Source organism: Micromonospora sp. NPDC005172, assembly GCF_040608555.1.
Lineage (GTDB): Bacteria > Actinomycetota > Actinomycetes > Mycobacteriales > Micromonosporaceae > Micromonospora.
On the sequence record NZ_JBEXIL010000013.1, the window covers coordinates 56,832 to 159,294 of the forward strand.

Annotated in this window: 84 protein-coding genes and 1 pseudogene (1 of these 85 running past the window's edge); 42 read left to right on the forward strand and 43 right to left on the reverse strand. The window is 71.7% G+C overall.

The annotated features are described in order from the left end of the window. Both ABZV06_RS11725 and ABZV06_RS11730 read left to right on the forward strand, forming a co-directional pair. Positions 1–336 carry the 3' portion of a MarR family winged helix-turn-helix transcriptional regulator gene (locus ABZV06_RS11725; protein ID WP_355239275.1) on the forward strand. It extends 93 nt beyond the left edge of the window, so only the last 336 of its 429 coding nucleotides appear in the window; its start codon lies beyond the left edge, outside the window; the stop codon is at positions 334–336. Positions 337–497: 161 nt separating this feature from the next. Then, positions 498–2,282: an N-acetylglutaminylglutamine amidotransferase gene (locus ABZV06_RS11730; protein WP_355620677.1), complete on the forward strand. Its 1,785-nt coding sequence runs from the start codon at positions 498–500 to the stop codon at positions 2,280–2,282. 46 nt (positions 2,283–2,328) lie between these two features. Here the strand turns inward: ABZV06_RS11730 and ABZV06_RS11735 are convergent, their stop codons facing one another. Next, positions 2,329–3,462: a glutamate--cysteine ligase gene (locus ABZV06_RS11735; RefSeq protein ID WP_355239281.1), complete on the reverse strand. Its 1,134-nt coding sequence runs from the start codon at positions 3,460–3,462 to the stop codon at positions 2,329–2,331. A 90-nt stretch (positions 3,463–3,552) separates the two neighbouring features. Further along, complete coding sequence (locus tag ABZV06_RS11740) at positions 3,553–4,020, reverse strand: hypothetical protein (RefSeq protein ID WP_355620680.1); 468 nt, start codon at positions 4,018–4,020, stop codon at positions 3,553–3,555. 228 nt (positions 4,021–4,248) lie between these two features. On the opposite strand from ABZV06_RS11740, the gene fxsA reads away from it, so the two are divergent. Genes fxsA through ABZV06_RS11755 form a run of 3 tightly spaced genes read left to right on the forward strand, consistent with a single transcriptional unit; the run spans position 4,249 to position 7,348 of the window. After that, positions 4,249–4,440, forward strand: a complete 192-nt coding sequence (gene fxsA / locus ABZV06_RS11745; RefSeq protein WP_355239290.1) for an FxSxx-COOH cyclophane-containing RiPP peptide — start codon at positions 4,249–4,251, stop codon at positions 4,438–4,440. A 2-nt stretch (positions 4,441–4,442) separates the two neighbouring features. Beyond that, positions 4,443–5,654 carry an FxsB family cyclophane-forming radical SAM/SPASM peptide maturase gene (locus tag ABZV06_RS11750; protein WP_355239293.1) on the forward strand — a complete coding sequence of 404 codons (1,212 nt, stop codon included), beginning with the start codon at positions 4,443–4,445 and terminating at the stop codon, positions 5,652–5,654. After that, positions 5,651–7,348 carry an HEXXH motif-containing putative peptide modification protein gene (locus ABZV06_RS11755; protein ID WP_355620683.1) on the forward strand — a complete coding sequence of 566 codons (1,698 nt, stop codon included), beginning with the start codon at positions 5,651–5,653 and terminating at the stop codon, positions 7,346–7,348. The genes ABZV06_RS11750 and ABZV06_RS11755 overlap by 4 nt, the downstream gene beginning before the upstream one ends. A gap of 296 nt (positions 7,349–7,644) precedes the next feature. Here ABZV06_RS11755 and fxsT read toward each other — a convergent pair whose 3' ends face one another. The 4 genes from fxsT to ABZV06_RS11775 all read right to left on the reverse strand — a co-directional run bounded on the left by fxsT (position 7,645) and on the right by ABZV06_RS11775 (position 17,231). Further along, on the reverse strand, positions 7,645–11,553 hold the full coding sequence (gene fxsT, locus ABZV06_RS11760) for an FxSxx-COOH system tetratricopeptide repeat protein (RefSeq protein ID WP_355239299.1): 3,909 nt from the start codon (positions 11,551–11,553) through the stop codon (positions 7,645–7,647). Between the two features lie 12 nt (positions 11,554–11,565). Further along, positions 11,566–12,807, reverse strand: a complete 1,242-nt coding sequence (locus ABZV06_RS11765) for a TIR-like protein FxsC (RefSeq protein WP_355239302.1) — start codon at positions 12,805–12,807, stop codon at positions 11,566–11,568. 258 nt (positions 12,808–13,065) lie between these two features. Further along, positions 13,066–15,705 (reverse strand): discoidin domain-containing protein, encoded by a 2,640-nt coding sequence (locus tag ABZV06_RS11770; RefSeq protein WP_355239305.1) that lies wholly within the window; start codon positions 15,703–15,705, stop codon positions 13,066–13,068. Between the two features lie 323 nt (positions 15,706–16,028). Then, on the reverse strand, positions 16,029–17,231 hold the full coding sequence (locus ABZV06_RS11775; protein WP_355239308.1) for an ROK family transcriptional regulator: 1,203 nt from the start codon (positions 17,229–17,231) through the stop codon (positions 16,029–16,031). Between the two features lie 237 nt (positions 17,232–17,468). Here ABZV06_RS11775 and ABZV06_RS11780 point away from each other — a divergent pair, with 237 nt between their 5' ends. The 10 genes from ABZV06_RS11780 to ABZV06_RS11825 all read left to right on the forward strand — a co-directional run bounded on the left by ABZV06_RS11780 (position 17,469) and on the right by ABZV06_RS11825 (position 27,387). Further along, a complete protein-coding gene (locus ABZV06_RS11780; RefSeq protein ID WP_355239311.1) occupies positions 17,469–18,767 on the forward strand; it encodes a sugar ABC transporter substrate-binding protein in 1,299 nt (432 codons plus the stop codon). Positions 18,768–18,837: 70 nt separating this feature from the next. Further along, on the forward strand, positions 18,838–19,830 hold the full coding sequence (locus ABZV06_RS11785) for a sugar ABC transporter permease (protein WP_355239314.1): 993 nt from the start codon (positions 18,838–18,840) through the stop codon (positions 19,828–19,830). Continuing rightward, positions 19,823–20,662: a carbohydrate ABC transporter permease gene (locus tag ABZV06_RS11790; RefSeq protein ID WP_355239317.1), complete on the forward strand. Its 840-nt coding sequence runs from the start codon at positions 19,823–19,825 to the stop codon at positions 20,660–20,662. Before ABZV06_RS11785 ends, ABZV06_RS11790 begins: the two co-directional genes overlap by 8 nt. Positions 20,663–20,691: 29 nt before the next feature. Continuing rightward, on the forward strand, positions 20,692–22,068 hold the full coding sequence (locus ABZV06_RS11795; protein ID WP_355620686.1) for a GH1 family beta-glucosidase: 1,377 nt from the start codon (positions 20,692–20,694) through the stop codon (positions 22,066–22,068). Positions 22,069–22,227: 159 nt separating this feature from the next. Further along, on the forward strand, positions 22,228–22,725 hold the full coding sequence (locus ABZV06_RS11800; protein ID WP_355239353.1) for a 2Fe-2S iron-sulfur cluster-binding protein: 498 nt from the start codon (positions 22,228–22,230) through the stop codon (positions 22,723–22,725). Further along, on the forward strand, positions 22,722–23,705 hold the full coding sequence (locus ABZV06_RS11805; protein WP_355239323.1) for a xanthine dehydrogenase family protein subunit M: 984 nt from the start codon (positions 22,722–22,724) through the stop codon (positions 23,703–23,705). Before ABZV06_RS11800 ends, ABZV06_RS11805 begins: the two co-directional genes overlap by 4 nt. Continuing rightward, positions 23,702–25,792 (forward strand): xanthine dehydrogenase family protein molybdopterin-binding subunit, encoded by a 2,091-nt coding sequence (locus tag ABZV06_RS11810; RefSeq protein WP_355620689.1) that lies wholly within the window; start codon positions 23,702–23,704, stop codon positions 25,790–25,792. The genes ABZV06_RS11805 and ABZV06_RS11810 overlap by 4 nt, the downstream gene beginning before the upstream one ends. Before the next feature lie 28 nt (positions 25,793–25,820). Then, positions 25,821–26,186: a metalloregulator ArsR/SmtB family transcription factor gene (locus ABZV06_RS11815; protein WP_355620692.1), complete on the forward strand. Its 366-nt coding sequence runs from the start codon at positions 25,821–25,823 to the stop codon at positions 26,184–26,186. Next, entirely contained in the window at positions 26,186–26,827 is a 642-nt protein-coding gene (locus ABZV06_RS11820; RefSeq protein WP_355620695.1) for an SRPBCC family protein, read from the forward strand. The genes ABZV06_RS11815 and ABZV06_RS11820 overlap by 1 nt, the downstream gene beginning before the upstream one ends. A 44-nt stretch (positions 26,828–26,871) precedes the next feature. After that, positions 26,872–27,387: an NUDIX domain-containing protein gene (locus ABZV06_RS11825; RefSeq protein WP_355620698.1), complete on the forward strand. Its 516-nt coding sequence runs from the start codon at positions 26,872–26,874 to the stop codon at positions 27,385–27,387. A 389-nt stretch (positions 27,388–27,776) separates the two neighbouring features. Here ABZV06_RS11825 and ABZV06_RS11830 read toward each other — a convergent pair whose 3' ends face one another. The 3 genes from ABZV06_RS11830 to ABZV06_RS11840 form a co-directional block, all read right to left on the reverse strand. Beyond that, entirely contained in the window at positions 27,777–29,720 is a 1,944-nt protein-coding gene (locus tag ABZV06_RS11830) for an ABC transporter ATP-binding protein (RefSeq protein ID WP_355620821.1), read from the reverse strand. A 92-nt stretch (positions 29,721–29,812) separates the two neighbouring features. Continuing rightward, positions 29,813–31,252: an ATP-binding protein gene (locus ABZV06_RS11835; protein ID WP_355246757.1), complete on the reverse strand. Its 1,440-nt coding sequence runs from the start codon at positions 31,250–31,252 to the stop codon at positions 29,813–29,815. A 55-nt stretch (positions 31,253–31,307) separates the two neighbouring features. Further along, a complete protein-coding gene (locus ABZV06_RS11840; RefSeq protein WP_355246754.1) occupies positions 31,308–32,966 on the reverse strand; it encodes an FAD-dependent oxidoreductase in 1,659 nt (552 codons plus the stop codon). A gap of 147 nt (positions 32,967–33,113) precedes the next feature. On the opposite strand from ABZV06_RS11840, the gene ABZV06_RS11845 reads away from it, so the two are divergent. The 6 genes from ABZV06_RS11845 (at position 33,114) to ABZV06_RS11870 (ending at position 39,118) form a co-directional block, all read left to right on the forward strand. Next, positions 33,114–35,363 carry a hypothetical protein gene (locus ABZV06_RS11845; RefSeq protein WP_355246751.1) on the forward strand — a complete coding sequence of 750 codons (2,250 nt, stop codon included), beginning with the start codon at positions 33,114–33,116 and terminating at the stop codon, positions 35,361–35,363. Positions 35,364–35,388: 25 nt separating this feature from the next. Further along, positions 35,389–35,880 (forward strand): SsrA-binding protein SmpB, encoded by a 492-nt coding sequence (gene smpB, locus ABZV06_RS11850; RefSeq protein WP_355246748.1) that lies wholly within the window; start codon positions 35,389–35,391, stop codon positions 35,878–35,880. Between the two features lie 115 nt (positions 35,881–35,995). Next, the gene (locus tag ABZV06_RS11855; protein ID WP_355246745.1) at positions 35,996–36,421 is read left to right on the forward strand and encodes a TOBE domain-containing protein; all 426 of its coding nucleotides are present in this window, start codon (positions 35,996–35,998) and stop codon (positions 36,419–36,421) included. Further along, entirely contained in the window at positions 36,418–37,212 is a 795-nt protein-coding gene (gene modA / locus ABZV06_RS11860; RefSeq protein ID WP_355620701.1) for a molybdate ABC transporter substrate-binding protein, read from the forward strand. Before ABZV06_RS11855 ends, modA begins: the two co-directional genes overlap by 4 nt. Continuing rightward, positions 37,209–38,024: a molybdate ABC transporter permease subunit gene (gene modB, locus ABZV06_RS11865; RefSeq protein ID WP_355620704.1), complete on the forward strand. Its 816-nt coding sequence runs from the start codon at positions 37,209–37,211 to the stop codon at positions 38,022–38,024. Before modA ends, modB begins: the two co-directional genes overlap by 4 nt. 26 nt (positions 38,025–38,050) lie before the next feature. Next, on the forward strand, positions 38,051–39,118 hold the full coding sequence (locus ABZV06_RS11870) for an ABC transporter ATP-binding protein (protein ID WP_355620824.1): 1,068 nt from the start codon (positions 38,051–38,053) through the stop codon (positions 39,116–39,118). 61 nt (positions 39,119–39,179) lie between these two features. On the opposite strand, the gene ABZV06_RS11875 is transcribed toward ABZV06_RS11870, so the two are convergent. Genes ABZV06_RS11875 through ABZV06_RS11890 form a run of 4 tightly spaced genes read right to left on the reverse strand, consistent with a single transcriptional unit; the run spans position 39,180 to position 41,959 of the window. After that, the gene (locus ABZV06_RS11875; protein ID WP_355620707.1) at positions 39,180–39,593 is read right to left on the reverse strand and encodes a type II toxin-antitoxin system prevent-host-death family antitoxin; all 414 of its coding nucleotides are present in this window, start codon (positions 39,591–39,593) and stop codon (positions 39,180–39,182) included. Positions 39,594–39,635: 42 nt separating this feature from the next. Continuing rightward, positions 39,636–40,208, reverse strand: coding sequence for a GNAT family protein (locus ABZV06_RS11880; protein WP_355246734.1), 573 nt, complete (start codon positions 40,206–40,208; stop codon positions 39,636–39,638). Between the two features lie 59 nt (positions 40,209–40,267). Next, positions 40,268–40,708 carry a hypothetical protein gene (locus ABZV06_RS11885; protein ID WP_355620710.1) on the reverse strand — a complete coding sequence of 147 codons (441 nt, stop codon included), beginning with the start codon at positions 40,706–40,708 and terminating at the stop codon, positions 40,268–40,270. A 33-nt stretch (positions 40,709–40,741) separates the two neighbouring features. Further along, the gene (locus ABZV06_RS11890; RefSeq protein WP_355620712.1) at positions 40,742–41,959 is read right to left on the reverse strand and encodes a hypothetical protein; all 1,218 of its coding nucleotides are present in this window, start codon (positions 41,957–41,959) and stop codon (positions 40,742–40,744) included. Between the two features lie 155 nt (positions 41,960–42,114). Between ABZV06_RS11890 and ABZV06_RS11895 the strand changes: the two genes are divergently transcribed. Next, positions 42,115–43,674, forward strand: a complete 1,560-nt coding sequence (locus ABZV06_RS11895; protein WP_355620715.1) for an NAD(P)/FAD-dependent oxidoreductase — start codon at positions 42,115–42,117, stop codon at positions 43,672–43,674. A gap of 31 nt (positions 43,675–43,705) precedes the next feature. Here the strand turns inward: ABZV06_RS11895 and ABZV06_RS11900 are convergent, their stop codons facing one another. Next, a complete protein-coding gene (locus ABZV06_RS11900) occupies positions 43,706–44,131 on the reverse strand; it encodes a hypothetical protein (protein ID WP_355620717.1) in 426 nt (141 codons plus the stop codon). Positions 44,132–44,962: 831 nt separating this feature from the next. On the opposite strand from ABZV06_RS11900, the gene ABZV06_RS11905 reads away from it, so the two are divergent. Then, positions 44,963–45,916 carry a hypothetical protein gene (locus tag ABZV06_RS11905; RefSeq protein ID WP_355620720.1) on the forward strand — a complete coding sequence of 318 codons (954 nt, stop codon included), beginning with the start codon at positions 44,963–44,965 and terminating at the stop codon, positions 45,914–45,916. A 255-nt stretch (positions 45,917–46,171) separates the two neighbouring features. On the opposite strand, the gene ABZV06_RS11910 is transcribed toward ABZV06_RS11905, so the two are convergent. The 4 genes from ABZV06_RS11910 to ABZV06_RS11925 all read right to left on the reverse strand — a co-directional run bounded on the left by ABZV06_RS11910 (position 46,172) and on the right by ABZV06_RS11925 (position 51,345). Next, a complete protein-coding gene (locus ABZV06_RS11910; RefSeq protein WP_355620723.1) occupies positions 46,172–47,452 on the reverse strand; it encodes a cellulose binding domain-containing protein in 1,281 nt (426 codons plus the stop codon). Between the two features lie 35 nt (positions 47,453–47,487). Further along, positions 47,488–48,924 (reverse strand): cellulose binding domain-containing protein, encoded by a 1,437-nt coding sequence (locus tag ABZV06_RS11915; protein WP_355620726.1) that lies wholly within the window; start codon positions 48,922–48,924, stop codon positions 47,488–47,490. Then, positions 48,921–49,952, reverse strand: a complete 1,032-nt coding sequence (locus ABZV06_RS11920; protein WP_355246709.1) for a pectinesterase family protein — start codon at positions 49,950–49,952, stop codon at positions 48,921–48,923. The genes ABZV06_RS11915 and ABZV06_RS11920 overlap by 4 nt, the downstream gene beginning before the upstream one ends. Positions 49,953–50,097: 145 nt before the next feature. Beyond that, entirely contained in the window at positions 50,098–51,345 is a 1,248-nt protein-coding gene (locus tag ABZV06_RS11925; protein ID WP_355620729.1) for an MFS transporter, read from the reverse strand. Positions 51,346–51,468: 123 nt separating this feature from the next. Between ABZV06_RS11925 and ABZV06_RS11930 the strand changes: the two genes are divergently transcribed. From ABZV06_RS11930 to ABZV06_RS11955, 6 genes are all read left to right on the forward strand, one after another. Then, positions 51,469–52,434 carry a LysR family transcriptional regulator gene (locus ABZV06_RS11930; RefSeq protein WP_355620732.1) on the forward strand — a complete coding sequence of 322 codons (966 nt, stop codon included), beginning with the start codon at positions 51,469–51,471 and terminating at the stop codon, positions 52,432–52,434. Positions 52,435–52,549: 115 nt separating this feature from the next. Further along, on the forward strand, positions 52,550–52,936 hold the full coding sequence (locus tag ABZV06_RS11935; RefSeq protein WP_355620735.1) for a YciI family protein: 387 nt from the start codon (positions 52,550–52,552) through the stop codon (positions 52,934–52,936). Continuing rightward, on the forward strand, positions 52,936–54,168 hold the full coding sequence (locus ABZV06_RS11940) for a sigma-70 family RNA polymerase sigma factor (protein ID WP_355620738.1): 1,233 nt from the start codon (positions 52,936–52,938) through the stop codon (positions 54,166–54,168). Before ABZV06_RS11935 ends, ABZV06_RS11940 begins: the two co-directional genes overlap by 1 nt. Positions 54,169–54,218: 50 nt before the next feature. Beyond that, positions 54,219–55,175, forward strand: a complete 957-nt coding sequence (locus tag ABZV06_RS11945; protein ID WP_355620741.1) for a PaaX family transcriptional regulator C-terminal domain-containing protein — start codon at positions 54,219–54,221, stop codon at positions 55,173–55,175. Positions 55,176–55,378: 203 nt separating this feature from the next. Continuing rightward, the gene (locus tag ABZV06_RS11950) at positions 55,379–56,629 is read left to right on the forward strand and encodes a cellulose binding domain-containing protein (protein ID WP_355620744.1); all 1,251 of its coding nucleotides are present in this window, start codon (positions 55,379–55,381) and stop codon (positions 56,627–56,629) included. Between the two features lie 77 nt (positions 56,630–56,706). Continuing rightward, the gene (locus ABZV06_RS11955) at positions 56,707–57,360 is read left to right on the forward strand and encodes a GNAT family N-acetyltransferase (RefSeq protein WP_355246766.1); all 654 of its coding nucleotides are present in this window, start codon (positions 56,707–56,709) and stop codon (positions 57,358–57,360) included. 34 nt (positions 57,361–57,394) lie between these two features. Here ABZV06_RS11955 and ABZV06_RS11960 read toward each other — a convergent pair whose 3' ends face one another. Then, positions 57,395–57,859 carry a hypothetical protein gene (locus ABZV06_RS11960; protein WP_355246690.1) on the reverse strand — a complete coding sequence of 155 codons (465 nt, stop codon included), beginning with the start codon at positions 57,857–57,859 and terminating at the stop codon, positions 57,395–57,397. Between the two features lie 741 nt (positions 57,860–58,600). Between ABZV06_RS11960 and ABZV06_RS11965 the strand changes: the two genes are divergently transcribed. Continuing rightward, on the forward strand, positions 58,601–58,975 hold the full coding sequence (locus ABZV06_RS11965) for a VOC family protein (RefSeq protein WP_355246684.1): 375 nt from the start codon (positions 58,601–58,603) through the stop codon (positions 58,973–58,975). A 61-nt stretch (positions 58,976–59,036) separates the two neighbouring features. Here the strand turns inward: ABZV06_RS11965 and ABZV06_RS11970 are convergent, their stop codons facing one another. The 6 genes from ABZV06_RS11970 to ABZV06_RS11995 form a co-directional block, all read right to left on the reverse strand. Next, positions 59,037–59,327 carry a DUF1905 domain-containing protein gene (locus ABZV06_RS11970; protein WP_355620747.1) on the reverse strand — a complete coding sequence of 97 codons (291 nt, stop codon included), beginning with the start codon at positions 59,325–59,327 and terminating at the stop codon, positions 59,037–59,039. Between the two features lie 66 nt (positions 59,328–59,393). Continuing rightward, positions 59,394–60,209, reverse strand: a complete 816-nt coding sequence (locus ABZV06_RS11975) for a hypothetical protein (RefSeq protein ID WP_355620750.1) — start codon at positions 60,207–60,209, stop codon at positions 59,394–59,396. A 31-nt stretch (positions 60,210–60,240) separates the two neighbouring features. Continuing rightward, a complete protein-coding gene (locus ABZV06_RS11980) occupies positions 60,241–60,891 on the reverse strand; it encodes a response regulator transcription factor (RefSeq protein WP_355620753.1) in 651 nt (216 codons plus the stop codon). Further along, positions 60,882–62,099, reverse strand: coding sequence for a sensor domain-containing protein (locus tag ABZV06_RS11985; RefSeq protein WP_355620756.1), 1,218 nt, complete (start codon positions 62,097–62,099; stop codon positions 60,882–60,884). Before ABZV06_RS11985 ends, ABZV06_RS11980 begins: the two co-directional genes overlap by 10 nt. Further along, a complete protein-coding gene (locus ABZV06_RS11990) occupies positions 62,096–63,436 on the reverse strand; it encodes an FtsX-like permease family protein (protein WP_355620759.1) in 1,341 nt (446 codons plus the stop codon). The genes ABZV06_RS11985 and ABZV06_RS11990 overlap by 4 nt, the downstream gene beginning before the upstream one ends. Further along, on the reverse strand, positions 63,433–64,170 hold the full coding sequence (locus ABZV06_RS11995; protein ID WP_355620762.1) for an ABC transporter ATP-binding protein: 738 nt from the start codon (positions 64,168–64,170) through the stop codon (positions 63,433–63,435). The genes ABZV06_RS11990 and ABZV06_RS11995 overlap by 4 nt, the downstream gene beginning before the upstream one ends. A gap of 212 nt (positions 64,171–64,382) precedes the next feature. Between ABZV06_RS11995 and ABZV06_RS12000 the strand changes: the two genes are divergently transcribed. Next, positions 64,383–67,847: a ThuA domain-containing protein gene (locus ABZV06_RS12000; RefSeq protein ID WP_355620765.1), complete on the forward strand. Its 3,465-nt coding sequence runs from the start codon at positions 64,383–64,385 to the stop codon at positions 67,845–67,847. Positions 67,848–68,044: 197 nt separating this feature from the next. After that, positions 68,045–68,791: a hypothetical protein gene (locus tag ABZV06_RS12005; protein WP_355246659.1), complete on the forward strand. Its 747-nt coding sequence runs from the start codon at positions 68,045–68,047 to the stop codon at positions 68,789–68,791. A 50-nt stretch (positions 68,792–68,841) separates the two neighbouring features. Here the strand turns inward: ABZV06_RS12005 and ABZV06_RS12010 are convergent, their stop codons facing one another. The 9 genes from ABZV06_RS12010 to ABZV06_RS12050 form a co-directional block, all read right to left on the reverse strand. Beyond that, a complete protein-coding gene (locus ABZV06_RS12010; protein WP_355620768.1) occupies positions 68,842–71,925 on the reverse strand; it encodes a S8 family serine peptidase in 3,084 nt (1,027 codons plus the stop codon). Positions 71,926–72,208: 283 nt separating this feature from the next. Next, positions 72,209–73,153, reverse strand: coding sequence for an acyltransferase domain-containing protein (locus ABZV06_RS12015; protein ID WP_355620771.1), 945 nt, complete (start codon positions 73,151–73,153; stop codon positions 72,209–72,211). A 56-nt stretch (positions 73,154–73,209) separates the two neighbouring features. Beyond that, positions 73,210–74,013, reverse strand: coding sequence for a sugar phosphate isomerase/epimerase (locus ABZV06_RS12020; RefSeq protein WP_355620774.1), 804 nt, complete (start codon positions 74,011–74,013; stop codon positions 73,210–73,212). Then, on the reverse strand, positions 74,010–75,164 hold the full coding sequence (locus ABZV06_RS12025; RefSeq protein WP_355620776.1) for a dihydrodipicolinate synthase family protein: 1,155 nt from the start codon (positions 75,162–75,164) through the stop codon (positions 74,010–74,012). Before ABZV06_RS12025 ends, ABZV06_RS12020 begins: the two co-directional genes overlap by 4 nt. Beyond that, positions 75,161–76,312, reverse strand: a complete 1,152-nt coding sequence (locus ABZV06_RS12030; RefSeq protein ID WP_355620779.1) for a Gfo/Idh/MocA family oxidoreductase — start codon at positions 76,310–76,312, stop codon at positions 75,161–75,163. The genes ABZV06_RS12025 and ABZV06_RS12030 overlap by 4 nt, the downstream gene beginning before the upstream one ends. 27 nt (positions 76,313–76,339) lie before the next feature. Next, positions 76,340–77,134: an ABC transporter ATP-binding protein gene (locus ABZV06_RS12035; RefSeq protein WP_355246642.1), complete on the reverse strand. Its 795-nt coding sequence runs from the start codon at positions 77,132–77,134 to the stop codon at positions 76,340–76,342. A gap of 4 nt (positions 77,135–77,138) precedes the next feature. Continuing rightward, complete coding sequence (locus ABZV06_RS12040; RefSeq protein ID WP_355246639.1) at positions 77,139–78,143, reverse strand: ABC transporter substrate-binding protein; 1,005 nt, start codon at positions 78,141–78,143, stop codon at positions 77,139–77,141. A gap of 23 nt (positions 78,144–78,166) precedes the next feature. Continuing rightward, entirely contained in the window at positions 78,167–79,009 is an 843-nt protein-coding gene (locus ABZV06_RS12045; RefSeq protein WP_355246636.1) for an ABC transporter permease, read from the reverse strand. Positions 79,010–79,436: 427 nt separating this feature from the next. Beyond that, complete coding sequence (locus tag ABZV06_RS12050; protein WP_355620782.1) at positions 79,437–80,156, reverse strand: cupin domain-containing protein; 720 nt, start codon at positions 80,154–80,156, stop codon at positions 79,437–79,439. 92 nt (positions 80,157–80,248) lie between these two features. Between ABZV06_RS12050 and ABZV06_RS12055 the strand changes: the two genes are divergently transcribed. Then, complete coding sequence (locus ABZV06_RS12055) at positions 80,249–81,322, forward strand: LacI family DNA-binding transcriptional regulator (RefSeq protein ID WP_355620785.1); 1,074 nt, start codon at positions 80,249–80,251, stop codon at positions 81,320–81,322. Positions 81,323–81,389: 67 nt separating this feature from the next. After that, positions 81,390–81,875, forward strand: coding sequence for a GNAT family N-acetyltransferase (locus tag ABZV06_RS12060; protein WP_355620788.1), 486 nt, complete (start codon positions 81,390–81,392; stop codon positions 81,873–81,875). A 20-nt stretch (positions 81,876–81,895) separates the two neighbouring features. Here the strand turns inward: ABZV06_RS12060 and ABZV06_RS12065 are convergent, their stop codons facing one another. Both ABZV06_RS12065 and ABZV06_RS12070 read right to left on the reverse strand, forming a co-directional pair. Then, on the reverse strand, positions 81,896–83,185 hold the full coding sequence (locus ABZV06_RS12065) for an MFS transporter (protein ID WP_355246624.1): 1,290 nt from the start codon (positions 83,183–83,185) through the stop codon (positions 81,896–81,898). Between the two features lie 93 nt (positions 83,186–83,278). Continuing rightward, on the reverse strand, positions 83,279–83,839 hold the full coding sequence (locus ABZV06_RS12070) for an NAD(P)H-dependent oxidoreductase (RefSeq protein ID WP_355246621.1): 561 nt from the start codon (positions 83,837–83,839) through the stop codon (positions 83,279–83,281). A 138-nt stretch (positions 83,840–83,977) separates the two neighbouring features. Here ABZV06_RS12070 and ABZV06_RS12075 point away from each other — a divergent pair, with 138 nt between their 5' ends. Then, positions 83,978–84,442 (forward strand): MarR family transcriptional regulator, encoded by a 465-nt coding sequence (locus tag ABZV06_RS12075; protein ID WP_355246618.1) that lies wholly within the window; start codon positions 83,978–83,980, stop codon positions 84,440–84,442. Positions 84,443–84,570: 128 nt separating this feature from the next. Here the strand turns inward: ABZV06_RS12075 and ABZV06_RS12080 are convergent, their stop codons facing one another. Continuing rightward, the gene (locus tag ABZV06_RS12080) at positions 84,571–86,904 is read right to left on the reverse strand and encodes a beta-L-arabinofuranosidase domain-containing protein (protein ID WP_355246616.1); all 2,334 of its coding nucleotides are present in this window, start codon (positions 86,902–86,904) and stop codon (positions 84,571–84,573) included. Positions 86,905–87,265: 361 nt separating this feature from the next. Here ABZV06_RS12080 and ABZV06_RS12085 point away from each other — a divergent pair. Next, positions 87,266–87,775, forward strand: a pseudogene (locus tag ABZV06_RS12085) (LD-carboxypeptidase); the annotation flags it as partial. A gap of 57 nt (positions 87,776–87,832) precedes the next feature. Here the strand turns inward: ABZV06_RS12085 and ABZV06_RS12090 are convergent. The 6 genes from ABZV06_RS12090 to ABZV06_RS12115 all read right to left on the reverse strand — a co-directional run bounded on the left by ABZV06_RS12090 (position 87,833) and on the right by ABZV06_RS12115 (position 95,131). Further along, complete coding sequence (locus tag ABZV06_RS12090) at positions 87,833–89,572, reverse strand: IucA/IucC family siderophore biosynthesis protein (RefSeq protein ID WP_355620827.1); 1,740 nt, start codon at positions 89,570–89,572, stop codon at positions 87,833–87,835. Positions 89,573–89,676: 104 nt separating this feature from the next. Further along, the gene (locus ABZV06_RS12095; protein WP_355620791.1) at positions 89,677–90,270 is read right to left on the reverse strand and encodes a GNAT family N-acetyltransferase; all 594 of its coding nucleotides are present in this window, start codon (positions 90,268–90,270) and stop codon (positions 89,677–89,679) included. Continuing rightward, positions 90,267–91,544, reverse strand: coding sequence for a lysine N(6)-hydroxylase/L-ornithine N(5)-oxygenase family protein (locus tag ABZV06_RS12100; RefSeq protein WP_355620794.1), 1,278 nt, complete (start codon positions 91,542–91,544; stop codon positions 90,267–90,269). Before ABZV06_RS12100 ends, ABZV06_RS12095 begins: the two co-directional genes overlap by 4 nt. A 26-nt stretch (positions 91,545–91,570) precedes the next feature. After that, a complete protein-coding gene (locus ABZV06_RS12105) occupies positions 91,571–93,139 on the reverse strand; it encodes an aspartate aminotransferase family protein (RefSeq protein ID WP_355620797.1) in 1,569 nt (522 codons plus the stop codon). A gap of 95 nt (positions 93,140–93,234) precedes the next feature. Beyond that, positions 93,235–94,092 carry a siderophore-interacting protein gene (locus tag ABZV06_RS12110; RefSeq protein ID WP_355620800.1) on the reverse strand — a complete coding sequence of 286 codons (858 nt, stop codon included), beginning with the start codon at positions 94,090–94,092 and terminating at the stop codon, positions 93,235–93,237. Positions 94,093–94,096: 4 nt separating this feature from the next. Next, positions 94,097–95,131 carry an ABC transporter substrate-binding protein gene (locus ABZV06_RS12115; protein ID WP_355246602.1) on the reverse strand — a complete coding sequence of 345 codons (1,035 nt, stop codon included), beginning with the start codon at positions 95,129–95,131 and terminating at the stop codon, positions 94,097–94,099. 229 nt (positions 95,132–95,360) lie between these two features. Between ABZV06_RS12115 and ABZV06_RS12120 the strand changes: the two genes are divergently transcribed. The 6 genes from ABZV06_RS12120 to ABZV06_RS12145 all read left to right on the forward strand — a co-directional run bounded on the left by ABZV06_RS12120 (position 95,361) and on the right by ABZV06_RS12145 (position 102,358). Then, positions 95,361–96,311 carry an iron chelate uptake ABC transporter family permease subunit gene (locus ABZV06_RS12120; RefSeq protein ID WP_355246760.1) on the forward strand — a complete coding sequence of 317 codons (951 nt, stop codon included), beginning with the start codon at positions 95,361–95,363 and terminating at the stop codon, positions 96,309–96,311. Further along, a complete protein-coding gene (locus ABZV06_RS12125; protein ID WP_355620803.1) occupies positions 96,308–97,339 on the forward strand; it encodes an iron chelate uptake ABC transporter family permease subunit in 1,032 nt (343 codons plus the stop codon). The genes ABZV06_RS12120 and ABZV06_RS12125 overlap by 4 nt, the downstream gene beginning before the upstream one ends. 23 nt (positions 97,340–97,362) lie before the next feature. Further along, complete coding sequence (locus ABZV06_RS12130) at positions 97,363–98,166, forward strand: ABC transporter ATP-binding protein (protein WP_355620806.1); 804 nt, start codon at positions 97,363–97,365, stop codon at positions 98,164–98,166. Further along, on the forward strand, positions 98,163–100,217 hold the full coding sequence (locus tag ABZV06_RS12135) for a penicillin acylase family protein (RefSeq protein WP_355620809.1): 2,055 nt from the start codon (positions 98,163–98,165) through the stop codon (positions 100,215–100,217). Before ABZV06_RS12130 ends, ABZV06_RS12135 begins: the two co-directional genes overlap by 4 nt. Further along, entirely contained in the window at positions 100,207–100,764 is a 558-nt protein-coding gene (locus tag ABZV06_RS12140; RefSeq protein WP_355620812.1) for a GNAT family N-acetyltransferase, read from the forward strand. The genes ABZV06_RS12135 and ABZV06_RS12140 overlap by 11 nt, the downstream gene beginning before the upstream one ends. A 112-nt stretch (positions 100,765–100,876) precedes the next feature. Beyond that, positions 100,877–102,358, forward strand: coding sequence for an NF041680 family putative transposase (locus tag ABZV06_RS12145; RefSeq protein WP_355620815.1), 1,482 nt, complete (start codon positions 100,877–100,879; stop codon positions 102,356–102,358). Positions 102,359–102,463: the final 105 nt, after the last annotated feature.

Below are 102,463 nucleotides of genomic sequence, written 5' to 3' on the forward strand. Positions count from 1 at the left end.
CTGGCCCCGTGGGACGTCACCCCCAGCCAGTCCCGGGCGCTCGGCGTGCTCGGCCGCCACGGCGAGGTACGCCCCGGCACCCTCGCCGAGCACCTGCGCATCGCGCCCCGCTCGGCCACCGAGGTCGTCGACGACCTCCAGGCCCGGGGGCTCGTCGAGCGGCGGCCCGACCCGGCCGACCGCCGGGCGACCCTTGTCGCGTTGACCGCCGAGGGCACCCGGGTCAGCGCCGCCATCCGAGCCGCCCGTCGCGCCGAGGCGGACCGTTTCTTCGGCCACCTCCCCGACGCCGACCGGGCCGAGCTGGCCCGCATCCTGCGCACCCTGCGCGCCTGAATCGGACGCGTGGGCACACCGGACGCGGAAGCGCCTGCGCGTTTGCCGTCCCCCCGCCCGGGTAGCCAAGGGCCCGTTTCCACCGCGGGCCCCGCCACCACCAGTCGGGGTGACCTGACAGGAGGGGCCATGTCCGCCCTGAGCCAGCACCGGCCCGGCTGATGTGCGGGATCAGCGGGGAGGCGCGCTTCGACGGCCGGCCGCCCGACGCGGCGGCGGTGACCCGGATGACAGAGGCGATGCGCTCGCGCGGCCCGGACGACGAGGGCCTGCTGACCGACGACTGGGTAACCCTGGGACACCGCCGGTTGACCATCATCGACCTGTCCGACGCCGGCGGTCAGCCGATGGTCCGCGACGACCTGGGCCTGGCGCTGGTGTTCAACGGCTGCGTCTACAACTATTCCGAGCTGCGCGAGGAGCTGCGCAACGCCGGGTACGCCTTCCACTCCATCAGCGACACCGAGGTGATCCTGGTGGCGTACGCGCACTGGGGTGAACGCTTCGTCGACCACCTCGTCGGCATGTTCGCGATCGGCCTGGTCGACCGGGTCCGGCGGAGGCTCGTCCTGGCCCGTGACCGGCTCGGCATCAAACCGCTCTACCTCGCCGAGACTCCCGGGCGGCTCCGGTTCGCCTCCACCCTGCCCGCGCTGCTGCGCGCGGGCGATGTCGACACCGACATCGATCCGGTGGCGCTGCACCACTACCTGTCCTGGCACTCGATCGTGCCGGCGCCCAGGACCGTGCTGCGCGGCGTCCGCAAGCTGCCGCCGGCCACCCTGCGGGTGATCGAGGCCGACGGGCGCAGCCGGGAGCAGGTCTACTGGCAGCCCGACTACGTGCGGGAACCCGCCGACACCGGGATGGACACCGCCGACTGGCGGGCCGCCATCTCCGACGCGCTGCGCACCGCCGTACGCCGACGGCTCGTCGCCGACGTGCCGGTCGGTGTACTGCTCTCCGGTGGCCTGGACTCCAGCCTCATCGTCGCGCTGCTCGCCGAGGCGGGCCAGGAGCACCTGCGCACGTTCAGCATCGGCTTCGACAGCCGCGGCGACGAGTCCGGCGACGAATTCCACTACTCCAATCTGGTGGCCCGCACGTACGACACCGACCACCAGCGGATCCGGCTCGCCGACGACGACCTCTCGCCCGCCGTCCACAGTGCCGTGCGGGCCATGACCGAGCCGATGGGCAGCCACGACGTCGTCGCCTTCCACCTGCTCTCCGAACAGGTGGCGAAGCATGTCAAGGTGGCCCAGTCCGGGCAGGGCGCCGACGAGGTGTTCGCCGGCTACGGCTACCACCAGCCGCTCGTCGACGCGCCCCGGCACGGTGCCGCCGAGACGTTCGCCGCGGCGTTCTTCGACCGGGACCACGACGAGCTGCGCGCCATCGTCGGCCCGGCGTACGCGCTGGACCACGACGCCAGCCGCGACCTGCTCGCCGGACACCTCGGCGCGCCCGGGGCGCAGACCGCGCTGGACGCGGTGCTGCGCCTGGACGCCCACCTGATGCTGCCGGACGACCCGGTCAAACGGGTGGACAGCATGAGCATGGCGTGGGGGCTGGAGGTGCGCACGCCGTTCCTCGACCAGGACCTGGTCACCCTCGCCGCGCACTGCCCCCCGGAGCACAAGGTGGCCCAGGGCGGCAAGGGCGTCCTCAAGGAGGTGGCCCGGGAGGTGCTGCCGGCCGAGGTGGTCGACCGGCCGAAGGGCTACTTCCCGGTGCCGGCGTTGCGCAACGTGGACGGGCCGGTACGCGAGCTGGTCGCCGAGTCGTTGCAGGCCCCGGCGGCGCGCGAGCGCGGTCTGTTCCGCCCCGAGTACGTGGCGCACCTGCTCGCCGAGCCGGACCGGGCCGAGGCGGCGGCCGGCAGCAACAAGCTGTGGCAGCTGGGTCTGCTGGAGCTGTGGCTGCAGACCCACGACATCCGCTGAGCCAGCGAGGCGGGGCCGGTCGGCGCGCGCCGACCTGGACGGACCGTCACCCGGCGGCGGTCTGCGCGGCGAGGTCGTCGATGACGGCGCGCAGGTCGCCCGTGTCGTCGAGCACCCGACGTTGCCGTGTCGCGCCGGTGCCGTCACGCCGCAGTCGGGCCAGTTCGGCCAGGACGTGACCGAGGTCGCCGTGGCGCAGCAACGCCGGGGCGATCGTCGCCATCAGGTCGTCGACCAGGTCCCAGGCCGGGCGGGCCCCGCCGGAGCGCAGGTCGACCAACGCGCCGTCGAGGCCGTCGTGGGCCGCCCGCCAGTGCGCCGCCGCGACGAGACAGTCGCGTACTCCCGGGGCGGGCACACCGGCGCGTACGTCGTCGGCGAGGGTCGCGACCAGGCTGCGGACCAGGGCGGCGACCAGCACGGCATCGTCCACGGTCGGGCACACGTCGCCGACGCGCACCTCGACCGTCGGGTACGCCGACGACGGCCGGGCGTACCAGTAGACCATCGCCGCGTCGAGCATGATGCCGGCGGCGATCAGCTCGTCGACGGTGCGGTCGTAGTCGGCGACCGAGTCGAAGTACGGGGTGGGACCGATGCTGGGCCAGCGCTCCAACTGCATCGACCGCCAGCTCGCGTGACCGGTGTCGTACCCGTCGTGCAGCGGCGAGTTGCTGGTGATGGCCTGCACCACCGGCAGCCACACCCGCAGGTGGTTGCAGACCTGCACGGCCAGTTCCCGGTCCGGCAGCCCGACGTGCACGTGACAGCCGCAGACCGCCGGGTCGTGCGCCACCGGGCCGTACCGGCGCGACATGGCGTGGTAGCGCGGCTCGTCGGGCACCGTCCGGTGCGGCTCGGCCACCGGCGTCGCGCCGACCGCCACGAGCCGGGCCCCGGCCGCGGCGGCGGCCTCGACCGCCGAGCGCCGCAGCGCCACCAACTGGCTACGCAGTTCGCCGAGGTCCGCGCAGACCGGGGTGACCATCTCCACCATGCTGTGTCGGAACTCCTGGCGGCTCTGGTCGCGTGCTCGGCCACGCAGCGCGGCCCGCACCTCGTCGGCCACCGGCACGTTCCGGCCGCTGTCCGGGTCGAGCAGCAGGAACTCCTCCTCGACGCCGAGAGTGAGGATGCCGAGGTCGGGCCGGGTGTCGACGGTCGTCGGACGGTACACCATGGCAGCCTCCATCCACTGTCGTGGCCACGGTCGGGCACCCGGCCGACGGGCGGCTCGGTTTCCCCGCCGGAGCCACCGGCAAACGCGCGCTCAACCCGTCGCCAGCGCGACCGCACGGGCGGTGAGGAAGGCCCGTTCGGCCGCGTTGTCCGTCAACGCGACGGCCATCCGGTACGCCTCGACGGCCTCGGCATCGCGGCCGAGCCGGACCAGCAGGTCAGCGCGGACCGCGTGCCGTACGTGGTAGCCGGGCAGGTCGAGCCGGTCCACCTCGGCCAGCGCCACGGCCGCGCCGGCGACCTCGGCGAGCGCGACGGCCCGGTTCAACGCCACCACCGAACCGGCGGCGACGACTGTGAGCTGGTCGTACAACGTGAGGATCTGCCCCCAGTCGGTGTCGGCGGCGCGCGGTGCGGCGCTGTGCACGGCGGCGATCGCGGCCTGGATCTGGTACGGCCCCGGCCGGTCGCGCCGCAGGCAGCGGCGCACCAGCGTCTGCCCCTCGGCGATCAGGGCGGCGCCCCACCGGCGGTGGTCGGCACGATGCCGACCCCTCATCCTCCATACGAACGACGGCCGCCCACATCAACAGGCCGACCGGACACGTATCGGCCCGTCGACGCCGGGCCGCCGGGCGGTCCCGGTCGTACGCCAGGTAACGGCACGGTGGCCAGCGCGTACGGGGTACGGTGTCGCGCCCTCGCGGGTCGGGTGCGATGGTGTAGAAAGGCGGAGTGAGCGCAGCGGTGACTCAGGTGCCGGTCTTCGACCGAAGGACGGTCCACGGTGGCTGACCACGACCAGCCACCCATCCCCGGCACTGTCGGCACCGCTCTGGTGCAGCTCGGCGACGTACCCCTGGCAGACCTGTTGGCCGGAGCGGGTGACGGCGTCCTGGCCCACGTGCTGGGCACGCTGGCCGCCGAGGGCGAGCCGGGGCGGCCCGGCGACGTGTCGGCGTTCGAGTCGAGCTTCTGACCGTGCCGGCCGACGCACCGCCGTCGGCCACCCGACACCGCCCTGCCGTGGCCGCGCCCCGGGTCCGCCAGGTGGTGCTGAAGGTCCACTCGCGGTGCAACCTGGCCTGCGACTACTGCTACGTCTACCGGCACGCGGACCAGGACTGGCGGGCCCGGCCCCGGATCATGGCCCCCGGCACCGTGCGCCGGGTCGCCGACCGGCTCGCCGCCCACATGGCCCGGCACGGCACCGACCGTGTCCGGGTGGTGCTGCACGGCGGTGAGCCGCTGCTCGCCGGGCTCTCCGTGCTGGACCGGACGGTACGCACGCTGCGCGCCGCGCTACCCGCCGGCGCCGCACTCGACGTGGCGATGCAGACCAACGGGCTGCTGCTCGACGAGGCGGCGCTCGACCTGTGTCACACGCACGGCATCGACGTCGGCGTGAGCCTGGACGGCGACCGCACGGCCAACGACCGCCACCGACGCCACGCCGACGGGCGCGGCAGCTTCGCCGAGGTGGCCGCCGCCCTGCGCCTGCTGGCGCGGCCCGAACACCGCGCCCGCTACGCCGGCCTGCTCTGCACCGTCGACCTGGCCAACGACCCGATCGCCGTCTACGAGGGCCTGCGGGAGTTCGACCCGCCCCGGCTGGACCTCCTGCTGCCGCACGGAAACTGGAGCGCTCCCCCGCCCGGGCGTCACCCCGACGACCCCGCCACCCCGTACGCGGACTGGCTGATCGCCGTCTTCGACCGCTGGTACGCCGAAACGCCCCGACGGACCGGCATCCGGCTGTTCGAGTCGCTGATCGCGCTGCTGCTGGGCGGGCGCAGCGGCACACAGGCCCTGGGCGTCGCCGAGCCCGATGTGATGACGATCGAGACCGACGGCACCATCGAGGGGACCGACACACTCAAGACCACCACGGCGTCGGCGATGCGGACCGGGTACGACGTCTTCCGACACAGCTTCGACGACGCGCTGCGGCACCCGTCGCTGGCCGGACGTCCCACCGGGATCGCGGCACTGGCCCCGGCCTGCCGTTCCTGCCCGGTCGTCGACGTCTGCGGCGGCGGCCTGTACGCGCACCGCTTTCGCGACGGCGCCGGGTTCGCCCACCCGTCGGTCTACTGTGCCGACCTGTTCCGGCTGATCCGGCACGTCCAGGAGACGGTGACCGCCGACCTGGAGGCGCTGCGCCGTCGGAGCGTACCGGCGGCGCACCCGTGACGGCCCCTCTGACGGCGACGCAGCTCGCCGGACTGGCCGCCGGCCACGGCGATGCCGACACCATCGCCGTGTTGCGGGGCGGACAGCTCGGCCGCCGTCGACTGCTGACCGTCGCCGCGGCCCGCGCCTGCCGGGCCGAGCCGCTCGCCCGGCAGAGTCTGGAACTGCTCACCCGTGCCGAACACGCCGCACCGGCGACCGTGGCCGAGGCGCTGGCCCATCCGCCGGTGACCGGCTGGACCCGCGCCGCGCTCGACGGCGCGGCCGGCCCCACCTACCTGGCGACGCTCGCCGCGGCCGCGGCGGGCCGCGCCGGCCTGACGTTCACGCTGACGCTGCCCCGCACGGCCGACGGTGTGCTTGCGCTGCCCACCGTCGGCGCGGCGACGGGACTGCGCGCCGACGACGCGGTGCGGCTGCACGGCGAGGCCGGCACGCTGCGGATCGACGGCGGCGAGGACGACGACGGGGTACGGGTCGACGCGCGCGACGGTCGGCTGCTGGACGCGGGCGACGGCGGGATCGACTGGCAGCCGGCGCGCAGGACCGTGCCGTTCGACGCGGCCGGCGTGCTTGTCGACGACCAGGACCCGTGGCGGAACTGCTACCACCGTCCGTCCGCGCCCCGCCTGGACGACGCGGGGGCCGCCCAGCTGGACCGTCTCGCCGCCGGGGCAGGCCAGTGGCTGCGCGAAAACCTTCCGGCGCACGCCGACGCGCTGGCCGGTCTGCTGCGCTCGCTCGTGCCGCTGCGGCCGCCGCCCTCGGGCAACCCGGTGAGCGCCACCAGCAGGGACGCGCTGGGGGCCATCGCGCTCTCCGTGCCGGCCGACGCACAGACCCTCGCGCTGCTGCTCGTACACGAGGTGCAGCACACCAAACTCGGCGCGCTGCTCGACCTGGTGCCGCTCTACCGGACGGGCGGGCCGGCGCGCTACCGGGCACCGTGGCGGCTGGATCCACGCCCGGTCGGCGCGCTGCTCCAGGGCGCGTACGCCCACCTGGGTGTGGCCGAGGTGTGGCGTCGCCGACGGCACGAGGGCACCGCGGCCGTGTTCGAGTACGCGTACTGGCGGGAGCAGACCACCCGCGCGGTCCGGCAGCTCGCCGACGCCGCCGAGCTGACCGAGACCGGCCGTTCGTTCGTGGCCGACATGGAGCGCGAGCTGCGCGGCTGGCGCGACCCGGTCGACGGCCCGGTCGAGGCCGCCGTGCGGGACGTGGCCGATGCCAGCGCGGTGCGCTGGGGCCTGACCAACCTGCTGCCCGACCCGCACGAGGTGGCCCGCCTGGCGCACGCGTGGCGACACGGCGTGCCACCGGAGGTCGGGCGCTCGGCGTCGATGGTCCTCCCGGCCACGGCCCGTCCCGCGCTCACGCTGGACAGCGGTCCCGAGGCCGCCGTGCGCCACCGGCTCCTCGGGGGCGGCGGGCCGTCCGGGTCGAGCCCGAGTGACCAGGCGTACGCGGCGGGCAACTCCGAGGACGCGCTGGCCGGTTACCGCCGACGTCTCGCAGCCGACCCCGCTGACGTCGACGCCTGGGTGGGCCTCGCCCTGACCGCCCACCACACCGGGCAACCGGCTGCGGCCGGGGTGCTGACCCACCGGCCCGAGCTGGTGCAGGCGCTCAGCCAGACCCTTCCCGACGCCGATCCGCTCACGCTCGCGGCCTGGCTGGCACAGCCCGCCTGATCGGTCGACTGCGGACAGTGACGCCGCTCGCCTCTTCCGGAGGCGACGCCACAGGCCAGCCGACCCCGGACGCGACGCGCACGGGCGAGGCGTCTCCGGACGCGACGGCAGGGGGTGAGTTGCGTCCTTTGCTCTGCTTCAACGGGCGCAACACTCGCGGCCACCAGGTGTTGCCTGGAGTGAAGCAGAGCAAAGGACGCGTGCGAGGTGGCCAGGGTGGGGCCGCGACGCCGTCGGGGCTTGCCTGCGCGACGCGAGAACGCGAGACCGCGAGACCGCGAGACCGCGAGACCGGTCTACAGGAGCGCCGGCTCGATGTAGGCGTTGGAGCGTTCCCGCTGTCGGGCCTGCACCACCCGGGGATTGTCGCCGCCGAAGAGTTGCACCAGCTGACCGAACGCCTCGTCGTAGAGCGCCCGGCCGGCGTCCGCCTCGCTCTCGGTGGCCTGGCGGCTCAGCGCGAGGTTGACCGACGCGGAGAGCGTGTCGGGGTGCTCGGCGCCCAACGCACGGGTCAGCTCCACGTATGCCGTGGTGTCCAGCAGCAACGCGTTGTCCCCGTCGCCGAGGGCGAAGAGGTCGTTGGCCAGGTTGAGGGTGGCCAGCAGGGTGTGCGGGTGCCGCTCACCGAGGTTGGTCAGCAACTGGTCGCGTACCCGCTGGGACAGCTCCCGGGCCTGGGTGTGGTCGCCCTGCTTGCGCAGCAGCACACCGAGGTTGTTGAGGCACGCCAGGGTGATGGCGTGCGACTCCCCGAGCACCACGGTGTAGCCGTCGCGCAGGCGGCGCGCCACCCGCAGGGCGGTCTGGTTGTCGCCCACCGCCGACCAGGTGGTGGCGAGGGCCATCTCGGCGGAGAGGGTGTCGGCGTGCTCGGCGCCGAGCGTGCGCTGGTAACGGACCACCGTCCGCTCGATCAGCCGGTGCGCGTCGGCGAAACGACCGAGCTGGCGCAGCGTGAGCGCCAACTCCTTCGCCGTCCGCAGGGTCTCCGGATGGTCCGGTCCGTTGACCCGCTGCTGGCTGACGTACGTACGTTGCAGGACGCTGTGCGACCGCCACAGCTCGCCGGTGTCGCGCAGACCGCGCCCGTAGTTGCTGGCCGACGCCAGGGTGGACGGGTCCTCCTCACCGAAGCGGTCCCGCCGCCGCTCGTGGATGTGCTGGTCGAGCGCGGCCGCGCCGCGAAAGTCACCGACCAGGCGCAGCGACACGGCGAGGTTGTTCTCCGCGGTCAGCGTCCGGCCGCTGTCATCGCCGAAGCTGCGTACGCTCAGCTCCAGAGTGCGCCGGTCCTGCGCCTCGGCATCGTGGTAGAGCCCCTGGGCGCGCAGGTCCGCGCCGACACTGCGAGCCGTCATCAGGGTGTACAGGTGCTCCTCGCCGAAGATCCGCCGCTGCCGGTCGTAGACGTCCCGGTCGATCTCGTACGCCCGGTCGAAGTTGCTCTGCGCGCGCAGCACGTTCGCCAGGTGGAAGCGCATCCGCAGGCGGGTGGGATCGTCGTCGTCGGTGTCGCGCCACCCGGCCAGCGACTCCTCGGCAAGCGCACGACTGGTGTCGTAGTCGCCGCGTCGGTAGAGGTAGCGCACGATGTCCACGACGAGTTGCCGCGCCTCGTCCATGGTGGACAGGTGCAGGCCGCTGGGACGTACGTGTGGCCACAGCTCGGCGTACTCGGGCCAGTTGACCGGCTTGTCGGGATCGCGGGGGTTGGCGGCGGCGAGCAGCAGTTGGGCTTCCCGTCGCGCCTCGTCGGGATCGCTGAGCTGGTCCTGGATGACCAACTGGACCAACCGGTGGATCCGCACCGTGTTGTTCTCCGCGTCGACCTGGGCCAGGCCGTAGCGGCCCAGCTCGGCGGTGACCAGGCCCTGCAGGATCGGGTCGGTGAGCGTCGGGTCGATCGGTGCCATGAAGCTGGCGAAGCGGTCGCCGGTGAGCATGGCGACGGGAATCGGCTCCGGCGCGTAGAACGAGCACAGCTCCAGCAGCCGGGCGGCGGCCGGCTTCTCCTCGCGGAGCTGGCCGAGGGTGAACAGCCAGGTGGCGGCGAGTGCCTTGGAGTAGCCGGCGGACTGCCGGCCGTCGAGGATTCGCAGCAGGCCGGGGGTGTCCAGCGAGTGCAGGTACTTCTCGACCTGCATGGCGCTGGCCCGCAGGTACGCCGCGCCCTGCTCGACCGCGAGCGGCAGGTCGCCGAGCTTCTCGGCCACCTGCGCGGCCTCGGTCTCGCTGAGACCGCGAACCCGGTCGCGCAGCAGTTGGACGCTCTCGGCACGGTCGAAGACGGTCAACTCGGTCGCGGTGGCGTACTCGCTCCAGCTCTGGTCCCGGGTCGTGAGCAGGACGTGGCCGGGCCCCTGCGGCAGCAGCGCCCGGGTGGTGTGGGTGGGCTTGTCGACGTTGTCCAGGATGATCAGCCAGCGCTGGTCGGGCCCGGCGCGGCGCAGCGTGTCGAGTACCCGGCGGGCCGCCTCGGCGCCGCCGCCCGTGCCCAGTCCCATCGCCTGGCCGAGGTCGCTGAGGCCACCACGGATGCGGTCGTCGCTGTCGGCCGGGATCCACCAGACCACGTCGTAGTCGCGGCCGAAGCGCAGCGCGTACTCGGCGGCGAGCTGGGTCTTGCCGACGCCGCCGAGGCCGTGCACGACCTGGATGGGCGCGTCCGGTGCGGCGGTGAGCCGGTCGCGCAGCGCCTCGAGTTGCTCGGCGCGGCCGACGAACGGGGTGCCGTGCTGGCGGACGTTGGAGATCGTCGGGAACTGGCCGGGGAACCGGCCGACCGCGCGACCGCCGGCCGTGACCGTCGCTCCGGCGGCTTCCAGGAGCCGGGTCCGCGCGGTGGACGGGTCGACGTCGCTGAGGTCCACCGGGCTGTGGTCGCTGTAGGGGACGGTCAGCCGCGACTCGTCGACGCGCAGCGGCACGAGCACTCCCCCGCTGCCGAGCTGGTCCCGACCGGTGGCGCTCTTCCACACCTCGCCGGCGAGGGGCGTGCTCGCGTAGTGCCGGGTGAGCACCGCCAGCACCCGGCTGGCACCGCTGACGGCCCGGTCGAACTCGGCCCGTCCGCCGGCGGCGACCGGCACGTCGAGCGCGCGGCGATCCACCCGCAGCCCGACGTCCTCCAACTGGTCGCTGATCCACTCGGCCCAGAGCCGGTCGGCGGAGGCGTAGCTGAGCAGCACCGCCTGCTCGGCGGTGAGCCGGCTGCGTTCGAACTCCGTCAGCGAACGACGCCGGTCCGCCTCGCCGATCGGGTGCAGCCGTTTGACCCGCCCATCGGTGATCACCGAGGCGAGCTGCTCGTACGCGGCCAGCAGGGTGCCGATCTGCTCCGGCCGGTCACCGAACGCGGCGAGGATCTCCTCGAAGGCGTAGAACGTGCGGTACGGGACCTCGATGGTGTTCCAGTAGCGGGCGACCGCCGCGTCCGAGAGGTGGTCGAGGAACGGGGCGAACTCGGCGCGCACCAGATCCCGACCGGTCTCCAGTTTGCGCAGCTCGGCGTCCTCCACGCGCATCGGCACCGGCAGCAGCAGCGGCGGGTCGTCCGGGCGCTGGCTGCGGATCGAGCGGGCCACCGCCGCCGCGCCTCGGATGCTCTGGGTGGACATGGTGAAGCAGTTGACCACCAGGTCGGGCAGTTGCACGGTGCAGATGCCGGCCACGTCGCTCAGGCCGGTGCGGCTGTCGATCAACACGACGTCGTACTCGGCACGCATCTGCTCCCGGACGGCGTCGATGAACGACGCGCCGCCCTGGCGCTCGTAGAAGTTGGCCCACTCGAAGGTGCTCACCAACCGGGAGTACGCCGAGTCCTGCTGCCCGGCGGCCACGAAGTCGATCACGCCGCCGTGGCTGAAGTCCCAGTTCAGTGAGACCGCTCGGCGTTGGATCTTGGCGTGGCCGGTGAGCAGTTCCTGGGAGTCCTCGTCACGGTTGCGCTGCATCGTGGCGATCGAGTAATCCCAGATCATCTCGATGACCCCAGGGGTGGCGCGCAGTTCCTTGTCACGCAGGAACGGGTGGAAGTAGCGGTGCAGACCCGGAGACTCCAGGTCCCAGTCGACGACCAGCACCTGCAGGCCCTGGCTGGCCAGGATCCAGGCCACGTTGGCCAGCGCCATCGTGCGCCCGGTACCACCCTTGTACGAGTAGAAGGTCACGATCTGGCCACGTGCCGTCTCGTTCAGCGCCATGACGTGCCTCCCCTAGGGACCTTCGAGGATCGGGCGGGTACCGGGGCCGTCCGTGGGCGGCTCCTGGTAGACGGTGCCCATGCGGTAGATCCGGACCTGCTCGACGACGAGCGCCTCCTCGAGCTCCTCCTGAAAACGTGCGGAGGTCGCGATCTCGGTGCGCCAGACGTCGCGGGTGCTGTGCAGCACGTGGGACGGGAGCACCCGGGCCAGGGTGTCCCACATCTTGCGATTGCCGCCGGCAGCCGCCTCGTCGGCGGCCGTCCACGGCACCAGGACGGGCGCTCGCGGCGAATCCTTGTCGCGGTCGTGGCGGATCAGGCTCACCCGGTAGCGCGGCAGGTCGGCGGACCAGACGTCGATCACCAGGACGACGATCTGGTTGTGCGTCCGCGCCCACTCCCGCACGGCCGCCAGGTCCTCGGCGTCCTCCACCGTCCAGCCGTAGCTCTTGGTGGTGGCGATGTCCCCGGCCCAGCTGCCGATCGGCGCTTCCACTTCGGGCCGGTACGGTCGCCAGTCGCGCGAGAACGCGCCGTAGCGGTCCTCGGCGCCGGGGCGGCTGCCGGCCAGCTCGGCGGAGCTGCCGGCGACGAGGACGATGTGCACGTGTCGGGCGCTGGTGGCCCGCTCCACCGCCTTCGAGGCGTCCGGCCCCTGGTGCGCCTGTGGCCGCGGCGGCAGGTCGAAGGCACTCGTCACCTTGGACAGCACCGGACGCTGCGCCGGGCGGTAGAGCTGGTGATCCCGAGCGGTCTGCACGATGTGCCGGGCGAGCGTATCGACGAAGTCCGCGTAATCGTCCTCGTGCCGTTTGCGCTGCTTGAGGGTGAGCAGACCGTCCTGGTCGTACGCGGTGCCGGTCGGGAATTTGCGGTACTGGAAGCGGGCGACGGCCTTGGGCAGCCGGTCACAGGGGATCCACTGCACCGGCACGATCGCGGGTGGACGGACGTGGAACTGCCGCTCGTGCTCGTCGACGCGGTCGGCGAAGACCCGGAACTCGCGACCGCAGTAGTCGCTGACGACGTATCGGGGCGAGGTGAGCGCGATCAGACAGGCGCTGGTGGACAGCGCGTCGGACAGCGAGTCCGTCCAGGAGCTGCCGAGCGGGATCTGCCCGTCGATGAACCCCGCCTCGTCCCACCGGGTGGCGGCCAGACCGGCCACCGCCTCGCTGAGGTCGCCGAAGAACTGCTGAATCTGACCGTTGCGGTTGTCCTCTTGGGCGTAGCTCAGGAAGAAAAGTGGCACGCCCGCCTCCGCTCACGGGTTCCACGACCGGTAGGCACAGTATAGGACCGTCGATGCCAGCCCACCCGGACCGCGATCATCGGGTGAGCGCGCGAAGAGTCGTATGCCCGACGCTTCCGGGTGCGCGGCGGGCTTGCGTACGCGGAGGAACGACCGTGGCCGGCCCGGTCTTCGGCGGGACCGGGCCGGCCTCGGCCCTGGGCACGACCCGCGCCGGCCCGGTCAGATGAGTCGACCGGATCGGCGCGGGCGTCCCGGTCAGGGGTAGTTCGTCAGGTACACCGTCTGGTTTGCCGCGTTCGCGGTGCCACCGGCGTTGTTGATCACCCGGTTGATGGTGCCGACGCCACCGAGCGAGACGGTGACCATGTTGGTGAAGCGCACGTTCGAGTTGACGGGCACCTCGAAGGAGTGCTCCTCGACCACTGCGGGGTTGACGTTGAAGTAGCTGTAGCTGCCCAACCCGAACGCCTGGTGGCTGGTCACCGAGTCGGCCACCTTGTAGGCGGCGTAGCCCCGGGTCGACCCGTTCATCCAGGCCGCCTGGTTGGGCACGTCGTACGGCAGTTCGTTCTGGTAGAAGTACGTCCGCCCACCGTTGCCGTTCCAGATGGTCTGGTACTTCTGGTAGTGCTCGACGAAGAGGCCGTACATGGTGACGTCGTCGCCGTTGACGGTGAGCCCGGTGTCGGCGGTGTTCAGCGTCCACCCGGTGGGCACACCCTGGGCGGCGTGGTCCGCCCGCCACAGCCACATGTGGTCACCGATCACGTTGTCACTGTTGACGGTCAGCGTGTTGGTGGCCTTGCCGACGAGCGGTCCGCCGATGCGGAAGAACACGTCGTGCAGCGAGGTCGGGTTGCCGGCGTGGCTCGCCGACGAGCCGGACGGGCCGACCTCCATGAGCACCGGCGAGTTGGTGGTGCCGGCCTCGAACATGATGCCGGCGACCTTGACGCCGTCCACGTCGGCGACGCGCATTCCGACGCTGCCGTTGTCGGCCTGGATGGTGGCCAGGCCGAGGCCGAGGACGACCGTGTCGGCCCGGTTGACCTGGATCGGCTCGGTGACGTGGTGCACGCCCGGGGTGAACAGCAGGTGCTTGCCCTGGGCGAGGGCGGCGTTGATGGTGGCCGCGCTGGTGCCGGGCTGGACGACGAAGAACTGCGACAGCGAGATCGACGAGCCGGCCGGGGTCTTGTTGTACCAGCTGGTGCCGGTGGAGTTGGTCCGCACGGCGGGCACGAAGACCCGGTACTCGCCGCTGCCCGTCACGTACAGGAACGGCTTCTCGCGGACCTGGGGGGTCTGCGCGATGACGGTGTGCGACGGGTTGGGGAAGCTCGGCGGCGGGGCGCCGTTCACGCCCTGGAAGACCATGTTCCACACCGAACCGGTCCAGCCGTTGCCGAACTCGCTGTTGCGGGAGTACCACTGCTGCTGCGAGCCGGAGACGACCAGGCCGTCGATGCGGGTGTCGGCCAGCAGGCCGCCACTGGACCAGCCGTCGCCGCCGTTCCAGAGCTGGATCTGGTTCTGCGCGCCGCGCAGGTGCATCCGCCGGTACGGCGCGGCCTGCGACACCGCCCAGCGCTCCACGCTCACTCCGGAGGGCAGGGTCACCGAGAGGTTCTCCGCGGCCCGCCAGAAGTTCTGGGTGGCGTTGCCGCCGAACCAGGTCGCCTCGGCCCGGACGTGTCCGTTGAGGTTGACGTCGTCGGGGCTCATGCCGAGGCCGGCGACCTGGGTGAAGAAGCCGAGGTTGACGTCGGCGGTGTAGGTGCCCGGCTTGAACAGCACGGCGTAGCGCTGCGCGCCGAACTGGTTCGTCTCCTGCTGGGTGAAGATGGTGTTCAGTCGACTCTGGATCGTCGACGTCGGGGTGCTCGGGTCGAAGACGTACGTGTTCGCGCCCAGGTTGGGGTTGTACGGGTCGGTGGTGCCGACCGGGGGCTCGGTGGTGCCGCCGCCGGTCGTGTTGACCGCCAGCTCCCACAGCGAGTAGCCGTAGGCGGTGCCCCGGGCGGTGCCGTAGACGCGCAGGTAGCGTCCGCTGCCGGTGACGGTGAGGTTCTGCGTGCCTCCGGTGGCGGTGGTGGTCGAGTAGATCGTGGTCCAGGTGGACCCGTCGGCGGAGGTCTGGAGCTGGAAGGCCCGGGCGTACGCGGCCTCCCAGGTCAGCGTCACCCGGCAGATCGTGCGGGTGCTGCCCAGGTCGACGCGCAGCCACTGCGGGTCGCTGGCGGCGCTGGCCCAGCGGGTGCCGGTGTTGCCGTCGACGGCGGCGGACGCGGGGGTGCCGGCGTTCTCCGTGGACGAGGCGGTCACCGGGCTGCCCTGCGCCACGTTGGCGCTGCCGCAGGTGGAGGTGTCACCGCCGGTCTCGCCGTAGACCTGGAACTCCCAGAGCGAGTAGCCGTAGGCGGAGCCCCGGGCGGTGCCGTACATCCGCACGTACCGGCCGGCACCGGTGACGGTGAGGTTCTGCGTGCCGCCCGCGCCGGTGGTGGTGGAGTAGATCGTCGTCCAGGTGGCGGCGTCGTCGGAGGTCTGGATCTGGAAGGCGCGGCCGTAGGCCCCCTCCCAGAGCAGGTTGACCTGGCTGATGGTGGCCCGCGTGCCGAGGTCGACCTGGAGCCACTGCGGGTCGCTGAAGGCGCTGGCCCAGCGGGTGCCGGTGTTGCCGTCGACGGCGGCGGACGCGGGGGTGCCGGCGTTCTCGGTGGACGAGGCGGTCGCCGGGCGGCCCTGCGACAGCAGGGTGGGTGCGGCCTGCGCCGGGGCGGTGGCCACGGCTGGTGTCAGGGCCGCCACCAGGGCCACGGCGACTCCGGTGAGGAGGTGCCGGACGGTCCGCCGCCGGGGACGCGGGCGTACGGATGTAGCACGAGATGTCATGACATCGCCTGTCGATAGGGCGTTACGGACGCCGTGCGGGTGGGGGTCGGGTTCGCCCGTGGTGCCGTGGATGGTGCCGCCGATGCGACGCCGCGGGGATGAGAGCGCTCTCGTAGGAGTGTTGCGGCGAGATTGCGGCGGCGTCAAGACATCGATCTATAACTTCGTTATTTATCCCGAGGATGAGGTTTTGTGTAATTCCCCACCCCTCGGCACCGTCCCGCACGGCCCGACCACCCCCGGTGATCAAGAGATTCGCGTCAGAAACCGCCCCGGGAATGACGCAAACTTCTTGATCACCCCACGAGGGAGCGGGGTGGGGGTTAGGCGCGGGGGACGCCGCCGGTGGTGAGGAAGCGGGCTATCGGGAGGGTGGCCGCTCCCAGGGCCACCGCGTCCACGCCCAGCCGGCACAGTTCGATCGACGCCTGCTCGTACGGCTGGCGCAGCGCCTGCCGGCCGGCGGCCTCGCGGACGGCCGGCAGCAGATCGCCCAGCGCCATCGCCGCCCACCCGCCGAGCACGACCCGCTCCGGGTTGAACAGGTTGATCAGGTTGGCCACCCCGGCGCCCAGGTAACCGGCGGTGTCGTCCAGCACCCGTCGGGCGGTGGGCGAGGTGTCGGCGGCGGCGACCAGCGCGGCGAGCTGGGACTCCTCGTCCTCGCCGGGAACGGCGTGGCCCCGGCGCGCCTCCCGGTAGCGGTCGATGATCGCCTCCGCGCCCACGTACGCCTCCAGGCAGCCGCGCGCGCCGCACCGGCAGGCCCGACCGCCGTACACCAGGGTGGTGTGCCCCCACTCCCCCGCGCTGCTGGACGCGCCCCGATAGGTGGCGCCGTTGGTCACCACGGCCGCGCCCACACCCGAGCCGACCAGCGCGAAGACGGCGTGCCGAGCCCCGCGACCGGCACCGAACCACATCTCGGCCTGACCGAGGGTCTTCGCGCCGTTGTCGATGTGCAGCGGCAGGTCGGTGCCCGCGCCGATGAGGCGTTCCAGCGGTACCCGGTCCCAGCCGAGGGCCTGGGCGTGCACGACGGCCTCGTCGCCCTGCTGGACCACGCCGGATACGCCGATGCCGACGCCGAGCACGTCGGCGGTGGCCACCCCGGCCCGGCCGGTGACCACCTCGATGCCGGTCAGCACGTGCCCGGCCACGACGTCCGGCTCGGTACGCGCCGGGTCGAGCGGGTACTCGACGCTGGCGAGCAGGGTCATCGCGAAGTCGAACAACTCGACCCGCACCCGGGTCTCGCCGACGTCCACGCCGATCACGAAGGCGTAGCGGGCGGCGACTTGCAGCAGCATGCTGGGACGGCCGCCGTCGGACTCGGCGGCACCGGCCTCGACGACGATGCCCTCGTCGATCAGGTCGGCCACCACGTTGCTCACGGCCGGCTGGCTCAGGCCGGTGCTGCGCACGAGGTCCTGCCGGGTGAGCGGGGCATCGAGGAAGAGCTTCGTCAACAGGGCGGACCGGTTGCGCAGCCGGACGCTCCGGTTGGTGGCACGCGCCAGCTCCACTCGTTACCTCGTTCCCGTCGGCCGTAGGTGGCGACTGTAACCGCACCGTGCTTGACGACCCACCAGCCAACCACTTTAATGACGACATTCATTAAGCCGTGATGTAACTCCCGGGAAACGCCGAAGGACCTCCGACGGCGCGTCCGGAGAAACCCCGTCCGCAGCCGGCCGCCGTCGCCTCACCCCTATCGACGACGACGGCCGGCGGACCCCCACCACGCACCGGAAGGGCTCACCGTGTCGAAACGACACCTCGGGATATTCGCTGCCGCCGTCCTGGCTGCCGCATCGCTGACCGCCTGCGGCGGCTCCGGCGACGACTCCGCCTCATCGCCCAAGACCCTCACCTACTGGGCCAGCAACCAGGGCGCCAGCCTGGAGGCCGACAAGGCCACCCTCCAGCCCGAGCTGGACAAGTTCGAGAAGCAGACCGGCATCAAGGTCAACGTCGAGGTGGTCCCCTGGTCGGACCTGCTCAACCGGCTGCTCGCCGCCGCCACCTCGGGCAAGGGCCCGGACGTGGTGAACATCGGCAACACCTGGTCGGCGTCGCTGCAGGCCACCGGTGCGCTTGTCGAGTTCGACGACGCCGCCCTGCAGGCCGTGGGCGGCAAGGACCGGATCGTGCCCGCCGCGCTCGCCGCCGCCGGGGCCCCGGGCAAGCCGCCGGCCGCCGTGCCGCTCTACAGCATGGCGTACAGCCTGTACTACAACAAGAAGATGTTCGCCGACGCGGGCATCACCGCCCCGCCGACGACCTGGGAGCAGGTCGTCGAGTACGGCAAGAAGCTCAGCACCGGCGGCAAGTGGGGCCTGGCCATCGAGGGCGCCAACCCGTCCGAGAACGCCCACCACGCGTTCACCTTCAGCCAGCAGTACGGCGGCGAGTGGTTCGACTCGGCCGGCAAGCCGACCTTCGACACCCCGCAGAACGTCTCGGCCATCAAGCGCTACATCGACTTCATGGCCGCCGACAAGATCACCAACCCGAGCAACGCCGAGTACGCGCAGAACCAGTCGGTCTCGGACTTCGCCAACGGCAAGGCCGGCATGCTGCTCTGGCAGTCCGCCGGCTCGAACCTGAAGACCCAGAACATGGCCGCCGACGCGTACGGCGTGGCCCCGGTGCCGTTCCTGGCCAGCCCGCCGGCCGGCGGCAAGAAGGTCAACAGCATGGTGGCCGGCATCAACATGGCCGTCTTCAAGCACACGAAGAACAAGGACGGCGCGCTGAGCTTCGTCAAGTTCATGACCAGCGACGAGGAGCAGACGATCCTCAACAAGACGTACGGCTCGCTGCCGGCTGTGAAGACCGCCGGCTCCGACCCGGCGTTCAGCGCTCCGGAGCAGAAGAGCATCCAGGAGACCCTGGTCACCACCGCGGCCCCGCTGCCGCAGGTGCCCGAGGAGAGCACCTTCGAGACCCTGGTCGGCACCGCGATGAAGGAGCTGTTCGCCGACGCCGCGAGCGGCAAGCCGGTCACCGAGGCATCGGTGAAGGCGAAGCTGACCGACGCGCAGCAGAAGATGCGCTGACCCACGCAGCGCCGGTGGCCGTGGTCGGGCTCGTCGCCTGACCACGGCCACCGCCTCCGAGAGGACCCCGATGGCAACCAGCACCACCGCGCCGGACGCCGACCGTCGCGTACCCCGGGCCGGGTCACCCGCCCGGGGGGCCGCCCGCCGGCCGCGCGGCCCCCGCCGTTCCCTCCTGCCGTACCTGCTGCTCGCGCCGGCCATCGTGCTGGAACTCGCCATCCACGTGATCCCGATGGTGGTCGGGGTCTGGATGAGCCTGTTGGAGCTGACCCAGTTCCACATCCGCGACTGGTCCACCGCGCCCTTCGTCGGTCTGGAGAACTACCGCGCCACGCTCGACCTGAACTCCGCCGCCGGCAAGGAGTTGCTGCACTCGTTCTGGGTGACGCTTGCCTACAGCCTGCTCTCGGTCGGGTTCGCCTGGCTGCTCGGCATCGCGGCGGCCGTCGTGCTGCAGAAGCCGTTCCGGGGGCGGGCCATCCTGCGGGCGCTGTTCCTCACCCCGTACGCGCTGCCGGTCTACGCCGCCGTTATCACGTGGAGTTTCCTGCTCCAGCGCGACACCGGTCTGGTCAACCACGTGCTCGTCGACCAGCTCGGCCTGCTGAACGAGCGGCCGTTCTGGCTGATCGGCGACAACAGCTTCTGGTCGCTGCTGGTGGTGTCGGTCTGGCGCAACTGGCCGTTCGCGTTCCTGTGCCTGATGGCCGGCCTGCAGAACGTGCCCGGTGAGCTGTACGAGGCCGCCGCGATCGACGGCGCCGGGTTCTGGCGTCGGCTGCGCTCGGTCACCCTGCCGATGCTGCGGCCGGTGAACCTGGTGCTGCTGCTGGTGCTGTTCCTGTGGACGTTCAACGACTTCAACACCCCGTTCGTGCTCTTCGGCGGCTCGGCGCCCGCGCAGGCGGACCTGATCTCCATCCACATCTACCGCAGCTCCTTCAAGACCTGGGACTTCGGGTCGGGCTCGGCGATGTCGGTGGCGCTGCTGCTGTTCCTGATGGTCGTCTCGGCCGCGTACCTGCTGATCACCAACCGCCGGAGGGACGACCATGCGTGAGACCGCCGGTGAGCGCTGGGGCCGACGCATCGTGCTGACCCTGCTCACCCTCTTCGTCGTCATCCCGCTCTACGTGATGGTCACGTCCGCGGCGAAGCCGCTGCGGGACGTGCAGAACGGGTTCACCTGGTGGCCCAGCCGGCCCACCCTGCAACCGTTCGTCGACATGTGGAGCACCGTGCCGCTGGCCCGCTACCTGGTGAACAGCCTCGTGGTGTCGAGCGTCGCGGCGGTCTGCTCGGTCGCGATCGCCATCTTCGCGGCGTTCGCGGTCAGCCGGTACCGGTTCCACGGCCGCGGTGTCTTCACCGTGACGGTGCTGTCCACGCAGATGTTCCCCGGCATCCTGTTCCTGCTGCCGCTGTTCCTCATCTACGTCAACCTGGGCAACGCCACCGGCATCGAGCTGTACGCCAGCCGTACCGGCCTGATCATCACGTACCTGACCTTCTCGCTGCCGTTCTCGATCTGGATGCTGGTCGGCTACTTCGACTCGATCCCGCGTGGGCTGGACGAGGCGGCGCAGGTCGACGGCGCCGGGCCGCTACGCACCCTGTTCCAGGTCATCCTGCCGGCCGCCGTGCCCGGCGTGGTCGCGGTGACCGTGTACGCGTTCATGACCGCCTGGGGTGAGGTGCTGTTCGCCTCGGTGATGACCGACGAGGGCAGCCGCACCCTGGCTGTCGGCCTCCAGGGCTACTCGACCCAGTTCAACGTCTACTGGAACCAGATCATGGCCGCGTCGCTGGTGGTCAGCATCCCCGTCGTCGCCGGCTTCCTGGCCCTGCAGCGCTACTTCGTCGCCGGTCTCACCGCCGGCGCCGTCAAGTGAGTCACCCCAACCCAGAGGAGAGCCTTCCCGTGCCGGACCTGTCCAAGCTGCCACCCGACTTCCTCTGGGGCGTCGCCACGGCGGCGTACCAGATCGAGGGGGCCGTCGACGTCGACGGCCGGGAGCCGTCCATCTGGGACACCTTCTCGGCGATCCCGGGCAACGTCGACAACGGCGACACCGGGGCGGTGGCCTGCGACCACTACCACCGGTGGCCGGAGGACATGGGGCTGCTGCGGCAGCTCGGCGTGGACGCGTACCGGTTCTCGGTGGCCTGGCCCCGGGTGATGCCCGCGGGCGTCGGCCGGGTCAACCCCGCCGGGCTGGACTTCTACGACCGGCTCGTCGACACGTTGCTCGCCGACGGAATCCGGCCGTTCGTCACGCTCTACCACTGGGATCTGCCGCAGGCCCTACAGGACGTCGGTGGCTGGCCGGAGCGCGCCACGGCCGAGGCGTTCGCCGAGTACGCGGCGGTGGTCGCCGGTCGCCTCGGTGACCGGGTGGCCGACTGGTGCACGGTCAACGAACCGCTCTGCGTGTGCTGGATCGGGCACCTGGACGGGAACATGGCCCCCGGCGAGCGGGACCTGACCCGCGCGGTGCACGCCTCGCACCACGTGCTGCTCGGGCACGGCCTCGCCACCCAGGCGATCCGGGCGAACGCCGCCCGGCCCGCCTCGGTGGGGCTCGTCGTGAACCTCAGCCCGATCGAGCCGGCGACCGACCGGCCCGAGGACGTCGCTGCGGCACGGCGGGCCGACGGGCACGTCAACCGCTGGTGGCTCGACCCGATCCACGGGCGCGGCTACCCCACCGACATGGTCGAGACGTACGAGGTCGAGCCGCCGGTACGCGGTGACGACCTGTCGGTGATCGCCACGCCCACCGACTTCCTCGGAGTGAACTACTACTTCCGGCAGTTGGTGGTCGACGACCCGACCGGTCCGGCGCCGTACGTGAAGCAGGTGCCGGTGCCCGGCTCGGTGGAGACGGCGATGGGCTGGGAGGTGCACCCGGCGGGTCTGGAGCGGCTGCTCGTCGACGTGCACGAGGAGTACCGGCCGGCCCGGATCATCGTCACCGAGAGCGGTTCGGCGTGGCACGACGAGGTCACCGCCGACGGCACGGTGCAGGACAAGGAGCGCACCGACCACCTGGAGCAGCACCTGGCGGCGTGCGCGTCGGCGGTGGCGCGGGGTGTGCCGCTGGACGGCTACTTCGTGTGGTCGCTGCTGGACAACTTCGAGTGGGCGTACGGCTACGACAAGCGCTTCGGCCTGGTGCACGTCGACTACGCCACCCAGCGGCGGACGGTGAAGGCGAGTGGCCTGCGGTACGCGGACCTGATCCGCACCCACCGGCACCTCGCCCGTAGCGCCGACGCCGCCGCGCCGGTGGCCTGAGGCACGAACCCCGGGTGCCGCGACCGGCGGCACCCGGGGGCCGCACCAAGGTGGGCTGTCTGCGTAATTCGCCCGCTTATGTACCGCTGCCGCTAGTCTGGGCCCGTGCGGGGCGAACCAGAGAACGCGACGACGATCGACGAGCGTCACTCGACCCGGGTGGTGTTCGAGGTCAATGGCGACCGGCGGGAACTGACGCTGGACAACCGCACGACCCTGCTCGACGCGCTGCGCGAGCAGCTGGGCCTGATCGGCGCCAAGAAAGGCTGCGACCACGGCCAGTGCGGCTCCTGCACGGTGCTGCTGGACGACCGTCGCGCCAAGAGTTGCCTGGTCCTCACGGTCACCCTGGACGGTCGGTCCGTCCGGACCGTCGAAGGGCTCGCCGAGGCGGACGACCTGTCGCCGTTGCAGGCCGCGTTCGTCGCGCACGACGCGTTCCAGTGCGGCTACTGCACCCCCGGGCAGCTCTGCTCCGCCCGGGGCATGCTCGACGAGGTCGCCAGAGGCTGGCCCAGCGCGGTCACCGACGACCTGGACTCGCCGCCGGAGCTGACCGACGCCGAGATCCGGGAGCGGATGGCCGGTAACCTCTGCCGCTGCGCCGCGTACCCGCACATCGTCTCGGCGATCCGCGAGACGGCGACGACGTCGTGAGGCCGTTCCGCTACCACCGACCGGCCGACGTGGCCGACGCCGTCGCCGTGCTGACCGGCGAGCCGCACGCGGCATACCTGGGCGGCGGCACCAACCTGGTGGACCTCATGAAGCTCGGGGTGCAGCGACCCGACCTGCTGGTGGACGTGACCCGGCTACCCCTGGACGCCGTCGAGGAGCTACCCGACGGTGGGCTGCGGATCGGCGCGACCGTACGAAACAGCGACCTCGCCGCCCACCCGGCGGTCCGCCGCGACTACCCCGTGCTGGCCCGCGCCCTGCTCGCCGCCGCGTCCGGCCAGCTACGCAACATGGCCACCACCGGCGGCAACCTGTTGCAGCGCACCCGCTGCGTGTACTTCCAGGACACCGGCAAGGCGTGCAACAAGCGCGACCCGGGCAGCGGCTGCGCCGCCCTGCACGGACAGAACCGCGACCTGGCCGTCCTGGACTGGTCCGAGCAGTGCGTCGCCACCCACCCGTCGGACCTGGCTGTCGCCCTCGCCGCGCTGGACGCCGTGGTGGAGGTGCACGAGACCGAGGGCCCCCGGGACATCCCCCTCGCCGCGTTCTACCGCTCCCCCGGCACGCAGCCGGAACGGGAGACCACCCTGCCGCGCGGCGCGCTGATCACCGCCGTACGGCTGCCGGCGCTGCCGGCCGCGCGCCGCTCGGCGTACCTCAAGGTGCGTGACCGGGCGTCGTTCGCCTTCGCCGCCGGCTCGGTCGCCGCGGTCCTCGACCTCGACGGCGACGTGGTCCGCGACGTACGCCTGGCGTACGGGGCGGTGGCCCACCGGCCGTGGCGGGCGCACCGGGCCGAGCAGGAGCTGCGGGGTCGCCCGTTCAGTCCGGAGCTGGCGGCGCGGGCCGCCGACGCCGAACTGGCCGAGGCGCGGCCCCTGCGGCACAACGGCTTCAAGCTGCCCCTGACCCGAGCGATCACGGTCCGGGTGCTCACCGAGTTGGCATCCTCGTGAGCGCCGGCGCGGTCGGCCGGGCGTACCCCCGGCTGGAGGGCCGGGAGAAGGTGACCGGCACGGCACGGTACGCCGTCGAGTACCCGACCGACGGCGTCACGTACGGCTGGGTGGTGCCGGCGGACGTCGTCCGGGGCCGGATCACGCGCGTCGACGCGGACGAGGCGCTGGCGTCGCCCGGCGTACTGGCCGTGTTGCACCATGGCAACGCGCCCCGGATGGCGCCGGGCCCGGCGGCGGAGCTGCGGCTGTTGCAGGATCCCATGGTGCACTACCGGGGGCAGTTCGTCGCCGTGGTGGTCGCCACCAGCCTGGAGGCGGCCCGGGAGGGCGCCCAACTGGTGCGGATGAAATACGACGCCGGACCGCACACGACCGTGCTCACCGCCGACCACCCGGGCCTGTACCGGCCGGACCACGTGAATCCCCACTACCCGACGGACACCGCGGAGGGCGACTTCGACGCCGGGTACGCGGCCGCCCCGGTGCGGGTGGACGCCACCTACCGGACGCCGGCCTACCACAACAGTCCGATGGAGCCGCACGCCACGACGGCACGGTGGGACGACGGACGGCTGCTGGTGCACGACTCCAACCAGGGCACCGCGTCCGTGCAGGCCACCCTCGCCGAGCTGTTCGAGCTGCCCCGGGAGTCGGTCCGGGTCGTCGCCGAACACGTCGGCGGCGGCTTCGGCAGCAAGGGGTTCACCAAGGCTGCGGTGGTCCTCACCGCGCTCGCGGCCCGGCACGTGGACCGTCCGGTCAAGCTGGCCCTCACCCGCCAGCAGCTGTTCGGGCCGATCGGCTACCGCACCCCCACCATCCAACGGGTCCGTCTCGCGTGCGACGCCGACGGGCGGCTCACCGCCGTCTGCCACGACGCGATCAGCCAGACCTCGACCATCCGGGAGTTCGCCGAACAGACCGCCGTCTACACCCGCAGCATGTACGCGGCGCCGCACCGACGTACCACCCACCGGCTGGCCCGCCTCGACGTGCCCACACCGTTCTGGATGCGCGCCCCCGGCGAGTGCCCCGGCGCGTACGGCCTGGAGTCGGCGATGGACGAGCTGGCCATCGCCGCCGGCATCGACCCGGTGGAGCTGCGTATCCGCAACGACCCCCGGGTCGACCCCGACCAGGGGGAGGCGTTCACCAGCCGCAACCTGGTGGCCTGCCTGCGCGAGGGGGCGCAGCGGTTCGGCTGGACCGGACGCGATCCCACGCCCCGGGCGCGACGCGACGGGCGGTGGCTGATCGGCACCGGCGTGGCCGCGTCGGCCTACCCGGCCCGGGCCCGGCCCTCCTCGGCGACGGTCACCGCCCGGCCGGACGGCACCTTCCTTCTCCGAATCAACGCCACCGACATCGGCAACGGCGGTCGGACGGCGATGTGGCAGGTGGCCGCCGACGCGCTCGGTGTACCGCCGAAGCGAGTGGAGATCCGCATCGGCGACAGCGACCTGCCGGAAGCGCCGGTGGCCGGCGGGTCGATGGGCACGGCGAGCTGGAGCTGGGCCGTGATCCGCGCCTGCGAGGCGTTGCGCGGAAAGCTGCGCGACGGCGCGCCGACGGACACCGAGGTCACCGCCGGGGCGGACACCTCCGAGGAGGTGGCCGGGCAGCCGGCGCGGCCCCGGTACGCGTACGGGGCGCAGTTCGTCGAGGTGCGGGTGGACGCGGACACCGGCGAGGTACGCCTGAACCGGCTGCTCGGCGTGTTCGCCGCCGGCCGGGTGGTGAACCCGACGACGGCGCGCAGCCAGCTGATCGGCGGCATGACGATGGGGTTGTCGATGGCGCTGCACGAGGAGGGTGTGCTCGACGAGCGCTACGGCGACTGGGTCAACCACGACCTGGCGACGTACCACATCACCGGCTGCGCCGACGTCGAGTCCATCGAGGCGTACTGGCTCGACGAGCGGGACGACGAGCTCAACCCGGCCGGCGTGAAGGGCATCGGTGAGATCGGCATCGTCGGCACCGCGGCGGCGGTCGCCAACGCGGTCCACCACGCCACCGGCGTCCGCATTCGCGAGCTGCCGATCCGGTTGGACAAGCTGGTCGGAGTGTCAGGCCTGGCTTAAATAAGGCGATGCTGATATAACTGTCGCCGTGCACGCCTTCGACGTGCTGGGCGATCCGGTCCGGCGCCGCATCCTGGAGCTGCTCGCCGACGGTGAGCAGACCGCCGGCGCGGTCAGCGCGGTCATCCGCGACGAGTTCGGCATCTCCCAGCCCGCCGTGTCCCAGCACCTGAAGGTGTTGCGGGACAACGGCTTCGCCACCGTGCGTCCGGAAGGCACCCGGCGGCTGTACGCGGTCGACCCGCGCCCGTTACGCGAGGTCGACGGCTGGTTGGAGCACTTCCGCCGCTTCTGGGCGCCGCCCCTGGCCGCGCTCGCCACCGAGCTGGCCCGGGGCCGACGTGAGCGTCGCCTGCGCGGGCCCGCCGACCCACCCGACGAGAGGAACACCTGATGTTCGACGCGACCGAGCAGATCAACGCCGTCCAACGGCAGGTCGGCAGCCGCACCCTGGCCGCCGGCGAGGCCCGGGTGACCACGATCAGCCAGACATACCAGGCGACCGCCGAGGACCTGTGGGACGCCTGCACCACCGCCGAGCGCATCCCCCGCTGGTTCCTGCCGATCAGCGGCGACCTGCGGCTGCACGGCACGTACCAGCTCGAGGGCAACGCCGGCGGCACCATCGAGACCTGCGAACCCCCGCACCGCTTCACCGCCACCTGGGAGATGGGCGGCGAGGTGAGCTGGATCGACGTGCGGGTCACGCCGGTCGGCGACGACCGGGCGCGCCTCGACCTGGACCACATCGCACACGTCGACCAGGACCGATGGGCACAGTTCGGGCCGGGCGCCGTCGGCGTCGGCTGGGACCTGGGCCTGCTCGGCCTCGCCACGCACCTGTCGAGCGACGGCGTCGGCGTCCGACCGGAGGACAGCGCCGAGTGGATCGTCTCCACCGAGGGACGACGGGCCATGGAGCTGAGCAGCCAACTCTGGGGCGAGGCGAGCGTCGCCGCCGGCACCGACCCCGACGAGGCCAAGGCCGCCGCCGAGCGCACCACCGCCTTCTACACGGGCGTGCCCGAAGCCTGAGCGGAAAGCGGCGGACCGACCGGGCACGGGTAACGTGCTGCGGCATGACCGGTACGCCGTACTCGCACTGCTCCTACTGCGGCGCCGCCTATCCGACCACGGCCGGATGGCCGCGGGTCTGCGCGGTCTGCGGCGAGACCGTCTGGCGCAACCCCCTGCCCGTCGCGGTGGCGGTGCTACCGGTCCGCACGGCCGAGGGCCTGGGGGTGGTGGTGGTCCGCCGGGCCATCGAACCGGCCCGCGGGCTACTCGCGCTGCCAGGCGGTTTCATCGAGTACGGCGAGGAGTGGTCCGACGCGCTCGTGCGTGAGCTGTGGGAGGAGACCGGGCTGGTAGCGGACGCCGCCGACGCCCGGCTCCTCGCCGTCCGGGGCGCGCCGCAGGGCGGCACCATGATGATCTTCGGAGTGCTGCCCGAGCGTGCCGCCGAGGACCTGCCCCCGTCCGCGCCCACCGAGGAGGCGACCGAGTGGCTGGTCCTCACCGACCCGGTCCAGTTGGCGTTCTCCACCCACACCCGCGTCCTGGCCGACGTCCTCGCCGCACCCCACCAACCCTGACCCCGCCCCGCCCCGCCCCGCTCCGCCTGCTGACGCTAAGTGATCCACCCCAGTTCAGAAGAGCGCCCTGACGCGCTGATCCACTCGGGTTCGGTGAACTCGGCGTGTCCTCGACGGCAAGACACCCCGGCTTCCCTGAAACCGAGTCGATCACGCCCGAGGCCAAGCCCCCGACCCCAGCCCCAGCCCCCGGCCCGACCCCGGCCCGACCCCCGGCCCGACCCCGGCCCGGCCCCGACCCCGCGATCTTGCACTTACTGTGGCGACATAAAGGGCATTTCACGTGATCCGACAACCGAAAGTGCAAGATCGCGGGGGTGGAGGGCGGGGGTGGGGTGCGGGGTGCGGGGGGGTGGGGGGCGGGGGGCGGGGCGCGCACACGCGGGGCGTTAGTGGGAGCGCGCTTCGTCGGTGTTGGCGCGGTAGCCGCTCGCCTGTAGTTCGAACAGCTCGCGGTAGAGGCCCCCGGCCGCCATCAGCTCGTCGTGGTTGCCCTGCTGGACGAGGCGGCCCCGATCCATCACGAAGATCCGGTCGGCGTGCCGGACGTTCGCCAACCGGTGGGTGATCAGGACGACCGCGCGGTCGGCTCGACGGCGCAGGTGCTGGAACAGGGCGTGTTCGGCGCGGGCGTCCAGGGCCGCCGACGGCTCGTCGCAGATCAGCAGGGCGGCGTCGCGGTAGAGGCCCCGCGCGGCGACCAGCCGTTGCCACTGCCCGCCGGACAGCTCGTGACCGTTCTTGAACTCCCGGTCGAGCAGGGTGTCGTAGCCGTGCGGCAGACCGACGATCATGTCGTGGGCGGCGGCCGCGTCGGCCGCCTCCTGCACGCTGGGGCCGGGGCGGTCGGGCGTACGGTCGTGCCGGCCCACGCGGATGTTCTGACCCGCCGTGAACGGGAACTTCCAGTACTCCTGCGTCATCACGGCGACCTGCGCGCCGAGCGTACGCGGATCAAGCTCGGCGGCGTCGACGTCGTCCCAGCGGATCGTTCCGCCGGTCGGCTGGTAGAGCCCGGCGATCAGCTTGGCGAGGGTGGTCTTACCGGAGCCGTTCTCGCCGACCAGCGCGATCACCTCGCCGCGCCGGATCGCCAGGCTGACCCGGTCGACCGCAGGGGCGTCGGTGTCGGGGTAGCGCAGGCTCACGTCGCGCAGGTCGATCGTGTCGACGCCGTCGACGGTCCGGCTGCCGCCGACGGGCACGCGCTCCTGCGCCCGGGTCAGGAAATCCCGGTAGTCCTGGTAGTAGAGGGCGTCCTCGTACAGCGAGTTGGTGGCGACGACCGCGACGCCCAGGCTGGTCCGGGCGGACTGGAGGGCGAGCAGGGCGGTGGCCGCGGCGGCGAGGGCGACCATGCCGGCGAGCAGCAGGCCGCCGAGCACCGCGTACACGCCGAAGGTGGCCAGGCCCGCCACGGTGGCGCCGGCCACTCGGGTGCCGGTTTGCGAACGCACCAGCCGCAGCTGGGCGCGGGTCTCGACGGCCATCACGCCCCGGTACTCGGCGAGCAGGAAGTCACGCATCTGGTAGGCGCGCACCTCGGCGGCGGTGTGCCGGTTGGCCATCAGGTGGGCGAGCATCCACATCCGCCGCCGTCGGGTGATCCGGGCGAGCATCGCCAGGTACTCCCGGCGGGCCATCCGTACGGCCGTGATCGCCTGGGGCACCGCCGCGAGTAGCAGGCACGGCAGCAGCAGCGGCTGGATGACGGTCACCGCGACGGCGGTGGCGAGCATCCCGACGACGCCGGTGACCAGGTTGACGGTGTGGTCGACGATCCACGCCGCCTCACCCATTCCCCGGTCGCGGACGCGGTCCATCTCCTCGGCGAACCCGGCGTCGTCGAACGCGGCCAGGTCCACCGCCGTGGTGGCCTCGAACAGCCGCAGCTCCACCTGGTAGTTGATCTGCGGGGTGAGCCGGGCCTGTGCCCAACCGGCGGCGATCGTCAGGCCGCCGCGCGCCGACACCGCCGTCGCGGCCACGATCAGCGCCGGCAGGGCGGAGCGCACCCGGTCCGGGGTCGGTCCGGCCGCGAAGAGTTCCCGCAGCACGCTGGTCGTGGCGAGCAGCCCGAAGGTCGTCATCACCCCGGCCGCGACGTTCAGGCCGATGGAGGCGAGAGTGTCCACGCGGTTGGTGGCCCAGGCCAGAGCGACCGCCTCACGCACCAACCTCGGCAGCCGCCGGGCCACTGCCCAGAAACTGGTGTGCGCGAACGTCTTCGCGTGATGCATCCAGACGGCGTCCTCCAGCTCCGGAAGCACGGAACCGTCGTCGAGAGGGTCGACCGGCTGGTCGTCGTGGGGCGCGGTACGCGGGCGGGCCATCGAGTCCACGGACGCTCCTCGGGGGCGGGAAGCACGGACGCCGCCCGAGACTACTGCCCGCAACCGCTCGATGTCTTTAGGTAGTCGGCGTGTCAGGGCAGCGCGGCCACGTCCTCGGTGATCGGCAGCAGGACCCGGAAGGTGGTGTGCCCGGGCTCGGTCTCCACCCGGATGTCGCCGTGGTGCTTGTTGACCACGATCCGGTACGAGATGTCCAGCCCCAGTCCGGTGCCCGCCCCGACGGGCTTGGTGGTGAAGAACGGCTCGAAGATGCGGGGGCGCACCTCCGGCGGGATACCGGGGCCGGTGTCGGTGACCTCCACCGCCAGCAGGTCACCGACCTGCCCGGTGCGGACGGTCAACACGCCCTTCTCCCCCATCGCGCCCAACGCGTTGTCGATGAGGTTGGTCCACACCTGGTTCAGCTCCGCCGCGTACGCCGGGATGGGTGGGAGGCTGCGGTCGTACTCGCGGACGAGCTTGACCTCGGCGGGGATCTTGCCCTTGAACATGACGAGCGTCGCGTCGAGCAGGTCGTGCACGTCCACCACCCGGTGCGGCGCGCGATCGAGCTGGGAGTACTGCTTCGCCGCGCCCACCAGGCCCGAGATCCGGGTCACCGCGTCGCCGATCTCGCGCATCAACAGTTCGGTGTCGACGGTGTACGACAGCCAGCGCACCGCGGCCTCCAGGTCCGCCGGGCCGACGGCCGCCTTCACCTGGCCGAGCCACGCCGCGTCCAGACCGCCGGCGACCAGGATGGGTGCCAGGTCCCACGCGCCACCGACACCGTGCTCCTCCAGCCAGTCGGTGAGCAGGTCCTCGGCGTCGGCGGTGGCGACCGGGCTCAGCTTCGGCGCTGTCGCCACCCGGGCGACCGCCTCCTCCTGCAACGCGACCAGCCCGTGCAACGCCCGGCCGTCGAGCCGCCCGTCGGCGATCATCGCGAGCTTGTGCCGCATACCCGCTACCCGTTCGCGCAGCACCGACGTCGCCCGCACCGCCGCCGCGGCCGGATTGTTCAGCTCGTGGGTCAGCCCCGCCGAGAGCGAACCGAGCGCCAGCAGCCGCTCCCGCTCACCCACGATGGTCTGGCTGTCGCGCATGCCGAAGAACAGCCCCTCCAACAGGTGCATCGGCATCGGGAACCAGGACCGCAGGGCGTGCGCGAAGTCCTCCGCCGGCAGCACGAAGAACTCGGCGTCGACCACCGCGCGCAAGCTGTTGCGGTACGTCTGCTCGACCTGGTCACCGAGGTACGCCTGCGTGGCGCCGCCGTACACGCCACGCTGGTCGGTGCGGCTGACCTCGACGTCGTCCCCACGGACCTGACGGCTCAGCGACACCGCGCCGTGCAGCAGCACGAAGAAGCAGGTGGCAGCCTCGCCCTCGCCGTACACGAGGGTGCCGCCGGCGCGCTGCTCCACACGGCCGTGCTCGGCCAGCCAGTCGAGCTGCGCGTCGTCGAGTGCCTCGAACAGGAACAGGTCACGTAGCTGCGCCGGCGTCAGCCGATCGGATTCGCTGGTCACGGCATCTCCTTCGTTCGCGACTGCGGGGCTCGCAAACCCGGCTCACTCCTCGCGCTCACTGGGCCTCCAGGTAACGGTGCACGAGCGACACGGCCATCGCACCCTCGCCGACCGCCGAGGCGACCCGTTTGACCGACTCGGCGCGGACGTCACCGGCGGCGAACACCCCCGGCACGCTGGTCTCCAGGTGGTAGGGGTCGCGGGACAACGACCAGCCGGCCGGGCGTCGACCACCGGCCAGCAGGTCCGGGCCCGTGACGATGAAGCCACGCCCGTCGCGCACGAGCACCCCGTCCAGCCACTCGGTACGCGGCTCGGCGCCGATGAAGATGAACAACCAGGAGGTGTCGACCGTCCGGCTCTGCCCGGTGCGGGTGTCGCAGAGGGTGAGCCGTTCCAGGTGGTCGTCGCCGGTCGCCCCGACCACCGCGGTGTGCGGGTGCACGATGATCTGGTCGATGCGCTCCAACTGGTCGATCAGGTACCGCGACATCGACGCCGTCAGGTCCGCGCCACGGATCAGCAGGTGGACGCGGGCGGCGTACCGGGAGAAGTGCACTGCCGCCTGGCCGGCCGAGTTGGCCCCGCCCACGATGTAGACGTCCTGGTTGACGCAGCTCGGCGCCTCGGTGGCGGCCGCGCCGTAGAACACCCCCCGACCGGTGAAGTCGGCCAGCCCGGGGGCGTCGAGCACCCGGTACGACACGCCCGTCGCCAGCACCACCGTGTGCGCGGCGATCTCGCTGCCGTCGCCGAAGCGCAGCAGCCGGGCGCCGCCGGCCTCGCTGAGGCCGACCACCTCGCGGGCGCTGAGCAGTTCCGCGCCGAACTTCACCGCCTGGCGGCGGGCCCGGTCGGTCAACTGCGCGCCGGAGACGCCGTCCGGGAAGCCCAGGTAGTTCTCGATCCGGCTGCTCTGCCCCGCCTGCCCACCCGTGGCCCGCCGCTCGACGAGCACGGTCCGCAGCCCCTCGGACGCGCCGTAGACGGCCGAGCCGAGGCCCGCCGGACCGCCGCCGATCACCACGAGGTCGTAGAAGTCGGACGCCGGCACCACTGTCAACCCGGCCAGCGCGGCCAGCTCGGCCTCGCTGGGGGCGACCAGCGCCTTACCCTCGGCGGTCACCACCAGGGGTACGTCCGCCTCGGTGGCCCCGGCCGCGTCGAGCAGCCGGGCGCCCTCGGGGTCGTCGGACAACAACCAGCGGTACGGCACGAGGTTGCGGGCCAGGAAGTCACGGACCTTGAACGACGGCGCCGACCAGCGGTGACCGACCACCCGGATCTCGGTGCTCGTCGCGTCCGGGGTGACCGACCACGCCTCCAGCAGACCGTCGACGACCGGGTACAGCTTCTCCTCTGGCGGGTGCCAGGGCTTGAGCAGGTAGTGGTCCAGGTCGACCACGTTGATCGCTTCGATCGCCGCGTCGGTGTCCGCGTACGCGGTGAGCAGCACCCGGCGGGCGGCCGGGAAGATGTCCATGGCCGCCTCGAGGAACTCGACGCCGGTCATCTCCGGCATCCGGTGGTCGGCCAGCAGCAGCGCCACCTGCTCACCGCGCAGTTTGACCTCCCGCAGCGCGTCCAGCGCCTCCGGGCCGGAGGCGGCGCGCAGTACCCGGTAGCGGTCGCCGTAGCGGCGCCGGATGTCCCGGGCCACCGCGCGGGACACCGCGGGATCGTCGTCGACGGTCAGGATCACCGGGTTTGCCATGGCGCCAATAGAACCACCTCCCGAGGTCGAATCGCACCACCGCGTGGGCAGCGACGCAGGCGTGACACGGTCCGGGACGGGTAAGCCGCGTCGCCGCGGGCGGCCGACGCCGTCGACCGCCGGCTGTCGCACACCTGCGGAGGGCCCATGGCGGACGCGTCGCCGACCGAGCCGACCGGTCGGATCGTGGAGCTGCGGGTGCACGGCGTCTCGGGCGCGGGCGCCGACCAGGTGCTCGACCGGCCGCACGTCCACCAGGTCGCCGGAGACCGCAGCGGCGGGTTCTACCGCCCTCGACCGGGCTACCCGGACTCGACCGGCACGGACGGCGTGACGCTGGAGGCGTACCGCTGGAGTGACCTGCCGTCCGGCACGGCCGTACGGACGCTGTCGCTGGTGTTCCTGCTGCCCTTCATGCTCTGCAACGTGGCGCTCTGGATGCGCCCGGCCAACGATTCGGCGAAGCACGCCGTCGTCGCGTTGGGTCGGGTGCTCGCACTCACCCTCACGATGCTCTACGTGCTGTCCATCGTCGGGGTGGCGGTGGACCTCGTCGCCTGGCGGTGCATGGGTACGCCGAGCTGCCTGGACGGACGCAACTGGCTGTCCTGGCTCGGCGGGCGTTCGCCCGGCGTACGCCTGGGCGTGCTGGCCCTGGTGCCGGTCGCGGCCATCGGGATCGTGTGGTGGCTGGCCGCCCGGCCGAGTCACTCGTTCGACGCCTTCCGCACCGGCGCGGTCCAGGAGACCTCCGTGTCGCAGTTGAGCGCGGTCGGCCAGTGGGACGGCACTCCGGTCGTGGGACGGCTGCGCTCGGTGCACGTCGCGGCGGCGTTCGCCACGCTGGACGGCAGCCTGCTGGCCGCCTGGGACAGCGAGAACTCGTCGTGGGCGCGGGCGGCCCTCGCGGTGGCGACGGGTGGGGTGCTGCTCGCCTGCCTGGTCCTGCTGACCTGGGTACGGGGCATGGACCAGACCAGACCGGTGCCCGGGTTGGAGGGCGTCACGCGCGGGCTCCGCACGATCGCCTGCGGCCTGACGATCCTGGTGATCGCGTACACCCTGGCCAGTGGCGAGCCCTGGCCGCACAGCGAGATGTTGCCCGGGTACAGCGCCATCGTGGCCTGGTTGTTCGTCAGCCAGACCTTCCTGCTGGTCATCCTCGCGGCGACGGTGCTCGGGGCGCGCGGCGGCGGACGGCGTGCCGACGGACAACGGCTCCCGCGGCTGCGCGCGCTGGGCGCGCCGGTCTTCGTCACGGTCGCCGCCGGTCTCGCGGTCGCGTTCTCCGCCGAGTTGGTCTACCGCGTGGCGGACGTGTTGGACCGCGACGGGCGGCAGATAGACCGGTTCGCGTTCGGCCCGCCACTGGCGTACAAATGGGCGATTTTCGGGTTTTTCCTGGCGGTGGCGGCGGCGGTGCTGGTGGGCGCGCTGGTCACGGTCGCGACCCGTGCCAGTCGGTGGCGGGCCGCGCGGGCGATCGTGGCCGCGGACTTCCCGGACGCGCCGCCGGAGGCGGCGACGCGGCTGCGGCGGGTCGAGCAGGCGGTCGCCCGGGCCCGGTTCACCGAACGCGTGGAACCCCTTGCCGTGGTCTACGCCGCATTCGCCGCGATCGGGCTGGCCACCAGCCTGCTCGGCCTGTTGCAGCTCTATCCCGGCGACCTGTTCCAGGCGTACCTCGGTGTGCCCGACAGCTTCGTCAACTTCCTCATCGGGGCGGGCAACTACGCGATCGCCGCGATCCTGATCGGGCTCGTGATCGGCGGCATCTTCGCCTACCGGACGGCCGGGTTCCGCCGGTACGTGGGCGTCCTGTGGGACCTGGGCACCTTCTGGCCCCGAGGCGCGCATCCCTTCGCGCCGCCCTGCTACGCCGAACGGGCGGTGCCGGAGTTGACCAAGCGGATCACCTACCTGGTGGACCAGGGCGAGGCGGTGCTGCTGGCGGGACACAGTCACGGCTCGGTGCTGCTCGCGGCCACACTGCTCCAACTGCCGCGGCGGGTCACCGACCGGGTCGCACTGCTCACCTACGGGTCGCCGCTGAGCCGGCTGTACTCGCGGCTGTTCCCCGCCTACGTCGAGACACGGGTGCTGCGGGACATCGGCGAGCGCATCGGCTGGCGCTGGGTGAACCTGTGGCGCGACACCGACCCGATCGGTGGGTGGATCTTCGCCCCGCACCGGCCCGGGGACACCGCGACGCCGGCCGGGCCGGAGGCCGCGGTGGACCGCCGGTCGACCGACCCGCAGGGCGTCGTCCCGCCGCCCAGCGACAGCGTGCCGCCACCCATCCTCGCTCACCTGCCGTGCGAGTCGCAGGAGGAGTTCACGCAGGCGGTACGGGATTTGACGGCGCGCCTGCGCACCGAGCACCGGACGACGGGTTGAGGCGGCGGCCGGATATCGTCGCCGGGTGAGCCCGTCCCGACAGCCCGAACGCCGACTGATCGCGTCGAACAAGAAGGCGCGGCACGAGTACGCCGTGCTGCGCACGTACGAGGCCGGCATCGTGCTGGTCGGCACCGAGGTGAAGTCGCTGCGCGAGGGACGGGCGTCGCTGGTGGACGCGTTCGCGCACGAGCGCGACGGCGAGATCATGCTGTACGGGCTGCACATCGCCGAATACCGCTACGGCACGTGGACCAACCACGCGCCCCGCCGCAACCGCAAGCTGCTGCTGCACCGCTCCGAGATCGGCAAGATCCTCCAGGAGGTCCGCGAGGGCGGCGTGACGCTGGTGCCGCTGTCGATGTACTTCGACAACGGGTGGGCGAAGGTCGAGCTGGCCCTGGCCAAGGGCAAGCGCACGTACGACAAGCGGCAGACCCTCGCCGAGCGCGACGCGAACCGCGAGATCGCCCGGGAGCTGGGCCGGCACCTCAAGGGTCACCCCCGCCGCCCCTGACCGGCGGCCCGGTCTGAGCCCGGCTCGCAACTGCGGCTGATAGCGCCTCTTCGACGCGCAGAATCAGCCCTCCTCGGCCCTGCGCCCTCGCAGATGCGGACGCTATGGTGGTCCGGTGACGACCTTCCGGATCGGCGCGGCGGCCGACCTGCTCGGCGTCAGTGCCGACACGATCCGCCGCTGGGTGGACGCCGGGCGGCTGACCGCCGGGCGCGACGAGCACGGCCACCGTGTCATCGACGGCGTCGATCTCGCGGCGTTCGCCCGGGCACAGGCCGCCGACCCGGACCCGGGCGTCGGGCTCTCCTCGGCCCGCAACCGCCTGCGCGGCATCGTGGTCGACGTCCGCAAGGACACGGTGATGGCACAGGTCGACATCCAGGCCGGCCCGTTCCGGGTCGTGTCGTTGATGAGCCGGGAGGCCGTGGACGACCTCGACCTGCGGGTCGGTTCGGTCGCCGTCGCCGTGATCAAGTCGACGACGGTGGTGGTGGAGCGTCCCGCGCCCACCGCCCCTTCCGGGGCGAGGGTGCACGGATGAGCCGTCGGGCCCGATGTGTCGCGGCGGCACTGGTGGTGGCCGTGCTGGCGACCGCCGGCTGCGATCGAGCCGGCGCCCCGGCAACCGGGGGTGACACCCCGGACGGTCGCGTCGCCGGCACGGTGACCGTGTTCGCCGCCGCCTCGCTGACCGGGTCGTTCACCCGCATCGCCAGGGACTTCGAAACCGCCAACCCGGGCGTCACCGTCACCCTCAACCTGGCCGGCAGCTCGGCCCTGGCCAACCAGATCACCCAGGGCGCCCCGGCGGACGTCTTCGCCTCGGCCGCGCCGAAGAACATGGCGACCGTGACGGACGCCGCCGAGGCCGACGGCACGCCGTTCGTCTTCGCCCGCAACCAACTGGTGATCGCGGTGCCCAGCGGCAACCCGAAGGGCGTGACCGGCCTCGCCGACCTCGCCCGGTCGGGAGTGAAGGTCGCGCTCTGCGCCGACCAGGTGCCCTGCGGCGCGGCGGCGCGTACCGCCCTGACCGCGGCCGGGGTCACGTTGACGCCGGTCACCCTCGAACAGGACGTCAAGGGTGCGCTGGCCAAGGTCAAGCTCGGCGAGGTCGACGCCGCCCTCGTCTACCGCACGGACGCCCGCGCCGCGAGCACCGACGTGACCGGCGTCGAGTTCCCCGAGTCGACACGGGCGATCAACGACTATCCGATCGTCGCGCTGAAGGGCGCGCCGAACCGGGCCGGCGCGCGGGCCTTCGTCGCGTACGTCCGCTCGGCGTCGGCACAGGCGGTCCTCGCCGAGGCGGGGTTCCAGGCGGCTTCGTGAACCTGGTCCGCGATCACACCACTTCCCGACGACGGGGGCGGGTGCCGGCGGGGCTGCTGATCCCGGCCGGGCTGGGCCTGCTCTTTCTCGTCCTGCCGCTGGCCGGGCTGGTGGTCCGGGCGCCGTGGACGACGCTGCCGCAGCGGCTCACCGCGCCAGGGGCGTTGACGGCGCTGCGCCTGTCGGTGCAGACCGCGACCCTGGCCACGCTGCTCTGCCTGCTGCTCGGGGTACCCCTGGCCTGGCTGCTGGCCCGGGTCGAGTTCCCCGGCCGACGGCTGGTCCGCGCCCTGGTCACCGTGCCGCTGGTGCTGCCGCCGGTGGTCGGCGGCGTGGCGCTGCTGCTCGTCTTCGGCCGGCGCGGGCTGCTCGGCGGCTGGCTCGACGCCACGTTCGGCATCACCCTGCCCTTCACGACCGCGGGCGTCGTCCTGGCGGAGGCGTTCGTCGCCATGCCGTTCCTCGTCATCGCCGTCGAGGGCGCGTTGCGCGCCGCCGACCACCGCTACGAGGAAGCCGCCGCGACGTTGGGTGCCAGCCGGTGGACCACCTTCACCCATGTCACGTTGCCGCTGGTGGCGCCCGGGCTCGCCGCCGGTGCGGTGCTGTGCTGGGCGCGGGCGCTCGGCGAGTTCGGGGCCACCATCACCTTCGCCGGCAACTATCCGGGACGTACGCAGACGATGCCCTTGGCCGTCTACCTGGCGCTGGAGACCGACCTGGAGTCCGCGATCGTGCTCAGCCTGGTGCTGCTGATCGTCTCGGTGGGCATCCTGGCCGCGTTACGGGACCGCTGGATGGCTGCTCCGTGACCACGCCGCCGCCGGACGACCGGCCCGTGACCACGCCGCTGCTGGCGGCCCGGCTGGTCGTCGACCGGGGCGACTTCCGGCTCGACGTGCCGCTGCGGGTCGAGCCCGGCGAGGTCGTCGCGTTGCTCGGACCGAACGGGGCGGGCAAGACCACCGCGCTACGTGCCCTGGCCGGGCTGCACCCGCTCACCGCCGGTCACGTCACCCTCGGCGGTGTCGACCTGGACCGGCCGGCGACACGCGGGTGGGTGCCGACCGAGCGCCGGCCGATCGGCGTGGTCTTCCAGGACTACCTGCTCTTTCCGCACCTCAGCGCGCTGGACAACGTGGCCTTCGGGCCACGCCGGCATGGCGTCGACCGGAGAGCGGCGCGGGCCACGGCCCAGGACTGGCTCGACCGGGTGGGCCTCGCCGACCAGGCGCGCCGTAAGCCCCGCCAGCTGTCCGGCGGGCAGGCGCAGCGCGTGGCGCTGGCCCGCGCGCTCGCCGTCGGACCATCGCTGCTGCTGCTCGACGAGCCGCTGGCCGCCCTGGACGCCCGTACCCGCCTGGAGACCCGCGCGGAGCTGCACCGTCACCTGGCCGCGCACCCGGGCGCCACGGTCCTGGTCACCCACGATCCGTTGGACGCGTTGGCGTTGGCCGACCGCCTGGTCATCGTCGAGGGTGGGCGCGTCGTCCAGGAGGGCGACGGCCCGAGCGTCACGGCACGCCCGCGCACCGACTACGTGGCGCGCCTGGTCGGACTGAACCTCTATCGGGGGCGGGCCGAGGGCCACGGGGTACGGGTCGCGCCGGAGCTGACCCTCAGCGTGGCCGACCGGCTCGACGGCGACGCGTTCGTCGCGTTCCGCCCGGCGGCGGTGGCCCTGCACCCGTCACGGCCCGAGGGCAGCCCTCGCAACACGTGGGCGGGGACGGTGACCGGCGTCCAACGACACGGTGACAACGTGCGGGTGCAGGTGGACGGGCCGGTCGGCGTCGCCGCCGACGTCACGCCGGCTGCGGCGGCCCAGCTTAGGCTGATTGCTGGCCAGCGTGTCTGGGTGGCGGTCAAGGCGACCGAAACACACGCCTACCCGGCCACGACCTGACGCTGCCGCCGCCTCGGAGTCGATGTGTTCGCGGCGGTGTCGGCCTGCGGCGCGCGGGTGGTCAGTCGGCGAGCAGGGCGGCGTGCGCGGCGCGCAGCCGAGCCAGCGCCGGGTCGCTGCCCGGGACGACCCGACGGTCCAGCTCGGCCCACACCTCGGCCAGCGCCGCGCGGACCGCGCCCAGCTCGGCGGCGTGCCGCTGGCTGCTGCGGCGGTGCTGCTCGTCGAGGCGGCGGGCCCAGCCGGCGGTGACCGCGGCGAGCCGGTCGGCGTCGGCGCGGGCCTGGGCGGCGCTGCGGGCCGCGGCGGCGGGAACGATGGCGGCGACCGGGCGGGGATCGCCGTCGCGGGTGACGACGGTGACCGCGTCGGTCAGCTCGGCCAACGCGACGAGCTGGCTGAACCGGGTGCGCGCCTCACGCAGCGGCACGGAGCGCGGCGGGTCGGGATGCGGGGTGAGCGCGGGGATGGCCATGAATGGATGGTGCCGCCCGGGTACGACAGAAATCCGCTGTCGTCAGTGGATGGTGGGCGGCACCGGTGTGGGCTGGGCCAGCCACTCGTCGGCCAGCACCGACCAGATCTCCAGGTCGACGCGCCCGCGCGGGTTCGGGTAGACCTGCCGCAGGGTGCCGTCGTGGCGCAGGCCGAGCCGGCGGGCCAGGGCGATGCTGCGGGTGTTGGCCGCGTTGGTGCGCCACTCGACCCGCTGGATGCCGCGCTCGCGGACCGCCCAGTCGATGATCCGGCGGATCGCGGGGGCCATCAGGCCCCTCCCCTGCGCGTCCGGCTCGAGCCAGCAGCCGACCTCGCAGATGCCCAGCGTGACGTCGAACGACACGAACATGACCCCACCGACCAGGGTCCCGTGCCACCACAGTCCCCAGATGCCGCCGCTGTCGCTGGCCCAGCGATCGGCGTAGCGCTGCAACACCGCGCGGGCCGACGCCAGGTCGGTGGCGACGAAGGTCGGCGACACCCAGGGCCGGATGTGCTCCCGGGACCGGTCGAGGTTGGCGAGGAACTCCTCGGCCCGCCACGGCTCCAGCGGGCGCAGTTCGACCTCGTCGGTCAGCGGCAGGGCGAACACCGGGCCTCCCCCGAAGTTGGCGACGACGGGTAGCAGCCTCGCACAGGCCAGCTGGGTCTTCAGACCGGCAGGTACGTCCGCAGGGCGGCGAACTGGGCCACCGTCAGGTACGAGGGGTTGGCCGCCTGCGGCTGACGGAACACCTCCAGGGCGGCGAGCCGGCCGTCGGCGCGCAACGCCTGCCGGGGCAACCGGTCCGGCTCGAGGAGGATGGGCAGCTCCAGCGGCACCGACCACTGTTGCCCCGGCGGCCCCGCCTCGGCCGGCCCGGTGACCCACCCGAGGCCCCAGACCCCGTACGGCAGGCGGGCACGGCTGCCGCTGGCCCAGAAGACCACCGGCTGCCCGGCGCGCATCAACCGGGCCCGGTAGCCGGGGCGTACGCACCAGCTCGTGACCAGGGGCTCGCGGGCGAAGCGGGCGGCGAGGTCGACTGCGTCCGCGTTGCCCTTGATCAGCCAGGCGCCGAGGTTGTCGAGGCGCACCAGTGGCTCGGTCATCGCCTCATCCTGCCCCGGCCGACACCCGTCCAATCAGATGATCATGTGGGTCCAGTAGGTCAGCCAGAGCACGAACAGCGCACCCTGCACCACAGCGAGGGTCGCCGTCAGCCACACGTCGACGCTCGCGCGACGGGCCCAGCGGGCCAGCACCAGGGCCACCGGGAACACGGCGAGCAGATACCGCAGCAGACTCTTGTAGACCGGCGGGCCCATCGACAGCGGCACCAGCACCATGAGCACGCCGTAGACCAGATACGGCAGCTCCCGGCGACGGAACCCGGCGGCCAGCACAGCCAGCACGACCAGGGCGAAGAGGACCCGTCCGGCGTCGCGCGGCTCTCCGGCCAGGGCGTCCACCACCACCGGCACCGGGTTCTGCACCTCGATCCCCCAGCCGGCCTTCTGGGCGTGCTGGTAGGCGAACCAGTCCCCGCCACGCCACCGGCAGAACGCCATGAAGGTGAACCAGCCCGCGGGCAGCAGCAGCAAGGGCCAGCCGGTCCGCAGGTACGCGAGCAGGGCGCGTGGACCGAGCCGCCAGTCGTGCTGGCGCAGCAGCACCAGCGCCAACGGCAGGGCGACGAGCAGTCCGAGAGATCGGCTCATCGCCAGGAAGTAGCCGACCACCCCGACCAGCAGCCACCGGCGACGTTCGGCGTAGTAGAACGCGGCCAGCGCGAGGCAGACGAACAGCGACTCGGTCAGCGCGGCCTGGAACAGGAAGGCCGTCGGCAGGAGCACCAGGTAGCGGGTGAAGCGGCGGGCCGCGTCCGCGTCGCCCAAGAGCAGCTCGGCCAGCCGGTAGCCGTACACCAGGGCGCCCAGGAACGCGACGTTGCTGATCAACAGCAGGGCCAGCGCGTTGTCGCCGCCGAGCAGCGCGCCGACCGGCCGGGCAAGGAAGGGGTAGAGCAGCGGGAAGCCGAAGTCGCCCCACGGCCGCCCGGTCAGCGGCAGCTCGCTCAACCGTAGGTAGAGCAGCGCGTCCCAGGCGAACCAGAAGGAGATCCACCGATGCCCGGAGACCTCGCGCTGCTGCGCCCACATCAGCGCCTCGTCCGGCGGCGGCGCGCCGGGTATGCCGTCCCAGGCGTGCAGGACCAGCAGGCCGAGCAGGGTCAGCACCAGCTTCGCGCCGAGAAACAGCCCGATGAGGTACGGCCAGGGCGGCGGCACCCGGCGGACCAGCCGCCCGACGGCCCCGGCCAGCGCCTGCGCGCGCTGCCGGCCGCTTCGCCACCGGTGCATCCGCCCCGCTCCCCCGGTCCGCCGAACCGCCCGCCCTTCTCGTTGTACGCCCCGAAGGACCCGGCGGGAGGAGAAACCCGCCAGGACCAGGAGGTGACATCTCGGGCATAACGGGTACGCGTGCCGCCTCGACCAGTGGCAGGGAGTACGGGGGCATGAGCGAGCAGCACGGCACGGTGGTCATCGGCGCGGGCCCGGCGGGGCTCACGGCGGCGTACGAGTTGCTCCGGCACGGGCAGCCGGTCCGGGTCTTCGAGGCCGACGAGGTGGTCGGCGGAATCAGCAGGACCGTGGAACGCGACGGGTGGCGCTTCGACATCGGCGGGCACCGGTTCTTCACCAAGGTCCCCCGGGTGGAGGCATTCTGGCACGAGATCCTGCCGGACGAGGACTTCCTGACCCGACCGCGGATGAGCCGGATCTTCTACCGGGGAGCCCTGTTCAACTATCCGCTCAGCGCGACGAACGCCCTGCGCAACCTGGGGCTGCCGGAGGCGGTGCGCTGCCTCGGCTCGTACGCCCGGGCGCGGCTGCGGCCACCCCGCGACCAGTCGCACTTCGAGGGCTGGGTCTCGGCCCGGTTCGGGTGGCGGCTGTACTCGATCTTCTTCAAGACGTACACCGAGAAGGTCTGGGGTATGCCGGCGGACCGGTTGCAGGCCGACTGGGCCGCGCAGCGGATCAAGAACCTGTCGCTTGCCACGGCGATCCGCAACGCGGTGCTGCCGCGCCGCCGCCGCACCGACGTGACCAGCCTGATCGAGGAGTTCCAGTACCCGAAGTACGGGCCGGGGATGATGTGGGAGCGCTGCGCCGAAGAGGTGCGCCGACGCGGCGGGGAGATGTCGACAGGCACCTGGGTGACCGCCGTGCACCGCGACCCGAAAGGACGTCGGGCGATCAGCGTGACGCTCAACGGCGCTGGCGGGCAGCGTACCGAGCCGGCCGACGACGTGATCTCGTCGATGCCGATCTCGGAGCTGGTCGCCGCGCTCCGCCCGCCCGCGCCCCCGGCGGTGCTGGCCTGCGCCGCCGACCTGCGCTACCGCGACTTCCTGACCGTCGCCCTGGTGGTGCCGGCCGAGTTCTCGTTCCCCGACAACTGGATCTACGTGCACGACCCGGCGGTGAAGGTGGGCCGGATCCAGAACTTCGGCTCCTGGTCGCCGTACCTCGTCAAGGACGGTCGCACCTGCCTGGGCCTGGAGTACTTCGTCTTCGAGGACGACGAGATGTGGCGTACCCCCGATGTCGATCTCGTGGCCCTGGCCACCGCGGAGCTGGAGCGGTTGGGCCTGGTCCGCCCGGGTGTGGTCGAGGCCGGGCACGTCGTGCGCATGCCCAAGGCCTACCCGGTGTACGACGAGCGCTACCAGCACAACGTGGACGTGATCCGGGCCTGGCTGGCCGAGGCCGTGCCGAACGTGCACCCGGTGGGCCGCAACGGCATGCACCGCTACAACAACCAGGACCACTCGATGCTCACCGCGATGCTGACCGTCGAGAACATCGTCACCGGCAGCACGCACGACGTCTGGTCGGTCAACGTGGAGCAGGACTACCACGAACAGTCGACCGACGACGGCGCGCGCCGGGGCACCGGCCGGGACGCGCCGGTGCTGCCGAGCCGGATCATCACCGCACCGATCACCGCTCCCGAGGGCGCCCGCGCAGCCGGCGACGGCGGCCGATCCGCGCAGGCGCCGCTGGTCTGAAAGACCGGGGCTCGTTACGGGAGCGCCGGCGTCAGATCGGCCCGCTGGTGTAGATCGCCGTGCTGCTCTCGTTGCCGATGAACGGATTGTTGACCGCCCACAGCAGACCCTCCTCGTACTCCGGCACGTCGAAGTTGCACATGACCCAGCCGGCGTCCGCTCCGCTGCCGTTGAAGCACTGCCGACTCCAGTCGGGTCCCTGGATCGTGCCGGCGGCGGACGCACCGTTCGCCTTGGTGTCCTTCACCCAGACACGGTCCCCGTATGCCGCGAAGCACGCCTTGGCGCCGGTCGTCGACACGCACCACACGTCGACACCGTTGGCGGCCGGCGGCGCACCGCTCGGCGTTCCCGTGGCCGCCGACGCCGCCGAGGCGGTTCCCACCAGAACGAGAGCCACGGTCGTCGGCACCATGATCAGTGCACCGGCCAGCCGCGTACTCGGCTTTCTACGCATCCACGTCAACTCCCCCGCATCCACCGTGATCGTCATTTCGGTGCTGGACGGTAGCAGCCAAGCTCACGCTCGACGAAGCCGACGTGGACGGTGGTTCACCTGCCACCGACGAGCCCCCGGCGTTGCAGTTCGTCCCGACGACAGGCTTGGAGGCGCCGAGGCGACGTTCCCCGTCAGCGGTTGAATCGTGTTCGGTCAGTCCGTACGCCGAGCTGCGTGAGCCATCGGCGGATGACTGTGAAGTCCGCGTCGGTCAGACTCCAGGGCCAGCAGCCGACGACCGTCATCAAGGAAGATCAAGGGGCAGTCGACGAGATCGGGCGGCACGGTTCGAACCGTATCGCCGGCTGACCGATGATGGGTGTTCCGATCAGCCGTTCCGACAACGCCTTACGGCCTCTGGGGTGCGGTGCTTGACGGCACATTTGCCGTGCCGGTACGCGGGAGCGGGCACAGCCGACCGCTTCGACGATCCGCTGCGGAGGGCAGTGGTGAGGGGCCGCTCAACCGCGTGGTACTTGAACGCGCTGACCGGGTTGGCGATTTGCGAGGCCGCATAGGTGGCCCTGCTCACGCTCTTCGGCACGACGGCCTTGCGAACCGCCCGCTTCGCCGAACGGACCGGATGGACAGCGCGCCGGACCCCGCGCGGAATGAAAAGACGAGACAGGAAACCCATGCGGCGACGCTAGCGCTCGTCGACGCATCAGGGGAGTCGGCCGTGCGGATGGCCCGGCGGTGTCAGAACGGGCAGAAGTCCGTGAAGGTGGCCCTCCCCGACTGCAGGTCCGACCGACGAAAGGACCGTTGGACTCCCGCTACCATGCCCTCGTGATCGAGGAGTTGATCAGACGTGCCGCCGCCGAGGACGACGACGCGATCGAGGAGTTGTGCGCGATCGCGGACAACGACCCGCTAAGGCTGACGCCGCACCAGGGTCTCCTGCTCGACCTCGATGTGCTGTACCCGGCGAAGTTGTACCGCGCGGCGGACGTCGACGTGGTCCGTCGGGTCATCGAGCAGGTCGACAGTGGCCGCACGCCCGACCGGCTCAACCACCTGCTCATGGTCATGGCGCACAGTGCTCACCCGTCGGCCGAGAGCGCCCTGCGTCGCTGGACGACGCAGCCTCCCGCGGGTTCGGGCGAGCTTCACGTCAGTGCGCTCAGCTACGCCCACGAGGGCGGCTGGGCGGTCGGCTCGGACGGCCGGCGACGGGACCTGTGCGGGGACACCGCGTACCGGTGGGTCATGCGCGAAACAGCGCCAGGCCCGGATCGGCCCGGCTGCCCCTGGTGCGCCTCGCCGCTGTGGGTTGCCGCCGACCTCGACACCGCGGATGCCGCCATCGCCGCAGCCCTGGCCCACACGGGGTGGTCCGGGCGGTTGGTGGTCGAGACCTGCCACTTCTGCGCCTGCTACGCGACGTTGTACAGCCACGTCACTCCGACAGGTGGCACCACCTGGTGGGCCGGCAACAGCCGCCCGAGCTACCTGCCGGACGCCGACGAGCCGGAGGATCCCCCGACGCTGGCGCCGGTTCCCGGGCAGGCATTGGCGAGCCCGTATCAGGTCAGCGCCTGGAACCAGGGTGGATCGACACTGGGTGGCCGGCCCGAGTGGATCCAAGACGCCGAGCACGCCGACTGCCCGGGTTGCGGTGAACCGATGGACTACGTGGGTCTCATCGCTGGGGCCGATCTGGACGACTACGGCGAGGGCGCCTACTACCTGCACCTGCACCAGCCGTGCGGGTTCGCGGCGGTGAACTACCAGCAGAGTTGAGGGCCGGGAAGGGCTCCACCACGGAACGCTGGCACGTCCGCGTTCGACTCAGAACCACGTCCATCGACGGATTGCCCTCCACACCCGTCCGCGCATCCGTGCGCGCTCCTTCGCGAGATGCCCTAGGCACGTCGCGGCGAGCGCACCGACCCGGCGATCATCGTGTTCGAGCAACCGAAGGTGCAGTTCCGGCAGCTCCATCCAGCCCCCGTTGCCGTACGGGCCGTGCCGGACCATGGCGTCCAGTCGTGGCTGTCACCTCAGGTAGGCGGCGAGCGGGATGTTCTGCGCCCGGAGGGCGGTGACGATCAGGCCGGCGATCTGTCTGGCGCCGGCAGCCTCGAAGTGGGTGTGGTCGTTGCAGAAGAACGCGCCGACCGCGCCCGTCGAGTAGTCACCGTTGTTCGGGCACAGTCTGAGCGAGTTGTAGAGCGCCACGCTCTTCGCGTGCAGGTCGATGACCGGTACGCCGTTGGCGGCGGCCGCAGCCGTCGTCTCGGCGACGAAACCGCGGTTGCCGACGGCGGTGCCGCCGCTGCAGGTGATCGCCGCGACCGGGGTGACGAAGATCGGCTTCACCCCTCTGGCCTTGGCGGCCGTCGCCATCACGCCGAGCAGTTCCTTGAAGCGATTGGTCCCGACGTGTCGCGGGCAGGCCGAGTCACCGTCGTTGATGCCGAACTGGATGATCAGATAGTCACCGGTCTTGAAGCCGCTGCCGGTGTCCAGCATCGCCGACCACCGCGCACTGTAGGCAGTCGAGCTGAGCGTGCACTCGCCGGCGGAGTTCTTGGTGGAGGTCACGTTGCCCTCGTACAGCCACGTCTGGATGCTGCGACCGCCGACGGCACTGTTCTGCACGGTGACTGCCGACGTGAAGGAGGGCGCGAACTGGCTACCCCAGCCGATCGGGCAGGAACTGGCGTTCATCATGGTGGAGTCGCCGGCCATCCACACCCTGATCGGCGCGGGTGTCGGTGACGGGGAAGGGCTGGCCGACGGTGTGCTCGGGCCGGTGCAGGGTGTCGGCTCCGGCGTCGGCGCAGTGGGCGTCGGTGTGGGAGCGGTGGGTGTCGGCGTCGGCGTGGGGGCAGTCGGCGTCGGCGCGGTGGGCGTTGCTGGCGGCGAGCCGGCACAGGTGGTGCCGTTGAACGAGAACGACGACGGCACCGGGTTGCTGCCGCTCCACGAGCCGGTGAAGCCGAAGTTGACCGATGCGCCAGAGCCGACGGCACCGTTGTAGCTCACATTGGTGGCCGTCACCGCCGAACCGGCGACCGTGACGGTGGCGTTCCACGCCTGCTGCACGCCCTGCCCGGGGGCAAGACTCCACGCGACGCTCCAACCGGTCACCGCGTCGCCGAGGTTGGTGACGACGACATCCGCCCCGAACCCGCCGGCCCACTGGCTGGTGATCCGGTAGTCGACAGCGCAGGCCGGGGTGGCGGCCTGGGCGGTGGCGATGCCGAGCCCGCCGGCCACGACGGTCAGGACCGTTGCCGTCAGGACCACGAGACGCGATCGGCGAACCGTCATCGGGTTACTCCTGCCTCGATCGGAGACGCTCGCCATCACGTGACGGCGGCGCACGGGGAACCGTTGAGGGCGAAGCCGGTCGCTCCGCCGAGCGGGCTGTCGGTGATGATTCCGAAGCTGGCCGAACCGGCGGCCGGGATCACCGCGTTCCAGGCGGCGTTCACCGCGGTGGCCGCAGCGCCCGACTGGGTAACGGTGGCATTCCAGGACTGCGTGATCCGCTGACTGCCCGGCAGGGACCAGGTCAGGGTCCACCCGTTGACCCCGACGGTGGAGGTGTTGCCGAGCGTCACGTCGAACTGCGCACCCGTACCCCAGTCACCGGTCTTGAGGTAGGTGACCGTGCAGGCGCCGGCCCCAGGAGCGGTCGGCGCGGGTGTGGTCGGCGCTGGCGTTGTCGGGGCCGGCGTTGTGGGGGCCGGCGTCGTCGGTTCCGGGGTCGTGGTGAGTCGTGCGCTGAGGATCGGGGCCAACCTGTCGGTGATGGCCTGGTGACCCGCGTCGTTCGGGTGCACCGAGTCGCTCAGGCCCCCGGACGGCAGCCAGCCGGTGGTGTCCACGTAGAACACGTTGGCGTCACCCGCGGCGTTGCGCGCCCGCACCGCCGCCTCCGTCTCGGTCGCATAGCGACCGATGAACGTCCGCAGGGCGAAGAGCTTGGCGTTCGGGAACTTGGCCCGGATCCTCGTCAGGAAGGTGGTGTACGTCGCCTGGAAGGCCGCGGCGCTCACGCCATGGCTCTTGTCGTTGGTCCCCAGGTTGATCACCACACCGTCGGCCGTGTAGCGGGAGAAGTCCCACGGATCGGTGCCGACCTGGCCACCGGACGACATCCAGTAGCGTGTCGCCTGCGCCCAGCACCCATCGGTCGTCTCGGCCAGACACATGCCACCGATCGCGATCTGGGTGTGGTCGTAGCCGAGCCGCTCACCGACCTTGAAGCCGTAGTCCGTCACGGCGAGCTGACTGCTCGTGGCACCGGCGGTGATCGAGTCACCGATGAACTCGACCAGCTTGGGGCGGGCTGGCGGCTTGAACGTGCCCGCGCCCGAGTCCAGGATCAGCCCCTGGAAGACCGCGTCACCGGTGTAGGAGCCGGCCACCTGCCGGTAACTGACGATCAACGTGTGGTTGCCGGCAGCCAGCGCGGTCGGCGTCAGGTTGATCGTGCCGGAGCCGGTGAAGGACGTGAACGCCCTACCGTCGATGCTGGCCCACAGCTGGATGGTGTTGCGCTGCCGGAGCTTCACCGTTCTGCCGGTGAACCCGACCCGCAGGTACGCGCCGGCCCAGTAGGGCACGTAGGCCGAGGCGTTCGTCGTGTTCCACCGGCCGACGAAGCTGATGTTCGAGTCGGTCGGCGTGCCGTCACCGACCGCGGCCTCGGCGCTGAGGACCGGCAGACCCGCGGCGAGCACCCCGGCGGCGACTGCGATGAGGGCCGCGGTACGCAGGGAACGAATCCGCCTCATCGGATGGGGTTCCAGCCGTCGCTGCCCGCCAGGTACGCGGTGGGTGTGTACTGGGTGGCGGTGGAGGCGCTCATCTGGGGCCGGTCGGCGTTGATGACGGCGCCCGGCCCGGTGCTGCTGTACTCGGCGAACCGGGCGGTCCTCCACGAGAAGCCGGACATGTCGGTCCAGGGGTCGGTGCGGATGTGTGCGCCCATCGCGACGCCCCGGTAGAGGACCTGACCGCGGGCGTTGACGTCGCCGCTGGGGTGCCAGGGCCGGCCGAGGTAGACCGTCCTGGCCGGAGCGTTGCTGGTCAGTGTGGTGCCCCAGAACAGGAAGCCGAACTTGTTGTTGATGTCGGTGGCCGCGGCGGTGATGTAGCCGTTGTTCGACGACGAGCCCCGGGTGAGCGAGTGCACGGTGCCGTTCTGGAAGACCATTGTGCCCCGCCCGAAGATGAAGTCGACGTCCCCCTCCACGTAGGAGTTGCGGACGTAGAGACGCCGGACCGAGCTGACACTGGGCGCGTTGACCAGCAGGGTGTCCTGGTTGCCGAGGACGCGGACGTTGTCGAACTGCACCCGGTCGCCGGAGGTGTTGACAGCGACGGCCTGCTCGGCGTCGAGGGTGTTGGCGGCCTCGTTGAAGTCGTTCGACATGGTCAGGTTTCGGATCGTGGTGTCGTTGGCGTTGACGAACACCGAGGCGCTGCCGGACGTGCCGTACGTACCACCACCGGGCTTGGTCTGGCCGGATGCGTGCCCTTCGACGATCACCACCTGGGCGGCGGAGCTGCCGGTGCCGACCAGGGTGAGGTAGGGCTTGTTGGCGGGAATGGTGACCACGCCCCGGTAGGTGCCGGGTTTGATGGTGATGGTGACCGGCACGCTGTTGTTCGCCGCGACGCTGTCGATCGCCGCCTGGACGGTCGTGAAGGTGCCGCTGCCGTCGGCGGCCACTGTGATGGTCGCTGATGCCGACGCCGGGGAGGCCAGCGACACCGTGGCGGCGAGAGCACACACCGTCACCACGGCCAGCGGGCGCACGCGAAGGACCCTGCGGGGTGTGGTCATAAGCGTTCTCCGATCTCACCGGGGCCCCGCCGACGGTCATGCCGACCGGCAGACAGCCGAGTTAAGTTAACGTTAACATCGACGAACTGAAATATGAAGCCAGCGGTCCCTGGATGCGTCATCCGACCCGGACACCCCGCTCGGACGGGCTGGGCTCGGTGGCCACCGACGGTGTCCGCCCGGGCAGCAGGAGCGGGGTGGCGAGCAGGAGAACGCCGGAGATGGTGATCGCGGCAAGCGGACTGGTGAGGGTCGCGAGGATGCCCCAGACCACCACCAGGACCGCCTGGACGAGTCTGCTGACGGCACTCCACGTACTGAGGACGCGTGCGGCGTGGCCGAGCGGGGTGCGGTGCAGTCGCTCGGTCGCGTAGATCGGGTTGAAGACGCCCATGCAGGTGATCAGCAGTCCCTCGACGACGATCACGGTGACGAGTCCGGGGATGCCCGGCTGGACGAACGCGAGACCGAGGGGGAAGACCGAGCGCAACCACCCTGAGACGATCATGACCCGGTGTCGACCGTGGCGGGCCACGAGGCGCCCGGACAGGCGGGCACCCACCAGGCCGCCGAGCGCCGGGATGCCGAAGGCGAGACCGTACTGCCACGCCGGAAGCTGGTACTCGCCCAGCAGGAGCACGGCCAGCAGCGGCGCGGTGGCCATGATGAGGCCGCCGACCAGTATCGAGTTCAGGAACAGCCCCCGCAGGGCCCGGTCGCGCAGGATGAACCGCCAGCCGACCAGGAGATCGGCGCCGCGCGGACGACCGGCACGGGCCCGGGGTGACGCGACGTCGCCACCGCGGATGCGCCGGACCGCGAGCGCTGACAGCAGGTAGCTGAGGGCGTCGGCCGCGACGGTGACGACCGGACCGAGCAGCCCGACGAGCGCGCCACCGAAGGGTGGACCCACCGCGGTCGCCGCCCAGTTCGTGGCCTCGAACCGCCCGTTCGCCACCAGCAGGTGATCGCCCTGGACGAGGTACTTGAGGTACGCGCCGGACGCGGCGGCGAAGGCGATGCTCGCGGTCCCGGAAAGGACCGAGACGACCAGCAACTGGCCGTAGGACAGCAGACCGAAGGCGTACGCGAGCGGGATACTCGCCATGGCCACGAACCGGAGCAGGTCCATGGCGACCAGCACCGGACGCTTCGCCCGGCTCTCGACCCACGGTCCGAGCGAGAACGCCACGACCGCCGCGACGGCCGGTCCGGCCGCCGCCAGGATCGACACGGCGAACGCCGGTGCGTGCAGGACGCGAACCGCGATCAGCGGGAACGCGCCGAAGGCGATCCACGTGCCGTACGTGCTGACGGCGTAGGCCGACCACAGCCAACCGAAACCGGACCCCAATCGCACGCCCATCCGCCCCCCTCGTGACAACCGATGTTCGGGTCCGGGCAGCACACCAACGCGCCCGACGTCAGCGCAAACAACTGACCGTCGGGCGCGTCACAACCGTCGGTTGTGCGGGTGGATGATGAGCCGATGGATACCGAGGCGGTGCGGTCGTTCGTGCGGGCGGCCGAGTTCGGGCAGTTGCAGCACGCGGCCGACGAGCTGGGGGTGACGCAGCAGGCCGTGTCGAAGCGGATCGCGGCCCTCGAACGTGCCCTCGACGTGCGGTTGTTCACGCGTACCCCCCGAGGGGTCGAGCTCACGCTCGACGGCCAGGCGTTCCTCCCGCACGCCCGGGGCATCGTCGCCGGGGTGGACCGCGCGGTCGCCGCGATCAGGCCGGGCTCGCGGGCCCTGCGGATCGACGTGCTCGGCCTGCGCTCCGCGCAGGCGGTCGTCCTGCACGACTACTGGCGGTCACATCCGGAGATCGATCTCGACGTGGTGACCCTGCGGGTCACCGACCCGCGCGAGGCGGTCGCCGCCGTCCAGGCGGGCGACGTCGACGCCTCGTTCCGGTCGGTCACCGACCCGGCGACGCTGCCGCGCGACGTACGGATGGTCCACGCGTTCGACTCGGCGCTGGAACTGCTCGTCGGCCCACGGCACCCGCTCGCCGCCGCGCGCACGCTGACACCGGCCCGACTGCGGGGGCACCGGATCTGGGTGCCGGGCATCGCGCCCGGAAGCGAGTGGGCGGACTTCTACGACCAGCTCACCACCACCTTCGACCTGCGGATCGACGCCGCCGGCCCGAACTTCGGCAATGAGGTGCTGCTCGACATCCTCGCGGCATCCGCCGACGTGGCGACCCTCGTCGGCGCGCGCGACCGGTATCTCTGGCCGCCCGGCCACGACCTGCGCCGCATCCCGATCGCGCGCCCGACGCTCGCGTACCCCCTCTCGCTCATCCTGCGCCGCGCGAACCCGCACCCGGGGCTACGCGCGGTGATCGACCACTGCGCGGGCCTGGCGCCGTCGCCCGAGGCGACGTGGCGCCCGTCCTGGGCGCTGTCGCCCGGGCGCGTCGACCGGCCGGTCGACGCGCCGTCCTGACGGTCAGCTCCGGTGGAAGCTGATTTCTTTTCTGCGATGGTGTCGATGCGCGGGCCGCTCGTTCGACATAGGGGCGCGAGGGACGAGTGGCGGCCCCGCCGAGGAGGAGAAGGCAATGGCGAAGTACATGCTGATCATGCGAGGAACCGACGAGTCGAACGCGGCCCTGATGGCGTCGATCGACGAGGCGATGGCCGCGACCGGCCGGTTCATCGAGGAGATGGTGCAGGCCGGCATCCTCCTCGCGGCCGAAGGGCTGGACGATCCGGGCCAGGGCGTCGTGGTGGACTTCGGCGGCGACGCCCCGGTGGTCACGGACGGCCCGTACGGCGAGACCAGGGAACTGTTCGGGGGCTACTTTCTGCTCGACGTCGCCTCGAAGCAGGAGGCCGTCGAGTGGGCCAGGCGCGTTCCGGCGGTCCGCGGGTCCAAGATCGAGGTCCGGCGGGTGGCCGAGGCCGACGAGGTTCCGCCGAGCAGCGGAAAGGACGGCCGGATCTGATGGGTGCGGTCGACGTCGAGGCCGTCTGGCGGGTCGAGTCGGCGCGGATCGTCGCCGCGCTGACCCGGTTCACCGGCGATCTCGGGCTGGCCGAGGACGCCACTCAGGAGGCGGTCGCGGAGGCGCTGGTGTCGTGGCCCCGTGCCTCCCCGGCCAATCCCGCCGGCTGGCTGATGGCCACGGCACGTCGGCGGGCCATCGACACGATACGCCGACGGACCGCGCTGCGGGATCGGTATGCCCTGCTGGCGGTCGACGCGGCAGGCGATCCGGCGGCCAGTTGGGTCGAGGACGTCGACCCCGACCGGATCGACGACGACGTCCTGGCCCTGATGTTCGTCAGCTGCCACCCGGTGCTCCCGCCTGCGGCCCGGGTGGCGCTGACCCTGCGCGTGGTCGGCGGCCTGTCCAGCGAGCAGATCGCCCGCGCGTTCCTCGTTCCGGTGCCGACCGTGCAGGCCCGCATCACCCGTGCCAAGAAGACCATCGCGGCGGCCAGGGTGCCGTTCGAGCTGCCGCCGGCCGACGAACGTCGCGCACGGCTGGGCGGTGTGCTCCACGTCCTGTACGCGATCTTCACCGAGGGGTCGACGGCCACCTCGGGCGACCACCTGCTGCGCCCGGACGTGGCGTACGAGGCGATCCGACTGATCCGTACGCTGGCCGCTCTGCAACCCGACGAGGCCGAGGTGCACGGTCTGCTCGCGCTCTGCGAGCTGACAGCCGCGCGTTTTCCGGCCCGGACCGACCCGGACGGTACGCCGGTCCTGCTCGAGGACCAGGACCGGCGACTGTGGGACACCTCGGCGATCCGTCGGGGGCTGGCCGCGCTGAACAGGACGTCGCCTCGGAATCCCGGTCCCTACGCTCTACAGGCCGCGATCGCCGCCACGCACGCGGCGGCGCCCTCCGTGGGGGCAACCGACTGGGACCGCGTCGTGCTGCTCTACGACGCGCTCGGCCGGGTCACGCCGTCGCCGGTGGTCGACCTCAACCGGGCCGTCGCCGTGGCCATGGCCTCCGGTCCGGCGCGGGCGCTGGCCATCGTGGAGGAGCTCGTCACCGCCCGCCGGCTCCCCGGATCACACCTGGTCCCGACCGTGCGCGGTGAGTTGCTGGCCCGGCTCGGCCGTTCGGCGGAAGCCCGTGTCGAGCTGGAGCTGGCAGCCCGGCTCTGTGCGAACCAGCGCGAACGCGCCGTGCTGCTGCGCAGGGCGGCCACGCTGGGCTGAGGTCCGTGTGCCATCCGGTGGGGCAGTCTGGTGACGTGAACGGTGACGACGTGCGAGCCCCTCGCGCCCAGGCCGGGTCCAGCCCGCAGCACCTTCTGGCGACAGTGCTCGGCGAGTATCTGGACTCGACGGACGCCGACCTGCCGTCCGTGGCGGTCATCGCGATCCTGCGCGAGTTCGGCGTCAGCGAGTCCAGCGCTCGTGCCGCCCTGTCCCGCCTGGTCAAGCGTGGCCTCATCGCGACGAGGGCGGGCCGGAGACCACCGGTCTACCACCTGACGCCCGAGGCGATCGCCCGGCACCACGCGCGGATGCGGCAGTTCCTGACGTTCGGCGCCCAGCCGCCGCACTGGACCGGCGACTGGGTGCTGGCCTCCTTCTCGATCCCGAGCTCCGGTCAGGCGTCGCGGCACGCCGTGCGCAGGGCGCTGGGCGCGCTGCGCTTCGCGGGCCTGTACGACAGCGTGTGGATCCGGCCGGGGTCCGACGCCGCACCCGCCAGGGGCGTGCTGAGGGAACTGCTGAGCCACGTCGAGGGCGCCCGGTGGTCGGTCATGCACGTCCGGTTCGACGAGGAGTCCGGACCGCACGGACCGGCCGCCGCGTACGACCTGGCCGGGCTCGCGTCCGCGTATGCGACCTTCATCCAGCGGTACGCGCCGCTGCGGATCGCGGTGCGCGACAACACGGTTGGCGCGGCACGGGCGCTGGTCGCCCGGACCTCGGCCATGGACTCCTGGCGGAGGTTCGCCGACATCGACCCGGACCTGCCCGATCATCTGCTGCCGACGCCGTGGCCCCGCCGGGAGGCCAGGGAGACCTTCCTGGAGATCCACACCGCGCTCGGCGCGCTCGCGCAGGCCCGGCTGGTCGAGCTGGCGACGCCGCACTGGCCGGACGCCGCCGCCTGGATCACCCTCTTCGAGGCGTCGGACGACCTCTCGGCACCGGGAACGACCGCCGGTCGGCGCGCGGGCCGACGGCGTCGGTGGGCGGCCGCAGGATAGACGGGACATTGACACATTTCGTTACGGCAGTGATAGTAACTGCACACCGCTCCCAATCGGATCGCCTGTGGGGACCCCGCCGGGTGGTCGACGCGTACACATCGACCTGGCCCGTGGCCTGCGCCGACCACCGGTCGCTGCGCGAACGAACAGCCGCCACCGCCGCCGCAGGGAGCCCCACGTGACATCCGTTGGAGGGGTGCATGAGAAGAAGAGCGAAGATCTACGCGGGCTTGGCCGCCGCCGTCGTCCCGGTCGCCTCGGTGATCATCGCGCTCGGCGCGACACCGGCAGGCGCCGCCGTCGGCGGTTCCGGCCCCTATCCCGCCGACTACGAGACCTCGGCGAGTCTGGCCAACCACACCATCTTCCGGCCCCAGACGCTCCCGTCCGAACGCCTGCCCATCTTTGTCTGGGGCAATGGCGGATGCTCGGCCAACGGCCTCTCCCAGGGCAACTTTCTGCGCGAGATCGCCTCGCACGGCTTCCTCGCCATCGCCAACGGCGCTCCGAACGGGTCCGGCTCCACCAACTCGCAGATGCTCACCCAGTCGATCGACTGGGCCATCGCGGAGAATTCCCGCCAGGGCAGCAAGTACTTCAACAAGATCGACACGACAAAGGTCGCGGTCGCGGGCTTCTCCTGCGGCGGACTGGAGGCGTACGCCGTCTCCAACGACCCACGCGTCACCACGACCGGCATCTTCAGCAGTGGCCTGCTCAACGACGCCGACGACTACCAACTCAGGAGACTGACCAAGCCGATCGCCTACATCATCGGTGGCCCGAGCGACATCGCCTACCCGAACGCCATCGACGACTGGGGCAAGCTGCCGTCCGGGCTGCCCGCCTTCATGGGCAACCTCAACGTGGGGCACGGCGGCACCTACGACCAGGCCAACGGCGGTGAGTTCGGCCGCGTCGCGGTGCTCTACCTCAAGTGGCGCCTCAAGGGCGACACCACCGCCGGCGCCAACTTCGTCGGAACCAACTGCGGTCTCTGCCGTACGCAGTGGACCGTCCAGCAGAAGAACCTGACGCTCGACGGCGGCACGCCGCCGACCACGCCCCCGCCCACCACGCCCCCGCCGACCACGCCTCCGCCCACCACTCCCCCGCCGACCACTCCGCCGCCGACCACCACTCCGCCGCCGACCGGCGACGCCTGCACCGCCACCTACGCCGTGCAGGACCAGTGGAACGGCGGATTCGTCGCCAACGTCACCGTGAGCGCTGGGAGCACCGCACTCAGCGGTTGGCGGGTCACCCTCAACCTGCCGAGTGGCGCCTCGGTCACCTCGCTGTGGAACGGTGTCGCGACCGGCAGCAGCGGGACGATCACCGTCACGAACCAGAGCTACAATGGACGGCTGGCCGCAGGTCAGAGCACCAGTTTCGGATTCCAGGGCACCGGAAACGGCAGCGGAGCCACCGCCACCTGCACCGGCAGCTGAAATCGACTAGTCCTCGGCGGCCGGCGCTGCACGCGCCGGCCGTCGAGCGCGTTCCGCCCCCTCCCGAGGAGACGACGATCGCCGACACCACGTTGGCCGAGATCCTGCAGGCCGCAGCGAACGGGCATTTCCCGCCGGCGGACGGCGGGACCACAGTCGTACCGCAGCCGTGCCACCGCGACGCCGGAGTCATCGCGTTCACCGCGCACTCCGTGGTGTTCACCGACGAAGATCCCCAGTGGGTACGCCGCACCCTGGCGACTCTCGACTGCGACGGCCTGGCGGCCACGATGAACCCGCGCTTCCTCGCCGCGTTGCTCGACCGCACCGGGCGATCCACCGACACCATCGACCTCCTGACGGTCGCGGGCTCTCTTTCCGGCGCGCCCCCGGTGACGCTGCGCGAAGTGACGAACAGCGGGCACGGCCGCGTGGGCCGGTCGCGTCGGCGTCGCGACGACGTCCGGGTCTGGGCCGCCGACGGCGGGGTGGTCGTCCTGGGTCGAGGCGTGGCGGGTCGCTGGGAGACGGCGATCGAGGTCGACGAGAAGTGCCGTCACCGGGGCCTGGGACGGGCGCTGGCGACGGCCGCCCGGCATCTCGTGCCCGACGGGCAACCGGTCTGGGCTCAGCAGGCCGCCGGCAACGCCCGCAGTGTGCGCGCCTTCCAGGCGGCCGGGTTCCGCCCGGTCGGCGCAGAGGCGCTACTCCTGCCACCCGCTCGGCCGTAGGCTCCGCGCCGCACCCGGGCGTTCCGCCGCGTGCTCAGAAACCCCGGAAGACGCCGTCCGGGCCTGTCGAGCGCGCGAAATCGTCGAAGTCCATGTTGGCGAGGGACAGGTTGTCCCCGATCGACTGGACCTGCCGGGGCACGGTCCGGAATGGGGACGCGTCGACCCTCTCGTTCAGGTTGACGACGAGCAGGGGGTGCTCCGGCAGCGCGACGGTGACCGAATCGACGACGAACAGCACCGGATGCCGGTACCGAGCCGGATAGTCGCGCGGGAAGCCAGCCGCGATCGTCACACCGCTCAGACCGCTCAGGGTCCGGTCCTCGACAAAGTCGACGGTGGCACCGAAGCCCACTCCCGTCGGGCTGCGGATCTCGCCCGTGAGTCGCTCCCATACCCCGTGGTCGCTGAAGTCGGCACGGATCACCGGGACGCACCACGTCTCCGGCAGCCGCGCATCCCCGCCGTTCACCGCCGGCGCATTCAGGACCGCCTCCACACCTGGAACGTCTGCTGGAGCCGCCACACGCCATCGGGCTGCCGTGCCTCGTTGCGCCAGCGGAACTCGTCCGAGCCGATATCGGAGGGGTCCACCGCAGGTCGCCGCCGTCCAGCACGATCTCGTCACCGACGCGCGACGCCAGGAAGGTGTGCGTCCGCCGCCGGGTCGGGCCCACCCACGTCGAGCGCCAGATCCCAGCACCGGCCGAGGGGTCGGGAAATCGCACGCTGACACCGTGTTCGACCCCGGGCAGGATCCAGACGTCCGTGGTCGCCCGCCCGCCGAGCGCATAGCCGAAGTGCCACTCGCCTCGGCGAACAGTCGAGGACCCGTCGGGGTCGTACTCGGTGCAGTCCAGCGCCCAGGAGCCCGCGAACTGCCCGAACAGGCTGAGGTCGACACCATCGGCCGGACCCTCCGCAAGGAAGGCCGCGCCGACGGCACCGGACAGGTCAGACGACATCCCAGAACGATAGCCAAGCACCCGAGCTTCGAGCTCGCCTGGAGGCCCGTGGTGGTCACGCACGTGACAGGACGTCGTGTTAGCCTGCTCGTGCGCCCCAGATGGGCCTACCCCCGGAGGTTCTGGCTACTTCAGCCGCCATGCCGAGATCGACGCGTACGCGTCTCCCGCATGGGTCCGGGGCATTGCTGCCTTCGGGGTCTGTCAATCAGTACGGCTGCTGGACGCCGTGTGCTTCCGGTCGGGTCTTCGGATCGACCGAAAGACGGGTACGCGTGACAGTCACGTTCAACCACACCATCATCGCCGCGACGGACAAACACGCGTCGGCGGCCTTCTACCGGGAACTGTTCGGACTCCCGGAGGCGCCCTCGTGGGGGCCGTTCGTCAACGTCCTGCTGGACGAGGGTGTGCTGCTCCAGTTCGCCGAGCCGCCGGTGGACATCCAGATGCAGCATTACGCGTTCCTCGTCGACGACGAGCTGTTCGCGCGTGGCCTGGCGTACATCCAGGAGCGAGGCATCACGTACTGGGCCGACCCGCACATGAAGCGGCCGGGAGAGACCAACACCGAACACGGTGGCCGAGGGTTCTACTTCAAGGACCCGGCGGGACACGCGATCGAACTGATCACGCGCCCGTACCTCTAGCAGCCGCCCCTGGTCGGACGCTGTGGCTCGGCGTCCGACCAGGGCGTGCGGGGCATCCGCGTTACCGCGGCCGTACGGCGAGGCGGATGTGCACGACGTCGTCGAGGGCGATGCCCTCCTTGTCGCGCACCGAGTCCCGCAGCGGAAGGACATAGCCCTCGTCCTTCGGGAACAGCGAGGTGCGCCACCGGCTTCGCCCCAGCCGGACCTCCACCGGGATCATGCCCCAGCCGTAGGTGACCGCCGCTGCCACCTGACGCACCATGTCGACGCACTCCGGTGGGATCGTCACGAAGTGGTACGGCGACGGCCCTCGCCACTCCCACACGGCACCTTCGAAGTCGTACTCCATGACGGCATCAGACCACGCGGAACCGTCTCGGTCGGGACGGCATGCCCCAAGCCCCGGCCGAGACGTCTATGGCGCGAGCCGGCAGCAGGCCACAGTGGCGTCGTCCGGAACCAGAGCGTCAGGGTCGCCGCGCACCTGGTCCTCGAACTCACGGACCCGGCGGATGACACCGGACGGACCGTCGACGGCGAGCACATCCCGCACGCCCGGCCAGTTGGTCAGGCCGTACGGGCTGACGATTCGGCTGGCGCCGTTGCTGAGCATCGCGACGCCGTTCAACTCGTCGAGGGGGTGGCTGCCGGTGGCCGCCTCCCAGGCCGCCTGCGGATCGTCCTTGGCGATCCAGTAACCGTCCGGCTGGTTCCGGCGGGCGCGCAGCGCCGCGACGCAGGTGGCGCGGATGCGGTCGTACTCCGGGGTTGCGGGTGTGACGCCGGCCAGGGGCGCCGCGCACTCCCGCCTGGCGACCAGCTCGCGCTCGTCGGTGACCACTCGCACGCCGCCGCCGACCAGGTCGAGCACGAGGTACGAGTCCGCGAGCAGGAGGTGGTCCAGCCGTCCCCGGTGGGCGCGGGCCATCAGGACGGTGGCCTGAGGGCTGCTCGGGTCGGCGATGTCGCAGGTGGCGCGGTGGGCGGCGGCCGTCTCAGCGATAGCGTCGGCGAGGATGGCCGCGAGGTCCCGCCCGTCGGCCCGGGAGAGGCCGCCGAGCAGTGTGCCGCCGAGACGGTGGGTGTACCAGGCGACCCCGTGCGCGCAGAGCGCCTCGGCTCCCGGAATGCCGGCACCGTCGAGCAGTACGACAGCGCCGGGGACCGCCCCGACGAAGTCCTCGTTCGGCCTGCCGGCCCTACCGGCGCTCGTCGCGAAACTGACGTGCACGGGTCGCTCCTTCGAAAGAGGGGGTCCCCGCTCAGCGTGCCGCGTTCAGATAGCGCAGCACGGCGAGGACGCGCCGGTGGTCGGTCGGCGCCTGGGGTAGGTCGAGTTTGGTGAAGATGGCTGTCACGTGTTTCTCCACGCTGCGCGGGGCGAGGTGGAGTGCCTCGCAGATGGCGAGGTTGGACCGGCCCTCGGCCAGCATCCCCAGGACCTCACGTTCCCGCTCGCTGAGCCGGGCTACGCCCGCGTCCACCGACGGCGCCGCCAACAACTGGCGTACCACCTCCGGATCGAGCGCCGTCCCACCGGCGGCCACCCTCCGCAGCGCGTCGACGAAGTCCTCGGTGCTGACGATGCGGTCCTTCAGCAGGTAGCCGATCCGGCCCGGGTGCTCGGCGATCAGTTGCCGCGCGTACCGGGTCTCCACCCACTGGGAGAAGACCAGCACGCCGGTCTCCGGGTGGGCCGCGCGGATCGCCAGCGCCGCTCGCAGGCCTTCGTCGGTGAAGGTCGGTGGCATCCGTACGTCGACGACCGCCGCGTCCGGTCGGTGTTCGTCGACCGCCGCGCGTAGGTCGTCGCCGTTGTCCGCGGTGGAGACGACGGTGATTCCGTGATCGGTCAGCAGCAGCGTGATCCCGTCGCGCAGCAACGGGTTGTCCTCGGCGATCACTACTCGCACGGCAGCTCCAGGATGATGGTCGTCGGTCCACCGGGCGGGCTGTGCAGCCGCAGCGCGCCGTCGAGCGACTCGGCTCGCCGGATCAGCCCCGCCAGACCCGTACCCCTGCTCCCGGATCGCGCCCCGCCGCGCCCGTCGTCGGTGACGGTCAGGCGCAGAATGCCACCCTGGGCGCGAAGGTCCAGCCGGACCCGGCTGGCTCCGGCGTGCTTCGCGACGTTGGTGAGGAGTTCGGCGGCGCTGAAGTACAGCGCCGACTCCAGGTCGGGTGTCGGCCGCTGGGGCAGGTCCACGCGCACGTCGACGGGCACCGCGCTGCGCGCGGCGAGGGTCTCGATCGCGGTGCTCAGGCCGGCGTCGAGCGCGGGCGGGTGGATGCCCCGCACGATGTCCCGCAGTTCGGCCAGCGCCTCCACCACCGCGCCCCGGGCCTGCGTCACCATCGCCTTCAGCTCCGGCTCGCCGGCCCGCCGCTCGATGCGCGACAGAGCCACGCCGAGCGCGACCAGCCGGGCCTGCGGGCCGTCGTGCAGATCCCGCTCCACCCGCCGCAGCAGCGCGGCCGCGTCCGCCCGCAGCGCGGCGCGGCTGGCCTCCAGAGCCGCTATCCGGACCCGCTCGGGGCCCGGCTCCAGCAGGGCCCGCACCAACCACCGGTCCAGCGACACGATGAGCCGGAAGTACCAGGGGAACACCAGCAGCGCCACCAGACCCTGGGCGACCAGCCCCCAGGTGCCGCCCCACGGCGGATCCTGGGGGAAGCGGTGCATCCACACGGGATAGGTGACGCCGACCAGCCCTCCGACGATGATGGCCCCGCCGAGGTAGGTTGCCGCGGCCATCAGCGGCAGCCGCGCGAAGCAGTACGCGAGGGCCTTCCAACCGCTGGCGTCGGTCAGCACCGCAGCGGTCCACCGCACCGGGCCCGGCCCACGGGGGCGTACGGGCGGCGGGTTCGGCCAGCTCCAGCCGAGGAACAGCCGGGCCGGTCCGCGGAAGTACCGCACGGTCAGCCGCGCGAGCACCAGCACGCCGGTCAGCAGGGGCAGCCCGATCGTCAGCAGCGACAGCGCGGAGAACACCAGTCCCAGCAGTGCTATCGCGAACGTCGGCACGGCCAGCACGGTTCCGGTGAGCGTGTATCCGACCTCGCGCCAGGTACGGGCAGCTGTGGGAGCACGCAGGACCGCGTTGACGACCGGCCTCACGAGTCGACCGCCAGCGATTCCACCGCCGGGCGGCGCATCGCGACCAGCGCCGGCACGACGGTGCCCACCAGCACCAGTCCGATCACCACGGCCAGGCCGCCGGCCAGCTGCCCGGTCGGTAGGTACGGCGTCCACGTGCCCAGCATGCCGTGCAGCATCGGCAGCATGGTGACCATCGCGACAACGGTACTTACCGCCAGAGCGGTCACCGTCACCAGCAGGGCTTCGCACACGACCACGGCCAGCGCCCGCATCCTGCTCGCGCCGACCAGCCGGGTCACCGCAAGCTCCCGGCGTCGGGCCAGCAGGACGGTCACCAACGTGTTCACCGCGGCGACGGCGGCGAAGGCGACGTAGACGGCGGTCCCGGAGTACTCCGTCCACACTCGCGTCGCAGGTTCCGCGACGCCGCGCACGTGCACGGACGTGGTGTGCGTGACCACCTTCACCATGGCGAACGCGATCGCCAGGACCAGTGGTACCAGAGCGCCGGACAGCGCCTTGGCGCGCACCGCGAGGTTGTCCGCGGCCAGCGCCCCGGTGCCCCCGAACAGTCGCGTCAGTGGGGCGGCCAGCCGTAACAGGACCGGACCGAGGAAGCCGGCCCCCACGCACATCGCCAGCATCGTGAAGAAGCTCGACTCGCCGGCCTTCGCGGGGTCGCCACCCGCGATCCGAATCGACAGCGCCACGCCGCCGGCCATGAGCACCAACCCGATCGCGGTACGCACCAGACCGATCCGGCGTCGCGGAACGGGCGTCTCGGTCAGCGCGGCAGCCGGGCGTACCCGGGCCGGGCGCAGCGCGGCGATCAGCGCACCAACCAGCGACGCCCCGACGGTGATGCCCGTCGCGGCGGGAAGCGCCGCGGCCGAGGGGTGGAACGTCACGCCGGGCGGGATCACCTGATGTCCGGTGAGTCCCGCCAACCAGGCGTGGGCGAGCAGGGCACCGAGCGGTACGCCGAGCACGCTCGCCGGCACCGCCACCACGGCGGCCTGGGTCGCCACCGCGCGGCGCACCCGGCCCGGAGTGGCACCGAGTGCCCGCACCAGCGCGATGTCCCGGGCCTGTCGGGCGATCGACGACGTCATGGTCAACCCGACGATCAACGCGGTCAGGTACACCGACACCACCACGAACAGCGTGGCCATCTCGGGGATCGAGCTCTCGGTCAGCACCTGCCGGGCGCTCGGGTCCAACCGCGCGCCGGACATCGAGGAGCTGGCGCCCAACGCTCCGGACACCAGCGCGGCGGCCAGACACTGGGTGACGAACGGACCGGCGAAGGACCACGGCTGCTTGCGCAGCGCCTGCCTGGTCAGCCCCGCGCTCACCGGGCCACCACCGGGTCACCCGTGGTGGCGCGCAACCGTTGGGCGATGCTCGCCGGATCGGGCGTCGGGACGTCCGCCACGACCTCTCCGCCGCGCAGCAGGATGAGCCGGTCGCTCCAGGCCGCGGCCAGCGGATCGTGGGTGACCATCACCACCGTCACCCCGGATCGGTCCACCCCGCCCCGCAACAAACGCAGCACCTGCTCACCGGTCGTCGGATCCAACGCCCCGGTCGGCTCGTCCGCGAACACGACGGCGGGACGGCCGGCCAACGCACGGGCAATGGCGACCCGCTGGCGCTGACCTCCGGACAACTCACCGACGGACCGGCCAGCCAGCCCGGACAGACCCACCTCGGCCAGCACCTCGTCGAGCGGGCGCGGGCGCGGTCCGCCCAGCCGCCGGGGCAGCAGCACGTTCTGCCGCACCGTCAGCTCCGACAGCAGGTTGTACGACTGGAAGACGAAACCCACCCGGTCGCGGCGCAGCCGGGTCAGCGCGCCTTCGCGCAGGCGGGTGACGTCCCGGCCGACCAACCGGACCCGGCCCGACGTCGGCCGATCCAGTCCCGCCGCGCACTGCAGCAGGGTGCTCTTGCCCGACCCGGTGGCACCCATCACCGCCACGAATGTGCCAGCCGGCACCGCGAGCGAGATGCCACCGAGAGCGACGACCGGCCGTCTGCGCGACCCGTAGGTACGGGTCACCACGTCGAGTTCCACCACGTTGTCCATGCGTCCCACCCTCGACGCTGGCGGCGATCCGGACATCCGGGTGGCCCGCACGATGCTGGTGCGGTTACCCGTACCGCGTGTCAGGCCGATCCGGCGGCAGCAGGAAACCGCTTACCTCTGCTCTATTGACGCTCGTAACTGGCTGTCAGTACCGTGATGCGGGCAGCGAGAAAGCGCTTTCCGACCCTCACCGTCCGACAGGGAGCGCCCCCATGCCCAAACACCTGCGCGCGATCTGCCTCGCCCTGCTCACCGTCGCCACCGTCCTGAGCACCACCACCGCCCTGCCCGCCGAGGCTGCCCCACGCTTCCGGGTGCTGGTCTTCTCGAAGATCACCAACTTCTACCACGACTCGATCCCGGCCGGCGTCGCCGCGATCCAGCAGCTCGGGACCGCGCACAACTTCGAGGTCGTCGCCACCACCGACGCGGCCGCCTTCACCGACGCCAACCTCGCCACCTTCGACGCCCTGGTCTTCAACAACACCAACTCCACCCCCGCCTCGGGCGACCTGCTCAACGCCAGCCAGCGCGCGGCGCTGCAGACGTTCATCCGCAACGGCGGCGGCTGGGCCGGGCTGCACGCCGCCTCGGCGAGTGAACGGGACTGGCCCTGGTACGAGGGCCTCGTCGGCACCATCTTCGACTACCACCCCGACTTCTCGGCCACCGGCGGGACGTACCCGGGTCGGGTCAAGGTCCTCGACCGCGCCCACCCCTCCACCCGCAACCTGCCTGAGCTGTGGGAGCAGAGCGAGGAGTGGTACAACTGGCGGACCAACCCCACCGGCAACGTGCACACCCTCGCGCAGATCAAGGTGCGTGACGGGATCAACGGCCTGGACGAGGGCGTCGACCACGCGTACTCCTGGTGTCAGCGCTACGACGGCGGACGGTCCTGGTTCACCGCCGGCGGGCACGCCAGCTCCCGGTTCAGCGAGCCGGCGTTCCTGGAGCATCTGCGCTACGGCATCGAGTGGGCCGCCGGCGCGGTCGCCGGCGACTGCTCGGCGACCGAGACCGGCACCTTCGAGCGGGTGGGTCTGGTCACCGAGAACCTGGCCGACCCCTTCGAGTTGGCCGTCGCCCCCGACCGCAGGGTCTACTACATCCAGCGGACCGGCGCGCTCAAGGTGGTCGACTCGAACACGCTCCAGGTCACCACGTTGCTCGACTTCGCGTACACCTCGGCGATGACCGACCAGTCCGACGGACTGCTCGGGATGACCCTGGATCGCAACTTCGCCAGCAACGGCTGGGTCTACCTGCTCTGGTCCGACAAGACCCTCAAACAGCTCAACCTGTCCCGGTTCACGGTGGCGAACAACAGCGTCGCGCTCTCCTCGGAGAAGCGGCTGCTGACTGTCCCGACGTACCGGGGCGTGGGTCGGGCCAACTCGCACATGGGCGGGTCGCTGGCCATGGACGCGGCCGGTCGCCTCTACGCCGCGATCGGCGACAACACCGACCCGTTCGCCTCCAGCGGCTACACCCCCGTCGACGAGCAGTCCGGCCGGGCCGCCTGGGACGCCCAGGGCACCGCCGGCAACACCAACGACCTGCGCGGCAAGATCCTGCGGATCACCCCGCAGGCCGACGGTACGTACACCGTGCCGAGCGGCAACCTCTTCGCGGCCGGTACGGCGAAGACCCGGCCGGAGATCTACGCGATGGGCATGCGCAACCCGTTCCGGATCACCATCGAACCGGGAACGAACGCGGTGCTCGTCGGTGACTACGGCCCGGACGCCCGCGCCGCGGATGCGAACCGTGGCCCGGAGGGGACTGTCGAGTTCAACCGCATCACCGCCCCCGGCAACTACGGCTGGCCGTACTGCGTCGGCAACAACATCCCGTTCAACGACTACAACTTCGCCACCAGCACCTCCGGGGCGAAGTTCAACTGCGCGGCACCGACGAACAACTCCCCCAACAACACCGGCCTCACCACGCTGCCGGCGGCGAAGCCGGCGCTGGTCTGGTACGCCTACTCCGCCTCGACCCAGTTCCCCGAGGTGGGCACCGGCGGGGGCGGCCCGATGAGCGGCCCGGTCTACGACTACGACCCGGCGAACACCCGTACCACCAAGTTCCCCGAGTACTTCGACGGCAAGTGGATCACGTACGAGTTCACCCGCAAGTGGTTCAAGACGCTCTCGATCCACCGGACGGCCCAGACCTTCACCACCTCGCGCTTCGGTCCCACCGCCGTCGGCGACCTCCAGTCGATCAACGGGATCTTCGAGAACATGAGCTGGATCCAGCCCTTCGAGGCGGAGTTCGGCCCGGACGGCTCGCTCTACGTCATCGACTTCGGCGAGGGCACCGGCAGCGGTCGCGGCGGCAGCAACGCCGGCGCCGGCATCTACCGGATCGACTACGTGGCAAACGGCCGACCACCGACCGCGAAGATCGCCGCCACCCCGGACAGCGGGCGCGCACCGCTCACGGTCACCTTCTCCTCGGCCGGCACGACGGCCGGTGACGGCACGGCGCTCAGCTACGCCTGGGACTTCACCAACGACGGCACCACCGACTCCACCGCCGCCAACCCGAGCTTCACCTACCCGACCGCCGGGACACACACCGCCCGACTGACCGTGCGCAACAGCGGCAACGGGCTGACCGCCACCGCCGTGACCGACGTCGTCGTCGGCAACACCAGGCCGACGGTCACCATCACCGTGCCCAACGGCGGGTTCTTCGACTTCGGCGACAAGATCCCGTACACGGTGACGGTCACCGACCCGGAGGACACCACCATCGACTGCGCCAAGGTGACCGTGCAGACGCAGCTCGGCCACGACACGCACGCCCACCCGCTGGACGTCTACACCGGCTGCTCCGGGTTGCTGGCCACCGAGGCGGACGCCGGCGACGGACACGGGCCGGGGCAGAACCTCTACACCCTGATCACCGCGCAGTACACCGACGGCGGCGCGGCCGGCGGCGTACCGGCGCTGACCGGCTCGACCCGGGTCCAATTGCAGCCCAAGAGCAAGGAGTCGGAGCACTTCAGCGCGCAGTCCGGCCTGATCGTCAACGACCGGACGACCGCCCGCGCCGGCAAGCGGCTCGGCGACGTCGACCACAACGACTGGGCGGCGTACGGGCCGGTGGACCTGCGCAACATCGGCTCGGTGACGCTCGGGGTGACCAACGGTGGTCTCGGCGGCACCATCGAGCTGCGCACCGGCTCGCCCACCGGCACCCTGATCGGCACGGCCACCATCGGTTCGACCGGAGGGTGGGACAACCTGGTGTCACCCACCGTCACCCTGACCAACAAACCGACCGGCACCACCACCCTGTACACGACGTTCGTCAACGCCGCCCAGGTCGGCGGCACACCGGACCTGATGTCGCTGGACTGGATGCGCTTCAACGGCGCCGGCGTCAAGCAGGAGCCGGGCGGCACCCTCACGATCGCGGCCAACCCGACCGGCGGCGCAGCTCCACTGACGACCACGCTGACCGCCACCGCGACAGCCCCGTCGGGGCAGAGCATCACCGACTACGCGTGGGACTTCGGCGACAACAGCGCCGTGACGCACGGTACGACGCTGCGGTCGACGAGTCACAGCTACGCACGTAAGGGCACCTTCACCGCCCGGGTGACGGTCACCTACACCGGCGGGGAGACCCGCTCGCTCAACCTGAGCGTCACGGTCACCTGATCCATGGCCCGGGGGCGGGCGGGACACCCTGCCCGCCCCCGCGGAGCCGCTGACGACCGGCATAGGCATCCTCGTCTCGCAGACCCGCGCCTGAGTGCACAGACGCGCTGACGCCACCGGGACACGCCGGCGCGGTGGTTGATCGTTTCCGCTCGCTCGCGGCAGGGAACTGCTCAAATCGAGGCAGAGGGGGAACCGTGAGCACATACGCACTGTCGTCGACCACCCGAGCGCTTATTCTGCCGTTGCTGGGCATCGTCGCGCTGAGCACGGCCTGCACGACCGGCGACGGCACGTCCGACGCGGCGCCGTCGACCGCGTCGACGACGTCGCCCCCGGCGAGTCCGGCCGACCAGCCATCCGGAAGCGCCAGCGCTCCGACGACCATTCCGACGTCGGCCTTCGTGGAGCTACCGCCCGAGCTGCGGAAGTCTCCCCGCCGGTCGACGCCCGTCGCCGAAGCCCTGCCGAAGCTCTGCGCCAACGAATTCGGCACCGGAGGCCGGCAGGTCACCGCCAGCGCGGCGATGACGGTGACGTACAAGAAGGCCGGCGAGCCCGACAGCAACACACCGCAGGGCATGATCCACCAGACCATCTTCACCTTCGACGGTGACGGCGCGACCGACTACCTGCGGCGCGTGGGCGATGCGGTGCGGGCGTGCCCCTCCTTCGACCAGCAGGGCAGCACGGTCACGGTCGAGAGCAAGGCGGTGACCGGTGTCGGGGACGACGCGTTGCTCGTGACCCGGACGTGGAGCGCGACGAGCATGAACGGTGAGCGCTCGGGCGGTGCCGGCTCCAGCCAGATCGCCGTGGCCCGGGTCGACGGGGTCGTGACGGTGTTCGACGACCAGGGCTGGGAGGGCAGCAGCGGCAACCCGACCATCCTCGACCGGACCATGCGCGACGGCGTGCACGCCGTTGACGCCTGGCAGCGCTAGAAAGAACAGTGGGGCGGCGCACGACGGCGCCGCCCCACTGTTTCGTACGGCTACTCCTCCCAGGCGCTCTGCTGGGTGGACACGAGGTTGCCGGGGACGACCGTGCCGTTGGTGCGGTACTCGGTGTACGCCCAGAAGTCACCCTCGGGCAGCGGCCGGTTGGGCTTCAACGTGAAGTTGAGACTCTGCCCGCGCTCCGTCGTCGACGGCAACGTCAGCGTGGCCGGCGCGTACGTGGCGTTGCGGCCGATGATGGCGTGGCTCAACTGGAAGTCCACGACCGGGCCACCGGGCACCTGCGCGAACACGTACGCGGTGTAGCGCCCCGGCTCGGGCAGGAACTTGTACGCCTGCTCCGCGCTGGTCCAGTACCTGTCACTGCTGTAGACGAGTTTGTCGCCCTTGCACAGGTACAGGTCGAGGTTGGTGTTCGGATCCTCGGTGTTGGCCTCGACGATGATGCCGGCGGTGTTGGCCGGCACCGTGAAGTCGACCTTCTTCACCCCGGACGCGCTCGGGTCGAACACGCCGCCGTACACGCCGGCCGGCATCGAGTACGACTCCCGGCGCATCGGCGTGTAGCCGGTGCTGCGTCCGGTCAGCGGCCCGGTGAAGCCCGGCTGGGCGTAGCCGAACGAGCCGCTGGTCATCCGGCCGAACTCCTCGCCGTCGTCGGCGTACGGCCGGGGGGTGATGCCCCACGGGCGGGCGGCGACGGGCATCCGGGCGCTGTGGGCCTTGCCCTTCCAGGTGATCGACCCGGTGACGTACCGGTCCCAGGGGGCGCTGCCCCGACGCAACGTGATGGTCACCGTCGCGGACTTTCCGGGCGCGAGCGTCACCGACGCGGGCGACACCGTCACCGTCATACCGGGCAGGCCAGACACCGACGACCGGTACGTCTCCCGCGTGTTGCCCACGTTGGTGAGCGTGCGGGTGAGGGTCACCGGGCGGGTGCCGTCGTACTCGCGCAGCGAGATGGCCGGAAGGTTGAGTTCCTTGCCGTCGGGCTGGGCCGTCTCGCTGAACGTGACCAGCTCGGCGGCGGTCGGCTCGATGACCAGACCCGGGTCCTTGGCCCCGGCGAGGTTGATGAAACCGCTACCCTGGTCCAACGGGCTGCTGGTGCCCCGGGTGTCGGTGGCAGTGGTCCGCAGGGCCGAGGCGACGGTTCCCGGCGACCAGGTCGGGTGGGTGGCCCGCAGGATCGCCGCCGCGCCGGCCACATAGGGCGACGCCATCGAGGTGCCGGAGTACGCGTCGTAGTTCCGGCCGAAGTTACCCGCCGGCGAGACCGCGGCGATGATGTCCGTACCCGGCGCGACCAGGTCCGGCTTGAAGACGCCGAGGGTCACCTTGTCCGGGCCGGTGGAGGAGAAGTCCGCCACGCTCGGTACGCCCGGAACGCTGGAGCCGTCGCCGCCGGTGCGCAGCGACACCCTGGCGTCGGCCGGGTGGCGCATCAGGTAGTTGAACAGCGTGCCGGCCTGCTTCTCGGTGTTCAGGTAGACCACCGGGAAGTTGTAGACCGAGTTGACCCGGTAGTTGCCTTCCGGGACGAACACGACCATCGCCGCACCGCCCTTCTCCTTCACCTCCAGCGCGGAGTTGAAGGGGGTCGACAGCGCGCAGGCGACCACCTTGCCCTTGATCTTGGCCGGGTCCAGGCTGCCCGGCTCGCAGTACGCCGAGCCCTGCTCCAGCGAGCCGGCCTGGTCGCCGAAGACCATCGGCCGCGAGGCGTCGCCGGGCAGGGCGTCCAGCGAGCCGCCGACCAGCTTCGTGCCGTCACCGAGCTTGACCGTCGCCTCGTTGGGGTTGGTCACCGCCGCGCCCACGGTGGTGACCCAGGGCGCCGCGTTGCTGATGGCACCGCTCACGATGCCGGTGTTGCCCGCCGACGCCGCCACGAAGACCCCGGACAGCGTGGCGTTGAGGAAGGCGACGCCGATCGGGGTGTTGGCCTCCCAGTCGCCGAGGTCGCTGCCGATGGAGAAGTTCAGGACCTGCACACCGTCCGAGACTGCCGCGTCGATGCCGGCGATGATGTCGGCGTCGAAGCCCATCCCGCCCCAGAGCACCTTGTAGACGGCGATCTGGGCGTCCGGCGCGACACCGGAGACGGAACCGAAGGAGCGGCCGTCGATCGTGACGTCCCGGACCGGCAGACCGGCTGCCGTGGACGCGGTGTGCGTACCGTGTCCCGACATGTCGCGGGGGGACAGCACCTCACCCTCGGGCACCGAGCCGCCGCCGGCGAGCCACGTGTCGGCGAAGTACCGGGCACCGACGATCTTGCCGTTGCAGTGCTCCGCCACGAAGGCCACGCCGGTCTGGCACGTGCCGTGCCACGTCTTGGGCGCGGGCATCGTTTTGGCGAACGAGGCACTCTCCGGCCAGATGCCGGTGTCCAGGACGCCGACCACCATGCCCGCTCCGGTGCCGGGGCCGGGCTTGACCGGCTTGGCGGGGGCGGTGGGCTTGGCGGCGTCGTCCGTGGTGGACGGAGCGACCGCGGTGGAGGTCGGCGTGCCGGCGGTGGTGGCGTTCGGGGAGGCCGCGAGCGGCGTCGCCGAGCGCGTGCCCAGTGCCCGTGCGGCGGTGACGGCGCGGACCCGCTTGTCGGCCCGCAACGCGGTCGCCTGCTTCGCGGTCAGCGTCGCCGAGAACCCGTTGAAGGCTGCGGTGTAGGCCGTCTTGACCTGGACACCGGCCGCGGCGGTGACGGCGGACCGCTGCGCGTCGAGGTGCCGGCGGTACGCCTGCGACGGTGCCGACGTCACGTCCAGCCGGTTGCCCGGCGTCGGGCGGGTCCGCGCCAGCCCCGACGTCCCGCCGACGTACGTGGTCAGCGGCTCCTCGGCCAGCTCGACGACGTAGACCCCGGAGCCGTTGGCGTCCACGGCGCTCTTCGGGCTGGTCCCGTCGGCGTCGGCGCGACGGTCGGCCCCGTCGGTCAGTGTGGTGCGCTTGTCGGATCCGTTGGTGAAGTAGCCGGAGCTACCGCTGGCCGGCCGGTCCGCGGGGGCCGCCGACGCCGATCCCGCGACACCGGTTGTGCCGGTGATCATCGCGATGACCAGCGTCGGTAGCGCCAGTCTTCGCAGGTTGTTCCCGCTCGTGCTTGTCGACACGAGACTCCCTTCCATCGCTCCTCTGTGGAGCTTTCCTGTTGACCGCGACCCGCATGGGAGCGCTCCCCCACCTAAGCCCGCGACGGTTAATCGAGGGTTCGAACGGTGTTACGGATCGCCGGTGCACATAAGATCACGATGTTTCGACCGTGCCTAGATCATGTTTTTTCGCCGCGACTGAGGAAGAATCAGCCGCTCCGGCCAGCGGGCTCCGGCGGGTGCAGCGAACCGGGGACCCGGGGGTCCACGCACACCCGGACCAGCCCGGCCGCGTCAGTGCGGCTCAAATCGGAAAGCGACCCTGACGCCACTGCCAGTGCCGGCCGGACGACAGATGATCGACGATCGCGCGTTGCAGGACGGTGCGGCGCGGCAGCTCGTCAAGCGGCGTGGTCAGCGTACGGAACACGAACCGCAGCACCTCGACGTCGGCGTCCAGCCCCTCCGGCTCCTCGTAGGGTTCCAGCTCGAACCGTCGCTGGAATCGGATGATGTTGGAGTCCTCGGGCAGGTACTCCCGCAACTGGGGGTCGAGAAGCCACGAGCCGCAGGAGAACGCCGTGTAGTGCTCGTCCGGGAAGTGGCGCGCGAAGAAGACGCGGGCCTCGTCGAGCGACGCCGAGACCGCCTCCGGGGTCAGCGGCCCCGCGTCGGGGATGTGCAGCCCGATGACGCCGTCGCCGCGGTGGTGCTGCAACCGGCCCAACTCGTAGACCGCGCCGCGCACGTGCAGCGTCAACCAGCTCTGCATGACCGGCCAACCCTCGCCGCGCATCCGCCGGTCGACCGCCAGGTTGCGGCCCAGGTCCGCGAGGGTCGCCCAGGACACGGCGTCGGGAACGCCGTGGTCGCGGTGGTAGCCCCGCACGACCTCGACCAGGGCGAGGTACGCGTACACGTAGAGATGCCGCCAGGCGGGGCCACGGTCGAGCGGCAGCTCCGGGCCGGGTGGCAGCCAGGCGTAGCCGCCGAGATCCGCGCGGACCAGCGCGATCGAACGGTCGAGCAGCCAGCGCAGCTCGGGCGTCCACAGTGGTGACCCGTCGTCCGGCCAGCCTGCCATGATCTCGGTGATGTCGTCCGGAGGTACCGCGAGCCGCTCGAGGATCGCGGGCACGTCGGCCTTGGCGGGCAGCGGGGCCGAGGGCCGGTCGCCGGCGAGCCGGTGCACACGCTCGACGGCCTCGACAGGTGCCCCGAGCAGGGCCGCGGTCTCGAACAGATCCACGCGGACGACCTTACCGCCGGGTGGCATCGGCCCAGGGCCCGTACCCGTCGCGGTGGTCAGACGACGTGGCGCAGGTAGCCGGCGATCGCGGCGTCCAGCACCTCCGCGCCCGGCCGTGCCCAGACCCCGGCGGAGAAGACCTCCACCTCGATCGGACCCCGGTAGCCGGCGGCGTCCACCGCCTCGCGCAACCGTCGCAGCTCGATGCACCCGTCGCCGGGCAGCGCGCGTCCGAGCAGCACGCCCTCCGGCAGCGGCGTCACCCAGTCGCAGACCTGGAACGCGGCGATCCGCGCGCCGGCGCGGTCGATCTGCGCGTACACCGTGTCGTCCCACCACACGTGGTACGCGTCGACGACCACGCCGACCACCGCCGGGTCGAACCGTTCGGCGATGTCGAGCGCCTGGCCGAGGGTGGCGATCACGCATCGGTCGGCGGCGAACATCGGGTGCAGCGGTTCGATCGCCAGCCGTACGCCGGCCGCCGCCGCGTGCGGCGCCAGCTCACCGATGGCGTCGGCGACCCGACGCCGGGCCCCGTCGACGTCCCGGCTGCCCGCCGGCAGTCCGCCGGAGACGAGTACCAGCTCGGGCGCGCCCAGCGTGGCCGCCTCCTCGATGGCGCGCAGATTGTCCGCCTGCCAGTCCTCGGCGGAGAAGAAGCCGCCCCGACACAGCGAGGTGACGGTCAGCCCCGCGTCGCGGACCAGCTTCGCCGCGCGGGCCAACCCGTACCCGGCCACCGGCTCCCGCCACAGCCCGATGCCCGGTACGCCGGACGCCACACAACCGGCGACGACCTCGGGCAGCGGCCAGTGCTGGGCGGTCGCCTGGTTGAACGACAAACGGGCGAGACTCATTGGACAACCCCCGCCACGGTGAAGAACGCCCGGGCACGAGCGGCGGCCAGCTCGGCGTCGGGCAGCAGCCCGGCCGCGTCGGCGAGGGTGAGCAGGGTCGCCAGGTGCGCCGGGGACCGGCCGGACTGCGCACCGCCGACCATCGTGAAATGGTCCTGGTGCCCGGCCAGCCACGACAGGAACACGATGCCCGTCTTGTAGTGCCAGGTCGGCGCCGCGAAGAGGTGCCGGGCCAGCGGCACGGTGGGGGCGAAAATCTCGTCGTACGCGGGCAGGTCCCCCCGGTCGAGGGCGGACAGCGCGGCTGCGGCGGCCGGCGCGATGGCCGCGAACACGCCGAGCAGCGCGTCGGAATGGCCCACCTCGTCACCCCGGATCAGCTCCGGATAGTGGAAGTCGTCGCCGGTGTAGAGGCGTACGCCCGCCGGCAGCCGGCGGCGCAACGCCACCTCCCGGTCGGCGTCGAGCAGCGACACCTTGATGCCGTCCACGGTCCGCTGGTGCGCCTTGATCAGTTCGAGGACCGTGTCGGCGGCCAGGTCCAGGTCGGCGGACCCCCAGTAACCGGTCAACGCCGGGTCGAACATCGGGCCCAGCCAGTGCAGCACCACCGGCTCACCGGCGGCGGACAGCAGCTCGTCGTATACCCGTAGGTAGTCCTCGGGGCCGTGGGCGGCGGCGGCCAGGTGCCGGCTGCACATCAGCACCGGCCGGGCGCCGGCGGCCCGGACGTCGTCGAGCTGCTCGCGGTACGCGGCGGTGACCTCGGCCAGGGTGGCCGGGCCGGTCGGGAGCTGGTCGGTGCCGACGCCGGCGACGATCCGGCCGCCCACCGCGCGGGCCTCGGCGGCGCTGCGTCGGATCAGCTCCCGGGTCGCCGGATAGTCCAGCCCCATCCCCCGCTGGGCGGTGTCCATCGCCTCGGCGACGCCCAGCCCGTACGACCACAGGTGCCGCCGGAAGGCGAGCGTGGTGTCCCAGTCCACCACCGCCGGGGCGCCCGGCACGTTCTCCGCCCTCGGGTCGGCGACCACGTGCGCGGCGGCGTACGCGATCCGGCCGGTCGCCGGGCCGGCCGGGCGGCCGAAGCCACCCGCCCCGGCCAGCCGGTGTCGCCGACCGCCGGGCAGGACCACCTCGGCGACCCTCATGCGTGCAGTTCCGGGACCTCGACGCGGACACCCTCGCGGGCCGCGCGGAGCCCCAGCTCGGCGAGCTGTACACCGCGCGCGCCGGCCAGGAAGTCCCACTGGAAGGGCTCGCCGGCGACGACGTGCCGCAGGAAGGCCTCCCACTGCACCTTGAAGCCGTTGTCGAACTCCTCGTTGTCGGGGACCTCGGCCCACTGGGCGCGGAAGTCCTCGGTGACCGGCAGGTCCGGGTTCCACACCGGTTTCGGGGTGACCGCCCGGTGCTGCACCCGGCAGTTGCGCAGCCCCGCGACGGCGCTGCCCTCGGTGCCGTCGACCTGGAACTCCACCAGCTCGTCGCGGTACACCCGCACACCCCACGACGAGTTGATCTGCGCGATCACGCCGCCTTCGAGTTCGAAGATGGCGTACGCGGCGTCGTCGGCGGTGGCCGCATAGGTGCGGCCGTCCTCGTCGACCCGCTCGGGCACGTGGGTGCGGGTCACGCAGGAGACCGCGGTGACCCGGCCGAACAGCTCCTGGAGCACGTAGTGCCAGTGCGGGAACATGTCGGAGGTGATGCCGCCGCCGGCCTCGGCGCGGTAGTTCCACGAGGGGCGCTGGGCCGGCTGCCAGTCACCCTCGAAGACCCAGTAGCCGAACTCGCCGCGCACCGAGAGGATCCGGCCGAAGAAGCCGCCGTCGACGAGCCGCTTGAGCTTGCGCAGCCCGGGCAGGAACAGCTTGTCCTGCACGACACCGGTGCGGACACCGGCCGCGTCGGCGGCGCGCGCCAGGTCGAGCGCGGCGGCGGTGTCCTCGGCGAGCGGCTTCTCGGTGTAGATGTGCTTGCCGGCCTCGATCGCCTGGCGGATCGCCTTCTCCCGCTGCTGGGTCACCAGGGCGTCGAAGTAGATCTCGACGTCGTCGCGGGCCAGCGCGGACGTCAGGTCGGTGGTCCAGTCGGTGAGGCCGTGTCGCTCGGCGAGCTCGCGGAGTTTGGTCTCGTTGCGTCCCACCAGGACCGGTTCCGGCCAGATGGTCGTACCGTCGGCCACCGTCACGCCGCCCGACTCGCGGATGGCCAACAGGGACCGGACGAGGTGCTGGCGGTAGCCCATGCGTCCGGTCACGCCGTTGACGATGATGCCGATCGACCTGCGGGTCATGGTGATCCCTTTCGTCGTGCTGGTCGTTCAGTGGTTGGCGGCCGCGCTGCCGAGCAACCCACGCAGTTCGGTGGCGAGCCGGTCGAAGCGGGAGTCCGACATCACCTGCGCGTAGTCGCGGTGCGCCGGCAGCTCGACACCGAAGGTGCGGATGATCCGGCCGGGCCGGGCGCTCATCACCACGACCCGGGTGCCGAGGAAGACCGCCTCGGCGATGGAGTGGGTGACCAGCACGACGGTGGTGCCGGTCTCCCGCCAGATGCGGTGCAGCTCGGCGTTCATCTGCTCGCGGGTCAGCGCGTCCAGGGCGCCGAACGGCTCGTCCATCAGCAGCACCGGCGGGGCGTGCAGCAGCGCGCGGCACAACGCCACCCGCTGCTGCATGCCTCCGGACAGCTCGTGCGGGAGCGCCTTCTCGAAGCCGGTCAGGCCGGTCATCTCGATCAGCTCGTCGGCGCGGCGGGCCGCGCGTGCCCGGTCCATGCCGCGCATCTCGGCCTGGAGCAGGATGTTGGCCCGCGCGCCACGCCACTCGAGCAGCGCGGCCTTCTGGAAGACGAAGCCGATCTCCTTCTGTGGGCCGCGTACCGGCTGTCGCAGCAGCGAGACCTCTCCGCTGGTGGGCTTCACCAGGCCGGCGACGATCTTCAGCAGGGTGGACTTGCCGCAGCCGGACGGGCCGACGATGGTGACGAACTCCCCCGGCTCGATGTGCAGGGACACGTCGTCGAGGGCGGTGGTCTGCGACCGTCGGGTGGTGAAGCGGACGGTCACGCCGGACATCCCGATGGCGGTGCCGGTGGTCGCCGGCGCGGCGCTCACCCCGTCACCCCTTGGCCGCGTAGGAGGAGTCCCAGTACGCGTCCGGCGCGCCCGGTTCCTTCAGCTCCGCGAAGCGGGACATCAGGTCGATGGTCTCGGACCACTGGGCGTCGGTGTTCACCCCGGGCGGGCCGTCGGCACCGAGCAGCGGCAGGTTGAGGGTGAGCTGCTTGGTGAGTACCTCGGGGGCGGGCTCGTTCTCGGCGAGCGCCACCATGGCGCTCACCGCGCCGGCCGGGTCGCGCGCCGCGTCGGCCCAGGACTTCTGGGTGGCGCGCACGAACTTGCGGGCCAGCTCCGGGTCCTTCTGCAGGGTCTGGGTGTTGGCGATCAGGCCGGTGCCGAGCAGGTTCATCCCGTAGTCGGCGAAGAGCAGCACGTCGACCTTCTTGCCGGTCTTGCTCTCGATGGTGGGTGCCTGGTCGTGGAAGAAGCCCATGATGGCGTCGACCTTGCCCTCGGCCAGGGCGGCGATCTTGCCGGCGGCGTCCACGTTGACCACCTTGACGTCGTCCTTCTTGAGGCCGTTCTTCTCCAACCAGGCCGGGAAGGTCGCGTAGAGGGCGTCGCCGGGCGTGCCGCCGACGGTCTTGCCCTTCAGGTCCGCCGGGGTCTTGATGTTCTTCTCGGTGAAGAACTCCACCGAGGAGGGGCCCTTCTCCAGGTACGCGCCGAGACTGCGCACCGGCATCCCACTGGCCACCGACTTGAGCAGGACGGGACTGTCGGCCCATCCGAAGTCGGTCTGCTTCTGGGCGACCTGCTTGACCGTGTTGCCGGACCCGTTGCCGGGCAGGATCTTCAGGTCGATGCCCTCGGCGGAGTAGTAACCCTTCTGCAGGCCGTAGTAGAAGGGGGCGTGCTCGCCGTACGGCACCCAGTTGAGGGTCAGGGTGACCTGCTTCTTCCCGTCGGCGCCGGTCGTGCCGGCGGAGTCGCTGTCGCCGCAGCCGGTGGCAGCGAGCAGCAGGGCGGCGGTGGCCAGGATGGTGGTGGCGGTGCGTTTCATCGGTGCCTCCGTGATGGGGTCGGTCAGGAGGTGGTGAGGGACACGCCGGCGCGGCGGCTGGCGTGCCACGGGATGAGCAGCGCCTCGGCGATCTCGACCAGGACGAACAGGACGATGCCGATGGCGGACATCAGGATCAGGTCGGCGAACAGCAGCGGGGCGTCGAGGTTGCCGTTGGCCAGCAACAGGACGTAGCCGAGCCCTTCGCTGGCGCCGACGAACTCGCCGACCACGGCGCCGACCACCGCGAGGGTGACCGCCACCTTCAGACCGGCCATCAGGTGCGGCAGAGCGTTCGGGAAGCGGATCTTGCGGAAGGTACGCCACGGCCCGGCGCCCATCGTGGCGGAGAGGTCGAGCAGTTCCGGGTCGGTCGAGCGCAGGCCGGCCACCCCGGAGATGACCACCGGGAAGAACGCGATGAGCACCGCCAGGATGATCTTCGGGGTGAGACCCAGGCCGAACCAGACGACCAGCAGCGGCGCGATGGCGATCTTCGGGATGACCTGCGCGAACAGGACGATCGGGTAGAGCGCCTTGTCCAGGGTGCGCGAGTAGGCGATCGCGACCGCGGTGGCCAGTCCCAGCGCGGCGGCCAGGACGAAGCCGAGCACGGTCTCGTAGAGGGTGACCAGGGTGTGTCGCGCCAACTCGGACCACTGGTCGGTCATCGTGGTCCAGACCTGGCCGGGGGTGGGTACGAGGTAGTTCGGCACGTACTCCCGGGCGGCGACGAACCACCAGGCGAGGACGAAGGCCGCCAGCACGAGCGCCGGACGCCACATCGAGTCGGCGACCGACGCCGCGCGGCGGCCGAGCGTGGGTCGGGGCGATCGGCCACCGCCGGCGGGTGGCGCAGCAACCACTGTGGATCGAGCTGCGCCGTCGGTGTGATCCGGAGCTTCGGCCGATCCGGGCGAGGACTGAGCCGTGGCGGCTGAATCGCCTTCGCGCTCACCGCTCGCCTGGTCAGCAGCGGCGCGCCGACCTGCGGTGTCCAAAGAGTTCTCCGTCACGCGAACCTCCTCGGGGCCCGGCGCGGCACCCGGGAGCCGGGCCAGTCGGCGGGTCAGGCAAACGCTTTCCTGGAGCGTAGGCGGCGTCCAGACGGCAGGCAAGGCCTTTCCTCGATCTATTCGACGCCAGCCGGGCCGCCAGGTGAAGGCGTCGCCCGAGGTGCACCCGGCCTCCTGGAAACCGGGCCTTCCCTCGCCCTCGGACACCGCGACTTCCCTGAACTAGGGGCGAACACCACCCGCAAGGTCCGCACTGGACCACGCCGGGCTCGCGGCGTCAGCCGGCAGCCGGGTAGGTGTCGAGCAGGCCGCACATGCCCAGTCGGCCGCGCTCCGCGGGTGCGTCCACCGCGTACACGCCAGCCTCGCCCAGATGTCCGCAGTCGCCCCGCTCCAGGGCGTCCAACTGGGCGCCGGTGCCGGCGGCGGCCCGACCCGCGCCGGCGGCCCACCGCTGCCGCCAGGCCGCCAGCAGCGGTTGGCGCAGCGCCGCCGCCGCCGCGTGGAAGGCCGCCAGCGCCGCCGGACCACCGGACCGCAGCGCCGCGAAGCCGGTCACCGCCAGATCCCTGCGGCGGTACGCGGCCCGCACGTCCGCCCCCGGCGCTCCCCCGTCCGGCAGCGCTGCCGCCGCGACGTACGCCTCGGGGTCGGCGAGCACCTCCGGCGGGAAGGTCAGCACCGCGTCACCGGCCTCGGGCAGGCCACTGTTCTGCATGAGCACCACAATGGTCAGACCGCCGCCGTTGACCAGACGGTGCACGGTGCCCGGCTCGAACCAGACCACCGCGCCCGGGCGCAGCGGGGTCTCGGAGAAGCCGTCGGCGCTGGTCAGGGTCTGCACCGCACCCTCGCCCCCGGTCACCACGTACCCCTCGGTGCAGCAGAGGTGCACGTGCGGCGTACCACCGACCACACCGTCCGGCGCGGCCGTGTCGTAGACGCGCAGCCGGGAGACACCGATCCCGCCGGGCAGTGCCGCGAAGCGATCCGACATGGCCGGCCTCCCTGCGGGAAAGGGCTTTCTCTGCGGTACGGTGACGCTAGCCGGCGCGGCGAAACGCCGTCAACAGACCGAGGGGGCGGGCCATGGCGACCCTGTCCGACGTGGCGCGGCGCGCGGGCGTCTCACCCGCCACGGCCTCACGCGTCATCAACGGCAGCAGCAAACCCGTCACCGACGAGCTGCGCGAGCGCGTCCTCGCGGCCGTGGCCGAGTTGCAGTACGTGCCGAACGCGCACGCCCAGTTGCTGGCCCGCTCGCACCGCAGCGCGGTCGGCGTGATCGTGCACGACGTCTCCGACCCGTACTTCGCCGAGATCACGCGCGGGCTGCAGAGGGTCGCCACCGACCAGGGCCGGCTGCTGATGATCTGCAACAGCTACCGCGACCCGGATCGCGAGCTGGAGTACGTGGAACTGCTGCGCGGCCACCAGGTGGCGGCGCTGATCCTCGCCGGGTCCGGCTACCACGACGATGCTTTCACCCGACAGCTCAACGAGAAGCTGGCGGCGTACGAGGCGACCGGCGGGCGGGTCGCGGTCATCGGCCGCCACGAGCACTCCGGCGACGCCGTCATGCCCGACAACCGGGCCGGCGGCGACCTCGCCGGCCGCGCACTCTGCGAGCTGGGCCACCGGGCGATCGGCGTGGTCGCCGGCCCGCGCATCCTCACCACCACCACCGATCGGCTGGCCGGGCTCCGGCAGGCCCTCACCGCGTACGGCCTCGACCTGCCCGAGCGGCGGGTCCGGTACGCCGAGTTCGACCGCGACGGCGGCGCGGAGGCCACCGCCCGGCTGCTCGACGCCGATCCGGAGCTGACCGCGATCGTGGCGCTCAACGACTCGATGGCCATCGGCGCGCTCGCCACCCTGCGGGCCCGCTCGCTCGCCGTACCGGGGCAGATCTCCGTCGTCGGCTTCGACGACATGCCGATCGCCCGCGACGTCACGCCCGCGTTGACGACGGTGCGGCTCCCCCTCGTCGACATGGGAGTGCGGGCGATGTCGCTGGTGCTCGGGACGGCCGCGCCGACGCCCCGGATCGAGGTGCTCCCCGCCGAGCTGATCCGCCGGGACACCTCCGGGCCGGTGGCGGGCCGACCGCGCGACACGGCGACGTCGACACCCCGCGCCCGGCGAGCCGGCACCGCCTCGTGACGGGGCCGGCCGACCTGGGCCGCGCAAACCCGTTGCTCCGCCAGCCCGTCCTGCGTAGCCTGCGCCAGTGTTGATCCGTACGTTCGCCGACCAGGACTGGTCGCAGGTGTGGCCGATCGTCGAGGACGTCATCCGGGCACAGGAGACCTTCACCTACGACCCCCGGATGACCGCTGACGAGGCGTACGACATCTGGGTGGAGACCCCGCCCGGGCGGACCGTCGTCGCGGTGGACGGCGGGCGGGTGCTCGGAAGCGCGAAGATGGGCGCCAACCGGCCCGGGCCCGGCGCGCACGTCTCCACCGCCAGCTTCCTGGTCGCCGCCGACGCGCGTGGCCGGGGCGTGGGCACCGCGCTGTGCCGCGACGCCCTGACCTGGGCGCGCGACCAGGGGTACGCCGGCATGCAGTTCAACGCCGTGGTGGAGACGAACCGGACGGCGGTCGAGCTGTACCGGCGCGAGGGCTTCGACGTGGTCGGCACCGTGCCGGGCGCGTTCCGCCACCGGACCCTCGGCCGGGTCGGCCTGCACGTCATGTACCTGGAGTTCTGACTCCCCGCCGGCAGCGCGCCTCAGCCGCCGGTCGTGCCCACGGCCGGTGTCGGTCCGAGCCCGCGTGGGTCGGCGGCCGGCTCGGTGCCCGCGCGGCGGATCGGGGTGAACAGCCCGCCGACCGCCACCAGCAGGCAACCCGCTCCGGCGACGAGCGCCACCGCCGGTACGCCGTACCGGCCGGCCGTCCAGGTCATGATCGCCGCGCCGGCCGGCCCGAGAGCGTAGTGCGTGCTCCAGAACGCCGAGGTGACCCGGCCGAGCAGATGGTCGGGAGTGATCTCCTGGCGCAGTGACATCGAGCAGATCCCGCCGATGCTGAGGCAGCACAGGTACACGGCGGTCAGGGCGGTGACCGCCGGCACCGTCGTCGCCGCGCCGACGCCCGCCACCGCGAACCCGCAGACGGCGTGCGCGCCGATCCACGTCGTGCCGAAGCCGCGCCGACGACGCAGCGGGGCCACCAGCAGCGCCCCGGCGACAGTGCCCAGCGCCGCCAGGCCGAGTACGGTGCCGACCGTCCCCTCGCTCCCGCCCAGGTCGTGTGTCACGTGGTAGATCAGCACGTCGGTGAAGCCGTAGACCAGGAAGACGAACACCGACAGCAGGACGGTCAGCGCGCGGAGCACGGGCTGTCGCCACAGGAACCGCGCTCCGGCCAGGAACTCGGCCAGCGGGCTGCCCCGGGGCACCTCCGGGGCGTCTGCTGGCCGGGCGGCGCGCAGCCGGACCAGCCGCAGGCCGGCAGCCGAGAGCGCGAAGCTCGCCGCGTTGACGGCGATGGCGGTGGCCGGGCCGAAGCGGGCCGACACCACTCCGGCGAGCAGCGGCCCGAGGACGGCGGTGGCCGCGAACGTCGCCTGGAGCCGGCCGTTGGCCTCGGTGATCCGGTCGGCGTCAACGAGATTGCGGACGGCGGTCACCGCCGCGACCTGGAACAGCATGCCGGCCGCCTCGCAGATCGGCAGCACGACGAAGAGGAGCCAGACGCGCGGGCCGGCGAGCCAGACGAGGGGCACGAGACCGTAGAGGACCAGCCGGACCAGGTCCGCGACGATCATCAGCGTACGGCGGTCGTACCTGTCGACCAGCACCCCGCCGAAGACGCCGGCCGCCACGGACGCCGCGCCCGCGACGGCGGTGAGCAGGCCCATCTGCGCCACCGATCCGGTCGCCTGCAACACCAGCAGTGGCACCGCCAGGTAGGCGAACGCGTCACCCGCCGCGGAGAGCGACTGTGCGATCCAGTACGTGCCGAAGGAGCGGTCCCGCCACAGCGGGGCCCGGGCCAGCCGGGGCGCGTTGCTCATCCCGCCGAGGCTATCGTGCGCGACGCCGGCGGTGGGTACGCCGACGGCCGCGGGAGCGAGTCCCGCGGCCGTCTCGAGGCGTACCGGGAAGGGTCAGCCCTGGCGCAGCGGCGCGAGAGCGGCGCTCCAGGCCACGACCTGGTCCAGGGTGGTGGTCAGCGCCTGAAGGTGCTGGTCGCCGGGCTTGAAGGTGCTGAAGTTCTCGAAGTCGGTGTAGAGCGAGAGCGCGACCTGCGAACGCACGTCGGCCATCTGCAGCTCACCGGCGATCAGGCGCAGGTGCTCGACGGCGCGGGCGCCACCGAGGGAGCCGTAGCTGACGAACCCGACGGCCTTGTTGTTCCACTCGTTGTAGAGGAAGTCGATGGCGTTCTTCAGGACGCCCGAGGTCGAGTGGTTGTACTCCGGCGTCACCATCACGAAGCCGTCAAACGACGCGATGGTCTCGGCCCAGCGCTGCGTGTGCGGCTGGCTGTACTGACCCATCGCCGGCGGCATCGCCTCGTCGAGGTGCGGCAGCTTGTAGTCGAGCAGGTCGATCAGCTCGAACTGCGCGTCGGTGCGCTGCTGGGCGATTTCGTGGACCCAGCGGGCGACGGCTTCGCCGTTACGCCCCGGGCGGGTGCTTCCGAGGATGATCCCGATCCTGGTCATGGCTGCGCCTTTCGGTTGTTGTCCGAACCTGACGCGGGAACGCTAGCCTCTCCTTGCTTCGTCAAGCAAATGGGCTTCCCATGACCGTGCTCACACGCTGAGTAAGCAATTGCTCAATCAAGCAACTATGCTTGCGGAATGCCCGATCCCCGCCCCGAGGCTCTGCGACCCCTCGAACCCGACGAGGAGGCGCTGGTCCGCGCCCTGGGCCAGGTGATGTACGTGGTGCCACGCACGATCGACGCTGACATGGTCGGTGATCGCCAGCTGCCGCTGACCGAGTACACCGCCCTGATGAACCTCTCCGAGGCCCCGGACCGGCGGATGCGGATGCACGAACTCGCCACGGCCTGCTATCTCTCGCTGAGCGGCATGACCCGGACGATCATCCGGCTGGAGAGCCAGGGGCTGGTCAAGCGGGAACGGTGCGAGGAGGACGCCCGCGGCTGGAACGCGGTGCTCACCGACGCGGGCTTCGCCCGCCTTCAGGAGTCCTGGCCCAGCCACCTGGCGGCCGTACGCCGGCGGTTCCTGCGCCACTTCGAGGGTCTCGACCTGACCGAGCTGGCCCGCGCGTTCCGGCGCGCGGGAGCAGCCGACTGAGCGCGGTCACCGTCGGTCACCTCGTTCGGGGGCGGACGCGGTGGTGAGCGGTATACCTCAGAGGAATAAATATTCCTCTGAGGTATACCGCTCCTCGACATGGTGGCAGGGTGGGCCAGTCCCGCCGTCTAGGCGTTAGCCACCAACCGCCAGCGGTTGTCCGCGCTGCCGTTGTCCGGGTCCTGCACGGCCTGCGCGCCACGAGCGGTCGAGTTGTTCAGGATGCCGAGCAGCTTGCCGCTGTTGACGTTGCGGATCTTGTAGGTGCCGTCGCCGTTGTCGACGAGGGTCCACCGGTGGTCGGCGGTGCCGTTGTCCGACCACTGCAGGACGCGGGCGTTGTCGGCCGTGGACATGTTCTCCACACCGAGGACCTTGCCGCTGTTGACGTTGCGGAACCGGACGGCGCTGCCGTCGGTGATCATGACCCAGTTGTGGTCGGCGGTGCCGCTGTCGTCCCACTGCAGAGCGAGCCCGCCGTCGGCGGTGGACATGTTCTGGATGCCCAGGACCATCCCGCTGCCGACGTTGACCAGCCGGTAGCTGCCTCCACCGCTGCTGCCGCTGGTGTTCCAGTAGACCGTGTAGTTGTAGCCGTGGGCGTCCTGGAACGGCGCGAGGTTGACGGTGGACCCGTTCGCGGTGGCGGTGAACGCGAGCGAGCTGGTGCTCGTCCGCGCGACCGACGAGACCACGAGGGACGGCAACGCGTTGAGCGTGGTGTTGCCGTAGTTGCCGCAGAGCACACTCGGGCCGTACGTGGCGGCGGCGACGCTGGGATTGTCGTTCGCGGCCCGCATGACCACTCGCATCGGCAGTCGAACGGTGACGGTGTCGCCGGCGGCCCAGGTGCGGGTGATGGTGGCGTAGCTGCCCGGCGTCGTGGTGACGGACTCCGCCACACCGTTGACGCTGATGGTCGCGCCGCTCGTCCACGCCGGGATGCGCACCCGGATGCTCCACGAGCCACTCATCGTGCCGGAGAGCGTGAGGGTGGTGGTGTCGCTCACGGGGTACGTGGTGCTCTGGGTGACCGTGATGCCGCGCTGCGACCAGTTCAGCTCCGACGGCACGAAGAGGTTCACCGTCAGGGTCGTGCCGTTGTAGAAGTAGACCGAGTCCATCAACTTCGTGTTGATCTCCAGGCCGGTGCCCTGGCAGCACCAGAACGAGTTGTAGTCGGTGCTCCAGGTGCCGCCGCCCCACGCCGGGCCCACGCCCCGCCGTCCGCCGGGCTTGAGTGGGGTGAAGTAGGTGATGTGACCGCGACTGTCGGCCGGGTTCTGCGCGCCGATCAGGTGGTTGATCATCGCGCGCTCGTAGAAGTCGAAGTAGTCGACCCGGTTCGGGTCGAGCAGCCACAGCTCGCGGGTCAGCTTGAGCATGTTGTAGGTGTTGCACTGCTCGCAGGTGTCGTTGCTCAGGTACCCGGCGATCGCGTTGGGCGCCCGGAAGTGCTCGGCCTGGCTGTTGCCACCGATCACGTAGGAGTGCGCGCCCACGGTGATGTTCCACGCGTTGCTGGCGATGTCCCGGTAGCGGGTGGTCCCCGTGGCCTTGAACTCGCGGGCGGCGCCGATCCACTTGGGCACCTGCGTGTTGGCGTGCAGACCGTTGAGCTGGTCCTGGTTGTTGGCCAGGGGGTTGAACACCGCGGCGTGGTCGAACCGCTGGGCCGTCGTGAGCCACCGGCTGTCACCGGTCATCTGGTAGACGTCCGTCAGCACGTCGTTCATGCCGCCGAACTCGGTGCCCAGCATCGACTGCATCTGGCTGGAGCTGAGCCGGGACGTGCGGGTGTCGACCCAGCCGGCGAGGGCCAGCAGCACCGTACGGGCCTGGGTGTTGCCGGTGTAACGCCACACGTCGAGCAGGCCGGCGAGCGTCTTGTGGATGCAGTAGTAGGGCACGTTGCCGTTGGACAGCGTCCGCGCCTCGAGCGCGGCGAAGTCCGACTCCGGGAAGCCGGACAGATAGCCGGCCGAGAAGCCGGCCGCGCCGTTGTTCGCCTGGCACTTGGCCATCTCGGCGACCATGTAGTTCGCCTTGTCCCGGCAGGTGGTGTCGCCCAGCACCGCATAGGCATGGGACCACGCGGTCAGGAAGTGCCCCTGCATGTGGGTGCGGAACGGGAAGTTCGGCGCGTCCCACCCACCGTTGGTGGCAGCGCCGTTCGTGGACAGCCGGTGGTTGGCGCGGAAGTTGTAGAGCATGCGGTCGACGTCGACGAAGCGCAGGTAGTTCAACGTACGGTTCTGGTTGTCGAACCAACGGCCGCTGGTCAGTCGCACCTGACCGGGGTCGAAGGCGTAGGCGGCGACGCCGATGTCCGCCCGCGCTGGCGGCACCACCGCGGCGGCGGCAGGGCCCGCGCCGAGCGTCGTGGCGCCGGTCGCGGAGAGCACGGCGGTGGCGCCGGCCGCCTGCAATACGCGGCGTCGGCTGAGGGGCAGGGACGACATGGGACCTCCAAATGAGCGCTACCGGCGATGGGACGACAACCGGGCGGGACGGGCTCGGCAGGATGCAGGGGTCCGAACGTTAGCGTTCACATCCGTGTTCGGCATGTTACGGCTCGATGGCGCACGAATTCAAGGTTCTAACTATTACAGCTCGCTGTGCACCTGTTCTGAGCAGGGAGATCAGGTCCGACGAGGAGAGGGTGGGATGGCTGATCGCCTCGTGTTATCGATAACACCAGCCCCCGAAACGGGGTGCGCGCCGACGGGTGTCGCCTATGGAATCCCGGGATGAAGCACGATCTTGTTCGTCCCCCGAAGGCGCGTCCCGGCGACCGCATCGCGGTCCTGTCGCCATCCTTCGCCGCGGGCGTTGCAGTCGTACGGGGAACGCGAGCCGACCGAGCCGTGGAGTTGGCACGGCCCGCGCCGCGCGGTCACCGGCCCCACCTGGGGTGGCTGCCTGGAGGTCCTCCAGTGGACCCTCACGGCGGGACGTTTCCCGTTCTCGCCGGAGATCCTGCACGGCGGTGTGCTGATCATCGAGACATCGGAGGAGCTCCTGCCCGCGCGCGAGGTCGGCTGGATCGTCCGCGCGCTGGGTGAACGCGGTCTCCTGGTCGCCGTCGACGCGGTCCTGGTCGCCCGTCCCCCGGTCTCCGACTTCACCCGCAGACCCACGGCCGAGGAACGGACCGGCCTACGCGAGCAGCAGCGCGACATCGTCGTCGACGTGGTGCGCCGCTACAACCCCGAGGCGGTCGTCTGCGTCGGCGTTCCGTTCGGCCACACCAGACCGCAGTGGATCCTCCCCCACGGCGGCCCGGTGACCGTCGACGGCGTGGAGCGCCGGATCTTCGCCGACTACCGGTAGGCCGGCCAGGCCCGCGCGGCGGCGTCCACCGCGCGGGCACGCGTACATCCGCCGTGTTCAGCGGGCCGGGGCGTGCGGGGCCAGCGGATTCGTGAGGGTGCCGACGAACTGCAGGGCGGCCGACGGGTCGGCCAGGTCGATCATCTGCTGGTTGTCGCGGAGCTGGAGGCGGTTGAGGCAGGACAGCGCGAACTCGGGGGCGAACAGGTCGTAGTGGCGTACGCGCTCGGCGAGGTGCGGCACCCGCTCGAAGTAGTCCGCGGCGCAGGCCGCCACCGTGCCCCAGAAGGCATCCTCGGTGAGCACCCCGGCCTCGACGAGGACGGCGTTGAGGTGGCGCAGGAAGCAGTCGACCACGTCGGTGAAGATCGTCAGCAGCTTGGTGTCGTCGGGCACGTCCACGCGGATGCGCTCCACCTCGGCCGGCAACTCGACGTCGGCGCTCAACACCGCGATCTCCTCGGCGATGTCCTTGAAGATCACCCGCTGGACGGTGTGGTGCTCGTCGAGGACCAGGATGACGTTCTCGCCGTGCGGCATGAAGGCCAGGTCGTGGGCGTAGAAGCTGTGCAGCAGCGGAGTCAGGTAGGCGTCCAGGTAGCGGCGCAGCCACACCTCGGGCGCGAGGCCCGACCGGTCGATCAGCGCCGCCGCCAGCGAGCCGCCGTCGTCGTCGACGTGCAGCAGCGCGGCCATCGTGGACAGTCGCTCCCCCGGGGCCAGATTCGGCACCGGGCTCTCCCGCCACAGCGCGGCGAGCATCTTGCGGTACGGGGAGGTCCGCTCGGTGGCCGCCTCGTACTGCCGGTGCCGGTAACCGACCGCGGCCCGCTCCCGGATGACGGTCAGGCCCGTGCCGGTCAGCACCTCGTCGCCGGCGATCAGGTCGGCCAGCCAGTCGTTGATGGCGGGGGTGGCGGCCATGTACGCCGCCGACAGCCCGCGCATGAAGCCCATGTTCAGCACCGACAGCGCGGTCTTGACGTAGTGCCGGCCGGGCTCGGTGACGTTGAAGAAGGTACGGATGGACTGCTGCGCCAGGTACGAGTCGGGACCGGGGCCGAGGTGCACCAGCCGGCGTTCGGCCAACTCCCCCGCGAACGTGACGGCCAGCTTGTTCCACCACTGCCACGGGTGCGCCGGGATGAGGTGGTAGTCGGCGAGGTCGAGGCCGAGGCCGGTCATCGTGGCCGCGAACCGGGCTCGGGTGTCGGCATCCAGCTCGCCGGCGATGAGCGCGTCGTAGTCGAGGTCGGTGGCGCTGCTGAACGTCGAGTGGTCGCGGTGGGCGGCCAGCCACTCCAGGCGTACCGGCGTGGCGGTCTCCGGGGCGTAGCGGTGGTACTCGTCGACGCCGAAGCCGAGCCGGCCGTTGTTGGCCACGAAGCAGGGGTGGCCCTCGGTCATGGATGTCTCGATGGTCTGGAAGTCGGCCCCGGCCAGGTCGGCGGCGCTCGGCGCACCCTGGGACAGCTTGTACGCCGTACCGGCGAGGGTGGAGGTGATCTCCTCCAGATAGACCGGGAGTACCCGCGCGGAGAGCCCGAGGGTGCCGCGCAGCTCGACGATCAGGTCCACCGCGTCGGGTGGCACCGACGTGCCGTCGCGGTGTCGGGTGATGCTGTCCGCGTCGATCTGCCAGTGGGCCAGGGCGAGCACCCGGGCGGCGAACCGGTAGGTGACGGTGCCGTCGTCGCTGCGGACCTCGTACCACTGGCGGTCGTCGGGGCCCGGCACGGGCGCCGGGGTGAGCAGCCGTTCGTGGGTGAATTCGGCGAGCGCCTTGCGGACCAGCATCCGGTTGGCCCGCGCCCAGCGCTGCGGGGTGAGGTGCGCGACGGGGTCGCCCGGGGTGGCCGGGCCGGCGACGGTCGGCGAGGTGGGGACGGCGGTGGTGGTGGTCACGCCGGGGCTCCTTCTGCTGCGGTGGCGGCGGCCGGCTCGGTGGCGGCCTGGAACTGGGCGCGGGTGCAGACGCTGAGCAGCGCCTCCTTCTCCGGCTTGGTGACCGGGCCGACGACCTCGAAGCCGACGACGGCGTTCAGCGCGTGCACGGCGGTGTTGCGCACGTCCGGCTCGACCATCACGCGCCCGGTGGCCGGGTCGGCGAAGAGCCACGCCATGACGGTACGGATCACCGCGCGGGTGAAGCCGTGCACGGGAGTGCCCGCGGGCGCGCAGAGGAAGTGCATGCCGACGTCACCGGGTTGGTGGTCGTAGAGGCCGACCAGTTCGACGTGCGCCGGGTCGTAGCGCTCGGCCAGGAAGGCCGGGCTGCCCCGCCACAGACCGAGGTACGCGTCGTGGTGCGGGTGCGCGGCGATGCGCCGGTACTCCTCGACGACCTGCGCCTCGTCGGCGTCCTGCATCAGCCAGAACGCCGACCTCGGGTGGGTCACCCAGCGGTGCAGGAGCGCGGCGTCGGCCTCCGGATCGAGGGTACGCAGGGCGAACTCACCGAGCCCGTCGTCGACGCGGGTGAAGACGACGCTCACGAGACCGCTCCGAACTCCTGGAAGGCGATGCTCTTCTCGATCGGGTAGTGCTCCCGGCCGAGCAGTTCGCGGATGATCCAGGAGTTGCGGTACGCGCCCATGCCCAGGTCGGGCGAGGTGATGCTGTGCGTGTGGGTGCCCGCGTTCTGCAGGAAGATGCCCCGCCCGTCGTGGTCGATGCTGTAGTTGCGGGCCACGTCGAAGCGGCCGTGCGCGTCCCAGCGGATGCGGTCGTGGACCGGTTCGAGGAACGTCGGCACCCGGTAGTGGTAGCCGGTGGCCAGGACCAGACCCTCGGTGCGCAGGGTGAAGTCCCGCTCCTGCTCGACGTGTCGCAACCCGAGCGTGTACTCGCCGTCGCGGTGCGCGGCGTCGACCAGTTCGGTGTTGGTGATCAGCCGCGTGTTCACCGGACCGTGGACGCTGTGCGCGTAGAGCAGGTCGAAGATGTCGTTGATCAGGTCGGCGTTGATCCCCTTGAACAGGCCCTTCTGCTCGGATTCCAGCCGGTAGCGGGTCTCCTCCGGTAGCGCGTGGAAGTAGTCCACGTAGTCCGGTGAGGTCATCTCCAGCGTCAGCTTGGTGTATTCCAGCGGGAAGAACCGGGGCGAGCGGGTGACCCAGTTGAGCTGGTAGCCGTACCTGTCGATGTCGCCGAGCAGGTCGTGGTAGATCTCGGCGGCGCTCTGCCCGCTGCCCACGACGGTGATGCTGCGCTTGGCCCGCAGCGCGTCCCGGTGCTCCAGGTAGCGCGAGTTGTGCACGGCGTCCCCGGGCAGCCCGGCGACGGCCGCCGGCAGGTGCGGCGGCGTGCCGGTGCCGAGCACCAGGTGCCGAGCCCGGTACTCGACGGTCTCGGACCCGCCGGTGGTGGCCCGCACCACGTACCGCTCGTCGGCGCTGTCGTACTCGACGGTGGTCACCGTCTGGCCGAAGCGCACGTTCGGCAGCTTCGCCGCCGCCCACCGGCAGTACGCGTCGTACTCACTGCGCAGCGGGTAGAAGCTCTCCCGGATGTAGAACGGGTAGAGCCGGCCGATCTCCTTGAGGTAGTTGAGGAACGAGTACGGCGAGGTGGGGTCGGCGAGGCTGACCAGGTCGGCGATGAACGGGGTCTGCAACCGGGCCGACTCCAGCAGCATGCCGGGGTGCCAGGCGAGGCTGGCCCGAGCCTCCAGGAACACCCCGTCCAGCTCGTCGATCGGCGCGGTGAGACAGGCCAGGCCCAGGTTGTACGGGCCGAGCCCGATGGCGACGAAATCGTGGGTGGACATCTTGTTCTCCAGGCGCGGGTTCGGGGTCAGCCGACGGGGCAGGTCAGGTCGGCCGCGATGGTGTCCCGCACGTACCGCCCGGCGTGGCCGGCGATCAGTTCGAGCACGTGGCCGATGTCGTCGACGGTCGTGGCGGGGTTGAGCAGTGTGAACTTGAGGAAGTGCCGGCCGTCCACGCGAGTGCCGGCGACCACGGCGAGGCCGGACGCGGCCAGCGCCTCCCGGGCGTGCAGGTTCGCGGCGTCGGCCAGCTCGCGGGCCGGGCCGGTGGGCAGGTAGCGGAAGACCACTGTGCTCAACTGCGACTGGGTCACCACCTCGAAGCGTGGGTCCTCGCTGACGAGCTGCCAGGCGTCCGCCGCCCGGTCGACCACCTCGTCGAAGAGCGCGCCGAGCGCGTCCGGGCCCATCACCCGCAGCGTCAGCCAGAGCTTGAGCGCATCGAAACGGCGGGTCGTCTGCAGGCTCTTGTCGACCTGGTTGGGAATCTGCTGCTCCACCATCCGTGCCGGGTTGAGGTAGTCGGCGTGGTAGGTGGCGTGCCGCAGCGTCCGCCGGTCGCGGACCAGCAGCGCGCTGGAGCTGACCGGCTGGAAGAACGACTTGTGGTAGTCGACGGTCACCGAGTCGGCTCGCTCGATGCCGTCGAGCAGGTGCCGGCGCGTCGGCGAGACGAGCAGCCCGCAGCCGTACGCGGCGTCGACGTGCAGCCAGACGCCGGCCGCCGCGCAGACCTCGGCCAGCTCCGCGAGCGGGTCGATGGAGCCGAAGTCGGTGGTGCCGGCGGTGCCGACGACGGCCATCGGGACCAGTCCGGCCGCCCGGCACCGGGCGATCTCCTCGCGGACGGCGGCGGGCTGGATGCGCCGCCGCGCGTCGGTGGGCACCGCGATCACCGCGTCCGGGGCGAGACCGAGGAGCTTGGCGGACTTCTGGACGCTGAAGTGCCCGGCGACGGAGGTGAGCACGCGCAGCCGGGGCAGCAGCTCCAGACGTGCCGCCGGGGTTGCCTCGGCGCACGCTTCCTCCCGCGCCAGCAGCAGCGCCTGGAGGTTGGACTGGCTGCCTCCGCTGGTGAACACGCCGTCGGCGTCCGGGCCGAGGCCGATCCGGGCGGCGGTCCAGTCGATCAGCCGACGTTCGATGAGGGTCGCGCCGACGCTCTGGTCCCAGGTGTCCAGGGAGGAGTTCACGGCGCTGAGCACCGCCTCGCCGACCAGCGCCGGGATGACCACCGGGCAGTTGAGGTGCGCCAGGTAGCGGGGGTGGTGGAACCAGACCGCGTCGCGGAGGTAGACGCTCTCCAGCTCGTCCAGGGCCGCGCCGGCGTCGCCCAGGGGCCGGTCCAGGTCGACGCCGTCGACAAGCGGAGCCAGCTCGGCCGGGGCGACGCCGGTCGCGGGCCGGTCCACCGTGGCCACCCGGCGGGCGACCCGGTCGACGCCGTCGGCGATGGCCCGCCGGTACTGCTCGACGGAACCGTCGTGCAGCAGGTGCGACCGCGCCGCAGCCGACGCTCCGGTCGCTTGTGGAGCGGCCTGCGCTCCGGTCGGCGAGGGCCTGTCGGTCTCACCGGGGTACGTCGGCACGGTCACGGGATGTCCTTCCACGTTCTGACGATGGGCAGCCGGAACCCTCCCCCGGCGCGTCCGCGCGCCGGGGGCCGTGCTGCGTTGGGTGGTGTCGCCGGTCAGGCGGTGGCGCCGGCCAGCGCCTCGGCGCGCAGGTCCTCCTCGGAGAGCCCACGCCGCCAGTAGCCGGCGAAGGTCACCCGTCGACGGTCGAAGCCGCGCTCGCCGACCAGGTGCCTGCGCAGCGACCGCACCACACCGGACTCGCCGGCGATCCAGGCGTACGGCGTGGCGGCGGGAAGCCGGGCGGCGCGCAGCGCACTGACCAGCAGATCGCTGCCGGGGGCGGTGCTGCCGCGCACGATCCAGCGGATCTCCGCGTCGGCCTCGGTGGGCAGCTCGGTGATGTCGGCGGCGTCCGGGACCTCGATCCAGGCGCGGACCCGGGTGCCGGCGGGCAGCCAGGCAAGGATTCCGGCGGTGGCCGGCAGCGCCGTCTCGTCGGCGGCCAGCACCACGAGGTCGGTGTCGTCCGGTGGGCGGAAGCAGACGCTGCGGTTGTCGTAGACCGCCGGGCCGAGCAGCAGCACCTGGTCACCGGACACCGCCAGGCTGGCCCACCGGGAGGCGGGACCGGTGCCGCCGTGGCCGACGAAGTCGATGTCCACCTCGCCGACCGTCGGGCGGTGTTCCCGAATGGTGTACGAGCGCATGACCGCGCGGACATCCGGCGGCAGGGCCCGCCACGCGCCGAACCAGTCCTCGCCGCGCTCGACCGGAACGACCGGGGCGTCCTGGCCCGGGTGCGGCAGGAACAGCGAGACGCTTTGGTCCCGGCCGCCGCCGGCGAAGTCGACCAGCTCCGCGCCGCCGAAGGTGACCCGGATCAGCGAGGCGCCGACCCGACGGGCCCGCACGACGTGCGCGGCGAAGAAGCGGTACTGCAGGGCTACGGGTTCGACGACGCTCGTGCTCATGGTGTCAGCCGACCTTCTTCGCGTTCCGGATGGCGGTGGCGAGGTTCTCCAGCAGTGGCGCGGCACCGGCGTACGAGAAACGGGGCACCGCGTCCCACGGGGTCACCTGGTTGGCCCGGACGGCGGGGAGCTGCGCCCAGGTCGGCTTGGCGGTGAGGTCCTTGGGCTGCAGCGCGGTGCTGCGGTTGTCCAGCAGGATCAGGTCGGCGGGGAACTTGCCGGCGTTCTCCCAGCTCAGCGCCTCGAAGTAGTCGCCGGCCTCCAGCTTGGTCGGCACCACGATGTCGACGCCCAGCTCCGCGAAGTACATGAGGTCGGTGCTGACCTTGGGGTTGGACACGTAGAACAGGTCGGGGCTGCCGGAGCAGGCCATCACCCTGATGCCCGGGTTGGCCTTGACGGCCTGGCGGACGGCGTCGGAGGCGGCGTCGAAGCGGGCCTTCGCGTCGGTGACCTTCTTGGCCGACAGGTCGGCCCCGAGCGACTCCGCCAGCGCGGCGTACCGCTCGATGGGCTTGGTCATCGGCACCCGGGCGGTGGTGATCGCCACGCTGGGCGCGAGCGGCAGGATCTTGTCCTTGCTCTCGTCCGGCACGTACCACAGGGCGTCCGGGTCGTACATGTGCGTGACCAGCAGCTCGGGACGCAGGGCCGCGTACTTCTCCAGGCTGAACTCGCCCCAGGCGTTGCCGAGGATCTCGACGGTCTCGACGTTCAGGTCGCCGGCCTGTGGGTCCTTCGTGCCGTCGGCGCGCTTGGTCTCGCCGAACACGCCGACGAGCTGCTTGTCGAGACCGAAATCGACCAGGGCTGCCGCCACACCAGTGAAGGCCACCACGCGTGCCGGGCGGGCCGGCGCTTCGACCTTCTTGGTGCGGTCGTCGGTGAACGACCAGGGGCCAGCGGCGTTGTCGCTGCCCGCAGGCTTGGCGGCATCGTCCTTGCCGCAGCCGGCGAGCAGCGCGGCCAGCGTGGCGGCACCGCCAGCGGCCAGCAGGCCACGACGGGAGAGGCGACGGGCGGACAGTGCATCGGGCATGGTGTCGTCTTTCGATCAAGGGAAGGCCGGGGTCGACCGGGACAGCGGGGTTAGGTTAGCCTAACCTCGGTCATTGTCAACAGCGGTTCGCCGTGTCGCCACACTCCCGGAGCCCACACTGGACGCCACACCCACCGTCACCGCACCGGCACCCTCGGTGCCCGACGCGCCGGCGGCACCCGTTCCGAAGCGACGCCATGCGGCCCGCGCCGCCGGACTGCTCGCCGCCGTGGCGCTGCTCGGCGTGATCCTGGTGCTCAGCATCGCGGTGGGCGCGAAGTCGTTGCCGCTCGCCGACGTCTGGTCCGGGCTGCTGCACCGCGACGCGACCGAGTACGCCGTGGTGCACCGGATGCGCCTGCCCCGCACCCTCCTCGGGCTGCTCGCCGGCACGGCGCTCGGCGTGGCCGGCGCCGTGATGCAGGCCCTCACCCGCAATCCCCTCGCCGACCCCGGGCTGCTCGGCATCAACGCCGGGGCGTCCGCCGCCGTGGCCACCGCCGCCGCCTTCCTGGGCGTCACGGCCATCGGCGGGTACGTCTGGTTCGCGCTGCTCGGCGCGGCCCTGGTCACCGCGCTGGTCTACGCCGTGGGCGGCGGACGGGGCGCCACCCCGGCCCGCCTCGCGCTGGCCGGCGCGGCGCTCAACGCCACCCTCTACTCGTTCGTCAGCGCGGTCATGCTGCTGGACACCGCCTCGCTGGACCGGTTGCGGTTCTGGACGGTCGGCTCGCTGGCCAGCGCCGACGCCGCGACGGTGGCCCGGGTGACGCCGTTCATCCTGGTCGGCCTGCTGGTCGCCCTCGGCGCGGCCCGTCCGCTGAACGCCCTCGCGCTCGGCGACGACGCGGCCCGGGCCCTGGGCGCCCGCCCGGCCGTGATCCGGGCCGCCGTGATCGTCGCGGTCACCCTGCTCTGCGGCGCGGCGACCGCCGCCTGCGGTCCCATCGTCTTCGTCGGACTTCTCGTGCCGCACCTGGTACGCGCGCTCACCGGGCCCGATCTGCGCTGGCTGCTGCCGTACTGCGCGGTGCTCGCGCCGGTCCTCCTGCTCGGCGCCGACGTGCTGGGCCGGGTGCTCGGCCGCCCGGGTGAACTCCAGGTCGGCATGGTCACCGCCGTGCTGGGCGGTCCGCTGTTCCTCTGGCTGGTCAGCCGTTCACGGGTGGCCCACCCGTGAGCGCGGTCATCCGTACCCCCGGTGGGTTGTCGGTGCGGTTCCGCCCCCGAGCCCTGGCCGTCGGTGTCGGCGCGACGCTGCTCGCCGCCGGGCTCTCCCTGGTCGCGATGGGCAGCGGCGAATACCCGATGGGCCCGACCGACGTGCTGCGCACCCTGACCGGCGGCGGGAGCGTGGCGGAGCAGTTCATCGTGACCGAGCTGCGCCTGCCGCGGTTGGTCACGGCCCTGCTGGTCGGCGCGGCGCTGGCGCTGGGCGGCACGCTGTTCCAGTCGCTGGTCCGCAACCCGCTGGGCAGCCCGGACATCCTCGGCTTCACCCAGGGCGCGTCGACCGGCGCGCTGGTGGTGGTCGTCCTCGGCGGCGGCAGCCTGGCCCTGGCCGGCGCGGCGGTCGTCGGCGGGCTCGGCACCGGCCTGGTGATCTACGCGCTCGCGTGGCGACGCGGCGTGCACGGCTACCGGCTCGTGCTGGTCGGCATCGGCGTCGCCGCGATCCTCACCGGCGTCAACGGCTACCTGCTGACCCGGGCCCCGCTGATGGACGCCGCCCGGGCGGTGCTGTGGCTCACCGGCAGCCTGGACGGGCGGGGCTGGGCCAACGCCGGGCCGCTGCTGGCCGTCACCGCCGTGCTGACGCCGCTGGTGCTCGTCGGCTGCGCCCCGGCGCTGCGGATGATGGAGCTGGGTGACGACACGGCGAGCGCGCTCGGTGTGCCGGTACGCGGGATGCGCCTGGTGCTGCTCGCCGCGGCGGTGCTGCTGGTGTCGTTCGCGGCGGCGGCGGCCGGTCCCGTGTCGTTCGTCGCGCTCGTCGCGCCGCACGTCGCCAAGCGGCTGACCCGTGCGCCCGGGCCGAACCTGCTGCCCTCGATGGCGGTCGGCGCGGCGCTGCTGGTCGGCGCCGACCTGGTGGCCCAGCGCGCGTTCACCGGGCACCAACTCCCGGTCGGCGTGGTGACCGGCGTGCTCGGCGGCGGCTACCTGGTCTGGCTGCTGGCCGTCGAACGCCGGGCGGGCCGGCTGTGAACACCCCTGGACAAGGAGCACCCATGACCTCCCGCCTCGGCGGCACCGCGCTGACCCTCGCCTACGACCGGCGCACCATCTCCGAGGACCTGACCGTGGCGGTGCCCGACCGCTCGTTCACGGTGATCATCGGTCCGAACGCGTGCGGCAAGTCGACGCTCCTGCGCGCGCTGTCGCGGATGCTGCGCCCGAGCGCCGGAGCGGTACTGCTGGACGGCCGGGACATCCACGACCAGCCCGCCCGCAAGGTCGCCCGCACCCTCGGCCTGCTGCCGCAGACGTCGATCGCGCCGGACGGGATCGGCGTCGCCGAGCTGGTCGCCCGGGGTCGCTACCCTCACCAGGGTCTGCTGCGGCAGTGGTCGCGCGAGGACGAGCGGATCGTCGACGAGTCGATGGCCGCCACCGGGGTCGCCGACCTCGCGGACCGGCCGGTGGACGAGCTGTCCGGCGGCCAGCGGCAGCGCGTCTGGATCGCGATGGCGCTGGCCCAGCAGACACCGCTGCTGCTGCTCGACGAGCCGACCACGTACCTCGACATCGCCCACCAGATCGAGATCCTGGACCTGTGTGCCCGGCTGCACGAGGAGCAGGGCCGCACGCTGGTCGCGGTGCTGCACGACCTCAACCACGCCGCCCGGTACGCCACCCACCTCATCGCCATGCGCGACGGTCGGGTGGTGGCCGCCGGCGACCCGCGCGACGTGGTGACCGCCGACCTGGTCGCCGAGGTGTTCGGGCTGCCCTGCCGGGTGATCGACGACCCGGAGACCGGCACCCCGCTGGTCGTCCCGGCCGCTCGCCGGCGAGCGGCCGAGCCCGCATGACGACGCGGCTGTTCCGCGACCCGTGGGGCGTGCCGCACATACGCGCGGACGACCCGCTCGCCCTCGCGACGGCGCAGGGCCGGGTGACCGCGTACGACCGGGCGTGGCAGATCGAGGTGGAGCGGCACCGGTCGCAGGGCACCAGCGCGGCCTTCCTCGGCGTCGACGCGCTCGGTTGGGACCGCTTCGCCCGGCAGGTACGGCTGGACGACACCGCCCGCCGCTGTCACGCCAACCTGGACCCGGCGACCGCCGAGTGGGTGGGCGCGTACGTGGCCGGGGTCAACGCCGGTCTCGCCGCCGGCGCGGCCCGAGCGCCGGAGTTCGCCGCCACCGGGTCGACCCCGGGCCGGTGGGAGCCGTGGACGCCGCTCGCGGTGTGGCTGGGGCACCACATCCTCTTCGCGGGGTTCCCGAGCAAGCTCTGGCGCGAGCACGTCGCGCGGCACCTCGGCCCGGCGGCGGCCGAGGCCTTCGCCGTCGACGGACCGGCCGTCGCCGGCAGCAACGGGTGGCTGCTCGCCGGTTCGCGCACCGCCAGCGGAGCCGCGCTGCTCGCCGGCGACCCGCACCGGATCCTCGAGGACCCGGGCGTCTACCAGCAGATCCGGCTGGCCTGCCCGGAGTACGACGTGCTGGGGCTGGCGGTGCCGGGAGTGCCGGGCATCCCGCACTTCGGCCACACCGGCGCGGTGGCGTGGGCGATCACCAACGCGATGGCCGACTACCAGGACGTCTACGTCGAGCGGCTGCGCCGGCACGACGCCGGGATCCTGGCCCTCGGTCCGGACGGCTGGCAGGAGGCGTCCGTCCACGTCGAGACGATCGAGGTGGCCGGCGCGGACCCGGTCCCGGTCGAGGTGGTGGAGACCGAACGAGGGCCGGTGATCGCCGGCGGGCCAGGGGACGACGCCGCGCTGAGCCTGCGCTACCCGCCCCGGGTCCGCCGCGAGCTGGGCTTCGCGGCGTTACCGGAGCTGCTGCGTGCCCGCACGGTGTCCGATGTGGACGATGCCCTGCGGCACTGGGTCGAGCCCGTGAACGTGGTGCAGGCGGCGGACACCGCCGGGGGCCTGCTGCACCGCGTCGCCGGCGCGGTGCCGCTGCGGCACCCGGACAACGGCCGGCGTCCGGTCCCCGCCTGGGAGGCCGCGTACGCCTGGCGTGGCTGGTACGCGCCGATGCCCCGCGCCGAGGTGACCGACCAGGCGGTGATGGCCAACGCGAGCGCTCTGGCGGCGCCGCTCGGCGTCGAGTTCGCACCACCGCACCGCGCGCGCCGGATCGCCGAACTGCTCGACGCCGGCCGGAACCTCACGGTCGGGGACATGGCCACGATCCACACCGACACGTACCTCGGCTCGGCGGGCGCGCTGCTGGCGGTGCTCGACAGGAGTGCCGGGCTCGGTCCGGCCGCCGCCGCGCTCCGGGACCGGCTGCTGCGCTGGGACCGGCGGATGGACGCGGACAGCACCGACGCCGCCGACTTCGCCCTCCTGCGGGCCGCCGTCGTACGCCGGATCGCCGCACACCCGGCCCTGGCGGCGCTGGCCGAGCCGCCCGCGTACCCCGAGGTGTTCGCGCCCTGGTTGGCGCTGACCCCGCGGGTCGGCTACGCGCTGGAGCACCTGCTCGGCGCGGCCCCGCTGCCCGGCGTCGACACCGCGGCGGTGGTGCGCGCGGCGGCCGAGGAGGTCGCCGGCACGGCGGACCGCACGATGCGCTGGGGTGACCTGCACCGGCTGGTGGCGTGGCGGGCCCTGCCCGACCCGGACGCCACGCCCGGCCCACGGCTCGACGGCGACCACGACTGCGTGCTGGCCACGTCGAGCGTTCCCGGGGTCACCCACGGATGCTTCCGAGGGCCCGCCGCGCGTTTCGTCTGGGACCTGGCCCGGCGGCAGGACAGCCGGTGGGTGGTCCCGTTGGGTGCCAGTGGGGTGCCCGGCGACGAGCACCACGACGACCAGCAGTCCGCGTGGCTGACCGGTGAGCTGCTGCCGGTGACCACCGACTGGGACCGCCTCACCGAGGAGCGGGATGAGCACTGACGGACAGCACCATCGGCGCGACGTCCCCGGGTTCGGGGTGGTCACCATCCGGCCGGTACGCCCCGACGAGGACGCCGACCTGCTGCACGGCTGGGTCACGATGGACCGGGCCCGGTTCTGGGGAATGCGCGACGCCAGCCGCGAGCGGGTGCACGAGATCTACGCGTACCTGGATTCGCTGACCACCCACCACGCGTACCTGGTGCACCGCGACGGTGTGCCGGCGGCGCTGACGCAGACGTACGAGCCCGGGGCCGATCCGGTCGGCGGCTGCTACGAGGTGCGCCCCGGCGACGTCGGCGTCCACCTGCTCGTCGGGCCCACGGTCACCGCCGAGCCGGGCTTCACCGGCGCGTTGTTCGGGGCGGTCCTGGAGTTCGTCTTCGCCGACCCGGGGCGGCGGCGCGTCGTGATGGAGCCGGACGTGCGCAACGACCGGATGCTCCGCCGGCTGCGGCGCAGCGGGTTCCGGGCCGGCCCGGTGATCGAGCTGCCGGACAAGCGGGCGCGGCTGCACTTCCTCGACCGCCCGGAGAGCGTCAACTAGCTTGATCTTTAACCTGGGGTTGGTTTGTATCGACCCCGGCTGATCATGGCCGCAGCCCTTGATTGATCATTCTTCTTGTCTAGGGAAGAAGATCGGGATCAAGGGCTGCGGGATGATCAGTGTGCATGACGCCACGCGTGAGAGCGTGGTTGGGGACCTCGCGACGTTCCGTAGGGAACTGCATCGTTGTCTGAGCGCCCGAGCTGATGCGTTGTTCGAGTTGGCTGACGCGGTGTTGTGCGCGGACGGGCCGGTGCGGTCGCTGCCGGCGTTGTCTCTGGTGGCGGAGCATCGCCGAGGTCACGGCGCGTTGTACGACGCTCTTGGCGCCGGTCGGATCGATGTGCAACGGTTGCGGACGGTGGTGGCCTCGACGTCGATCCCACGGGCGGCCGATGGGCGGATTGTCCTGGCCGTGGATGTCACCTGCTGGCTGCGGCCGGAGGCGCACACCGTGCCGGAGCGGATCCTGTGTCACACCTACGGCCGTGGCAAGGACCAGCACATCGGGGTGCCGGGATGGCCGTACTCGTTCCTGGTCGCCCTGGAAACCGGGCGTAGTTCGTGGACCGCCCCGCTGGACGCCATCCGTCTCGTCCCGGGTGCGGACCTGGCCGCGGCTACCGCTGGGCAGGTGCGTGACGTCGTGGGTCGCCTCATCGCCGCCGGGCACCGGCGGCCCGGTGACCTGGCGATCTGGGTGGTCATGGACGCCGGCTACGACGCGGCCCGTCTCGCCTGGCTGCTACGAGACCTGCCGGTCCGGATCCTGGCCCGGATGCGCTCGGACCGGGTCCTGCGCCGCGCCCCGAAAGCGTGGGTGCCCGGCCCCCAGTGCGGCCGGCCACCACGACACGGCACCGAGTTCATCTTTGGTGACCCGACCAGCTGGGACACCCCGAATGTCACCACCGTGACCGAGACCCGGCTCTACGGCACGGCGACCGCGCGCGCCTGGTACCGGCTGCACCCACGCCTTACCCGCCGCGCTGCCTGGGCCGACTGCCCCGAACTACCCATCCTGGAAGGCACCGTCGTGCGTCTCGACGTGCAACGGCTCCCCTCCGGCGCGACCGCGAAACCTGTCTGGCTGTGGTGCTCCGCCCGCGTCGGGGTCGACCCTGACGACGACCCAGACATCGCGATGGTGAACCTGTTGTGGCAGGCGTTCCTGCGGCGCTTCGACATCGAGCACACGTTCCGGCTGTTCAAGCAGACCCTCGGCTGGACCGTGCCGAAACTGCGCGACCCGCACGCGGCCGACCGATGGACCTGGCTGATCATCGCTGCCCACACCCAACTCCGGCTGGCCCGGCCCCTCGCCGCCGACCTGCGCCACCCGTGGGAACGACCAGCCCGACCCGAACGGCTCACCCCGGCCCGCGTCCGCCGCGGATTTCGTCACCTCCGTCCGACGACTGCCTGTCCCGCCGGTGCACCGAAACCCACCCGACCAGGCCCGGGACGGCCACCCGGACGACCCAACCGCCAACCCACCCGCCGCCACGACGTCCACACCGCCACCAGCAGCGACACCACAAACCCGAAGTCCAGCAAGAAATCAACGAATCCTCGACCACGCCGCACAGGTTAAAGATCAAGCTAGGGCCTGTTTTATAAGGGCGGTCGAGCCGAGGCGGAGTCCGGGCGGCGATCCGGCAAGGCGCGGTCGTGGCCGGATACCGGTGTTGTATCCGGC

Coding starts and splice junctions, on each gene's coding strand:
- ABZV06_RS11730 (WP_355620677.1), top strand. CDS start 498: ATGTGCGGGATCAGCGGGGAGGCGCGCTTCGACGGCCGGCCGCCCGAC.
- ABZV06_RS11735 (WP_355239281.1), bottom strand. CDS start 3,462: ATGGTGTACCGTCCGACGACCGTCGACACCCGGCCCGACCTCGGCATC.
- ABZV06_RS11740 (WP_355620680.1), bottom strand. CDS start 4,020: ATGAGGGGTCGGCATCGTGCCGACCACCGCCGGTGGGGCGCCGCCCTG.
- fxsT (WP_355239299.1), bottom strand. CDS start 11,553: ATGGCGCTGAACGAGACGGCACGTGGCCAGATCGTGACCTTCTACTCG.
- ABZV06_RS11770 (WP_355239305.1), bottom strand. CDS start 15,705: ATGACATCTCGTGCTACATCCGTACGCCCGCGTCCCCGGCGGCGGACC.
- ABZV06_RS11785 (WP_355239314.1), top strand. CDS start 18,838: ATGGCAACCAGCACCACCGCGCCGGACGCCGACCGTCGCGTACCCCGG.
- ABZV06_RS11790 (WP_355239317.1), top strand. CDS start 19,823: ATGCGTGAGACCGCCGGTGAGCGCTGGGGCCGACGCATCGTGCTGACC.
- ABZV06_RS11820 (WP_355620695.1), top strand. CDS start 26,186: ATGTTCGACGCGACCGAGCAGATCAACGCCGTCCAACGGCAGGTCGGC.
- ABZV06_RS11825 (WP_355620698.1), top strand. CDS start 26,872: ATGACCGGTACGCCGTACTCGCACTGCTCCTACTGCGGCGCCGCCTAT.
- ABZV06_RS11830 (WP_355620821.1), bottom strand. CDS start 29,720: ATGGCCCGCCCGCGTACCGCGCCCCACGACGACCAGCCGGTCGACCCT.
- ABZV06_RS11840 (WP_355246754.1), bottom strand. CDS start 32,966: ATGGCAAACCCGGTGATCCTGACCGTCGACGACGATCCCGCGGTGTCC.
- ABZV06_RS11845 (WP_355246751.1), top strand. CDS start 33,114: ATGGCGGACGCGTCGCCGACCGAGCCGACCGGTCGGATCGTGGAGCTG.
- modA (WP_355620701.1), top strand. CDS start 36,418: ATGAGCCGTCGGGCCCGATGTGTCGCGGCGGCACTGGTGGTGGCCGTG.
- ABZV06_RS11875 (WP_355620707.1), bottom strand. CDS start 39,593: ATGGCCATCCCCGCGCTCACCCCGCATCCCGACCCGCCGCGCTCCGTG.
- ABZV06_RS11885 (WP_355620710.1), bottom strand. CDS start 40,708: ATGACCGAGCCACTGGTGCGCCTCGACAACCTCGGCGCCTGGCTGATC.
- ABZV06_RS11890 (WP_355620712.1), bottom strand. CDS start 41,959: ATGCACCGGTGGCGAAGCGGCCGGCAGCGCGCGCAGGCGCTGGCCGGG.
- ABZV06_RS11895 (WP_355620715.1), top strand. CDS start 42,115: ATGAGCGAGCAGCACGGCACGGTGGTCATCGGCGCGGGCCCGGCGGGG.
- ABZV06_RS11900 (WP_355620717.1), bottom strand. CDS start 44,131: ATGCGTAGAAAGCCGAGTACGCGGCTGGCCGGTGCACTGATCATGGTG.
- ABZV06_RS11910 (WP_355620723.1), bottom strand. CDS start 47,452: ATGACGGTTCGCCGATCGCGTCTCGTGGTCCTGACGGCAACGGTCCTG.
- ABZV06_RS11915 (WP_355620726.1), bottom strand. CDS start 48,924: ATGAGGCGGATTCGTTCCCTGCGTACCGCGGCCCTCATCGCAGTCGCC.
- ABZV06_RS11925 (WP_355620729.1), bottom strand. CDS start 51,345: ATGGGCGTGCGATTGGGGTCCGGTTTCGGTTGGCTGTGGTCGGCCTAC.
- ABZV06_RS11930 (WP_355620732.1), top strand. CDS start 51,469: ATGGATACCGAGGCGGTGCGGTCGTTCGTGCGGGCGGCCGAGTTCGGG.
- ABZV06_RS11935 (WP_355620735.1), top strand. CDS start 52,550: ATGGCGAAGTACATGCTGATCATGCGAGGAACCGACGAGTCGAACGCG.
- ABZV06_RS11940 (WP_355620738.1), top strand. CDS start 52,936: ATGGGTGCGGTCGACGTCGAGGCCGTCTGGCGGGTCGAGTCGGCGCGG.
- ABZV06_RS11950 (WP_355620744.1), top strand. CDS start 55,379: ATGAGAAGAAGAGCGAAGATCTACGCGGGCTTGGCCGCCGCCGTCGTC.
- ABZV06_RS11970 (WP_355620747.1), bottom strand. CDS start 59,327: ATGGAGTACGACTTCGAAGGTGCCGTGTGGGAGTGGCGAGGGCCGTCG.
- ABZV06_RS11995 (WP_355620762.1), bottom strand. CDS start 64,170: ATGGACAACGTGGTGGAACTCGACGTGGTGACCCGTACCTACGGGTCG.
- ABZV06_RS12000 (WP_355620765.1), top strand. CDS start 64,383: ATGCCCAAACACCTGCGCGCGATCTGCCTCGCCCTGCTCACCGTCGCC.
- ABZV06_RS12020 (WP_355620774.1), bottom strand. CDS start 74,013: ATGAGTCTCGCCCGTTTGTCGTTCAACCAGGCGACCGCCCAGCACTGG.
- ABZV06_RS12025 (WP_355620776.1), bottom strand. CDS start 75,164: ATGAGGGTCGCCGAGGTGGTCCTGCCCGGCGGTCGGCGACACCGGCTG.
- ABZV06_RS12030 (WP_355620779.1), bottom strand. CDS start 76,312: ATGACCCGCAGGTCGATCGGCATCATCGTCAACGGCGTGACCGGACGC.
- ABZV06_RS12040 (WP_355246639.1), bottom strand. CDS start 78,143: ATGAAACGCACCGCCACCACCATCCTGGCCACCGCCGCCCTGCTGCTC.
- ABZV06_RS12050 (WP_355620782.1), bottom strand. CDS start 80,156: ATGTCGGATCGCTTCGCGGCACTGCCCGGCGGGATCGGTGTCTCCCGG.
- ABZV06_RS12055 (WP_355620785.1), top strand. CDS start 80,249: ATGGCGACCCTGTCCGACGTGGCGCGGCGCGCGGGCGTCTCACCCGCC.
- ABZV06_RS12065 (WP_355246624.1), bottom strand. CDS start 83,185: ATGAGCAACGCGCCCCGGCTGGCCCGGGCCCCGCTGTGGCGGGACCGC.
- ABZV06_RS12070 (WP_355246621.1), bottom strand. CDS start 83,839: ATGACCAGGATCGGGATCATCCTCGGAAGCACCCGCCCGGGGCGTAAC.
- ABZV06_RS12075 (WP_355246618.1), top strand. CDS start 83,978: ATGCCCGATCCCCGCCCCGAGGCTCTGCGACCCCTCGAACCCGACGAG.
- ABZV06_RS12080 (WP_355246616.1), bottom strand. CDS start 86,904: ATGTCGTCCCTGCCCCTCAGCCGACGCCGCGTATTGCAGGCGGCCGGC.
- ABZV06_RS12090 (WP_355620827.1), bottom strand. CDS start 89,572: ATGCTGGTCCGCAAGGCGCTCGCCGAATTCACCCACGAACGGCTGCTC.
- ABZV06_RS12100 (WP_355620794.1), bottom strand. CDS start 91,544: ATGTCCACCCACGATTTCGTCGCCATCGGGCTCGGCCCGTACAACCTG.
- ABZV06_RS12110 (WP_355620800.1), bottom strand. CDS start 94,092: ATGAGCACGAGCGTCGTCGAACCCGTAGCCCTGCAGTACCGCTTCTTC.
- ABZV06_RS12115 (WP_355246602.1), bottom strand. CDS start 95,131: ATGCCCGATGCACTGTCCGCCCGTCGCCTCTCCCGTCGTGGCCTGCTG.
- ABZV06_RS12130 (WP_355620806.1), top strand. CDS start 97,363: ATGACCTCCCGCCTCGGCGGCACCGCGCTGACCCTCGCCTACGACCGG.
- ABZV06_RS12135 (WP_355620809.1), top strand. CDS start 98,163: ATGACGACGCGGCTGTTCCGCGACCCGTGGGGCGTGCCGCACATACGC.
- ABZV06_RS12140 (WP_355620812.1), top strand. CDS start 100,207: ATGAGCACTGACGGACAGCACCATCGGCGCGACGTCCCCGGGTTCGGG.
- ABZV06_RS12145 (WP_355620815.1), top strand. CDS start 100,877: ATGATCAGTGTGCATGACGCCACGCGTGAGAGCGTGGTTGGGGACCTC.